This is a genomic window from Sphingobium sp. SG1, assembly GCF_057063145.1.
The window spans coordinates 112,582-195,386 of the sequence record NZ_JBVVOJ010000008.1 but is presented as its reverse complement, the minus strand read 5'-3'; the positions used below and the strand labels follow the sequence as shown (position 1 = coordinate 195,386).

77 protein-coding genes, 1 tRNA gene and 4 pseudogenes (1 of these 82 running past the window's edge) are annotated in these 82,805 nt (G+C 65.1%); 53 read left to right on the top strand and 29 right to left on the bottom strand.

All coding sequences use genetic code 11. From position 1 onward, the window contains the following. Window positions 1-53: 53 nt before the first annotated feature. From AC0KVN_RS18120 to AC0KVN_RS18110, 3 genes and pseudogenes are all read right to left on the bottom strand, one after another. Window positions 54-845: pseudogene (locus tag AC0KVN_RS18120) on the bottom strand (ArdC family protein); the annotation flags it as partial. A 504-nt stretch (window positions 846-1,349) separates the two neighbouring features. Continuing rightward, window positions 1,350-1,883: a DNA -binding domain-containing protein gene (locus AC0KVN_RS18115; protein WP_017502566.1), complete on the bottom strand. Its 534-nt coding sequence runs from the start codon at window positions 1,881-1,883 to the stop codon at window positions 1,350-1,352. A gap of 37 nt (window positions 1,884-1,920) precedes the next feature. After that, a pseudogene (locus tag AC0KVN_RS18110) lies at window positions 1,921-2,115 on the bottom strand (transcriptional regulator domain-containing protein); the annotation flags it as partial. 875 nt (window positions 2,116-2,990) lie between these two features. On the opposite strand from AC0KVN_RS18110, the gene AC0KVN_RS18105 reads away from it, so the two are divergent. The 8 genes from AC0KVN_RS18105 to AC0KVN_RS18070 all read left to right on the top strand — a co-directional run bounded on the left by AC0KVN_RS18105 (window position 2,991) and on the right by AC0KVN_RS18070 (window position 8,570). Beyond that, on the top strand, window positions 2,991-3,461 hold the full coding sequence (locus AC0KVN_RS18105; protein WP_099232096.1) for a sigma factor-like helix-turn-helix DNA-binding protein: 471 nt from the start codon (window positions 2,991-2,993) through the stop codon (window positions 3,459-3,461). 148 nt (window positions 3,462-3,609) lie between these two features. Beyond that, window positions 3,610-3,807 carry a hypothetical protein gene (locus AC0KVN_RS18100; protein ID WP_038293004.1) on the top strand — a complete coding sequence of 66 codons (198 nt, stop codon included), beginning with the start codon at window positions 3,610-3,612 and terminating at the stop codon, window positions 3,805-3,807. Between the two features lie 34 nt (window positions 3,808-3,841). Continuing rightward, window positions 3,842-4,291: a hypothetical protein gene (locus AC0KVN_RS18095; protein ID WP_017502569.1), complete on the top strand. Its 450-nt coding sequence runs from the start codon at window positions 3,842-3,844 to the stop codon at window positions 4,289-4,291. Window positions 4,292-4,484: 193 nt separating this feature from the next. After that, window positions 4,485-4,913, top strand: a complete 429-nt coding sequence (locus tag AC0KVN_RS18090) for a hypothetical protein (protein WP_017502570.1) — start codon at window positions 4,485-4,487, stop codon at window positions 4,911-4,913. Between the two features lie 216 nt (window positions 4,914-5,129). Next, window positions 5,130-5,747 (top strand): GntR family transcriptional regulator, encoded by a 618-nt coding sequence (locus tag AC0KVN_RS18085; RefSeq protein WP_483656247.1) that lies wholly within the window; start codon window positions 5,130-5,132, stop codon window positions 5,745-5,747. A gap of 177 nt (window positions 5,748-5,924) precedes the next feature. Further along, window positions 5,925-6,059, top strand: a complete 135-nt coding sequence (locus AC0KVN_RS18080; protein WP_017502572.1) for a benenodin family lasso peptide — start codon at window positions 5,925-5,927, stop codon at window positions 6,057-6,059. 106 nt (window positions 6,060-6,165) lie between these two features. Next, the gene (locus AC0KVN_RS18075) at window positions 6,166-6,828 is read left to right on the top strand and encodes a lasso peptide biosynthesis B2 protein (protein ID WP_048939334.1); all 663 of its coding nucleotides are present in this window, start codon (window positions 6,166-6,168) and stop codon (window positions 6,826-6,828) included. Further along, window positions 6,825-8,570: an asparagine synthase-related protein gene (locus AC0KVN_RS18070; protein WP_483656246.1), complete on the top strand. Its 1,746-nt coding sequence runs from the start codon at window positions 6,825-6,827 to the stop codon at window positions 8,568-8,570. Before AC0KVN_RS18075 ends, AC0KVN_RS18070 begins: the two co-directional genes overlap by 4 nt. A gap of 12 nt (window positions 8,571-8,582) precedes the next feature. Here the strand turns inward: AC0KVN_RS18070 and AC0KVN_RS18065 are convergent, their stop codons facing one another. The 5 genes from AC0KVN_RS18065 to AC0KVN_RS18045 form a co-directional block, all read right to left on the bottom strand. Beyond that, window positions 8,583-10,682, bottom strand: a complete 2,100-nt coding sequence (locus AC0KVN_RS18065; protein WP_483656245.1) for an Atxe2 family lasso peptide isopeptidase — start codon at window positions 10,680-10,682, stop codon at window positions 8,583-8,585. A 42-nt stretch (window positions 10,683-10,724) separates the two neighbouring features. After that, window positions 10,725-13,277, bottom strand: a complete 2,553-nt coding sequence (locus AC0KVN_RS18060; protein WP_483656244.1) for a TonB-dependent receptor domain-containing protein — start codon at window positions 13,275-13,277, stop codon at window positions 10,725-10,727. Window positions 13,278-13,336: 59 nt separating this feature from the next. Then, window positions 13,337-14,419 carry a FecR family protein gene (locus AC0KVN_RS18055; protein ID WP_483656243.1) on the bottom strand — a complete coding sequence of 361 codons (1,083 nt, stop codon included), beginning with the start codon at window positions 14,417-14,419 and terminating at the stop codon, window positions 13,337-13,339. Continuing rightward, window positions 14,416-15,006: an RNA polymerase sigma factor gene (locus AC0KVN_RS18050; RefSeq protein WP_483656242.1), complete on the bottom strand. Its 591-nt coding sequence runs from the start codon at window positions 15,004-15,006 to the stop codon at window positions 14,416-14,418. Before AC0KVN_RS18050 ends, AC0KVN_RS18055 begins: the two co-directional genes overlap by 4 nt. Before the next feature lie 225 nt (window positions 15,007-15,231). Next, complete coding sequence (locus AC0KVN_RS18045; RefSeq protein ID WP_483656241.1) at window positions 15,232-16,158, bottom strand: HEPN domain-containing protein; 927 nt, start codon at window positions 16,156-16,158, stop codon at window positions 15,232-15,234. A 611-nt stretch (window positions 16,159-16,769) separates the two neighbouring features. Between AC0KVN_RS18045 and AC0KVN_RS18040 the strand changes: the two genes are divergently transcribed. From AC0KVN_RS18040 to AC0KVN_RS17975, 14 genes are all read left to right on the top strand, one after another. Further along, window positions 16,770-18,812 carry a conjugal transfer protein TraG gene (locus tag AC0KVN_RS18040; RefSeq protein ID WP_483656240.1) on the top strand — a complete coding sequence of 681 codons (2,043 nt, stop codon included), beginning with the start codon at window positions 16,770-16,772 and terminating at the stop codon, window positions 18,810-18,812. Between the two features lie 2 nt (window positions 18,813-18,814). Continuing rightward, window positions 18,815-19,216, top strand: coding sequence for a CopG family transcriptional regulator (locus AC0KVN_RS18035; RefSeq protein WP_483656239.1), 402 nt, complete (start codon window positions 18,815-18,817; stop codon window positions 19,214-19,216). Between the two features lie 53 nt (window positions 19,217-19,269). Then, window positions 19,270-20,235 (top strand): P-type conjugative transfer ATPase TrbB, encoded by a 966-nt coding sequence (gene trbB / locus AC0KVN_RS18030; protein WP_483656238.1) that lies wholly within the window; start codon window positions 19,270-19,272, stop codon window positions 20,233-20,235. Window positions 20,236-20,238: 3 nt separating this feature from the next. Beyond that, the gene (locus tag AC0KVN_RS18025; RefSeq protein ID WP_421122094.1) at window positions 20,239-20,580 is read left to right on the top strand and encodes a TrbC/VirB2 family type IV secretion system protein; all 342 of its coding nucleotides are present in this window, start codon (window positions 20,239-20,241) and stop codon (window positions 20,578-20,580) included. Window positions 20,581-20,588: 8 nt separating this feature from the next. Beyond that, window positions 20,589-20,861: a conjugal transfer protein gene (locus AC0KVN_RS18020; protein WP_416462454.1), complete on the top strand. Its 273-nt coding sequence runs from the start codon at window positions 20,589-20,591 to the stop codon at window positions 20,859-20,861. Between the two features lie 10 nt (window positions 20,862-20,871). Beyond that, window positions 20,872-23,319: a conjugal transfer protein TrbE gene (trbE, locus tag AC0KVN_RS18015; RefSeq protein ID WP_483656237.1), complete on the top strand. Its 2,448-nt coding sequence runs from the start codon at window positions 20,872-20,874 to the stop codon at window positions 23,317-23,319. Window positions 23,320-23,330: 11 nt separating this feature from the next. Continuing rightward, the gene (gene trbJ, locus AC0KVN_RS18010) at window positions 23,331-24,086 is read left to right on the top strand and encodes a P-type conjugative transfer protein TrbJ (RefSeq protein ID WP_483656236.1); all 756 of its coding nucleotides are present in this window, start codon (window positions 23,331-23,333) and stop codon (window positions 24,084-24,086) included. A gap of 137 nt (window positions 24,087-24,223) precedes the next feature. Beyond that, window positions 24,224-25,537 (top strand): P-type conjugative transfer protein TrbL, encoded by a 1,314-nt coding sequence (trbL, locus tag AC0KVN_RS18005; protein ID WP_483656235.1) that lies wholly within the window; start codon window positions 24,224-24,226, stop codon window positions 25,535-25,537. Between the two features lie 3 nt (window positions 25,538-25,540). After that, window positions 25,541-26,362 (top strand): conjugal transfer protein TrbF, encoded by an 822-nt coding sequence (gene trbF, locus AC0KVN_RS18000; protein WP_026109539.1) that lies wholly within the window; start codon window positions 25,541-25,543, stop codon window positions 26,360-26,362. Then, window positions 26,359-27,195, top strand: coding sequence for a P-type conjugative transfer protein TrbG (trbG, locus tag AC0KVN_RS17995; protein ID WP_185706575.1), 837 nt, complete (start codon window positions 26,359-26,361; stop codon window positions 27,193-27,195). Before trbF ends, trbG begins: the two co-directional genes overlap by 4 nt. Beyond that, on the top strand, window positions 27,192-28,376 hold the full coding sequence (locus AC0KVN_RS17990) for a TraB/TrbI/VirB10 family type IV secretion system protein (RefSeq protein WP_421122098.1): 1,185 nt from the start codon (window positions 27,192-27,194) through the stop codon (window positions 28,374-28,376). Before trbG ends, AC0KVN_RS17990 begins: the two co-directional genes overlap by 4 nt. 3 nt (window positions 28,377-28,379) lie before the next feature. Beyond that, window positions 28,380-28,610, top strand: a complete 231-nt coding sequence (locus tag AC0KVN_RS17985) for a DUF2274 domain-containing protein (RefSeq protein ID WP_421122099.1) — start codon at window positions 28,380-28,382, stop codon at window positions 28,608-28,610. Next, a complete protein-coding gene (locus AC0KVN_RS17980) occupies window positions 28,607-28,813 on the top strand; it encodes a MerR family transcriptional regulator (protein WP_185706568.1) in 207 nt (68 codons plus the stop codon). Before AC0KVN_RS17985 ends, AC0KVN_RS17980 begins: the two co-directional genes overlap by 4 nt. Before the next feature lie 182 nt (window positions 28,814-28,995). Beyond that, the gene (locus tag AC0KVN_RS17975) at window positions 28,996-29,211 is read left to right on the top strand and encodes a hypothetical protein (RefSeq protein ID WP_185706566.1); all 216 of its coding nucleotides are present in this window, start codon (window positions 28,996-28,998) and stop codon (window positions 29,209-29,211) included. Window positions 29,212-29,316: 105 nt separating this feature from the next. On the opposite strand, the pseudogene ligD reads toward AC0KVN_RS17975, so the two are convergent. The 3 genes and pseudogenes from ligD to AC0KVN_RS17960 all read right to left on the bottom strand — a co-directional run. Further along, window positions 29,317-30,477, bottom strand: a pseudogene (gene ligD, locus AC0KVN_RS17970) (DNA ligase D); the annotation flags it as partial. 198 nt (window positions 30,478-30,675) lie between these two features. Continuing rightward, window positions 30,676-30,858, bottom strand: coding sequence for a hypothetical protein (locus AC0KVN_RS17965; protein WP_185706564.1), 183 nt, complete (start codon window positions 30,856-30,858; stop codon window positions 30,676-30,678). A gap of 65 nt (window positions 30,859-30,923) precedes the next feature. Beyond that, window positions 30,924-33,020: pseudogene (locus AC0KVN_RS17960) on the bottom strand (catalase). 416 nt (window positions 33,021-33,436) lie between these two features. Between AC0KVN_RS17960 and AC0KVN_RS17955 the strand changes: the two are divergent. The 8 genes from AC0KVN_RS17955 to AC0KVN_RS17920 are packed head-to-tail and all read left to right on the top strand — an operon-like array spanning window position 33,437 to window position 40,093. After that, complete coding sequence (locus AC0KVN_RS17955; RefSeq protein WP_483656234.1) at window positions 33,437-34,537, top strand: glycosyltransferase family 4 protein; 1,101 nt, start codon at window positions 33,437-33,439, stop codon at window positions 34,535-34,537. After that, window positions 34,534-35,469 (top strand): glycosyltransferase family 2 protein, encoded by a 936-nt coding sequence (locus AC0KVN_RS17950; RefSeq protein ID WP_185706560.1) that lies wholly within the window; start codon window positions 34,534-34,536, stop codon window positions 35,467-35,469. Before AC0KVN_RS17955 ends, AC0KVN_RS17950 begins: the two co-directional genes overlap by 4 nt. Continuing rightward, a complete protein-coding gene (locus AC0KVN_RS17945; RefSeq protein ID WP_185706559.1) occupies window positions 35,466-36,515 on the top strand; it encodes a glycosyltransferase in 1,050 nt (349 codons plus the stop codon). Before AC0KVN_RS17950 ends, AC0KVN_RS17945 begins: the two co-directional genes overlap by 4 nt. Beyond that, complete coding sequence (locus tag AC0KVN_RS17940) at window positions 36,512-37,618, top strand: acyl-CoA dehydrogenase family protein (RefSeq protein ID WP_483656233.1); 1,107 nt, start codon at window positions 36,512-36,514, stop codon at window positions 37,616-37,618. Before AC0KVN_RS17945 ends, AC0KVN_RS17940 begins: the two co-directional genes overlap by 4 nt. Before the next feature lie 11 nt (window positions 37,619-37,629). Continuing rightward, entirely contained in the window at window positions 37,630-38,280 is a 651-nt protein-coding gene (locus AC0KVN_RS17935) for a PIG-L deacetylase family protein (RefSeq protein WP_483656232.1), read from the top strand. After that, window positions 38,277-38,858, top strand: a complete 582-nt coding sequence (locus AC0KVN_RS17930; RefSeq protein WP_185706555.1) for a class I SAM-dependent DNA methyltransferase — start codon at window positions 38,277-38,279, stop codon at window positions 38,856-38,858. Before AC0KVN_RS17935 ends, AC0KVN_RS17930 begins: the two co-directional genes overlap by 4 nt. Beyond that, window positions 38,858-39,766: a glycosyltransferase family 2 protein gene (locus AC0KVN_RS17925; protein WP_185706553.1), complete on the top strand. Its 909-nt coding sequence runs from the start codon at window positions 38,858-38,860 to the stop codon at window positions 39,764-39,766. Before AC0KVN_RS17930 ends, AC0KVN_RS17925 begins: the two co-directional genes overlap by 1 nt. A gap of 39 nt (window positions 39,767-39,805) precedes the next feature. Beyond that, window positions 39,806-40,093 carry a hypothetical protein gene (locus tag AC0KVN_RS17920; protein ID WP_185706551.1) on the top strand — a complete coding sequence of 96 codons (288 nt, stop codon included), beginning with the start codon at window positions 39,806-39,808 and terminating at the stop codon, window positions 40,091-40,093. 81 nt (window positions 40,094-40,174) lie between these two features. Here AC0KVN_RS17920 and AC0KVN_RS17915 read toward each other — a convergent pair whose 3' ends face one another. Continuing rightward, window positions 40,175-41,404: a tyrosine-type recombinase/integrase gene (locus AC0KVN_RS17915; RefSeq protein WP_185706549.1), complete on the bottom strand. Its 1,230-nt coding sequence runs from the start codon at window positions 41,402-41,404 to the stop codon at window positions 40,175-40,177. Window positions 41,405-41,581: 177 nt separating this feature from the next. Beyond that, window positions 41,582-41,668, bottom strand: a tRNA-Leu gene (locus AC0KVN_RS17910). Window positions 41,669-41,826: 158 nt separating this feature from the next. Here AC0KVN_RS17910 and AC0KVN_RS17905 point away from each other — a divergent pair. The 3 genes from AC0KVN_RS17905 (at window position 41,827) to AC0KVN_RS17895 (ending at window position 43,807) form a co-directional block, all read left to right on the top strand. Beyond that, window positions 41,827-42,579 (top strand): alpha/beta fold hydrolase, encoded by a 753-nt coding sequence (locus AC0KVN_RS17905; protein ID WP_017502862.1) that lies wholly within the window; start codon window positions 41,827-41,829, stop codon window positions 42,577-42,579. Then, the gene (locus AC0KVN_RS17900) at window positions 42,579-43,478 is read left to right on the top strand and encodes a tetratricopeptide repeat protein (protein ID WP_017502861.1); all 900 of its coding nucleotides are present in this window, start codon (window positions 42,579-42,581) and stop codon (window positions 43,476-43,478) included. The genes AC0KVN_RS17905 and AC0KVN_RS17900 overlap by 1 nt, the downstream gene beginning before the upstream one ends. Window positions 43,479-43,564: 86 nt before the next feature. Next, window positions 43,565-43,807, top strand: coding sequence for a glycine zipper 2TM domain-containing protein (locus tag AC0KVN_RS17895; protein WP_037491869.1), 243 nt, complete (start codon window positions 43,565-43,567; stop codon window positions 43,805-43,807). A 2-nt stretch (window positions 43,808-43,809) separates the two neighbouring features. Here AC0KVN_RS17895 and AC0KVN_RS17890 read toward each other — a convergent pair whose 3' ends face one another. Next, complete coding sequence (locus tag AC0KVN_RS17890; RefSeq protein ID WP_004209277.1) at window positions 43,810-44,517, bottom strand: SIMPL domain-containing protein; 708 nt, start codon at window positions 44,515-44,517, stop codon at window positions 43,810-43,812. A gap of 102 nt (window positions 44,518-44,619) precedes the next feature. On the opposite strand from AC0KVN_RS17890, the gene AC0KVN_RS17885 reads away from it, so the two are divergent. From AC0KVN_RS17885 to AC0KVN_RS17875, 3 genes are all read left to right on the top strand, one after another. Next, window positions 44,620-45,054: a VOC family protein gene (locus tag AC0KVN_RS17885; protein ID WP_004209278.1), complete on the top strand. Its 435-nt coding sequence runs from the start codon at window positions 44,620-44,622 to the stop codon at window positions 45,052-45,054. A gap of 4 nt (window positions 45,055-45,058) precedes the next feature. Continuing rightward, a complete protein-coding gene (gloB, locus tag AC0KVN_RS17880; RefSeq protein WP_483656231.1) occupies window positions 45,059-45,781 on the top strand; it encodes a hydroxyacylglutathione hydrolase in 723 nt (240 codons plus the stop codon). Window positions 45,782-45,849: 68 nt separating this feature from the next. Next, window positions 45,850-46,251 (top strand): hypothetical protein, encoded by a 402-nt coding sequence (locus tag AC0KVN_RS17875; RefSeq protein WP_017502905.1) that lies wholly within the window; start codon window positions 45,850-45,852, stop codon window positions 46,249-46,251. A gap of 16 nt (window positions 46,252-46,267) precedes the next feature. On the opposite strand, the gene AC0KVN_RS17870 is transcribed toward AC0KVN_RS17875, so the two are convergent. From AC0KVN_RS17870 to ruvA, 3 genes are all read right to left on the bottom strand, one after another. Next, a complete protein-coding gene (locus AC0KVN_RS17870) occupies window positions 46,268-48,046 on the bottom strand; it encodes an AMP-dependent synthetase/ligase (protein WP_010337533.1) in 1,779 nt (592 codons plus the stop codon). Between the two features lie 177 nt (window positions 48,047-48,223). Beyond that, window positions 48,224-49,246: a Holliday junction branch migration DNA helicase RuvB gene (ruvB, locus tag AC0KVN_RS17865; protein WP_004209282.1), complete on the bottom strand. Its 1,023-nt coding sequence runs from the start codon at window positions 49,244-49,246 to the stop codon at window positions 48,224-48,226. Next, window positions 49,243-49,848 carry a Holliday junction branch migration protein RuvA gene (gene ruvA, locus AC0KVN_RS17860; protein WP_026109548.1) on the bottom strand — a complete coding sequence of 202 codons (606 nt, stop codon included), beginning with the start codon at window positions 49,846-49,848 and terminating at the stop codon, window positions 49,243-49,245. Before ruvA ends, ruvB begins: the two co-directional genes overlap by 4 nt. Window positions 49,849-49,989: 141 nt before the next feature. Here ruvA and AC0KVN_RS17855 point away from each other — a divergent pair, with 141 nt between their 5' ends. The 3 genes from AC0KVN_RS17855 to AC0KVN_RS17845 are packed head-to-tail and all read left to right on the top strand — an operon-like array spanning window position 49,990 to window position 52,591. After that, entirely contained in the window at window positions 49,990-50,565 is a 576-nt protein-coding gene (locus tag AC0KVN_RS17855) for a hypothetical protein (RefSeq protein WP_004209285.1), read from the top strand. A gap of 38 nt (window positions 50,566-50,603) precedes the next feature. Continuing rightward, window positions 50,604-51,239: a DUF1345 domain-containing protein gene (locus tag AC0KVN_RS17850; protein WP_483656230.1), complete on the top strand. Its 636-nt coding sequence runs from the start codon at window positions 50,604-50,606 to the stop codon at window positions 51,237-51,239. A 50-nt stretch (window positions 51,240-51,289) separates the two neighbouring features. Beyond that, window positions 51,290-52,591, top strand: coding sequence for a methyltransferase family protein (locus AC0KVN_RS17845; protein ID WP_017502901.1), 1,302 nt, complete (start codon window positions 51,290-51,292; stop codon window positions 52,589-52,591). 18 nt (window positions 52,592-52,609) lie between these two features. Here the strand turns inward: AC0KVN_RS17845 and AC0KVN_RS17840 are convergent, their stop codons facing one another. Both AC0KVN_RS17840 and AC0KVN_RS17835 read right to left on the bottom strand, forming a co-directional pair. Continuing rightward, window positions 52,610-53,983, bottom strand: coding sequence for a glutamate--cysteine ligase (locus tag AC0KVN_RS17840; protein ID WP_017502900.1), 1,374 nt, complete (start codon window positions 53,981-53,983; stop codon window positions 52,610-52,612). A 101-nt stretch (window positions 53,984-54,084) separates the two neighbouring features. Continuing rightward, complete coding sequence (locus AC0KVN_RS17835) at window positions 54,085-54,831, bottom strand: 16S rRNA (uracil(1498)-N(3))-methyltransferase (RefSeq protein ID WP_017502899.1); 747 nt, start codon at window positions 54,829-54,831, stop codon at window positions 54,085-54,087. Between the two features lie 95 nt (window positions 54,832-54,926). Between AC0KVN_RS17835 and ubiA the strand changes: the two genes are divergently transcribed. Together ubiA and AC0KVN_RS17825 are read left to right on the top strand one after the other, a co-directional pair. Further along, window positions 54,927-55,835 carry a 4-hydroxybenzoate octaprenyltransferase gene (gene ubiA / locus AC0KVN_RS17830; RefSeq protein ID WP_435568457.1) on the top strand — a complete coding sequence of 303 codons (909 nt, stop codon included), beginning with the start codon at window positions 54,927-54,929 and terminating at the stop codon, window positions 55,833-55,835. Continuing rightward, a complete protein-coding gene (locus AC0KVN_RS17825; RefSeq protein ID WP_435568456.1) occupies window positions 55,832-57,298 on the top strand; it encodes a phospholipase D-like domain-containing protein in 1,467 nt (488 codons plus the stop codon). Before ubiA ends, AC0KVN_RS17825 begins: the two co-directional genes overlap by 4 nt. Here AC0KVN_RS17825 and AC0KVN_RS17820 read toward each other — a convergent pair. The 5 genes from AC0KVN_RS17820 to AC0KVN_RS17800 form a co-directional block, all read right to left on the bottom strand. Continuing rightward, entirely contained in the window at window positions 57,295-58,401 is a 1,107-nt protein-coding gene (locus AC0KVN_RS17820) for a pyridoxal phosphate-dependent aminotransferase (RefSeq protein ID WP_435568455.1), read from the bottom strand. The two genes, AC0KVN_RS17825 and AC0KVN_RS17820, sit on opposite strands and share 4 nt — an antisense overlap. Window positions 58,402-58,477: 76 nt before the next feature. Further along, window positions 58,478-61,921 carry a chromosome segregation protein SMC gene (smc, locus tag AC0KVN_RS17815; protein ID WP_435568454.1) on the bottom strand — a complete coding sequence of 1,148 codons (3,444 nt, stop codon included), beginning with the start codon at window positions 61,919-61,921 and terminating at the stop codon, window positions 58,478-58,480. Window positions 61,922-61,998: 77 nt separating this feature from the next. Then, complete coding sequence (locus AC0KVN_RS17810; RefSeq protein ID WP_010337523.1) at window positions 61,999-62,733, bottom strand: thioredoxin domain-containing protein; 735 nt, start codon at window positions 62,731-62,733, stop codon at window positions 61,999-62,001. A 44-nt stretch (window positions 62,734-62,777) separates the two neighbouring features. Then, entirely contained in the window at window positions 62,778-63,446 is a 669-nt protein-coding gene (locus tag AC0KVN_RS17805) for a thioredoxin domain-containing protein (RefSeq protein WP_161734136.1), read from the bottom strand. Window positions 63,447-63,487: 41 nt separating this feature from the next. Next, window positions 63,488-64,030: a DUF721 domain-containing protein gene (locus tag AC0KVN_RS17800; protein ID WP_435568453.1), complete on the bottom strand. Its 543-nt coding sequence runs from the start codon at window positions 64,028-64,030 to the stop codon at window positions 63,488-63,490. A gap of 26 nt (window positions 64,031-64,056) precedes the next feature. Here AC0KVN_RS17800 and AC0KVN_RS17795 point away from each other — a divergent pair, with 26 nt between their 5' ends. Genes AC0KVN_RS17795 through AC0KVN_RS17780 form a run of 4 tightly spaced genes read left to right on the top strand, consistent with a single transcriptional unit; the run spans window position 64,057 to window position 68,204 of the window. Next, a complete protein-coding gene (locus AC0KVN_RS17795) occupies window positions 64,057-65,127 on the top strand; it encodes an A/G-specific adenine glycosylase (protein ID WP_435568452.1) in 1,071 nt (356 codons plus the stop codon). Next, window positions 65,114-66,034, top strand: coding sequence for an NAD(+) diphosphatase (gene nudC / locus AC0KVN_RS17790; protein WP_435568451.1), 921 nt, complete (start codon window positions 65,114-65,116; stop codon window positions 66,032-66,034). Before AC0KVN_RS17795 ends, nudC begins: the two co-directional genes overlap by 14 nt. A 39-nt stretch (window positions 66,035-66,073) precedes the next feature. After that, entirely contained in the window at window positions 66,074-67,420 is a 1,347-nt protein-coding gene (locus tag AC0KVN_RS17785; protein WP_435568450.1) for a TldD/PmbA family protein, read from the top strand. Next, window positions 67,407-68,204, top strand: a complete 798-nt coding sequence (locus AC0KVN_RS17780; protein ID WP_026109305.1) for a 3'(2'),5'-bisphosphate nucleotidase CysQ — start codon at window positions 67,407-67,409, stop codon at window positions 68,202-68,204. Before AC0KVN_RS17785 ends, AC0KVN_RS17780 begins: the two co-directional genes overlap by 14 nt. Here the strand turns inward: AC0KVN_RS17780 and AC0KVN_RS17775 are convergent, their stop codons facing one another. Then, on the bottom strand, window positions 68,205-68,885 hold the full coding sequence (locus AC0KVN_RS17775; RefSeq protein ID WP_483656229.1) for a GDSL-type esterase/lipase family protein: 681 nt from the start codon (window positions 68,883-68,885) through the stop codon (window positions 68,205-68,207). Window positions 68,886-69,056: 171 nt separating this feature from the next. Between AC0KVN_RS17775 and AC0KVN_RS17770 the strand changes: the two genes are divergently transcribed. After that, on the top strand, window positions 69,057-70,013 hold the full coding sequence (locus AC0KVN_RS17770; protein WP_435568448.1) for an acyltransferase family protein: 957 nt from the start codon (window positions 69,057-69,059) through the stop codon (window positions 70,011-70,013). Here AC0KVN_RS17770 and AC0KVN_RS17765 read toward each other — a convergent pair. Together AC0KVN_RS17765 and purD are read right to left on the bottom strand one after the other, a co-directional pair. Further along, complete coding sequence (locus tag AC0KVN_RS17765; protein WP_435568447.1) at window positions 70,010-70,567, bottom strand: hypothetical protein; 558 nt, start codon at window positions 70,565-70,567, stop codon at window positions 70,010-70,012. The genes AC0KVN_RS17770 and AC0KVN_RS17765 overlap by 4 nt on opposite strands. Before the next feature lie 98 nt (window positions 70,568-70,665). Continuing rightward, window positions 70,666-71,943 (bottom strand): phosphoribosylamine--glycine ligase, encoded by a 1,278-nt coding sequence (gene purD, locus AC0KVN_RS17760; RefSeq protein WP_159367608.1) that lies wholly within the window; start codon window positions 71,941-71,943, stop codon window positions 70,666-70,668. A 7-nt stretch (window positions 71,944-71,950) separates the two neighbouring features. Between purD and xseA the strand changes: the two genes are divergently transcribed. Genes xseA through AC0KVN_RS17745 form a run of 3 tightly spaced genes read left to right on the top strand, consistent with a single transcriptional unit; the run spans window position 71,951 to window position 74,531 of the window. Further along, a complete protein-coding gene (gene xseA, locus AC0KVN_RS17755) occupies window positions 71,951-73,444 on the top strand; it encodes an exodeoxyribonuclease VII large subunit (protein WP_435568446.1) in 1,494 nt (497 codons plus the stop codon). Window positions 73,445-73,467: 23 nt separating this feature from the next. Then, window positions 73,468-73,680, top strand: coding sequence for a DUF2093 domain-containing protein (locus AC0KVN_RS17750; protein ID WP_007705759.1), 213 nt, complete (start codon window positions 73,468-73,470; stop codon window positions 73,678-73,680). Next, the gene (locus AC0KVN_RS17745) at window positions 73,677-74,531 is read left to right on the top strand and encodes a M23 family metallopeptidase (protein ID WP_435568445.1); all 855 of its coding nucleotides are present in this window, start codon (window positions 73,677-73,679) and stop codon (window positions 74,529-74,531) included. Before AC0KVN_RS17750 ends, AC0KVN_RS17745 begins: the two co-directional genes overlap by 4 nt. Window positions 74,532-74,534: 3 nt before the next feature. Here the strand turns inward: AC0KVN_RS17745 and AC0KVN_RS17740 are convergent, their stop codons facing one another. Beyond that, entirely contained in the window at window positions 74,535-75,080 is a 546-nt protein-coding gene (locus tag AC0KVN_RS17740; RefSeq protein WP_483656228.1) for a hypothetical protein, read from the bottom strand. 392 nt (window positions 75,081-75,472) lie between these two features. Between AC0KVN_RS17740 and AC0KVN_RS17735 the strand changes: the two genes are divergently transcribed. Further along, window positions 75,473-78,499 (top strand): TonB-dependent receptor, encoded by a 3,027-nt coding sequence (locus AC0KVN_RS17735; protein ID WP_435568444.1) that lies wholly within the window; start codon window positions 75,473-75,475, stop codon window positions 78,497-78,499. Between the two features lie 170 nt (window positions 78,500-78,669). Here the strand turns inward: AC0KVN_RS17735 and AC0KVN_RS17730 are convergent, their stop codons facing one another. Beyond that, window positions 78,670-79,704, bottom strand: coding sequence for a hypothetical protein (locus AC0KVN_RS17730; protein WP_435568443.1), 1,035 nt, complete (start codon window positions 79,702-79,704; stop codon window positions 78,670-78,672). Window positions 79,705-79,792: 88 nt separating this feature from the next. On the opposite strand from AC0KVN_RS17730, the gene AC0KVN_RS17725 reads away from it, so the two are divergent. From AC0KVN_RS17725 to AC0KVN_RS17715, 3 genes are all read left to right on the top strand, one after another. Then, window positions 79,793-81,076: an aspartyl/asparaginyl beta-hydroxylase domain-containing protein gene (locus AC0KVN_RS17725; RefSeq protein WP_037508035.1), complete on the top strand. Its 1,284-nt coding sequence runs from the start codon at window positions 79,793-79,795 to the stop codon at window positions 81,074-81,076. A gap of 80 nt (window positions 81,077-81,156) precedes the next feature. Beyond that, entirely contained in the window at window positions 81,157-81,390 is a 234-nt protein-coding gene (locus AC0KVN_RS17720; RefSeq protein ID WP_052076581.1) for a hypothetical protein, read from the top strand. A 482-nt stretch (window positions 81,391-81,872) separates the two neighbouring features. Then, on the top strand, window positions 81,873-82,805 hold the beginning of the coding sequence (locus AC0KVN_RS17715) for a TonB-dependent receptor plug domain-containing protein (RefSeq protein ID WP_435568442.1). Its footprint extends 2,049 nt past the window's final position; only the first 933 of its 2,982 coding nucleotides appear in the window; the start codon lies at window positions 81,873-81,875; its stop codon lies beyond the right edge, outside the window.

Below are 82,805 nucleotides of genomic sequence, written 5' to 3'. Positions count from 1 at the left end.
GCCTGATGCCCCCCTGCGTTGTACCAAGAACATACCGTTCAATGGTGCGTCAGGCACGGTGCAGACTGTCCAGATAACGCGATAAGTTCCTCGCGGGCATAGTCCTTGCTGCCGAAGGGATTGGTCATATCCCGGCTCAGCCGCTTGGGGTGGCCGGTCGCGTGACACAATTCGTGAAAAGCCGTCCTGTGCCAGTTCACCGGATCGAAGAAGGCGGCCTGCGGCGGGACGGCGACGAAGTCGGCACCGGGCGCATAAAAGGCCTTGTCCCCGCCCACGCGAAACTCGACGCCCGAAGCGGCGATCAATTGCCGGGCGACCGGCACGATCTCGCTCTCGGCCAATCGCACCGGATCGCCGGCAAGGTCTGCGGGCAGCCCATCACATTGGGCGACGTTGAAGAGGGTGAAGCGCTTGAGGAAGGGAATGGCGCGGGGCTCGTCGCCATCGCGCGTCGCCCGCTCGGCCTCGCCCCTGGGGGTGAAGCGATCGGCATAGACCACCGTTACGCCGCGCTCACCCTTGCGGACGCATCCACCCGCCTCGCGAGCCTGTCGAAAGGTCAGCCAGCCTTGCGAAGGCCAGCTGTTTTCGATGACGGCGCACCACAGGATCAGGATGTTGACGCCAGAGTAAGGCCGGGCCGTCACCGCGTTGCGCGGAAGGCCGGGCGCGGCGTTGACGCCCAGCCCTTCGATCTTTCCCCATGGCTGGACCCAAGGGAAGCGCCCCGCCTCCAGTTCCGAGACGATGCGCGTGGTCACCTCGTCATAGAGGGTAGCGCGTTCGCCGTTCCCGCCCTTTCCGACTTCACGGGCAGCACTGCGGCTTGAAGAATTCGGCATGGCCTGTCCTTTCCGCCACCCTAAAAAAAGGCACAAAGCCTCCCCGCAAAGGCGGGGGTGGGCGGCGAAATGCGACCAAGAGGCCCGGCTCCAGCGGGTAAGGACACCGCAAGGGCGGAACGGATGTGGAGCACCCCGCAGGAGCGCAGCGGGCGGGGTTGTCCTTGGCCGCGACGGGCCTAGCCGGGAGCGCCGGCCACTCCCGCCACGCCGGGAGAGGCAAACAGGAAGCGCCGCCGCGCGAACCGCGCGGCGACCATCATCCTGCGCAAGCGATCGTCACCGAAGGCCGAGACTCGCAAGGGGCTCGGGGGCGAGGGCAGCGAGCCCTGGAGCGCGGTCGTGGCCCCTACGCGATGCGCCCCTCGAACCTTCCACGGAAGCCTCCGCTGCCCCGTCATCCCTCCGGGCTGGAGATTTAGGACAGAAAGGCAATTCGCCAGCGCAGAACCAGATGCAGACATGCACGCCCGGCCCATCGAAGCAAAAGATCGACAACGCCGCTCAGCCATTCCCGTCAGGCCAGGATTGCAGGATTGCGGCAGGTCCCTTCTGGCATAGCAGGGTGCCTGCCGCCACGAGGCGGCGGACCAGCGACTTGCGGTGCTCGCCATCTCCGGGCCAGCTGCCTGGCCCCAGGACAAGCTCGGCGACGTCCCGCAGGTTCGCCCCTGCGGCGCGTGCATCTGCGGCGAGAAGCGACAGATGCTGGCGCCGCAGCCGATTCGCCTGCCCGCCCGCCCCGGCATGGAAGTAGATCCGCTGGAGCGCGGCCAACTGCGAGCCAAGCCGCTCGTCGGCGATGATTTCGAAGCTCAGCAGCACTGGTTCGGCGGGCAACCTCTCCCCGACAAGATCGATCCGCGCCACCTCCCCCAGGCAGTCGAAGGCGATATGCTCGCCTTCTGTCCCCGGGATGCTGCGCGCCCGGCGGGCCGGCGCATCGAAGCGACAGAACGCATTCGCCTCCCCAGATGCGATCCGGGCGCGCAGGACGCACGGATCGAGGACGGCAGACCAGACCGGCACCACCTGCATAGAATCCTCCCCTGGATCTTCGGCAAAAGTGCAACCCCCATTGGTGCGCCAGGGCAGCCTTGCGCGAGACCAACGGGCGGTCGTCTCGCCCGGATGGTAGATTGTCAGCGACGACCGCGCGCTCCCAGTCAGCACGATAGGCGGGGTCGCGCCGCGTCACCTCCCAGGCCAGACCGGCGCGCCCGCGACGCACCAGTGCCTCGATACGGCGAGCCAGCGGCCCGGCTATCATCGCCAGGCGGCAGGCGGCGGAGGCGCCAGCATGACGGGATGGGCCCGGCGCGGGCGCCGAGGAGATGCGGAAGGGATACGCACATTCGGGGAGCCGAAGCGGTGATCACCAGACCTATGCATATGCCCCCTTTCCGCAAGGGCAGTCGATCTCGATGCCCCAGGCGATGGCGGTGCCCGGGCCGGGCAACGACAGCGCATCCTTTGGTCATCGCGGCCTTCGCGCGAGGCGGTCACCCCCCGAAGATCGTGGCGGGGATTTCCAGCGGGCCGACCGGTCGAGCAATGAGAGGGCATCGCGTGCGTGGCGGCGCGGGGGCCAGGGGGAAGGAGATGAAAGAAATCCAGGGCTCGGGCCGCGGAGCAATCCCAAGCCATCCCTCGCCTCGAGGCCGCGCGGGTCTATAAGCCACTGCGAGCGCCAGGTTCAGGATCTCGTAGCCCGGGAACGCGCAGGAACGCTGCGGGCTGGCAGGCGAGCGGGTCCGACGTATTAACAAGCCGCACCGCAAAGATGCATGATTGCAAAGCGCCATTCATAGGGGGGGGACGCCGCGAATCACGCAATCTGTGCGCACGACCGAACCGATCAAACGGATCGGCCATCCGCCGCGGGCATATGTCTTCCCCGCGCGTCGGGGTGGCAAACCGGAGATTCGCGATCTACTATCCCTGCGGCCAGAATTGACCATAAACGGTATGGGATTGGATACGTTGGGAAAGGTGCTGCGGGCCGCTCGATCATGATGGAGCGGAGGGAGGTGCAACGCTGGTGCGAACGGCAATCAAGATGATCCTCGCGGCCCACGCCGCGTCCATCGAGCGGGCGGCAGCCCGCCCTCTCCCCCTACTGGTCCTTGAAGGAGCGATGCAGTGATGGAGGAGGCTGAAGCCCTTGCCGACAGGCTTGCCCCCCGCCATCGCGAATGCCTGTGGCATGTCTTCCAGCTGCGGACGTCCAAGGAGATTGCGGGTGAGCTCGGCATCGGCGTCGGCACGGTGGACTCCTATATTTCAGAGGCGGTAGCAATCCTGGGCGCGCCCAACCGACGCCGGGCGGCCGAAATGCTGTTCGGCGGCAAGAATATGACGCCCCCCGGGAAATCGGGGGGCGAATTGGCGGGGGTAGCCATCGGCGCGAGCGATCCCCCAGTGCCGGGTCAAGGGTTGCAGGTCGGCGAATGGCAGGTGCTGCTTCCCTTTCGTCACAAGGGAGTAGATCGCAATGCACTCGGACTTATCCACCGCCTCTTCTGGTTCATCCTCCTCGTCCTTGCCGCCGCGGCAAGCTTCGGAATGCTGGCCGTCGGCCTCGAGGTCCTCTCCAGATTCTTCGCTGGCGAATAAATCTGGCCCGCATGCCTCGGGCCCGGGCATCGCCGCCCTCGCCAGCGATCTGCACGCCTATGAGAAGCTGCTCCAAGCCCTGTTTGCCAAAGGCGGCGAGCTTTCGACTTCCGCGATCCTGGCGCAAGTCGGCCGCAACCTGTCCCCCGTGGCCGGCCATCAGGTCCTGGCCGCCATCAGCAACGCGCAGTTGCTGACATCGAGCGCGCTCGGACAGGTCGCCGAGGCCCACCGCATGCTAGAAATGCTTGGTCGCAAGCTCGGGATCGACGTGCAAGCGTTCGGCGACGTCCTCAAGCCGCCGGCAAGCGCGATCGGCGTAGAGCCATCCGGAGCCGATGGATGAGCGGCGGCGATGATCCCGCACGTCCGCGACATCGATGACCCCGATCGCGGCCTTCCTCCTGCTGGTCACCGTCTTGGCGATCCACGCCGGCTGGCGCGGCGGCGCCCCCGAGCGTCTCGCGGCAGCGGCGATGCTGGTCGCCACGATTGCAACGAGCCTTACGAACATGCAGGGGGCCTTGGCTTTTCGCGATGTGCAGTGGTCGATCGTCTGGATCGATGCGGCGCTCCTCGCCGCTCTGCTCGCGATCGCGTTGAGGGCGAATCGCTTCTGGCCGCTCTGGGTTGCGGCGATCCAGTGCCTGGCGCTCGCTGCCCATGCCGCGCGTGCCTTCGACGCCGACATCCTGCCGCTGGCCTATTGGTGGGTCGTCGGCAAGCTGTCCTATCCGATGCTTCTCCTCCTCATCATCGGCACGGAGCGGCATCATCGACGCCGACGTCAGGGCCACCGCGATCCGGCGTGGAGCTGGATCGGCCAATGACGAGGCTCCTCGGCGGGGCACGAGGCAGTGGCGCGAACGTGACGCGGCGCAGGCAGGGTCCAACGGGCGATATCGCATGCCTCCGCGCCGCCCTGGCCCGGAACATGACCGCTCGGGATCGCGCCAGAGTGACATATCGGAGCGACGGGCGATTGCGCATTGTCCGGGAGGGACAGGATAGGGAGGCTGCCAGATGACAGGCTCGGACAAGGAGCTGCGCGCCCAGGCATGCCGGATTCTAGCCAGCATGCGCGAGGCGACGAGTGATTGCCTCGGCAGTGACTTCGTATCCACCCCGCGCCTCGACATGCTCGCCCAGCTCTACCTCGCCGAGTGCGAGCATCGCACGCTGCACGCCTGGAGCTTGTGCCTGGCCTCGCAGGTGCCGGCGTCGACCGCGCATCGCAAGGTCGGTGAACTGGAGCGGGATGGCCTCGTCCTCTGCCGCCGCGGCGCGAGCCCGGAAAATGGAGCCGAGCGAAGCCGCCGACAGCGCGATCACCGCTATGTACGCGTCAGCCTCACGCGCGAAGGCAGGGCGAAAATTGGCCGGCTACTTGACCGACTCGTCAGCATCTGGGGCGGTGCTTGCTCGGGCGACGGGATCGACAGGTCGGCATAGAGCGCAGCCCCTGCCGGGCGCCTGCATGCCTCCGGCGAGGCGTCAGCGTTGACATGCCCCGATACAAGGCCAGCGCCAGCAGGAACGGCACGCGCGATCCTGCAGGCGGGTAGCCGGCGCGGCAAGCCGATACCCGCAAGCGGAGGCGAAACCGGCAGGGGCCCAGCGGACCGGAGCGCGGGGCGCAGAGGTCCCCATGCGCACAATGGAGGTAGGATGGCGCCCGAGCCCATCACGGCAGACTATATATATCGTCGCATCCGGCATGAAATTGTCGGGGGCGCCTTCGCGCCCGGCGCGATGCTCAAGCTCACCCGTCTCACCGATCAGTTCGGCGCGAGCGCTACACCCGTCCGAGATGCCCTGCACCGACTGGTGGGCGAGCGTCTTGTCGTTCTGCTTCCGGGCGGGGGCTTTCGCGTCCGGCCGCTCGATGCCGACCGGCTCGCCGGGCTCTATCGCTGGCATGGCCATTTGATCCAGATCACTCTCGAGCGTCCTTTGCCAGAGAGCGCAAGGAAAGGACTCGGCGCGCTCAAGCATGAGGCCCTAGAGCCGGGACAAGTGGCGGCGGCGTCCGAAAGGCTATTCGGCATCCTGGCATCCGTCCCGCAAAATGAGGAGCTGGAGCAGGCAGTGGCAGCAGCCTCACACGCATTGGCACGTGCGCGGGCCCTGGAGCATCGCCTGCTCCCCGATGTCGTCGGCGAATTCTCGCAGCTCCTCGCCACGATCGACAGGGCGCCGATCGGCGCGGCGCGCCGAGCCATGGCCCGCTATCACCAAGAGCGCGCACGGTCGAGTTTCGCGATCCACATGATAATGCAGCCATGAATAGCCACCAATTGATATATTCATCCAGAATGATGAAGCATTCTCAATACTAATGATAATAGTCCCGCCCGCCCAGCCCCGAGGACTCTCATTCCGGCATAATATAAGTTCGCACGCGGAAACTGCCGATCCTATTCTTCTCGTGCCGCAATCCAGCGGCTACAAGGAGTAGACGAAATGGAACGCAACAGCGAAGACCGCCGTGACGACGTCGTCGAACTCGGCGCGGTGAGCGTCGAAACCAAGGGCATCTCCGGTGGAACGGTCGATGCGCCTGCCGGCCAGGGCCTTGCCGGTATCCTCGACGACTGATCTACCCTGGCGCATTCCCGGCCGGGGATGCGCCAGGCTCCGTAACCCGCAAAGCGCGAGGCAGGCTTTGCCTGCGACGCCCGCATGCAGGGAGCCAGAATGCATCATGGCCCGCGCGGACATAAATTGGTGCGATGTCGGAGGGCGGATCGTCGTCATCGATGTTGCGCGCGACATCTACCTCCAATTGCCTCAGCATCTGGTCGAGGCCTTCCACGCCTTGCGACATAGCGGCGCCCGTGCCGATGGCCCCGCCCATCAGTTCGAGGCGCTCGCCCGGATCGGCCTTTGCGACGCGGATTTCGGCCGCCCTGCGGAGCCGAGCCATATCACGGTACCTGCGCAGGATGCGCCGCCGCCGGCCACAGCCGACATACAGCGCCGACCCCTTGTGACAGGTGCGACAGGGGCGGCGATCGTGCGGATCATCACCATGCGCCTTGCGGTGCGCCTCATTCCCCTGCGCCTCCTCATCCGGTGGGCCCGCCGCCTCCAGTCCCGCCCGTCGGTGCCCATGACGCCAGGCCAGGCAGCAGCCAGAACCGCGCTGTTCGTGCGGGCGCGGCAGCTATTTCCGGCGCGCGACACCTGCCTCCCCGATTCGATGGCGCTACTGCTTTTCCTGCGGTCGCGAAACATGGCCTGCCGCCTCGTGCTCGGCGTGCGCCTCGACCCGTTCGAGGCGCATTGCTGGGTCCAGGACCATGACATGATCCTGGGTGACACGCATGAGCGGGTCGCCTGCTTCACGCCGATCCTGCAGCTATGATGCTTGGCGCCTATCTCGGCGTGGTGACGCTGGAGCGCGACCGGCCGGCCCCGGCCCGAACCGCGGTCGATGCGGTTGCAGAGCGCCTAGGCCTGGCGCCCTGTGCCGTCTCGAGCGCTCACGCCTTGTTCGCGGCAGGTCCGACCCAGAGCATCGGCGGCGTTCCTGCAGACATTCACATAGTGGGGCCGGCCTTTTCGCGCGTACCGGGCGGATCCCCGTTCATAGGGGTCATCGATTCCAACGCCGCACCCGCTGCCTTTCTCGAAGCGATCGAAGCGCGGTGGGGCGCTTTCGTGGCCTGGACCGGCATCGAGGGAGCGGATGCGGTGTGTATCTATCGCGATCCGTCCGCGCGCTGCCCCTGCTACTACAGGCGCTGGGGCAGCGAACTGGTGATCGCGTCCCACTTGCCGTTCATCGAGGCGCTCACCGGTCGTGCCAATGCGATCGACTGGCCGGTCATCGAAGACGAACTGCTCTATCCGGACTTGGTGGGACGCGCGAGCGCCCTTGTCGGCATCAAGGAGGTTCTGCCAGGCGAGATCCTGCATATCGGGCCCGAGGGCGTCTATCATCATGCACTATGGAGCCCGGCCAAGTTCATAGACGCCGCGCCTCTCCCATCTTTCGCGCAGGCTCAGGACGAGGTCGCACGGGCGGTGGACAGCGCGTGCCGCGACTGGTCGCGGCAGGTCGGTCCGGTGGCGCTGGCATTGAGCGGCGGGCTCGATTCCTCGGTGCTCGCCGCGACGCTCCCCGGCCTGCGCCATGCGATCACCCTGGTAAGCGGCACAGGGAGCGGCGACGAACGCGCATTTGCCAGCGAGGTATGCCGGCGTCTCGACCTGCAGTCGCATCAATTGGACCTCTCCCCAGCCGACGTCGCCCTGTCCGTGTCGAGCGCGGCGCAGCGCCCCCGGCCCTCCACGCGCGCCTTCACGCAAAGCCTCGTCAAGCATGGCAGCGCTGTCGCCCATGACGTGCGCGCAAGGGCGATCGCCTATGGCAGCGGCGGTGACAATGTCTTCTGCTTCCTGCGCTCGGCGACGCCGGCAAGCGACAGGATGGCCGCCCACGGGCTGGGGGCGGGATATTGGCGCACGGTGATGGAGGTCGCCGCGGTAACCGAATGCTCGCCCTTCCTGATCGCCCGTCGATCGCTGCAGAAGCATCTGCGCCGCCGTCGGGCCTGGACATGGCCCCGGGACGAGCGCCTGCTCGCCACCGGGCTGATCGAGGCCCGCGCGTCTCATCCGCCGCATCCCTGGATCAACGAGTTCGCAGACCTTCCCGTCGGAAAGCGCGAGCATGTCGCGGCGATCATGCGCGGCCTTGCCCTTGTCGACTATCTCGATGGGGCGGACGGCATGCCGGTTATCTATCCGCTCCTGTCGCAGCCGGTGATGGAGGCCTGCCTGCGGCAGCCGACATGGCTCTGGTACGAGGATGGCATGAACCGGGCGATCGCGCGCCGCGCCTATGCCCCCAAGCTCCCGACCAGGATCGTCCAGCGTGCCTCGAAGGGCGGTTTCACCAGCCTCGTGCGAAGCCTTTATCTCCGCAACCTCGCCGCTATCCGTGCGATGCTGCTGGAAGGCGAACTATGCGCGCGCGGGATCCTCGACCGGCGGGCACTGGAGGCCAGTCTTGCGACGACGCCGGACGCGGGAGATCATCTCTATGTGCGGATCATGCGGTTCGTGGATGTCGAAGCCTGGCTCGCTGCCCGTCGCGGCTGACCCTGCTCAGCCTCATGGCGCTGCACCCTCGTTCGGCTTGAACCAGCGCTGGAACCAGGCGAGGTTTCGCTCATATACGGCGAGCCGATGGGCTGGCTGCAGCTTGACATGGCCCTCGCCCGAAAAGACGTACATCTCGGTCGGCCAGCCGGCATTCTTGACTGCCGCGTAGGTCGGCAATGCGAAGCGGAACTCCTCCTCGCCCGCCTGGATCAGCAAGGGAACCGGCGGCAGCGCCCCAAGATTGGGTGCCAGCGATCCCTGCTTCCAGAAGTCGGGGCGGTCCTCGTTGAACCTTGGATATCCCGACTTCGCATACCAGTCCTCGAATCCAGGGCCAAGACTGGCCATCATCGCCGGATCCTCGCAGCAGGTGCTGAGCGCGACGGCCTTGAACAGCCGGGAATGAATCAGTGCGAAGGTCGCTGTGGAGGCGCCGTCGCTTTGCCCGGTGATGCCGATGCGGGCGGGATCGGCGATGCCCCGCGCGATCAGGCGCTCGACGACGATCTCGAGGGAGGACTGGACGCTGCGCCGATCCAGCCAGTCCTTCTGGTTGGCCTGGAGGAAGGCGAAAAGATCGAGCGGCTTTCCCTGGAGGGCGTACCAGGGCGGCCGATTGAAGCTCAGGACGGCAAAGCCATGGGCCGCGAACAGCTGGATTGGGAATTCGTCAGCGGTCCCGCCGCGCAGGAAGCCGCGCGATTCATATTGGACGACAATGAGCGGCACGGGATGGCGGGGGCGATAACCGGAAGGAAGGACGAGGTCGGCAAAGGTCTCGATGCCGAATGCATTGCGCCAGACCAGGCGCTCGGGGGGGCGAAGCCGAATCGCGGCAAATTCCGGATTGGGATCATAGATCGTGCGGACCCTGGCCGTGTCCACATCGACGCCGATCACATGGCGGGGCGCAGTTCCCCCCTCCGCCGTGCAGACCAACTCCTCCGGCCCGAGCTGGCAGCCCAGCCAGGGATCATTGGTGCCAAGCAGCCGCCGAGGTGCGCCTGCGCCGAGGTCCCAGCGCATCAGGGCCAGTTCGCTGCGCGCCACGCCTTGTCGCTTGAGGAACAGGATCGTGCGATCATCGCGCTTCCACAGGCCGATCACGTCGATGCAGGCCGGCTGCGGGCAAGGCAGTTCGCGGCCGTTCACCGAGACATGGAGAATATTGGGCTTGAACAAGGCATCGGGGTTGGCCGGCGCCAGCCAGGCACGATCCGCGCCGCTGCCCAGCGGCAGGGCCTGGATCGCCCCAGTCGGCCAGCCCGGCGTGCCCGCCGGCTCTAGGACGAGGCGCTGTGCATCGCTTGCCGGGCGCATGGTCCGATCCGCCAGCGTGATGACATCGGCCCGGCTGGGGATCGGGGATGGCGGGTGCGGCCGGCCACCGGCCAGGGGCCAGAAACGCAGGTCGTAGCGCCATCCGCTCGGCGCCTCGCCGTCGATCCGCCGCTCCGCGTCGATCAGGCCAGCGCGGCTGGAATAGACGATCGCCTCGCCGCCTGGCAGCCACTGGAAATCGTCGATCGAGACGTTCGAATGCGTCAGTTGCGTCTCATCTGTGCCATCCGGGCGAACGAGGTAAAGCTGCATGATGCCGCCCACCGCCTTGGTGAATGCCAGAAGCTTGCCATCGGGAGCCCAGCGCAGGACCGAAGGCACCGGCGCGCCTGCCACAAGGCCGGAGAAGCCATATTTGTCGAAGGAGAGCCGGATGACCTCGCCGCCATCGGCGACGATCCGGGGCGGCGCGGCGCTCCGGGTCTCCTTCACCAGGATGCCGGTGCAGTAGCGGTTGGACGAGGGGTCGCCGCGACGAAGCTGCAATGCCACATGCCGGCCGTCAGGCGACAGCGCCGCCGGAGGCCCCGGATAGCTATCGAACTGCATGCCCCCGAAATCGCGCAGGCGGACAAGGTCGAGCGCGTTGATCTCGCGCCGAGCCTCGGCCGGCGCCGCGGCGGGCGGCAGCAAGTCGCAGGACGGCTGGCTTGCCCAGGATGCGACCGGCACCAGCGCCATGCCAAGGGCAAGGCCGCCAAGGGCGATACGTCGCTTCCCTCCGCGTGCGCGGCCAACGAAGCGACGACCCCGCCGTCGCGCTGCCACTTGCGTTGATCCAGCTGCGGGAAGATCAGGACCGGTCATCGCTCACCACTCCTTGGTCAGCGAGACGCTGATGAAGCGACCGATCGCGGACTGGTTGGTGGAATCGTAGCTGACATAATAGTTCGCCACCGCGCGCGCATAGGCAGGCTTGTCATTGAGAAGGTTGCGGACGGCCAGCGCGAAGCCGACGCCCGGGACCAGTCCTTCCTGCGATGGGCGGTAGACAAGCGCGAGATCGAAGGTCGTCTGCGATCCCACTCGCACAGCGGGGCTATTGCGGGTGTCGTCCACCCCGCCGGTATAGTTGGCAAAGGCGGATGCGCTCAGGGGGCCGCGCGTCCATGTCGCTCCGGCCCGGCCCCGCCAGTGCGGCGGGTTGAAGATCGTCCCGGCAAGGTCGGTATAAGGCAGCGACGGGTCGAGCCTCTGGCGTGACTGCAGCCAGGACGCCGAGCCTGTCAGAGACAGTTTGTCGCCACTATCGAGCTCAGCATCATAACGGGCCATGAGGTCGACGCCGCGGATCTTCTGCCGCGCGACATTGAAGAATGTATTGTGGACGGCGGCGACGACTGCATCCGGGGCGTAGGCCTGCCCCGAATAGTTGAAGAGCGGGACGGGCGATGCGGCGATCAGCGCCGCTTGCTGCTCGGCATCAGGATAGGGATCGACAAAATCGTCGAGGGTCAGTCGGCCGAGCGCATTGTAGAAGTCGGTACCCTGGAACGGCTGCGCTACCCGGTCGCGATAGGCGATCTCGAAATAGCTCGCCTCCAGCCGGAGCCCGGAAACAGAGCGGGGATGGGCGGCCAGGGTCGCCGACCAGGAGGTCGCGCGCTCGGGCTTGAGCGCCCGGTTGCCGCCATTGGTGAACAGCGCGGTCGCGCCCGCCGGGTAGCCCGAACCACCCAGGGTCGTCGCGTCGTACAGAAAGGCATATTGGGGCTGGTACTGCTGGTAGAGCGTTGCCGCCTTGAAGGATTTGCCCCAGGATGCCTTGAGGTCCAGGTCCGGGCCCGGCGCATAGATCAAGCCCAGCTTGGGTGTCAGCACGTCGTCGATACCGGGATATTTCTCGTAGCGCAGCGCGCCGGTGAGCGACAGGCGATGGATGGCGGCGACCGCCTGTGCTGGCGAGACCAGCGGGACGTAGATTTCGCCGAAGCCATAATAGCTGTCCTGGTGGACGTCGATCGGCTCTGGCAGGCTGGTGGAGCGGTTGAGATAGCCATTGTCGCGATAGCCGGCGCCGCCGGCGAACCTGACCGTGCCGGCGGGCAGGTCGAAGAGGTCACCCTGCGATGTCGCTTCGAGGGACTTGACCTTATTGCAGTAGCAATAGGGATAGGCGCTGACCGCGCCCGCCGCGGTGGTGGTGAACTGCCTGGTGTCGGTATGGTCCTCGCCATAGACGCCACTGATGGCAAAGGAGAGCGAGGGCGACGCCTCGAACGACAGCGACGGCGCGATCGCGAAGGACTGGTTGGTCGGCTCGGTCGTGTAGCGCGACCCGCCCGGCACTTGCAGGACGGTGGGAGCGCGCCGCCAATTATAGAGGCCGTCGATACTGAAGGTCAGGTCGCGGGAGAGCGCATGGTGCAGGCTCAGCACCGCGCTGTGCCGCTTCACGGCAGGCAGCAAGCTAGTATTGCCCGGCATATATTGGGTATAGCTGCGCTGCCGGGCGGTGATCGCGGTGTCGCGCTCGAAATCATAGGTCGCCATGAGGCCGCCGCCGTTCCAGGTCGTTCCCGCGACGAGGCTGTATTGCTGCTGCATATTGCCGCCGTCGGTCGCGGAACCAAGCCGCGCGGTAGCGGAGGCGCCTTCATAGTCCTTGCGCAGGATGATGTTGGCGACGCCGCCCACCGCATCCGAGCCGTAGAGCGCCGAGGCACCGTCAGCGACGATCTCGATGCGATCGACCGCGGCAAGCGGGATGGCATTGACGTCGATGGCCTGGGTGAAGGAGCCATAGGCGAGGCGATGGCCGTTGAGCAGGGTCAATGTCGCATCTGGCCCGAGGCCGCGCAGATTGATGCTCGAGCCCGAATTCTGGTTGTTATTGCTGCCGGGCGCGCCTGGCGCCACGCCCGGGTTCTGGCCACCACCAAAGCTCTGCGGCAGGGTGCGCACCGCCTCGCCGAGGTCGGTCTGCCCGGCCTGGGCGATTTCGCGGCTGCTCAGGACGGTGACCGGCGAGGCCGGCGGCGCTCCGCGAATGCGCGACCCTGTCACCAGGATCGCGGCATCCTCACCATGTTGGGCCGCTGCGGCTTGCGGCGCCTGCGATCGCCCCACGACGAGGACCGTGCCATCCCGCTCGACCGTGGACAGGCCGCTGCCAGCCAGCAGCGTGTCGAGTGCCTCCTTGAACGTATAGGCGCCGTCGAGAGCCGCGGCGGACTTGCCGGCGACCGCGTCGGAGGTGAAGATGATCTCGCGCCGGGCGGCGCTGCCGAGCGCTCGCAGCGCATCGCCGAGCCCCTGGGCAGGCAGGTGCAACTCCTGGCGTGGTTCCTGCGCCCCGACCGGAACGGCCAGCGCCCACAGGCTCGCCGCCAGGAAAAATGCACTCGTTCTCTTGTTGCTCATGGATACCCCCTTGTCCCGTTGCAGGCTGTTCAGGGGCATCCATGCCGGTCAGGCGAAATTTATGAGGGCGGGCACGAATTTTTTTCGTGCGCAGCGCAGCGTCGGCCAAGTGCGATCCCTGACGGGCCTTGGACGAGGGAGAGATCGAGCAGTTCTGCAAGGTTTGCGGCGAGGCGCGCGGGCTCGCGGACGCGGAAGATGCCCGAGACGCGCAGGTCGCCGAGCCCGGGCTCGGTCAGGAACAGGGGCCTGTCGGCATAGCGGTTCGCTTCCGCCAGCAGATCGCGCAGCGGCACGTTCCTGAAGTCGCGCAGGTCGCTCGGCCAGTCGGCCTGGACCACCGGGATTGCCTGAAGCGCTACCCCCTTCCCCCCACCGATCGCGATGCCATGGCCGGCGGTGAGGCGCGTTACCTCGCCGCTTTCTCGGGATGATCCTGCGGCCGTGCCCGAGGCGGGCTGGCGGACATCAACCTGGCCTTCGATAAGCGCGACGGTAGCGCCATGGCCACGAAGCGTCACATCGAAGATGGTGCCGCGCGCGAGGACAGAGCCCCCGCCGGCCGCGACGACGAAGGGCCGCGGCTCATGCGCGACGACAAAGCGCGCGCGCCCACGCAGCAGCGCCAGGTCGCGCCGCTCGGCCGAGAGGATGACGCGCACGCGGCTGTCGGCATCGAGGATCAGGCGGGATCCGTCGGCCAGCCGGAATGCCCGCACTTCCCCGGGCGACGTGGCGAGGCTCGCCTCGGCGACCGGTGCCCTGCCCGTTCCGTCCGCCTGGATGAGCGGATGGCCGGGGCCAATCGCGCGCATCGCGAGCACGGTCAGGCCGACCAGCATGGGAACGGACACGAGAAGGAACAGCAGCATGAGGACCGGGCTGCCCATCATCCGGGCGAGCAGCATTGGCTGTCCCGCAGGACGGCGTGCATCCGGGACCTCGACGGCGGGCTTCAGCCCTTTCCCGAGGCTGAACACCTCGCTGATATGGCTATAGGCCTGGCGATGCGCCGGATCTGCGGCAAGCCAGGTCTCGAACTCCACGCGCCGCGTCTCGGCTTCGGGACCGCGCATGAGGGCAAACCACATGGCAGCGTCCTCGCGCAGCTCGGGCGTTCGCAATCCATCCATCTGTGTCATTCGGTTTCAAGAGCCGTGGAGATTTGTGCCAGTGCCCGCCCGACATGATATTGGACGGTGGGAATGGAGATGCCGAGCCGCTCGGCGATCTCGCGATAGGTCAGTTCGTCGAGGCGGTGAAGCAGGAATGCCTCGCGGGTCCGGTCGGGAAGGCCCTGCACGGCATCCTCGTAACGCGCCATGAGGTCGGCATGCGCAAGGGCTTCCTCCTGGGCAGGCGGCACTGCAATGTCGGCTTCCTCGCCGATGGCGACATGGGCGGCAGCCATGCGGCGCGCGCGGCGGCGACTCCGTTCGAACAGGAGATTGCGAGCTATGCGCTGGAGATAGGGCGCCGGGTTGGCCAGGCCCTCGCGCGCCATGAAGGCGGCGAGCCGCGCGAAGGCTTCCTGCACGAGATCGGGCGCCTCGTCCGTCTCGCCGATGCGACGACGAAAGTAGCGGGCGAGGCGCGGCGCCTCCGCCCGGTAAAGCCCCTCGATCCTGTTGGCCTTGCCGCCAATCTCGTGCGCGTCTTCACCGGGGTCTTGGTCGGCGGGTTGCGCAGCGATGCGGCGTTCGCCGGCAAGCGCCCGGGCATGTCGCATTGGCATGGAAACGCACGACCTCGTCGGGCCAGCAGTCGTCGCGCCCCGGGACGGTCCGGGGTTGGCGAGAGCTAGCGACGCGCGAGGTCTTTAGAAGAACCCCTGCCACCCGACCGCAGGGACGGATGTAGTGATGCCTGGCAGAACAGGAGGGAGGCGGGTGCCGGCGATCAACGCCTCCGGAACCCATGATAGCCAAAGGTGCGAAGGGCGCAAGACGCCCGCTCAAGCCTGACCGGTAACGGCCCTGCGCAATTGGGCGATGCGCGACTGGCACAAGGCATGGACGCGCTGCCCAAGGATCTCGGCATGGCCGGCGAGCCATTCCAGGTCCTCGCGGCTGATCCTGTAATGGCGCGAATAGCGGCCCTTGCGATAGGCGTCCTTCAATTTCTGGTAGAGCGCGCGCTCCCGCCGCGTACCGCGCGGCCAGACGTCGAAGAGGCTGCGATCGATATCCTCGGCAAGGTCCCGCAGGAACAAAATATTGTGATCGTATGGCGTATAGAAAGTGAAAGTCAGCAATAGGCCCTGATAGAGATTCTCGACCGTCTGATGCAGAAGGAACGCTGCCAAATTGAAATGCTCACGGCGCATGGCGTCTTGGTAACCGCCAAAAAATTCTGCTGCGTCAGCCATATATTCGGCGAAATAATCCTCTGCAGCCGCCAAGGCCATGTCCGGCGTCTTGGGAACCGGCGTCTTCAGCGGCCGATCGTCGGATTCGTAGAGAAGGATGCCGTCGTTGAGGATATTCATGAAAAACAGTCGGCCATGCGCCAGCCCGTCGTTCACCTCCTGCAGCGAGTGAACGATGAAATTGGCGGGCGTGCCAAGGGTCTTCTCGAAATTATAGGCGGTGACGATCCGCTGGTCGGTCTCGTTCCAATAGGTTGCACGATCCGCCAGGTCCTTCTGGTTGACGATCACCAGCAGGTCATAGTCGGACTTGTACCGGTTGGCATCGAGCGGGGCATCCACCCAGTCGCCGCGGGCATAGGATCCGAACAATATGATCTTGAGGATCCGGCCGGACTTGCGCCGCCCCGTCGCCGCGACGGTGGCGTCGCGAAGCCCCTGGAACAGCATTTCCACGACAAGGTCCAACTCGCGCTGCTTGTGTAGCGGCAGATGATCGAGATCGCTGCGCACGGCTCAGGCCTGGCGCTCTCTGCCAAGGACGGGGACGGCGATGCGCAAAGCGTGCGAACTCCAAATGCGTGGGCAGGACCGGTTGCTATGCAGGGCCAGGCGAGCAAGCGGCACAAATATAGAACGGGAAAGCGTCGAAGCACAAGGTTGGAGGCGGCCGCTGCAAAAGCGATTGAAGATCCATCCCCGATCGACAGCGACCGGCCGATTGGCGTCCAGACCATCGCGACGAGGCCGTCCTGCCGCCGCGGGCCGGCGCCGTCCACGCGATCGATCTCCTCCGCGATGGAGTGATCGGCATGGACCAGACGGGACCGTCGACTGCCGCCGCGTGAAATTCCAAGCTTGCCCGATGGCGTGCCCCTGTTCCTGCGCATCGAAGGCGGCACGGGCATTGGCCGTCAGCGGGCCGGGATGATGCCATCGATCGCCACGAGGTAGCGAACTGCAAGTGCGATTTGCCGCCCCAACTTGGCGCCGGTCCGAAACCGGTCGCCGGGGACCGCGAGGAGATGCCTCGCGATACCAGCGACGCCCTGACGCCAGAGCCGTTCTTCTGGGACTCTATGCCCTAGCCCGCGGTCAGTTCCCGGACCGGGGCGGAGGCCCGCATGACCCCGACAAAGCTACTCATAGGACAGATCCTCATAGTGCTCGCGATAATACTCGCGGGCATCTGGACCGCCACGCAATGGGCCGCGGCGCAGCTCGCTTATCAGCCGGAGCTTGGCGCCCCTTGGTTCGTCTTGCTGGGCCAGCCGATCTATCATCCCTGGTCGATTTTTCCCTGGTGGTTTTCGTTCGACGCCTATGCGCCCGTCGTCTTCGACAAGGCGGGTGGCATCGCAGCCGCTGGCGGCTTCGTTGGCTGCGGCGCGGCGATCTTCGGTTCGATATGGCGCGCGCGCCAGTCCAAAAACCTGACCACCTATGGCTCGGCCCGCTGGGCGACCCACCGGGACATCAAGGGTGCCGGGCTCCTCGACCAGCGTGGCGTCGTGCTGGGGCGCATCGGCCGCGATGACTTGCGCCACGATGGCCCCGAACATGTCATGGCGTTCGCGCCCACCCGGTCGGGCAAGGGGGTCGGGCTTGTCATCCCCACCCTCCTTTCCTGGACCGGCTCTTGCCTCGTACACGACATCAAGGGCGAGAATTGGCAGCTGACCGCCGGCTGGCGCGCCCGCTTCTCGCACTGCCTGCTGTTCAATCCAACCGACGCTCGGTCGGCGCGCTACAATCCACTGCTCGAAGTCCGGCGCGGCGTGAACGAAGTCCGCGACGTCCAGAATATCGCCGACATCCTCGTCGATCCCGAAGGCGCGCTCGAACGTCGGAACCACTGGGAGAAGACCAGCCATTCGCTGCTGGTCGGCGCTATCTTGCATGTCCTTTATGCCGAGGAAGAGAAGACGCTCGCCCGCGTCGCGACCTTCCTGTCGGACCCGCAACGCAGCTTCGCCGCGACCCTGCGAAGGATGATGGCCACCAACCATCTCGGTACGGCAGATGTACCGCTAGTCCATCCCGTGGTCGCCTCTGCGGCCCGTGAACTGCTCAATAAGAGCGAGAACGAACGCTCCGGCGTGCTGTCGACCGCCATGTCGTTCCTTGGCCTATATCGAGACCCGACCGTCGCAGCAGTGACGGCAGCATCCGACTGGCGCATCGCCGACCTTGTCGAAGCGGCGCATCCGATCTCGCTCTACCTCGTCGTGCCGCCGTCCGACATCAGCCGGACCAAGCCGCTGATCCGCCTGATCCTCAACCAGATCGGCCGCCGACTGACCGAAGAACTGCATGGCGTCGGCAAAGACGGTGAGACCGCACAGGGCCGACATCGGTTGCTGATGATGCTCGACGAGTTCCCGGCACTGGGAAGGCTCGACTTCTTTGAGACGAGTCTCGCTTTCCTGGCGGGCTACGGGGTGCGCGCCTTCCTGATTGCGCAGAGCTTGAACCAGATCGAGAAGGCCTATGGCGAGCACAACGCCATCCTCGACAATTGCCATGTCCGCGTCGCCTTTGCGACCAACGACGAGCGGACCGCCAAGCGGATCTCGGACGCGCTTGGCACGGCGACCGAACAGCGCGCGATGCGCAACTATGCGGGGCACCGGCTCGCGCCCTGGCTCGCGCACGTCATGGTCAGCCGCCAGGAGACTGCGCGGGCTCTGCTGACGCCGGGCGAAGTGATGCAGCTTGCGCCGACGGACGGGCTGGTCCTGATCTCGGGACACCCCCCGATCCGCGTGAAGAAGCTGCGCTATTACGAGGATCGCCGGTTCACCGAACGCCTGTCGCCTGCACCGATATTGGATCGCGCCGGCTATCGTGACCTTCCGGCGGCTCGCCCGGATGACTGGGCTGGTCAGGTTCGCGGCGCAGACATGCGCCTGTCCACCGGCAGCGATGCTGATGAAGGAGCCGACGCCGGCGGCCTCGAGCAGGCCTGTCACCCCGCGCAGGAGATCGAACCCGCAATCGTCATCGAACCAGAGATCGCCGACCCCCTGGGCCTTGGCGAGGACGATGGAGACCAGGCTGCCGAGCGCCGCGCAATGGACCGGGTCCAGCAGCTCGGCGCCGCGCGCACGGTCTATGGCCTCGATGCCGCCTCTGGCCGTCCTGACGACCTGCAACTGGGATTCTGACCATGGAGAAGGTCCGCCATCAGCTGTTCCTGCCCAAGCCGGTGTCCGATCGGCTGGAAGCGCTTGCCGCCAGGCCCGGCACCAGCAAGTCGGCCATCCTCGTCGATGCAGTCACTGCCTGGCTCAATCGCCGGGGTGCATCGGAGCTGGAGGATCGGTTCGCGATCCGCCTCGACCGCCTCACGCAGGCGATCGGCCGGGTCGATCGCGACACCTATGTGATCCTCGAAACGCTCGCCCTCTTCATCCGGTTCGAGCTCGCGATCCAGACGCCGCTCGCCGAGAACGATCAGGCGGGCCGAGCGCTCGGCGCCAAAAGGTTCGAAGCCTTCGTCACCCAGGTCGGACGACAAGTCTCGACCGGTCGGCGCACGCTGGTTGCCTCGTCGGAAGATGGCAAATGATCGCCCGGCCAGCCCCTGCAGGGCCGACAACCTCGGCTGAGCGCCGTCGTCGAATGCTGATCACGGCTCTTGGCAGCGACATTGCCGCCGCGATGCGCGACCCGCTGGTCACCGAGATCATGGTGAACCCTGACGGGGCGCTGCGGCTTGATCGTCTTGGCGAAGGCCGTACCGACACCAAGGTCCGCATCGAACCCGAACAGGTCGAGCGGATCATCCGGCTGGTGGCAAGCCATGTCCGTGCCGAAGTCCATGCCGAGCACCCGATCATATCGGCCGAGCTGCCGCCGCATATCGAGGGCCGCGCTGGCGAGCGCTTCGAAGGCGTGCTGCCACCTGTGTCGTCCGCGCCGTGCTTCTCGATCCGCAAGCCTGCCACAAGGCTGCACACGCTCGACGACTATGTCGCCGATGGATTGATGTCGGAGGTCCAGGCAGACGCCCTGCGCGCCGCTGTCACCCAGCGCTTCAACATCCTCGTCGCTGGAGGCACCAGCTCGGGCAAGACGACACTCGCCAACGCGCTGCTCGCAGAGATGGCATGGGTGGATAGCCGCGTGATCGTCATCGAGGACACGCGCGAGCTGCAATGCCCGCTGCCAGACACCGTCGCGCTCCGTACCCGACCCCCGCACGTGTCGATGACCGAACTGGTGCGCTCGACTATGCGCCTGCGTCCCGATCGCATCGTGGTCGGCGAGGTCCGCGGCCCCGAAGCGCTCGACATGCTCAAGGCCTGGAACACCGGCCACCCCGGCGGGATCGCGACCGTCCACGCCAACGGCGCCATCGCCGCGCTCTACCGCATCGAACAGTTGGTGCAGGAGGCGGTCGTCACCGTGCCGCGCCAGCTGATCGCCGAGGCCATCGACATCATCGTTTTCATCTCCGGGCGCGGCATCGACCGCCGCGTCTCGACGATCGCGCGTGTCGCCGGGCTCGACCCCGACACCGGCGCCTACGCGCTCGCCGATCTTCCCAAGCTCAATCCCCCCAAGTCCAGCCCGAAGGAGACCTGACCCATGACCCTTGTCCGCAATCCCCGCCGCATCGCCAGCCGCCTGTCGCTTATGGGTGGTACGGTTGGCCTCGCGCTGACGCTCGCCACCCAGGTCCAGGCGGCCGGCTCCGGCATGCCGTGGGAAGAGCCATTGCAGCAGGTGCTGGAATCCGTGCAGGGTCCGGTTGCCAAGATCGTCGCGGTGATCATCATTATCGTGACCGGCCTGACGCTCGCTTTCGGCGAGAGTTCGGGCGGGTTCCGGCGACTGATCCAGATCGTCTTCGGCCTCTCCATCGCCTTTGCCGCCTCGAGCTTCTTCCTGTCCTTCTTCAGCTTTGGCGGCGGGGCATTGATCTCGTGACCGGTGCCATGTCCTTTGGGGCACAGCATATCGACGGCTACGAAGTGCCGATCCACGGCTCGCTGGGGTCGCCGCTCTTGCTCGGCGGCGCACCGCGGGGCCTCGCGATCGTCAACGGGACGCTGGCCGCAGCGGTCGGCCTTGGCCTCCAGCAATGGCTGGCCGGGGTGCTGCTCTGGGCCGTCGGCCAAAGCGTGGCCGTGATGGCTGCCCGCCGCGACCCGAGCTTCGCGCCGGTCCTCCTCCGCCACATCCGCCAGAAGGGATATTTCGCATGCTGAGGCACCTGAAATGATGTTCATGGGCGAATATCGCGCCTCCGCCGAGCGGCTTGCCGATCACCTGCCTTGGGCGGCGCTGGTGGCGCCGGGCGTGGTGCTCAACAAGGACGGCAGCTTTCTGCGCGTGCTTGCCTTCCGTGGTCCCGACCTCGAGTCCGCGACCGAGGGGGAGCTGGTCGCCGCCTGCGCACGGGCTAACAACGTGCTCAAACGGCTCGGCAGCGGCTGGGCACTGTTCTTCGATGCGGAGCGGCGCGAGGCGCAGGCCTATCCCGACAGCGCCTTTCCCGATGCCGCGAGTTGGCTCATCGATGGCGAGCGGCAAGCGGCGTTCGAAGCGGCAGGCACGCATTTCGAAAGCCGCTATCACCTGTCCCTGACGTGGCTTCCGCCCGCAGATGCTACCGACCGTGCGGGGCGGAGCCTTGTGGAGCGGCCCGATGGCGAAAATACACGCGACTGGCGCGGCGCACTGGAAAGCTTCGTTGCCGAGACCGACCGCGTGCTCGACCTGCTCTGCGGCTTCATGCCGCAGGTGCGCCCGCTCGACGATAGCGAGACGCTGACATTCCTGCATGGCGCGATCTCCGACCGTCATCATAGCGTCGCCGCGCCAGAAACGCCGATGTATCTCGATGGGCTGCTTGCAGATACGCCGCTGGTCGGCGGGCTTGAACCGCGCCTTGGCGACCTGCATGTCCGCACGCTGACCATCCTCGGCTTCCCGAGCCTCAGCCGTCCCGGCATCCTCGATGCGCTCAACCACCAGGACTTCGGCTATCGCTGGGTCACGCGCTTCATCGCGCTCGACAAGAGCCAAGCGACCAAGACGCTGACCTCGCTCCGGCGCCAATGGTTCAACAAGCGCAAGTCCATCACCGCAATTCTCCGCGAGGTGCTCTATAATTCACCCGCGCAATTACTCGACAGCGATGCCGACAACAAGGTGGCCGATGCCGACCAGGCGCTCCAGGTGCTTGGCGGCGACCATGTCGCATTCGGCTACCTGACCACGACGATCACGGTCAGGGACCGGAGCCGGGCGGCGGTGGGGGACAAGGTCCGCGCCGTCGAGAGGATCGTCAACGGGCTCGGCTTCACCTGCGTCCGCGAGACCGTCAACGCGGTCGAGGCCTGGCTCTCCTCGTTGCCGGGCCAGACTTACGCCAATGTCCGGCAACCGCTGGTGCATACGCTCAACCTCGCGCACCTGATGCCGCTTTCGTCGGTGTGGGCCGGGCCGGTGCGCAATGGGCACCTCGACGGACCGCCATTGCTGGTTGCGAAGACCGCCGGCTCGACGCCGTTCCGGGTTTCCACCCATGTCGGTGATGTGGGGCACATGATGGTCGTCGGGCCGACGGGCGCCGGCAAGTCGGTGCTGCTGAGCCTCATCGCGCTGCAATTCCGCAGATACCCGCGCGCGCAGGTCTATATTTTCGACAAGGGTAACAGCGCGCGGGCGGCCGTACTGGCGATGGGCGGCGCCCATCACGCGCTCGGTTCGGCCGAAGCCGACGGCGAGACGCTCGCATTCCAGCCGCTTGCGAACATCGACGATGCCGGCGAACGGAGCTGGGCAGCGAATTGGATCGCGGCGCTGCTCGCGCACGAGAGCTTGATCGTAACGCCGGAAGTGAAGGACGCGATCTGGACCGCGCTCGGCAGCCTTGCTTCCGCGCCGCGCGAGGAGCGAACCCTGACTGGGCTCGCGTTGCTGCTCCAGTCGAACGCGCTGCGCGTCGCGCTTCAGCCCTATACGCTCGAGGGCCCGCATGGCCGGCTGCTCGATGCCGCCGAACAGCATCTTAGCCTGGCCGACGTCCAGTGCTTCGAGACCGAGGCGCTGATGGGCCAGGCCGGCGCGGTCGCGCCCGTGCTGACCTATCTGTTCCACAGGCTGGAAGAGCGGTTCGATGGCCGCCCGACTTTGCTGATCCTCGATGAGGCGTGGATCTTCCTTGGTCATCCGCTGTTCGCCGCCCGCATTCGGGAATGGCTGAAGGTGCTGCGCAAAAAGAACGTAGCGGTGCTGTTCGCGACGCAAAGCCTTGCAGACATAGCAGGCTCCGCGATCGCGCCGGCCATCATCGAAAGCTGCCCGCAGCGGATTCTGTTGCCAAACGATCGGGCGATCGAGCCGCAGAGCCACGACATCTATGCGCGCTTCGGCCTGAACGATCGGCAGATCGATCTGATCGCGCGGGCCACCCCCAAGCGCCACTATTACCTCCAGTCCGCACGCGGCAACCGGCTGTTCGAACTGGGCCTGGGCCCGATCGCGCTGGCTTTGTGCGGCTCGTCTGATCCCGCAGCGCAAGCCCGGATCGATGCAGTCCTTGCCAAGCATGGGCACGGCCGTTTCGCTGAAGCCTTCCTGCGCGATGCCGGCCTCGGCTGGGCGGCCGATCTCGCCGCCGACTTCCCCGGTCCTCCCGCTTCCCAGGCACCCCAATAAGGAGACAAGTAATGCGTATCCTCACTCGAAAGCATGTGATCGCGACCGTCCTCGGCCTCGGCGCGTGCGGCGCGCTTGCCATGGGCGCGATGACGATGACGGCGAGCCCGGCACACGCCCAGTTCGGCGGCGTCGTGTTCGATCCGAGCAACTATGCGCAGAACATCCTGACCGCCGCACGCACGTTGCAGACCGTCAACCAGCAGATCCAGCAACTCCAGAATGAAGCGCAGATGCTGGTCAACATGGGCAAGAACCTGACGCGCGTCGACTTCCCGCAACTCGACGCCCTCCAGCAGAAGCTCGCGGAGATCGACCGGCTGATGGGTCGCGCGCAGGCCATTGATTTCCGCGTCGACCAACTGGACGACAAGTTCCAGTCACTGTTCCCCCAGGACTTCAGCTCTGCCTTGCGCACCGATACCCGCGTACGCGACGCGCGTGGACGCCTCGACGCCAGCATGGGCGCGTTCCGCCAGACGATGACCGTGCAGGCCCAGGTGGTCGAGAACATCCAGTCGGACACCGAGACGCTGGCCGACATCGTCGCGCGCAGCCAGGGTGCCGAGGGATCGCTCCAGGTCAGCCAAGCGACGAACCAGCTTCTCGCGCTCGCGGCAAAGCAGCAGTTCCAGCTCCAGCACATGATGGCCGCGCAGTTCCGCAGCGAGGCCGTCGAGCAAGCGCGTCGGGCAACGCAGGCGACGGAAGCCCGCGCGGCGACGAAGAAGTTCCTCGGTTCCGGATCGGCCTACACGCCTGAATAGCCCCCTCGGGCTCCAGGCCTGATCCGGTCCGCGATCGGCGGCGCTCCCTCTCATGCCGTCGATCGCGTCGCGGGGCGCGGTCCAGCTCCCCAGCCGCGCCCCGCGACACCTTTTCGCTCCATCAGGAAGGCAGTCATTTGAACGACCTCAATGTCATCGACCGCTTCCTTCAGGCGTTCATCACCTACATAGACAGCGGGTTCGGATTGCTTGGGCCCGACGTCGGGTTCCTGACCGCGACGCTGATCGGCATCGATATCACGCTCGCCGGTCTGTTCTGGGCGATGGGCGGCGAGGACAATGTCATCGGCCGGTTCCTGCGCAAGATCCTGTACGTCGGCGCGTTCGCCTTCATCCTGAACAGCTTCTCTCGCCTAGCCGACATCATCTTCCGCTCGTTTGCGCAGGCTGGCCTTACGGCCGGTGGCGGGACGCTCTCGCCCGATGACCTGCTCAAGCCCGGGCGGCTCGCGGGGACGGGCTTCTCGGCGGCATGGCCACTGCTCGAACAGGCGAGCGAAATGGTCGGGTTCACGACCTTCTTCGACAATTTCCTGACGATCATGGTCCTGCTGTTCGCCTGGGCGCTGGTGATCGTCGCTTTCTTCATCCTCGCGGTGCAGATGTTCGTCTGCATTCTCGAGTTCAAGCTGACCACGCTGGCCGGCTTCATCCTTGTCCCCTTCGCGCTCTGGAACCGAACGAGTTTCCTTGCCGAGCGCGTGCTGGGCAACGTCGTCTCCTCCGGCATCAAGGTGATGGTGCTCGCCGTTATCGTCGGCATCGGTTCCAATTTCTTCACCGAGTTCACCGACGCGCTGCAAGGCCAGGAGCCCCACATCGGCCAGGCCATGAGCCTTGTGCTCGCGAGCCTTTCCATGTTCGGCCTGGGCATATTCGGACCGACGATCGCTTCTGGCCTGGTGTCCGGCGCGCCGCAATTGGGCGCTGGCGCAGCCCTCGGCACCGCCGTCGGCGCTGCCGGGGTGACGATGCTGGCTGGCGGCGCCGCCGTGGGCGGAGCACGCGCCTTGGGTGGCGCTGCCCTCGGCGCCGTCCGCTCGGGCACGGCAATGGGGTCGGCCGCATCGACCGCCTACCAGCTTGGCCGCGAGACCGCCGCCACCCCCTCGGTCGGCGCGGGCCTCGGCGGCGTGGGCCGCGCCGCGGGGAATGCCGCGCGGTCGCGCGTGGGCGGCGCCCTTGGTCTCGGCGAAGCCGCGGCCGGCGGTCGTCAGGCCGCTTGGGACGCGCTCAACCAAAGCCCACCGCCATCCAATCCGATTGGAACGGGCGGCGGCGGGGAGGCGGGCGGGACGCCCGCCTGGGCGCGCGCAATGCGCAACCAGCAAACGAGCCGCCATCGCCAGAGCCAAGCGATCCACACGCTTCAGCAGGGCGATCGCGGCGGTGGATCCGCCACCCCGGACATCAAGGAAAGGAACGACTGAGCCATGTTCTTCAAGCGAAGCGCGCAGCGCTACGGGCGCACGCCACCTCCCGAGACGCCGTACCAACGCGCCGGCCAACTCTGGGACGAGCGGATTGGCTCGGCACGGGTGCAGGCGCGAAACTGGCGGTTGATGGCATTTGGTTGCCTCGCGCTGACCGCCGGCACCTCGGCGGGTCTCGTCTGGCAATCCTTGCAGAGCCGGGTGACGCCCTATGTCGTCGAGGTGGATCGGCTGGGCGAGGCGCACGCCGTACTGGCGGCCGATGTTGCGTATCGGCCGACTGACGCACAGGTCGCTTGGCACCTCTCGCACTTCATCACCAACGTCCGGTCGGTGTCGCTCGACCCGGTACTGATGCGCCGTGACTGGCTCGAGGCCTATGATTTCGCGACCAAGCGGGGCGCGCAGTTCCTCGGTGAATATGCCCGCTCGGCGTCGCCATTCGCCAATGTGGGGACACGCACAGTGTCGGTGCAGGTGACCAGCGTGGTGCGCGCGTCGGACAAATCTTTCCAGGTGAAGTGGACGGAGACGGCGTTCGAGCGCGGGTCGCAAGCGGGCAGCAGCCGCTGGACAGCCATCCTCACCACCGTCACGCGCCCGCCAGCATCGGCCGACGTCCTGCGCAAGAACCCTCTGGGCATCTACATCGATGCGATCGACTGGAGCCGCGAACTCGACACGACGCCCACTTCCTCGCCCACGGCGCGACCCGCACCGCAACCTGCCGCGACCTTGCCGATGGGATCGCCGCTCGATCACGACCTCCGGGCCCAGACCATGATGCCGGTTTCCCCCTATCCCCAGGAGAAGAATCCATGAAGTTAGTCCTTCTGCCGGCGATTGCCGGAATTGTCCTCGCATGCCCCGCGCTCGCGCAGGAGCGCTCCGCATCACCACTCAAGACGGTCCGGTCGGCGACGCGCAGCGCCACCGTGGAACCGGTCGCCCTCGGCTTCATCGCCGGGGCACAGGTCTATCCTTTCAGCGAGGGCACGATCTTCGCGGGTTATGCCGCGCCAGGGCTGGTGACTGACATCATCCTGCAGCCCGGCGAAAACCTCGTTGCGGTCGCCAGCGGCGATACCGCCCGCTGGGTGATCGGAGACACGACCAGCGGCTCGGGGGACGGCAAGCAGACGCATGTCCTGGTGAAACCGTTCTCGGCGGGCCTGCTGACGAACCTTGTCATCACCACCGATCGCCGCGCGTACCATGTCCGCCTGGTAAGCACCTCGGCGACCGCCCTGTCGTCAATGCGGTGGACCTATCCCCAGGACGAGTTGCTGGCGGTCCAACGCAAGGCGGAGGCCGCCCAGGTCGCGGCGCCGGTGGCCGCCGGCGTCGCCATCGATCAGTTGCACTTCCACTATGCGGTCAGCGGCGACCGTCCTGCATGGCGTCCGCTCCGCGCGTTCGACGACGGGGCGAAGACCTATATCGAGTTCCCCACGTCGCTTGGCGTCGGCGAGGCGCCACCCCTGTTCGTCCTTGGTGCCGACGGAAAGGCTGAACTGGTCAACTATCGGCAGCGCGACCGCTTCTACGTCGTCGACCGGATCTTCGACGCCGCCGAGCTTCGCCTCGGCCTCAAGAAGAGCCAGGTCGTGCGCATCGACCGCGTATCGCGTCCGACCAAGCGGAGGGGCGCATGACCGACACGCTCGCCACGGAGCAGCCGACCACCTCGGCGGCGAAGCTCGATCCCGAGACGCTGAGCATTCGCTCGCGACCGGCGCGGGCGATCCGCTTTCGCCGGGGCGCGATCATCGGCGCAGCCGCGCTCGGCTCGGCCAGCCTCATAGGCGTCGCCTGGATGGCTTTGAAGCCGCAGGTTTTCCAGCACGTCGTCCAGGACAGCGAACTCTCGCAGCCGATGGCAAAGTCGGCCTCGGACGCGCTGTCCGGATTGCCCACCAGTTATGGCGATACGCCCAAACTCGGTCCGCCATTGCCTGGCGACCTGGGTCGACCGATCCTTCGTGCGCAGGAACGGGCGGAAGCCGCGACCGCGTCCACGCCGGTCGATACCGCTGCGGCGGCACGCCAGCAGCGGCTAGCCGATCTCAAGGCTGCAAGAGAGTCGGGGCTCATGGCGCAGACCACCAGCGGCCGCGGCGCGGCGGGCCCGGCAGGCGCAAGCGCCACGACGCTCGATACCCAGCCGGCCAATCCGACCGCCACCGGAACCCGCAAGGAACAGTTCGCGTCGACCCGGGACGCCGGTGGTGATGTCAATTCAGGAGTGTTGGTGGCGCCGATGTCCCCCAACAGCCTGCTTGCCGGCAGCGTAATCGCAGCAAGCCTCATCACCGGGCTCCACTCCGACTTGCCTGGCATGGTCACCGCGCAAGTAACGCAGAACGTATTCGATACGGTCACGGGCAATATCCTGCTCGTGCCGCAGGGTGCGCGTTTGATAGGCAAATATGACTCTGTCGTCGCCTTTGGACAGCGCCGGGCGCTAGTCATCTGGCAGCGCCTGATCTTGCCGGATGGCAGTTCGGTGCGGCTCGACAACATGCCGGCGACTGACGCGGCGGGTTATGCCGGGCTCGTCGACAAGGTGGATTTTCACACTTGGACCCTGCTCAAGGGCGTCGCCATCGCCACGATGCTGGGAGTCGGATCGGAGCAGTCGATCTCTGGCGAGAGCGATCTCGTGGAGGCGATCCGAGAGTCTGCCCAGTCGAACACCGCGAGGGCCGGCGACCAGATTACACAGCGCAACCTCGACATCCAGCCGACGATCACGATCCGGCCCGGCGCGCCCGTCCGCGTGCTGGTGACCCGCGATCTCATACTGGCGCCATGGCGCAGAAATGCAGGGAACTGACACATGGTCGATATCAAACTCGCAAGGTTGCCCGATCGCACGCCGGTCAAGCTGGCCATTACCATCACCCCGGATTTGCAGAGCGCTCTCAACGACTATGCCGCCATTTACGCCCAGGCCTACGGGCGTGAGGAGCCGGTGACCGAATTGATTCCGGCGATGCTGACGTCGTTTCTCGAAAGCGACCGCAACTTCGCACGTGCGCGCGAGGGCGCGCGGAAGGGGCGACCATGATCGAGCGGGCTTGGGAGCAGAAGATCGAGCCGCTGACGGTGCGTATTTCGACCGCTGTCCGCATCACTGGCCTCAGTCGTTCGCGCATATACGAGCTCATTCAATCCGGTGACCTCGACACGGTGAAGGTCGGGAGAGCCACCTTGGTTCAGTATAAAAGCTTGAAAGCTCTAACTCAGGTTCGAGGAGGACTCGGAAATTGAGCGGTGTTAATTTTCGCTAAGGATCTATTTTGGCGGAAGAGCCGCGATCATCGACTGCCGCCAATGCAGCCGCTGCGTGCCTCCATGATGAGAACACGGCCCCCGTTTTGTTGTGCTTTGCAAACTCGCTCTGCAACTTATTTCCGATTGGCAGCGTTTGGCGACCTGAAAGGAGATGTATTATGGGTCTCTTCCGAGCGCTTTTGGTTGGCGCGGCTGGCTTTGCCTTATACAAGTATGTCACAAAAGAGCGATGCGATGTTGTTTCTTCAGCGGATTGTCCTGATGTGCGTGATGCGGGACCGGAAAATATGACGAACCCGCCGCGTTCATGGGATAAGGAAGATGAAGCAAGCGATGAAAGTTTTCCGGCGAGCGATCCGCCCGCTACTTATTGAATCATAATAATATTTGCGCACGACCATACGAAGGTAGAAGTCCGATAGTTAATGCCGCAGCGCTTGATGCCCATTTCGCCAAGCCGGGGCTGGTCGAGCCGCATTTTAGATATCGGGGAGCAATTGGTCCGCCCTCCCCCAAAGCGCGAGATTTTTCAGGGATGCACGCTTTAGCATTTGGGTCGCATCGCCGATATGCCAAAAAGAGGGCTTTTCAAGATCGCGCAGTTCTTCCCAGGTTACCGGGACCGCAATCGGGGCGTGTTCGCGGTTGCGCGCGCTATAGGGCATGACGGCGGTCGCGCCGCGCTGGTTTCGCAGATAGTCGATGAAGATCCGTCCCGTCCGTTTGGCCTTTGAAAGGGCGGCGGTGAAACGGGCTGGCTCCGACTGCTCCAGCGCCATGGCAAAGCGGTTGGCAAAGTCCTTCACCACTCGCCACTCCGCCGACGGCGTGAGGGGCGCGATGACATGAACGCCTTTCCCGCCGGTCACCATCGGAAATGTCGTAAGGCCCATTTCGGCCAAAAGATCACGCACATGCAAGGCGGCCGACACGACAACCTTGAACCCAAGGCTCTCGTCAGGATCGAGGTCGAACACAAGCCTGTCCGCTTTCTCGACGTCCTCGATTCGCGCGCCCCAGCCGTGGAATTCGATGGTGCCCATCTGCACGCACGCCAGCAGGCCAGCGGGCGTATCAACGAAGAGATAGGCTTCCTGATGCCCATATTTCTCCCGGATACCCACTTGTTTTACTGCATCGCCAAAGCTGCCGGCGTCATGCTTCTGGAAAATGCACTTCTTCGCTCGGCCCTGCGGGCATCGGACCAGGCTGATTGGTCGGCTTCCCGCCCATGGGAGCATGATCGGCGCGACGGTTTCGTAATAATCCGCCAGCTGCCCCTTGGTGAGCTTGCCTTCGGGAAAAATCACCCTGTCGCGGTTGCTAATCTTGACCGTGCTGGCTGGCGCAGCAGTGACGACGTCCACCGCTGCTTCCTTCTCGATCACCACCGCTTCCGGCTTCTTATCCTCGCGCAGCCCCAGATAACTGGGGTGACGCAAGACGCCTTCGTCCGTGAATTCTAAATACGCGATTTCCGCGACAAGCTTCGGCTCGATCCAGCGTGCCCCGCGCACGGTGGCACGCGGGGCCTCGACAGTTGGCACCTTTCGCGCGAGCGGGGCCATGATTTCCAATAGCCGCTCGATCTCGTCGCCGGTGAAGCCGGTGCCTACCTTCCCGGCATAGCGAAGCTGGCCAGCTCAAGGGCCATGGTTTTGAGATCGTGCGCTACCGTGAAGATCGCGGCGCGTTCACCGCGCTGCGTCAATTGGAAGAAGTTCCGGGAATGGCAGGGAATGCGGATGGGCTGGATGATATCTTGATGATCTGATCCACTTTGTCAGATACAAAGACGCCGCCCCGTAAGGGGCGGCGTCCTGAAGCTCGATAGAGACTTATTCCTTGGCGCCGGTGCCCGGTTCGGTCGTCTTGGGTGCCTTGCCGTCTTCGACGCGACCTTCGTTGCGCAGATCGCGGCCTTCCTGGGCCTTCTTCTTCGCTTCGGCGGTGTCGCCGTGTTCGTTCATCTCTTCCTTGACGAAACCGGCAGCTTCCTTGGCTTTGCCTTCAATGCTCATGATGCTCTCCTTCAAATGGAATGGCTGTAAAACACGTGCTGAGGTGAGGTGTTCCCAATCGATGTCTAAGCCAGCATGCGGACCTTCGGTTCGCGCGCCCAGATGCGGGTCGCAGCAGTCTTGATGAAGGTCGCACCAAGGTCGGTGACGCCTTCGTCGGGTTCAACGCCAGCCTTGTCGAGCAATGGCTGTGCCTCTGCCGTATGGCCGATCGCCTTGAGATGCCCGAAAGCATCCATCACGAACTGAACGGCAGCCGCTTCTTTAAGAAGCTGCGTGCAGCCGTCTTCCGACAGGATGACGGCAATAGCATCGAACAGCACAGAGGGACCGCCAGCGAGCTGGAAATCGGCTTCCAGCACTGACCCATCGGACATCTTCGCGCCGCCGATTTTGGGTGCGACGATTACCGGGCGGCCCCCGGCATCACCGATCTGACTGGTCAGCTCGTCGACAACGCCAGCATCAGAGCCATCGGCAATGAGGATCGCGATGGTGCGCCCCTCAATCGACTTTGGCGCCCGCGGACCTTCGATGATGCGCAGGGCCGGCGAAGGCTCCATGTCCTTGACCGGCGCAGCCGATGGTGAGGCCTCCGGAACTTCCATATTGAGCCCGTCCGCAACGCGCTTGGCGAGCTTTGGATCGACATTTACAAGATTGCCCATCATTCGCGTGCGCACATGCGCCAAGCCGACCTTGCTGAGTTCGAAGAACAGGGCTGAGGCCAGATGCGCCTGCTCCGGTTCGGCGAGGGAACGGAAAAACAGCCTCGCCTGGCTATAATGGTCGGCAAAGCTCTCGGCGCGAATACGAAGCTTGCCGCCTTCCTCGTCCGGCCCGGTCGCAGCGGCGATGCTGCGATAGCCGGTGACGGGGCATTCGCGCGGGCCGGGCTCATCTCCGGGCCGCGTCTCGGCGCCTTCAGACAGGCCATTGGGCTCGTAGTTCGTGCGCCCCTTTGGCACCGCCATCTGAAATTGGCCGTCGCGCTAGAAATTCATCACCGGGCATTTGGGCGCGTTCACCGGAAGCTGGTGGAAATTAGCCGTGCCAAGCCGCGACTTCTGGGTGTCGAGGTAAGAGAAGAGCCGGCCTTGCAGCAACGGGTCATTGGAGAAGCCGATGCCAGGCACGATGTTGCCCGGGCAATAGGCAACCTGCTCGGTCTCGGCGAAGAAGTTGTCAGGATAGCGATCGAGAACCATGCGGCCGATCACACGCACCGGCAGCATTTCTTCCGGGATGATCTTGGTGGAATCGAGCACGTCGAAATCGAGGCTGTCGGCAAAGGCTTTGTCGAAAGCCTGGATGCCCAGTTCCCATTCCGGGAAGTCGCCCCGGTCGATCCGCTCGAACAGATCACGGCGCTGATGATCAGGATCGGCTCCAGCGATCTTCACCGTCTCGTCCCAGATCGTCGACTGGAGACCGGCCTTGGGCTTCCAGTGGAATTTCACGAAGGTCACGTCCCCTGCTTCGTTTTCCATCTGGAACGTGTGGATGCCGAAGCCTTCCATCGTGGCGAACGAGGCCGGCAAGGTGCGATCGCTCATCGCCCACATGATCATGTGGGTGGATTCGGGCATCAGGCTGATGAAGTCCCAGAAGGTGTCGTGGGCCGTCGCCGCCTGGGGATAGCCGGTCTGGGCTTCCATCTTGGCGGCATGGATCAAATCGGGAAACTTGATCGCGTCCTGGATGAAGAACACCGGGATGTTGTTGCCGACCAGATCCCAATTGCCTTCCGTCGTATAGAACTTGACCGCAAAGCCCCGCACGTCGCGCGGGGTATCGACCGAACCTGCGCCGCCCGCGACTGTCGAGAAGCGCGTAAAGACCGGAGTCTTGGTGCCTTTGGTAAAGACCGCTGCCTTGCAGATGTCGGAGATGTCGTCGGTCGCCTCGAAATAGCCATGAGCCGCAGAGCCACGGGCATGGACGATGCGTTCAGGAATGCGTTCATGGTCGAAATGGAAAATCTTTTCGCGCAGAACAAAATCCTCCAGCAGGACCGGGCCGCGCGCGCCTGCCTTGAGCTGGTTCTGGTTGTCGGAAATCCGTATGCCCTGATTGGTGGTCAGGACATTATCGTCGCTCGCTTGCTGATGGGTTTCCCCGCCACTTCCCGTGGTGTTTTCGATTGCGCTCTTACTGGCCATGTCGGTCCTTTTCGCGCTGATCGTGATCTGGTTCACTCGCAACGCATCAGGGCGAAAAAAGTCCGCACCTCAAAATCAGAGTCGGAAGAGATTGTCCGTGATGGACCACCGGCAAGCTGGCGAGTTGCAAATTATACTTTGGAAATGACAGTATGTTTAATCACGTCCACTAGCGGACTATAATGATCATATAGTCAACAATCTTCTTAATCTATTATCATCCGTATGTAAAATGACCCCATGTTGCGATCTGATTTTTTCCGATTGGCCGCGAAAGTCTGCGACCACTATATTGACCGAAGTTAAGCTGCACTCGTTGCAGAGAAACCCTGCTACATCCGGGAAATAAACCTTCATATAAGCGTTAACGGCTTGGCGATTGCGAAACATGTGCATCGTCGCAGGGAGCCCGTTGAATGCGCATTGCCATCATAGCCCATTTGAAGTTCCCCATAAGTGAGCCGTTTGCAGGCGGGCTGGAGATGCACACCCACATGCTGGCGCGGTCACTGCGCGAACGCGGGCACGACGTCACGCTCTTTGCTTCGACGCGCTCCGATCCCGCACTGGGGGTGGAAGCGATCTGCGATGAGACCTCGCTTCTCGAAACGGGCATAGCCGAAGCCAATGATGTTGCCTTCTTCCGCGAACACCATGCGTATCTCGGGCTGATGACCGAATTGCGGTCGCGATCGTTTGACGTGATCCACAACAATTCGCTGCACTATCTCCCCGTCAGCATGGTCGAGACGCTTGATACCCCTGTCCTTACCACGCTCCACACCCCGCCCTTTTGCTGGCTGGAAAGCGGTGTCCGGCTCAACCGCGGACCGATGACCTATGTCGCCGTATCGCAGGCGACGGCCGACATGTGGAGCCACGTGGCCAGGACCGATCATGTCATTCCCAACGGCATCGATCTGACACACTTCCCGTACCAGCCTGTAGCAACCGAAACGCAGTATCTGGTCTGGTATGGCCGGATCGTCCCGGAAAAGGGACTGGACTACGCGATCGATGCGGCGCGGCTTGCAGGATTGCCGCTGCGTATCGCCGGCCCCATCTCGAACCAGAGCTATTTCGATGAAAAGATTGCGCCGCGTCTGGGCGCCAAGGTCGAATATGTCGGGCATCTGTCCCACCGCGAACTCGCCCGCCTGGTGGGAGGGGCTATCGCCGCGCTTTGCACTCCGCGATGGGAAGAACCCTATGGCCTGGTCGTGGCTGAGGCGCTGGCTTGCGGCACCCCCGTCGCCGCGTTCCCGCGCGGCGGTGTGCCTGCGCTCTTGAATGAAGATTGCGGCGTTCTTGCGCAGCCGGACGATGTCGCTTCGCTGGCATCGGCGGCGCTGGCCGCTTCCGTGCTGAGCCGCAGCGCCTGCAGAGCTCATGCGGAGCGATATTGCGACGCGCAGCGCATGGTCGATGAGTATGAAGCCGTGTACCGTCAGATCGCGCTTGCTTCGGTTGTCGCCCACGAGCCGCAGACTGCACCTCTTATTGCCAGCGTCGCATGAGGCCTCCAGTCTGCGTCTGCATACCCGCTCGTAATGAGGTGGAGCGTATCGGTCGCCTGATCGAAGCTCTGGCACAGCAAACCGTTCAGACCTTCGCTGTCGCGATATGCGTCAACAACAGTAGCGATGCCACACATGCGAAAGCCGTCGAAGCTACGCTTCGCTCCAATGCCGGGTTTGCGCTTCACATCGTTCAGCGCGTGTTCGAGCCGGAACTTGCCCACGCCGGATCTGCCCGCCGCGCGGCGATGGACATGGGCGCTGATCTTCTGACGCCCGGCGGCCTATTACTTTCAACGGATGCGGATTGCCGACCTCCCGCCGATTGGATCGAGGCCAACCTGGCACATTTTTCGCCGGAGCGGATCATTGGCGGTCGCATCGAACTGGACGAACTGGAAGCGGACATGGCCCCGGCCATCTTCAGGCTGCGCCGCCGGTTCGATGCCTATTGGGAGGCCGTGCGCGCGATCGAGGACAAGATCGATCCCGTCGCATGGGACATGCCGCCCCGACACGGTGATCATACGGGGGCCAGCCTTGCGCTGTCCGTCGGCCTTTATCGCCGTGCGGGCGGCGTTCCGCTGCTGCCAACCGGCGAGGATCGTGCCCTGGTCGAGGCGGCGATCAAGGCGGGGGGCAAGCTCGTCCACCCGAATGCGGTGTGGACCCGGGCCTCCTCCCGGACTGCAGGGCGTGCCAATGGTGGTATGGCGGCCGACATGCAGCGCTGGATCGACTGCGCCGCAAGTGCTGAAATTCCTATGGTCCCTGCTTTCTCCCATTGGGAAAAGCGCGCAGGCTGGCGGCTTTTAACCAGAGCTAAAATGGGCGTAACGGCCTGTCTGGAAGCAGAGCGTGCCCTACCCCCTATGCCGTGCGACATGCCGCTTCCCGACATGGCGGAAGCCGAAATATCAGCCGTCCAATGAGCCGCCCGATCGGATATTATGTCCATCATCACGGCGATGGCCATCGCCAGCGCGCGATTGCAATCGGTCAATCGCTGGACAATGTCATGCTTATGGGGAGCGGGCTTGCCTACAGAACCGGAAACCTCCCCTTCCTCGACTTGCCTGACGACCGTCTCGACGACAGCTTCGCCGGCATCGATCATGTCGACCGTCCTTCTTCCCTGCACTATGCGCCGCTGGATCATGAAGGCCTCCGCCAGCGCACTGCGCTGATGACAGGCTGGATCGCCGAGGCGCGTCCGCGCCTCATGGTGGTGGATGTCTCAGCCGAGGTGGCGATGCTGGCGCGGCTTGCATCGGTGCCCACCGTTTATGTCCGGTTGAGCGGGCGCCGGCTCGATGCTGCCCATCTGGACGCCTTTCGCGCAGCTACCGCTCTGCTCGCTCCTTTCCAAGATGCGCTCGACGATGACGAAACCCCACGCTGGGTGCGCGAGAAGACCTTCTACGCCCCTGGCATCGTCCGATCTGCCAGCCAAAATATCAGCGCGAATGATGACGTTGTGCTGGTCGTCCTCGGGCGCGGGGGCGCGATATCCAATGGAGAGCACTGGGCAGCCGCAGCCCGAGCAGCGCCCGCATGGCAATGGCGCGTCATCGGTCCCTGCACCGTACCCGCAGATTTGCCACCCAATCTTGAATTGCCCGGGTGGGTCGATGATGCGGACGCGCAGATTGCTGCAGCCAGGGTCGTCATTGGCGCTGCAGGCGATGGCGTCGTCAGCGCAGTTCTGTCGGCGCGGCGCCCATTCATTTGCCTGCCCGAACCCCGCCCGTTTGATGAGCAGGCATCGAAGGCCAACAGGCTGGCGGCAGTGGGCGGAGCCATCGTGCGGCATGAGTGGCCCAAGCCTCAGGAATGGCCTAGCCTGATCGGTCGGGCTATCGCGCAAAACCAGCAATGGTCCGCTTGCCTTGAAAGTGAAAGCGGGCCGGAACGAGTCGCGCGTTGGCTCGATGACCTCTGTGCCCGGGCAGTCTCAAACAGGAGCCATATCGCGTGATCCCCGATCTTCAGGACCAAGTCATTGACTCGACGGACATCGTCGATCGCCTTGCAATGCTTGGCGCGCGCTATGACGCCGCACCTAATTTTCCCAGTGATAGCCTGACAGCTCTGATCCAGAGCGGTCATCATCGCCGGTTCGCACCGCAATTATGTGGAGGGAGTGCTTTTGACAACGAGGCGGCCCGCGCACGCACGATGGCAAAGGCCCTGCGCCAGGTCGGGCGCGGCGATCTCAGTATCGGTCGCTTGTATGAAGGCCATGTCAACGCTATGTTGCTTTTCGCCTGGTACGCAACACCCCATCAGCTTGAGTGGCTGACGCAGGTGCTGGATCGCGGTGCATGGTTCGGTGTGTGGGCGACCGAGCCGGCGCCCGGTGTCCGGCTCGCTGGCGAAGCGGCCCTGTCGCTGATCGGCGAGAAGATGTTCGCAAGCGGGGCCGGCGGTCTCGATTATGCCCTCGTCACGGCGGCCTGCGAGGACACCGCCCGGCGCCTGGTCATTGTTCCCGCCAATGAAAAGGCGCGGACGGACCTGTCGGGCTGGCGTGTTCGCGGAATGCGTGCGAGCGTGAGCGGCCGATATGTCCTCGACGACATGGCTGTCGAGCCGCTCATGCTGCTGGGTAAGCCGGGCGACTATGACCGGGATCCCCGCTTTACAGCAGGCGCCTGGCGCTTCTGCGCGGCGCAGCTTGGCGGCATCGAGGCGCTTGCATCGGAAATCCGGTCGGCCATGCGCGATAGCGTCCGCGACGATCCGCTGCAGCGGGCACGGTTTGCCGATGCCGTCGTAGCGGTGCGAACCGCAGGCTTCTGGGTGGATGAAGCAGCGCAGCGCTTCGCGTCGGGTGATGCGGATGCGGTTGCCGTCGCGCGGCTGACGCGCGGGGTTGTCGAAAATGCCGGGTTCATCGTGATGGAGGCCGCTGCGCGCATCCTTGGCACGCGTAGCGCCTTTGACGGTGAACGAGCGGACAAGATCATCCGCGACCTTTCCCTTTATCTGCGCCAGGCTGGACCTGATCATGCGCGTGACGAGGCCGCCCAGATGCTTCTCGATCACGACATTTGGGATGAGAGCGACCGCTTGTGGTGAGAGAAGAGCCATTGGCCCACAGCCGCTGGGCGCAGGCGCGCTGGCTTGTGCTTGCCCCCCATCCCGACGACGAGACGCTCGGCGCGGGTGCCTTGATCACGCACAGCGCCGCCAAAGGCCGGCTCGGAGCCATCGTCTTTCTGACGGACGGTACGGGCTCCCACCCTCAAGGTACGCCCCGCATCGCCGCGACCCGGCGCAAGGAAGCCCGCAATGCGCTCGGCAGGCTAGGCGCAAAAGCAATCCCGACGATCTGCATGGGATGGCGCGATGCTCATCCCTATCCCATCGACAGCAGAGTATTTACGCGGGATGCCGGTCGGCTTGCGGCCCTGCTGCGCTGGCACCGGATCGACGCCATTGCCGTCTCCGACAAGAGCGAGGCCCATTGCGACCATCTTGCGACATACAGACTGGCCGAAGCGGCCTTGCGAAAAGCGAGGCGGCCCGTGGCTTTGTTCGCCTATCATGTCTGGAGCGAGGCACCGCGCCGGGCGCGACGTATTGCAACGCCAGCCATGCCCACCGGGCAGCGGCGTCATGCCCTTCTGGCCCATCGTAGCCAGCTCTCGCCGGTGATTGGACAGGGTTTCCGGCTTCCCCGGAAGATGCTGCGCATGCCCGCGCAAGATGTTCTGACGTTGAGAAGGGATTGCCGATGACCGGTGCCAGCCTGACCGCACAATATTTCGATGACATCTTCGGATCGGACGATGACCCATGGAATCTTGCGTCGAGCAAGTATGAAGCGGCCAAATTTCTCCACACACATGATGTTCTAGCCGACCGACGATATGCCCGCGCAATGGAGATAGGCTGCGCGCATGGCGTTCTGACAGGGCACCTTGCTCCCATGTGCGATAGCCTGCTTGCTGTCGACATCAGCTCAAAGGCATTGGCAAAAGCGCGGGAACAGGTCGGCGATCGTCCTGGCGTGTCACTCGCCCAAATGGCGTTTCCGCAGGACACCCCTGACGCCGAAGATTTCGACCTCGTGGTGTTGTCCGAAGTGGCCTATTATTGGGGTCTGGCGGATCTCGACCGTGCAAGCGAATGGCTTCGAGATCACGTCTCTCCCGGCGGCCGGATTATCCTTGTCCATTACACAGGAGAAACCGACTATCCGCAAAGCGGCGATGAGGCGGTCGAAGCCTTATGGACCGAACTTGCTGCGGACTTTGACGTTGAGCTCACCGAACGCCGAGACAAATATCGTCTCGATTTGTGGAAGCGCCGCTGATGGGCGTCTCCGTTCTCACCATTGTCCGTAACCGGAGCGCGCATCTGGCGCAGCTCGTCGAGGGCCTGCGACGGAGCGATCGCCGACCCGATGAGTTGATAGTCGTCGACATGAGTGACGATCCGATCACGGTGGGACCGACAAGCTTCCCCGTCCGCATCGAGCGATTCGAGACGGACGGTCTTCCATTGGCCGCCGCCCGCAACCGCGCGGCGGCCTTGGCCAATCATGATATGCTGGTGTTCCTCGATGTCGATTGCATTCCACTAAGTGATTGCGTCGGCCTCTTGGCCGAGACCCTCACCGAGCACGATAGCCTGCTTTGCGCGGATATTCGCTATCTTGGTCCCTATGATGCGCGCGGATGCTGGGAGGAAGCCGAATTGCTGAAGCATGGCATGGCGCATCCCGCGCGGACGTTTCCCACCCAAGGCGTACGTGAGGAAACGAATGCCGGGCTTTTCTGGTCGCTTGCCTTCGCGCTGCGTCGATCGACATTTACAGCGCTGGGCGGGTTTGATGAGGGGTTCACCGGCTACGGCGCCGAAGATACTGATTTTGGTTTCCGGGCTGCTGCTGCCGGGTTGAAGCTGCTATTCGTCGGACAGGCGATTGCCTGTCATCAATATCATGACAGCTATGAGCCACCCGTGCAGCATGTCGCTGACATTGTGCACAATGCACAGGTGTTCCAGGCGCGCTGGGATCAGTGGCCTATGGAAGGCTGGCTTGCAGACTTCGAACGGCTCGGACTGGTGCGCTGGCAGGGGAACGCTCTGGATCTCTTGCGTTTGCCGACAGCCTGCGAAATGGCCGCAGCCCGCGTCGAACCGGCAGGTTGGAGCAGAGCAAAAGGCGATGCCAGGACCGAAGAAGCACATGGCGGGAGGGGGGCCACCGCAAATTGAAGCCAATGCCAATCTCAACCGCCAGGCAGGAGCCAGTAGATGACCACGAGCTACAACGCATGGATGAGAACCGGATTTGATTTCTGGATGCTAGGTGCGGAGGCGGGAACGGTGATAACAATGAGGCTCGCAAAGCTCGCGGTGGGCGGTGCTGACGCAAGCGTCGAAGCCGAATTGATGATGTCGGAAAAAGTTCGCGCCATGATCGAGCTACAGACCAAAATGATGACCGGCGCTCTTGGAACAACGCCTTTGAGCAATACGCGAGGCGCCCTCAAACATTATCGTCAGAAAGTAGCGGCAAATGACAAGCGTTTACGCCGTTAAATAGATGATTTCTTTCCCAAGATGCACTCGTATTGCGGAACACGCTGGCGATCCTCAGACCACCAGCGCGTCGGGCGAAATTCAGACCGCGCGCCGGGCCGTTGGGAAGGTGGGGCGGAGAATCTTGCCGCCGTCCCGCAGTTCGTCGAGATAATCCGACCAACTCTGCATCATCTGTACGCGTTCGTCCCAATACTCGCCCCGGGCGTAAGCCCGTCGCACCTGGTTGGTGTCGACATGCGCGAGTTGCCGCTCGATCGCATCGGGGTTCCATTCGCCCCTCTCGTTGAGAAGAGTGGCGGCCATCGCCCGGAATCCGTGCGCCGTCATCTGATCGCTCGTGTAGCCGAGATTGCGCAAGCCCTGATTGACGGCGTTTTCCGACATCGGCTTCCGCGGTTTACCGAGGCACGGGAACAGATATTTCCACCAGTGCGTGTGCTCGTGAAGTTCCTGGAGCATGTCGATCACCTGCCGTGACAGCGGCACCCGGTGCGGCCTTCGCATTTTCATGCGTTCCGCCGGAATAAACCAGATGGCCTCCTCGAAGTCGATATCGGCCCACTCCGCCTGCCTTAGCTCGCCAGGACGTAGGAGCACGTGTGGGGACAAACGCAGCGCCATCACCGTCACCTTGTGACCGCTGTATCCGTCGATGGCCCGTAGCAGCGCACCGACCTCCGACGGCTTGGTGATGGCGGCGAAATGCTTGACCTTTGGCGAGGCGATTGCACCACGCAGGTCGGCGGCAACATCCTTGTCGCATCGCACCGTCGCGACGCCATAGCGGAAGACCCGGCTAAGGACACTTCGCATGCGCCGTGCGCTTTCAAAGGCGCCGGTCGCCTCTACCTTGCGCAGGACCGCAAGCGCCTCGTGCGGAGTGATCTGGGCAATCGGAATGCTGCCGATGACCGGGTAGGCCTTGGCGAGCAGCCAGCGGATTTTGTCTACGGTCACCGGGGCGAGGCCGTCTCGCTCGCATTTGACGAGCCATTCCTCCGCCACCGCCTCGAAAGTGTTTGCCGCGGCATACTTGGCGGCGATCCTCGCGCGCTTTTTCTCAAGCGCCGGATCGATCCCTTCAGCAATCTTCTTCTTGGCTTCGTCGCGTCGGACACGCGCATCTGCGAGGCTGGTTGTTGGCCAGCCGCCGAGATGAAGCTTCTTCTGTTTGTCCAGAAAACGATAGTTGAAGCGCCATAGCTTCGAACCGTTCGGCTGGATGACGAGATAAAGGCCTTGGGAATCGGAGAGGTTCCAAGCCTTCTCTCTGGGCTTCGCGGCATTGATCTGGATGTACGTCAGCATGGTCGTTTTCCCAGCAAGGCCGGGTCGATCCGAGGGCAACAAAAAGAACCACATTTTGTGGTCGCTGCTGTTGCCCTTAGCCGGATTTCGCCGGACGGTGTCTGGCGATTCTCTGTCGGAAAATGCTGTGAAACCAGCCGCTTACTGGACGCCTCTGGACGAATCCAGAGGCGACAGTGGTGCCCAGAAGAGGACTCGAACCTCCACGACCTTGCGATCGCCAGCACCTGAAGCTGGTGCGTCTACCAATTCCGCCATCTGGGCACGGGGTAGGAGTGCGCCTCTAACGGCGGCCTCCAGACCTGTCAACGCGGCAATGCGTTTTTTTTGAACTTTCACGGGAAAGGGCTATTTTTGCCGTCAAAACATGGCAATCCGGGGCCATGCTGTGCCCCGGTCCACAGCGATGGAGCCTTTGAAACTTGAACGCGCCCGAATCTTTCCCCCAATTTCTCGCGCGTGCCGACGGGCTGCGCCTCGCCTATCGCCATCGTCCGGGGCAGGGGCCGACCATCATCTTCCTGCCGGGCTACATGTCCGACATGGAAGGGAGCAAGGCGATCGCGCTCGACGCCTGGGCTGGCGAACAGGGCAGGGCGATGCTGCGGCTCGACTATGCCGGTTGCGGCGCCAGCGAGGGTCGGTTCGAGGACGGCACGCTCGCCAGCTGGCGTGACGATGCTCTGGCCCTGATCGACGGGCTGACGCAGGGGCCGCTGCTGCTGGTCGGATCGTCGATGGGCGGCTGGCTGGCGCTGCTGATCGCGCTGGCGCGCCCGGAACGGGTCATGGGACTGGTCGGCATCGCCGCCGCGCCCGACTTCACGGAGTGGGGTTTTACCGACGCCGACAAGGCGCTGCTGGCGACCGAGGGGCGGATCGAGGAACCCACGCCCTATGGCGACCATCCCTATGTGACGACGCTGGCCTTCTGGCAGTCCGGCCAGGCGCATAGGCTGCTGGACGATGCAATCGCGATCGACTGCCCGGTGCGGCTGCTCCAGGGCCAGTGCGATACGGATGTCCCCTGGGAAATCGCGTTGCGTACGGCCGATCGGCTGCGTTCATCCGATGTGCAGACGCTGCTCATTAAGGATGGCGACCATCGCCTTTCCCGCGACGGCGACATCGCCCTGCTGATCCGCACCGTCGCCGCTCTTCTGGACAATCGCTGATGCCCGTCATCCTCCCCCTCCTGATGTTCATGCAGGCCTATGATCCCGAGATCGAGGCGGTGATGCGCAACAGCCGCAAGAAGAAGGAGGATGCCGCAGCGGCGGCCGCCTCCGCAGCGTCAGTCCAACAGGCCGCGGCCGCCCGTTCGGCGCCCGACGCCGACGGGCGCATCCCGGTCCCGGCCAAATTTGCCGGGCCGTTCCAGGCCTGTCTCGACCAGGCGCTGGAATCGCCGGACAAGGCAATCACTTTCGCCCAGAATTGGCGGATCGACGGCGGCAGCTTCTACGCCCGCCACTGCATGGGCTTTGCCCTGTCGCGGGCGGAGCGCTGGGGGCCGGCGATCGTCGCCTTCGAACAGGCAGCTGAGGAAGCCGAGCGCGGCGGCGAGATCGTGCAGAGCGCGCGCCTCTGGGGCCAGGCCGGCAATGCCGCCCTTGCCAGCGGCGACGCGAAGAAGGCGCGGGAGGATTTCGACGCGGCACTGGCGCGTGGCCTGCCCGACGGCATGGAAAAGGGCGAACTGCATCTCGATCGCGCCCGTGCGCTGGTGGCGCTGGGCGATGTCGATGGCGCGCGCGGTTCGCTCGACACCGCGCTTGCCCAGGCGCCCAAGGATCCGCTCGCCTGGCTGCTGTCGGCCACGCTGGCGCGCCGCACCGGCGAACTGTCACTGGCCCAGGCGCATATCGCTCGCGCCGTGCAATTGTCGCCCGATGATGCCTCGGTCGCGCTGGAGGAGGGCAATATCGCTGTCCTGACCGACCATGCCGACATCGCCCGCTCGGCCTGGCAGCGGGCGGTGAAGCTGGCGCCGGATGCACCGGCCGGCAAGGCAGCGGCGGAAAATCTGGGACGTCTTGAACCGGAGGCGACGGCACCCAAGCCGGCGGGCTGATTGATCAGCAAGACTTTGTCACGGAACCCTCGTCCGATCCCGCCCGTTCGCCGACCGAGCGGGATAACGGAACGGATGGTGATGATATGACTGGCAAATTTTCCCGCATGATAGCGCTTGGCCTGTTGCTGGCTGGCGCGACCTCGCTCACGGCCTGCTCGCGCGGCGCAACCCGTGGCGGCCTGATCGGTGGCGCAGGCGGCGCGGTGATCGGCAGCGCGACCGGTCTCGGCACCACCGAGGGCGCTGTCATCGGTGGCACCGCGGGCGCGATCATCGGCGACAAGAGCGACTGTTCGAAGAAGGACCGCCGCCGGGGCCGCTGCTGACCCTATTTCAGGTAGAAGTCGACGGTCGTGACGACGCGCACCTTCTTGTAGGGCGTGTCGCTCGATCCGTCGCCGCCTTCGCCGTCGCGCGGGTCGATCGAGAAATAGCCCTGGGTCGCGCTCTTGATGCCGCCGACGCCGGACCCTGAATCCTTGGCGAACTGTTCGGCCGCCGCGCGCGCATCGCGCGTCGCCGCCGCCACCATCGGGGGTTTGAGGTCATTGAGCCTGGTGAAGCTGTAGCGCATCCCCGATCCTTCCTGCAGCGTCACGCCGCGCCGGACCAGGTCGAACTGCTGCGCGACGGCACGCTGGGCGCGGGCAATGTCGGTGGTGCGCAGCAGCATCCGCTGGGTGATGGTGATATTGTTGATGCCATTGTTGAGATATTGGTTCACGCCCGCGCCGACCGGGGTCAGCGCATCGGGCTTGAACCCCAGGCTGGCGAAATAGGCCTTGAGTTCCTGGGTATTGGCGTCGATTTCCGCTCGCACCGTCGGCAGGTCGGTGCCGGTCGCCGAATAGCTGATCGACCAGGTGGCAAGGTCGGCGGTCACGTCCTTCTCGGCCAGGCCCCGCACCGTGACCGACCGGTCCGCCGCCCTCGCGCGCTTGAGGCCGTCACCCAGCAGATAGCCGCCCGCGATCACGCCGACCGCCAGTACCGCCGCCGAACCCAGCAGCACCTTGTCCCGCATTTCCAGAGCCATGATCGCTTTCCTCTTCCGCCGGGCCGGTCCCGGTCCTATCTAGGGAGCTATCTGCCAATCTACCGATGAACCGTTGCTTTATGGCGACGAACGGAGAAAGCTTTGCTCAAATATCTGCACACGATGATCCGCGTCACGGATCTCGACAAGACTATCGGCTTTTTCGAGCTGCTTGGCCTCAAGGAGGTCAAGCGGTTCGACAGCGAGGCGGGCCGCTTCACCCTCGTCTACCTGGCTGCGCCGGGTGACGAGGACGCGCAGGTGGAACTCACCTACAACTGGCCGCCGCAGGATGGCAGCCCGGCGGAAGTCTATGATGGCGGCCGCAATTTCGGCCACCTCGCCTATCAGGTGGACAATATCTACGAGACCTGCCAGCGGCTGATGGACGCCGGCATCATCATCAACCGCCCGCCGCGCGATGGCCATATGGCGTTCATCCGCACCCCCGACAATATCTCGGTCGAACTGCTGCAGGACGGCCGGCTCGACCCGGCCGAACCCTGGGTGTCGATGCCCAATATCGGGGCCTGGTAAGCCGATGCTGCAGGTCGTCCGCGTCCCCGTCCTCTCGGACAATTATGTCTGGCTGCTGCATGATGATGCCAGTGGCCAGACGGTCGCGGTCGACCCCTCGGTCGCCGACCCCGTGCTGGCGGCGGCTGCGGAACGCGGCTGGACCATCGACCAGATCTGGAACACCCATTGGCACCCCGATCATGTCGGCGGCAATGCCGGCATCAAGGCCGCGACCGGCTGCCTCGTTACTGGGCCGGCGGCCGAGGCCGCCAAGATCGACACGCTCGACCGGCAGGTGGGGGAGGGGGACAGTGTCCGCATTGGCGATCATGTCGCCATGGTGATGGCCGTGCCCGCCCATACCGCCGGCCATATCGCCTATCATCTGGCCGATGACGCGATCCTCTTCGTCGGCGACACGCTCTTTGCCATGGGCTGCGGCCGCCTGTTCGAAGGGACGGCGGCGCAGATGTTCGCCAACATGCAGCGGTTCGAGGCGCTGCCGGGCGACACCATCGTCTATTGCGCCCATGAATATACGGAGAGCAACGGCCGCTTCGCGCTGACGGTGGAGCCGGACAATGTCGCGCTTCAGGCCCGCATGGCGGATGTCGTTGCGGCCCGTGCGCATGGCGAGCCGACGGTGCCCACGACGATCGCGCTGGAACGTGACACCAACATCTTCATGCGCGCGCAGGACGTCGCCCAACTGGCGGAGCGGCGCGCCGGCAAGGACGCATTTTAGGCGCGGTTCTCGACGGATTCCGCGCTATCATGGCGTCCTGTTTGCAAGGACATGGATGGAGAGAGGCGATGCGCGCATGGATATGTCTGGCCCCGCTGGCGCTGGCGGCCTGCAGCGGCACTTATGAGCCCACGCCGCTGACCGAGAAGCAGGCGGCCAAGATGGACAAGGCGCTGGCCGGACTGGTGCCGGGCGATAAGGTGACCTGCGTCAATCGTGAGCCGCAGACCAATTTCACCGTCATCAGCGGCAATACGCTGCTCTATCGGGTCAGCAAGAAGCTCATCTACAAGAATGAACTGATCGGCAGCTGTAATGGCCTGGCGAGGGGCGACACGATGATCGTGCGCACCTTCGGCTCGCAATATTGCCGGGGCGACATCACGAGCAGCGCGGATCTGACGATCGGCATTCCGACCGGCAATTGCGCGCTGGGCGATTTCATTCCCTATCGTCCGCCGGCCCCATAAGCCCGATTGGACGCGCCTACCCCTTGTAGAGCGCGTCCAGCCGGTCCTGATAGCGTTTGCGGATGACATGGCGCCGGATCTTCATCGACGGCGTCAGTTCCTCATTTTCGATCGCGAACGGCTCATCTGCCAGGATGAAGCGGCGCACCCGCTCGATCACCGACAGATCGTCATTGACCCGGTCGACCGCCGCGCGCAGCGCCGCCAGATAGGTCGGATCATCGGTGATGCCCTTGATCGGCCGGCCATTGGCGGCCGCCCATTCCATCGTCCATTCCGAATCCGGCACCAGCAGGCCGACCAGATGCGGGCGACGATCGCCATAGACCATCGCCTGGCCGATCTCCGGCTGCAGCGTCAGCATGCCCTCGACCTTCTGCGGCGACACATTGTCGCCCTTGTCGTTGACGATCAGATCCTTCTTGCGGTCGGTGATGCGGATGCGGCCGCGATCGTCGATCTCGCCAATGTCGCCGGTATGCAGCCAGCCATCCTTCAGCACCTTCTCGGTCTCGGCCGGGTTGCGCCAATAGCCGTGCATCACCAGCTCGCCGCGCACCAATATCTCGCCATCCTCGGCGATCTTGACCTCGACCCCGTCCAGCGGCGGGCCGACCGTGTCCATCGCGATGCCGGCGGCGGGTCGGTTGCAACTGATCACCGGCCCGGCCTCGGTCTGGCCATAGCCCTGCAGCAGCATCAACCCCATCGCCTCGAAGAACAGGCCGACATCCGGGTTCAGCGGCGCGCCGCCCGACACCAGTGCCTTCATCCGCCCGCCGAAACGGGCGCGAATCTTGGGGATCAGGGTGCGCGACAGCAGCGCCTTCATTGGCAGGTCGACGATCGACGACTTGCCCTGCTGTTCCTTGGCGGCGATCCGCAGCGCCTGGTTGAGCAGATAGGTGGGGAATTTGCCCTGCTTCTCGATCGACTTGATGATGCGGGTGCGCAGCACCTCGAACAGGCGCGGCACCACGACCATGATGGTCGGCCGGGCTTCCTCGATATTGCTGGCCAGCTTCTCCAGCCCTTCGGCATAATAGATCTGTCCGCCCAGCAGCATCGGCAGGAACTGGCCGCCGCTATGCTCATAGGCATGGCTCAGGGGCAGGAAGGACAGGAAAACCTCGTCGCCCCAGCCGAAATCCTCCAGCACCACCTGTCCCGCGCCTTCGACATTGGCCAGGATCGCGCCATGATGCTGCATCACGCCGCGCGGGGCGCCGCCGGTGCCGCTGGTATAGATGATGCACGCCTGGTCGCTGCGCGCGGCGGTCTGGGCCAGCGCGCAGGCATCGACATCGGCTGGATGGGCGGCGATCAGGTCGGACCACAGGCGGCAGGTATAATTGCCCTGCGCACCGCGGATCGGCTCCATCGGAATGACCAGGCTGACCTGCGATCGCAGCACCGCCGGCATCAGCGTCGTCGCCAGCTTGGCGGTCGACACGATCACCGCACGCGCGCCGCTGTCGGTCAGGATATGCTGATGGTCGCGCGTCGTATTGGTGGTGTAGGTCGGCACCGTGATGCAGCCGGCGGCCATGATCGCCAGATCGGCGATGCAGAATTCCGGGCGATTTTCGCTGACCAGCATCACCGGGTCGCCGGGCTTCAGCCCTTCCGCCTTCAGCCCGGCCGCCATCGCTGCCACCTGGCGCGCGACTTCGGCCCAGCTCAGCGACTGCCAAGTCCCTTGCGTCTTGCGCCACAGGAAGGGCGCGTCGCCCTTTTCCTTGGCGCGGGCAAAGAACATGGTGACCAGATTGGGGAAACGTTCGATCGCCCTCACAGGCTCAACTCCTCTTACATCGGCGCGTCTGCCGCGCGCCTGCAGCGCCAGCTGGCTATAGCCCGGCCTTGCCGTAACGGCCATGCACAATAACGGGTTTCGGCGCATATCGCTGCGTCGAATCGGGAAAGCGCGCGCTCTAGAAAGGCTGGCCGAAGGGCGCAAGCGCCAATGGGATCAGTCGAACAGCCCGTCTTGCGACCCGGCCGGGGGATTGAGGCCCAGATGCTTCCAGCCCGGCCCGTTGAGGCAACGCCCCCGCGCGGTGCGGGCGATCAGCCCCAACTGGATCAGATAGGGTTCGACCACTTCCTCGATCGTGTCGCGCGCCTCGGACAGACCGGCCGCCAGCGTCTCGACCCCCACCGGCCCGCCACGATAGATGTCGGCGATCATGTGCAGATAGCGCCGGTCCATCAGGTCGAGGCCGAGATGATCGACCTCCAGCCGCTGCAGCGCCGCGTCCGCCACCTTGGCATCGACGGTCGGGGCGCCGGCGACATTTGCAAAGTCGCGCACCCGGCGCAGCAGCCGCCCGGCGATGCGCGGTGTCCCGCGCGACCGGCGGGCAATCTCGATCGCCCCGTCCGACGTGATCGCCAGGTCCAGCAGTCGCGCCGCGCGCCGGACCACCAGCTCCAGCTCGTCAACGGTATAGAATTGCAGCCGCACCGGAATACCGAACCGATCGCGCAGCGGCGTCGTCAGCAGCCCCTGGCGCGTGGTCGCGCCGACCAGGGTGAAGCGCGGCAGGTCGATCCGCACCGACCGGGCCGACGGTCCCTCGCCGATCATCAGGTCGAGCGCCCGGTCCTCCATCGCGGGATAGAGCACTTCCTCGACCGCCGGATTGAGCCGGTGAATCTCGTCGACGAACAGGACATCGCCTTCGTCCAGATTGGTGAGCAGGGCGGCCAGATCACCGGACTTGGCGATCACCGGGCCGGACGTGGCGCGGAAACCCACGCCCATTTCCTTGGCGACGATCTGCGCCAGCGTCGTCTTGCCAAGGCCCGGCGGGCCAAAGAACAGCACATGGTCCAGCGCCTCGCCACGGGTGCGCGCCGCCTGGATGAAGATACGCAGATTCTCGCGCGCCGCCTGCTGCCCGACAAATTCATCGAGCGACTTGGGCCGCAGCGCCGCATCGACATCCTCGGCCCGGCGGGCGGGGGTGATCAGGCGATCCTCTTCGCTCACTTCGCCGCCTTCCGCAGCGCCAGGCGGACCAGCGCGTCAAGGCTGGCGCCTTCACCCAGTTCGTCTTCGGCGGCAGCTACAGCGCCGCTCGCCTCGGCCGGTTTGAAGCCCAGATTCTGCAGCGCTGACAGCGCGTCGGCGGCAAAGCTGCCGGTCGGCAGCGCGACCACGCCCGGCATGCCGGGCGCACCGGCCGGGGCGGCGCCGATCTTGTCCTTCAGCTCATTGACGATGCGCTGGGCCAGCTTGGGGCCGACGCCATTGGCGCGCGCGATCATCGCCTTGTCGCCCATCATGATCGCACGATGCAGCTCCAGCGGCTCCAGCGCCGACAATATCGCCAGCGCCACGCGCGATCCCACGCCCTGCACATGGGTCAGCAGCCGATACCAGTCGCGCTCCTCGGCACGGGCAAAGCCGACCAGCCGGATCGAATCCTCGGCCACCAGCATCTCGGTATGGATGGTCACCGCCTCGCCCACCGGGCCGAGCGCCGCCAGCGTCCGCGACGACGCACCGACCAGATAGCCGACTCCGCCGACATCGATGATGGCATGGTCGATGCCCGTGCTGTCCAGCCGTCCTTTGAGTTTCGCGATCATCGCCATTGCCCCATGGTCATGATCTGTTCTTTACAGCCTCTTGCGCCCCGCGCCAGACAAAAGCGCATGCCGGATCGGGCACCAAATGGCGGCCCGTGCGTAATGCCGGTCGATTGCCATCCGCCAGAGGACCATGAGACGATGCTGATGACCGCGCCGATGCTGACCCCCAAGGATTTCGAATTTCCCGCGATCATGCTGTCGGGCGTGGTCGACCATGGCATGTATCTGCATTTCAAGAATTGCCTGTCCACCGCGCCGCAGCAGGGTCTGGTGGTGGTGGAAATCTCCACCCTGGGCGGCGATCCGGAGATCGCGCGGATGATGGGGGAGGATATCCGCTTCCATTCGGATCTCTATCCCGAACGGCGGCTGGTCTTCCTCGGCAAGACCGCGGTCTATTCCGCCGGCGCCACCTTCATGAGCTTCTTCGCCACCGAAAACCGCTATCTGACGCGCGGCACCCGGCTGATGATCCATGAGCGGCTCATCACCAAGAATATCCATCTCGAAGGGCCGCTCTCCACCTGCATCGCGACATTGAAGGCCTCGCTGCACGAGATCGAGGCATCGATCGCGATCCAGAATGAGGGCTTTGCCAATCTCATCCTGGGATCGCAGGTGACGATGGAGGAGGTGCTGCAGCGCGCGCCGGAAAACTGGTATCTGGAAGCCAATGAGGCCGCCGCGCTCGGCCTGGTGGCGACCGTGCTCTAAACGCTTGCACGGCGGCATTTTCGAGCCTTTGATGCGCCATGGCCAAGACGCAGAAGCGATCCACCCTCTTCCCCTGGCGCTATGGCATGTTCCTCATGCTGCTGTTGTTGATCGCGCCGTTGATGCTGTGGCTGCCCTGGCATGAGGCGGTGATGGGCGGGTTCGACCTTGCCGCCATCGCCTTCTGCCTTGCCGCCGTGCCGCTCATCGATTCCGATCCGGCCCAGATGCGGCGCAAGGCCGTGCTCAATGACGCCAACCGGCAATTGATGCTGCTGCTGACCGGGGTGGTGTGCATCGTCATCCTGGTCGCGGTCGGCGTCGCCGCCAGCGCGCCGGGCCATCCCGATGCGGAAAGCATCATATTGCTCTTGGCGACGCTCGTCATCGCCTGGCTCTTTTCCAACCTCGTCTATGCGATGCACTATGCCCATGCCTTCTACCTCGCCGACGACAAGGGCAAGGATGCGGGCGGCCTGGATTTCCCGAACACGGACGAGCCGGTCTATTGGGACTTTCTCTATTTCGGCTTCACCCTCGGCATGACCTTCCAGACCTCCGACGTGTCGATCACCTCGACCGGCATGCGCCGCACAGTGACGCTCCACTGCCTCGCCGCCTTCGTCTTCAACCTTGGCATCCTCGCCTTCACCATCAACGTACTGGGCGGCTGAGCCTTGGGCTTCATGGCTTGCTTACCAATATCGGCTATAAGCCCGGTCCCATGAGCAAGAGCGCCGATCCCTGCCCCAAATCCGCCGTCAGCCATGGTGTCGGCATTGCCGGCCTGGTCGGCCTTGGCCTGTGGACCCTGGTGGCGCGCCATTATGGCATGAACGGTCCCAATGCCGGTCTGGCTGCCGTAGTCGCCTGCGGCATACCGATGGTGCTCTGGTCGCTGCTGGTGGACAAGGTGCATCGCAACCCCAGCACCGGCGTCGACTGGAACGGGCCGGCCCGCTCGGTCCGCAGCATGCTCGACATCAGCCTGGTGAAGATTGCGGGCCTGTGGGCCACATGGCTGGCGATTGCCGTCTGCTACTGCATCGGCCGCTGGTATTGGACCGGCAGCTATCGCTTCGCCATGGACCTGCTGATGGCGGCGGCGCCCTGGCTGCTCTTGCTGTCCATCCCCTATGTCATCTGGCTCGACCGCCGGCTGGTCGAACCGCGCGATGCCTGTTTCGCCTTCGGCCAATGGGTCATTGGCGGCGCGGCCGGCAAGGCGGACATGGCGCAGGTCGCCAACCATGCCCGCGCCTGGGCGGTGAAGGGCTTTTTCACCGCCTTCATGATCAGCATCGTGCCGGGCAATTTCACCAGCGTCATCGACTGGCGGCTCGACGACCTGCTGCACAATCCGGTCGCGCTGACCGGTTTCCTGATCGGCATCATGTTCATGATCGACGTCTGCATGGCGACGGTCGGCTATCTGCTGACGATGAAGCCGCTGGATTCCCATATCCGCACCGCCAATCCCTATCTGGGCGGCTGGCTCGCGGCTTTGCTCTGCTATCCGCCCTTCGTCATGATGGGGGCGGGCGGCCCGTTCGACTATCATGGCGGCGGCGCAGAATGGGATGTCTGGACGCAGGGCATGCCGGCGCTGCAATGGGGGCTGGGCGCCTTGCTGGTGCTGCTGACCGCCATCTATGCCTGGGCGACGGTTGCCTTCGGCATCCGCTTCTCCAACCTCACCCATCGCGGCATATTGACCCATGGGCCCTATCGCTGGACCCGCCATCCGGCCTATCTGACCAAGAATCTCTTCTGGTGGTTCTCGTCGCTGCCCTTCCTCACCACCACGGGCAGCCTGACCGACATGGTGCGCAACTGCGCGCTGCTGGGTGTCACCAACGCTGTCTATTATTGGCGGGCCAAGACGGAGGAACAGCATCTGTCCGCCGATCCCGCCTATCAGGCCTATAGCGACTGGATGGCGCGCAACGCGCCGGTGCCGCGCTTCTTCGCCTGGGTCGTTGGCCGCAAGCCGGACGCGCCACGGGAAACCCAGCCCGCCGAATGACCGGCGGGCTGGGTAGGATCAGAAGCTTTCCTCGGCATAGACGCGGCTGACATTGCCGTCCCATTCGCCATGATAGCGGTCGAGCAGCCGCTCGGCCGGGGTCTTGCCGGTGGCGATCACTTCATCGAGGGCCGACAGATAGCCGGTCTCATTGTCGCCCGCGGCGTTGAACCGCTGGCGCGCGGCAAGACCGGAGCGGGCGATATCCAGCACCTGCGGCGCGATGTCGCGCAGCGTGCGCCCGCCCGACACCGGCGCGTCGAGGCCGAGCTTCGGCACGGAATCGCGCAGCACCTGCCGCTCTTCCATGCTCCAGTCCTTGACCAGATCCCAGGCCGCGTCGAGCGCACCCTGGTCATAGAGCAGGCCGACCCACAAAGCCGGCAGCGCGCAGATGCGATTCCACGGCCCGCCATCGGACCCGCGCATTTCCAGGAAGCTCTTGAGGCGCACTTCGGGGAAGGCGGTGGAGAGATGATCCTCCCAATCCTTCTCGGTCGGCTTCTCGCCGGGCAGAACCGACAGCTTGCCGTCGAGGAAGTCGCGGAAGGACAGGCCCGCCGCATCGATATATTTGCCGTCGCGGTAGACGAAATACATCGGCACATCGAGCGCATAGTCGGCATAGCGCTCGTAACCAAAGCCATCCTCGAACACGAAGGGCAGCATGCCGGTGCGCTGCGGGTCGGTGTCCGACCAGATATGGCTGCGATAGGACAGGAAGCCGTTCGGCTTGCCCTCGGTGAAGGGCGAATTGGCGAACAGCGCGGTGCCGAGCGGTTGCAGCGCCAGCGAGACACGGAACTTCTGCACCATGTCCGCCTCGCTGCCATAATCGAGGTTGGTCTGGATGGTGCAGGTGCGCAGCATCATGTCCAGGCCCATCGACCCCACGCGCGGCATGTGCCGCAGCATGATGTCGTACCGGCCCTTGGGCATGATCGGCAGCTCGGCGCGGGTCTTGTCCGGCCACATGCCAAGGCCCAGGAAGCCCAGCCCCAGCATGTCGCCGACATATTTCACCTGTTCCAGATGGCGGCCGGTCTCGGCGCAGGTCTGGTGCAGATTGTCGAGCGGCGCACCGCTCAGTTCCAGCTGGCCCGCCGGCTCCAGGCTGATCGTGCCGTCGGCGCCGGACAGGGCAATGATATTCTCGCCCTCGAACACCGGGCTCCAGCCATAGCGGGTCAGGCCGATCAGCAGCGTGTGGATGCCGCCCTTTTCCTCATAGGCCGGGGCGTGATGGTCCTTCGTCGAATAGACGAATTTCTCGTGTTCGGTGCCGATCCGCCAGCGATCCTTGGGCTTGGCGCCCTTGGCAAAGGCCGCGATCAGCTGGTCGCGGCTTTCGATGACGGGATCATGTCCGCCTGAGTCTGTTCTGGTGCTCATGCCCCGCCCTTAGTCTTTCCCCTTTGCGCGTCAAATCGAGGCGCGAATGCGACAGATAAGGCAGGCCTATGTCCGCTTCAATTGGTTGCGGAAGAAAACCATTAGCCCCAGTCGCCATTCACCGTCATCCAGGCCGCCGTCGCGGCGATCGCGGCCGTCTCCGCGCGCAGGATTCGTGGGCCAAGCGACACAGGAACGGCACCCGGCGTCGCCCGGATCGCCTCGCGCTCGGCCGGATCGAATCCGCCCTCCGGCCCGACCAGGAAGGCCGCCGGGCCGGGATGGGCGCGCAAGGTTTCGTCCAGTGATGCCCCGCCGGTCTCGTCGGCGAAGAACAGATGCCGCTCCGCCGACCAGCCCTTCAGCAGCGCGTCGAGCTTCACCATCTCGGTCAGTTCGGGCAGCGCGGTGCGCCCGCATTGTTCGGCTGCCTCGACCAGATGGGCGTGCAGCCGGTCGAGATTGAGCTTGTCGACCACCGCCCGCCGGGTCAGCACCGGCTGCAATCGCGCCACGCCCAGCTCGCACGCCTTTTCCGCGATCAGGTCGATCCGCCCCTTCTTGATCGGCGCGCAGCACAGCCAGAAATCGGGCACCACCTCCGGCGGCTTGGTCTGGCTCACGCACTCCAGCACCAGGTCGCGCTTGCGAATGTCGCGCGCGCGCGCCGCCCACTCGCCCGACTTGCCGTCGAACAGCAGCACGATATCGTCCGGCTTCACCCGCATCACGCTGATCAGATAATGGGCGCCATTGCCGTCCACCGGCACGGCGACCCCTTCGCCCAGCAGCGTTTCGACATGCAGGCGCGGGGCGCTCTGCGGCGGCCAGGCGGGGGTAGCGGTCATTTTGTCTCGTCCATTCCGGCCGCGCTTGTCGTCGGCCCGATCTTCCCTAAAGAGGAAAGCGCGTTCCCGACAAGCGCGGGACGAACGGAGTTGCAGTGAATCAGTCGATCGTCCCCGACAGCGAAGCGCGCGGCCTGCTTGCGCGCCTGCCGGAAACCCCGCGAATCCTGGCCTCGCTGGCCCGACTCGACCGGCCGATCGGCTGGTGGCTGCTATTCTGGCCGGGAGCCTGGGCGGTGGCGCTGGCGGGCGGCGCCTTTGTCCGCTGGCCGCTGATCCTCTGGCTGCTGCTCGGCAGCATCGCAATGCGCGGCGCAGGCTGCGTCTTCAACGACATCGTCGATCGCGATCTCGACGCGCGGGTCGCCCGCACCGCCGCCCGCCCGCTCGCCAGCGGCGCGATGTCGGTCAAGACCGCCTGGGCCTGGCTGCTTGCGCTCTGCCTGATCGGCCTGATCGTGCTGTTCCAGCTCAGCGGCTATGCCCAGGTCGTGGCGCTCGGCTCGCTGGCGCTGGTCGCCGCCTATCCCTTCATGAAGCGGATCACCGGCTGGCCGCAGGTCTGGCTCGGCATCGTCTTTTCCTGGGCGGCGCTGGTCGGCTGGAGCGAGATTGCCGGCGCGCTGACCCTGCCGGGCCTGTGCCTCTATGCCGGCTGCATCTTCTGGGTGCTGGGCTATGACACCATCTATGCATTGCAGGACCGGGAGGATGACGCGCTGATCGGCATTGGTTCCAGCGCCCTGTCGATGGGCCGCCATGTCCGGGGCGGGGTGACGCTCTGCTATCTCGTCGCGCTTGCGCTCTGGGCCAGTGCCATCTGGCAGGTCCGGCCGCAGCTGCTGGCGCTGGTCGCGCTGGTGCCGATGGCCGCCCATCTGCTCTGGCAGGTCGGTACGCTGAAGGAAGACGGCACCGATCCGCTCGTCAAATTCCGCTCCAACCGTTTTGCAGGATTGCTGATGTTCCTTGCCTGTCTGGTCGTCGGGAGTGCCGGCGTATGAGCATGACCGGTCTGCCCACCCCCGGCGAGGATTGCTGGCGCATCGAACAGGCGGTGCGCGCCAGCGTGATCGTCGATGCCGACGCCTATTTCCGCCATGCCCGCGCCGCGATGCTGAAGGCGAAGAAGCGGATCATGCTGATCGGCTGGGATTTCGACGCCGCGATCAGCCTGATCCGCGAGGACCAGGCCGATGATGGCGCGCCGGTGGTAATCGGCGATTTCATCAGCTGGCTGGTGGAACGCACGCCGGACCTGGAAATCTATCTGCTGCGCTGGGACATGGGCGCGATGAAGTCGATGGTCCGGCCGACCAACCTTTTCACCACGCTCAAATGGATGGCCCATCCGCGCGTCACGGTGAAGCTGGACGGCCATCATCCCCCCGCCGCCTCGCATCACCAGAAGATCGTCGTGATCGACGATTGCTTCGCCTTTTGCGGCGGCATCGACATGACCGGCGACCGTTGGGACACCCGCCATCATCGCGACGAGGATCCCGCGCGCCGCCATCCCGATGGCTCTCCCTATGGCCCGTGGCATGATGCCACGACCGCCTTGCAGGGACCGGTGGCGATGGCGCTGGGCGACCATGCCCGCGCCCGCTGGGTCGGCGCCGGCGGTGATGAACTGGCCCCGGTCGAGGGTGAATATGATTGCTGGCCCGACGCGCTGCCGGTCCATTTCGAGCATGTCGATGTCGCCATCGCCCGCTCCGCGCCGAAGATGGACGATCAGGACGAACTGATCGAGATCGAGAAGCTCTATCTCCACCAGATCGCGGCCGCCCGGCACTGCATCTATGCCGAAAGCCAATATTTCGCCTCGCGCCGCATTGCCGAGGCGATCGCCAAGCGGCTGGGTGATCCGGACGGGCCGGACATCGTCATCATCAACCCGCTCCAGGCCGATGGCTGGCTGGAACAGCAGGCGATGGACACCGCTCGCGCCCGCCTGTTCGAGGCGCTCAAGGAGCGTGACCCGCATGGCAAGCTGCGCATCTATCACCCCTTCACCACGCGCGGCGCCCCCATCTATGTCCATGCCAAGATATTGATCGTCGACGATCGGCTGATCCGCGTCGGATCGTCCAACATGAACAACCGCTCGATGCGGCTCGATACCGAATGCGACGTGGTGATCGACACCGCGCTGCCCGGCAATGAAGGCCGGCAGGATGCGATCCTGGCCATTCGCGACGACCTGATCGCCGAACATCTCGACTTGCCGCGCGAGCGTGTGTCGGCGGTGATCGCCCAGCGCGGCCTGATCGCCGCGATCGAGGAATTGCGCACCAAGCCCGGCCGCACCCTGCGCCCCTATGAGGTGCCGGACCTCGCCGATGTCCAGGCCTGGCTCGCCGATAATGAGGTGCTCGATCCCGAAGGGCCGGACGAGATGTTCGAACCGGTCAGCGAACGCGGCCTGTTCCGCCGGATGAAAGGCTGGTTCGGCCGGAGCTAAACTATGGTGAGGGCAGTCGCGATCCGCTCCACCGCGATCGCGAAGCCTTCGGCCTGCTGCGCGAAGCCCAGCCGGATATGCGCCGGTTGGCCGAAACAGTCGCCCGGCGCCAGCAGCACACCCTGCGCCGCCAGCGCCTCGCATAGCGGCCGGCTGTCGCACCCGTCGCCCAGCCAAGGGAAGGCGGTGGTGCCACCCTGTGGCCGCACCCATTGCAACCTGCCGTCGGCTCCCGCGATCAACTGGTCGAGGACAGCGATGTTGACAGTGGCAACGGCCTTCAACCGATCGGTGATGGCCGCGCTATGCTCCAGCGCATGGGTCGCCAGCCGCTCCAGCAGCGGCGAACTGCTGATCGTGAAATAACTGCGCGCGTCGATGATCCGGGCGCGCTGTGCATCGTCGGGCGCGATGATCCATCCCATCCGCAATCCCGGCAGCGACAGCGCCTTGGACATGTCGCTGGTGACATAGGCGTTGGGAATGCCGGCGGCCGATTGCTGGGGCGTGCCGAAATAGAGCGGATGATAGACCTCGTCGACCAGCAGCGGCACGCCACGTTCGGCCAGCGCTGCCGCCAACCGTGCGATCTCCGCGCGCGGCATCACCGATCCGCTGGGATTATGCGGCGTGTTGACCACCACCCCGGCGGTATCGGCATCGATCAGCGCCAGGATCGCATCCACATCCTGCACAAAGCCGGTCTCACGGGTCAGCGCATAGTGCCGCGTCCCCAGTCCCCAGGCCTGCGCCACCGCCGCATAGGCCGGATAGCCGGGATCCGGCATCAGCATATGCGCGCCCGGTCGCGCCGCGAGGCAGAAGAAGATCGACAGCGCTTCCGAGGATCCGGTGGTGACCACCACCCTGTCAGCTTCGCTGTCATGAAAGGCGGCGATCGCCGCGCGCAAGGCCGCGCTCCCCTCGGGCGGGGCATAGCTCAGCACGGTGTCGTCGATCGCTAGCGGCGCGTCGCCCAGCGCGCAGATTTCCGCCACGCTCCAGCGCGGCCCGGTGCTCGACGCCAGATTATAGGCGATCGGCGGCGTCGCGAAATCATAGGCCGACAGCCAATGGTCGAGGGCAAAGGGCGGCAGGTCCATGGCACAACTCCGTGATCAGGCCGCCAGCTTCGCCAGCCGACACGCGGCGGCAAGGACCGGTTGCACGGCGCTGGCCCTATTGCGCCGCCAGCAGCGCCTCGGCGCCGTGCAGGTTGACCGACACCAGCCGGCTGACGCCGCGCTCCACCATGGTGACGCCGAACAGGCGGTGCATGCGCGCCATCGACACCGCATTATGGGTGACGATCAGGTAGCGGGTGCGGGTCTGGGCGACCATCGCGTCGAGCAGGTCGCAGAAGCGCTCGACATTGGCGTCGTCCAGCGGCGCATCGACTTCGTCCAGCACGCAGATCGGCGCCGGGTTGGTGAGGAACAGGCTGAAGATCAGCGCCACCGCAGTCAGCGCCTGCTCGCCGCCCGACAACAGGGTCAGCGCCGCCAGCTTCTTGCCCGGCGGCTGGGCCATGATCTCCAGCCCCGCCTCCAGCGGATCGTCGCTGTCGATCAGTTCCAGATGGGCCTGGCCGCCATTGAACAGGGTGGTGAAGAGCCGGCGGAAATGGCCGTCCACCGCCTCGAACGCGGCCAGAAGCCGCTGCCGCCCCTCGCGGTTGAGACTGCCGATCGATCCGCGCAGCTGGTTGATCGCCTGGGTCAGTTCCGCGCTTTCGGACCGGCTGGTCGCCTGGATCGTCTCCAACTCCTCCAACTCCTGCGCCGCGACCAGATTGACCGGGCCGATCCGCTCGCGCTCGGCCGAGAGGCGATCATGCTCGGCCTGCTCGCTCTGGGCGATGCGGATGTCGGCGCTGGGAAAGCCCAGCTTCTCCGGCAGCACCGGAGGCGGGCATTCGAACCGCTCGCCCGACAGGCGGTTGGTCTCGATCCGCCGCTCATCCGCCGCTTCCGCCCGCGCCACCGCCGTTGCCCGCGCCTCACGCGCACCGGCCAGCGCTTCGCCGGCATCGGCCGCGCGCTTCTCGGCTGCCTTCAGCGTTGCTTCGGCCTCGATCTCCGCACGGCGGGCCTGTTCGGCACGTTCGACCTGCGCCTCGCGCTCTTCGGTCAGCGTGGCGATGCTAGTGCCCAGCGCCTCGGGCTGGCCCTCGATTGCGGCGCGCTCCTGCACCACCGTCTCGCCGCGCGATGCCATGGCGGCTATGCGCTTGGCCGCTTCGCCCGCGCGCGTGTTCCAGCCCTTGGCTTCGGCATCGGCCGCCGCCATGCGCTCGCGGTCGCTCGACAGTGCCCGGTCGGCCAGCGCCTGGTCGGCCTGCAACTGGCTGACCGCCATGCGCGCCTTCTCGCTCGCCTGCGACAGCGCCGCCACCTGCGCGCGCGTCTCGGCACCATCGGGCAGGGCGGCCCGTGCGGATGACGCCTTGTCATGCTCGGCCTGCGCCATTTCCTGATCGCGCCGGGCCTCGGCCAGCCGTTCCTCGATCGCCTCGCGCTTGCCGCTCAACCGCTCCAGCGCCCCCGCCGCCTCGTCCGCCGCGCGCAGCGCCGTGCGCAGCCGCTGGTCCGCATCGCCCAGCTTGGTGCGGCCTGTCGCCAGGGCATCCACTGCCGCCTTCTCGCGCGCGCCAGCCTCGGCCCGTTCCGCCTGTGCCGTCTCGACCGCCTGCGCCGCTGCCGGACGCGCAGCATCGATCGCCTCCAGCCGGTTGATGCGGATCAGCCGTTCGGCTGCCGCCGCGCCCCCCTCGACCGCGACATAGCCGTCCCAGCGCCGCAATTGCCCATCCAGCGTCACCAGCCGCTGGCCGACCCGCAGCGCCTGGCCGCTATCCTTCTCCACCACCGCTACCTGCGCCAGCCGTCGCGCCAGCGCCTCGGGTGCGGTCACGTGCGCGGCCAGCGGGCTGGCGCCGTCGGGCAAGCCGGGATCATCCTTCAACGCTTCAGCACCCGCCCAGCGGCGCGGCCCTTCCGCCCCGATCGGCGCTTCCAGATCATCGCCCAGTGCCGCTGCCAGCGCCCGCTCATAGCCCGGCGCCGCCTTCAACTGGTCGAGCGCCCGCGCCCGGCCGCTGCCGCCGGCATCGATCGCCTTGCGCAGCGCCGTCGCCTCGCTGTCCAGTGCCGCCAGCGCCGCCCGCGCCGATGCCAGCGCCGCCTCCGCTGCCGCCCGCGCCTCGCTCGCCGCCTGCCGCGCCGTCTCGGCCGTCGCGATCGCTGCCTCCGCCGCCTCGCGATCCGCATTGGCGCTTATCTGCGCCGCCGCCGCCTCGTCGCGCTTCGCTTCCAGCGGCGCGGCATCGGGCAAGGCCGCGGCCTCCCCCTCCAGCCGCCGCATCGCCTGTTCCGCCCGGCCCAGCCGGTCGCGCGCCGCCGCCAGCGCCGCCTCGGCCACGCGCAGCTCGGCCTGCTCGCCCGCCTGCTTGGCCATCGCCTTGGCCAGTTCCAGCTCGGCATCGCGCGCGCCATCCTCGGCGCGGGCGATACGCGCGGCGAAATCGGGGCGCATCGCCTCGGTCTCGGCAATCCGGGCCTTCAGGCTCGCGACCTCGGCCGTCAGCCGCGCAATCGCTTCGGCCGCGTCATTGGCCAGCGTGCCCTCGCGCTCGCGATCCTCGTCCAGCCGCGCCGCCTGCTGCGCCAGGTCATGCAGCCGGCGCACCACCCCGTCGCGCTCTGCCTTCAGCGTGTTGAGCTGGTGGCCGGATTCGCTGGCGGCATCGCGCGTCGCCAATGCCTCCGCCCGCCGCTCGGCCAGCGCGGTCACGGCCGCGCCGCTATGGACATTGGCCGCCGTCAGCGCCTCCTGCGCCGCGCCCACCGTCGCCTCGGCCAGCTTCGCCTCGGCCCGCGCCGCTTCGGCACTGGCATTGGCCTCGCGCCAGCGGGCGAAGATCACCCGACCCTCGGCAACGCGTATCTGTTCGGACAGGCGAATATAGCGTTCCGCCGCGCGCGCCTGGCGCCGCAAATTGCCGGCGCGGCTGTCCATATCGGCCAATATCTCGTCCAGCCGGGCCAGATTGCCCTCGGCCGCGCGCAATTTCTGCTCGGCATCCTTGCGCCGGACATGCAGGCCGGCGATCCCCGCCGCCTCTTCCAGCATGGCGCGCCGTTCCTGTGGCCGGGCCGCGATGACGGCGGCGATCCGCCCCTGGCTGACCAGTGCCGGGCTGTGCGCGCCGGTGGCGGCGTCGGCGAAGATCAGCGCCACATCCTTGGCGCGCACATCCTTGCCATTGGCGCGATAGGCGCTGCCCGCGCCGCGCTCGATCCGGCGCGTGACTTCCAGCTCGCCATCGGCGCCGACATCGACCGCGTTGAACAGCTCGCCCTGTTCCTGGATGGTCAGTAGCGATACTTCGGCAAAGTCGCGCTGCGGCCGGCTGGTGGTGCCGGCGAAGATCACATCCTCCATGCCGCCGCCGCGCATCGACTTGGCGCTGGATTCGCCCATCACCCAGCGGATCGCTTCCAGCAGGTTGGACTTGCCGCAGCCATTGGGGCCGACAATGCCGGTCAGGCCCGGCTCGATGCGCAATTCGGTCGCATCGACGAAGCTCTTGAAGCCCGAAAGCTTGAGCCGCTTTATCTGCATGGGGAAACGCCGGGGCAGGGTGCCGCCCCGGTCTCCTTGGGCCTCAGGCCTTCAGTTGTCGCCCCCCCTTGCGCCAATCAGATACCCGCTTCCTTGAGCTTGTTCTTCAGCACCGGCCAGGACGAGGCATTCTCGACCACCACGCCGTTCATCAGGAAGGTCGGCGTGCCGGAGATATTATATTGGGCATTGGCCGCCTCGACGCCCTTGGCCAGCTTCTCGGCAGTTGCGGTGTCGGCCAGGCACTGCTTGGCCTGATCCTCGGCAATGCCGCGCTGCTTGGCATAGTCGATGAGGCCAAGCGCGTTGGCCAACTGGCCGAAACGCTGCGCCGGCGGGGCCGACACCATCGCCTGATAGGGGGCGTCGCCCAGGCCCTGCGCCTTTTCGAACATCGCGCTCTGGTTGGCGAAGAACTGTTCCGACAGCGGATAGTAGATGTCCTTGCCGCCGCAACGGGCCAGCAGCGCCGTCGTGATGTCGATCGGGTCGCGGACATAGACGCGGAATTCGTAGCTGATCTTGCCGCTATCGACCATCGCCTTCAGTTCTTCCGACGATTCATGAGCGAAGTCGCGGCAGTGGCTGCAGGTGAAGGAACCATATTCGACCAGCTTCAGCTTGGCATTGGGATTGCCCATCACGAAATTGCCCTCGGGCGTTTCGGCGACGGTTTCCGACCAGCTGGTGCCGGCGGGCGCGGCCACGGCGGCGATCGGCGCGGCGGAGGTTGCATTGCCCTCATCCTTCTTGCCGCAACCGGCAAGCGTCAGGGACAGGGCGATAAGGGCAAGGCCGGACAGGACTTTCACGACGGGCGACGCTCCGAATTATGGATAGTTGGGGACGGTTTAGATCAGCGGGCGGCTGCGGGCAATGCGGCCTTGAGCAACTCCCAGGTCGATCCCTGGACCAGCGTGCCGTTGACGACGAAGCCGGGCGTGCCGGTGATCTTGACCTTGTTCCACGCCTCGTCGGTCATCGCCAGGATCGCCTTTTCCGATGCCGGGTCGGCGATGCAGGCGTCCAGCTGCGCATTGGTGAAGCCGCGCTTGTTCATCAGCGCATACAGGCCGGTCTTCTGGCCGATGTCGCGCAACGCCGCCTTCTGCTCGCTCGGCTTGGCCGCGCCCTTGTCGTACGCCATGATCTGCTCCATCCAGGCATCCTGGTTGGCGAACAGCGCCTCATGATTGCCCATGAAGCGCTTGGCGCCGCCGCAACGGGCCAGCAGCGCGGCGGTCAGGTCATATTTGTCGCGCACCGCGTTGCGCACTTCGGCGCTGACCTTGCCGCCCTTCACATAATCGGCCTTCAGCGATGCACTCGCATCATTCACGAAATGGGCGCAGTGGCTGCAGGTATAGCTCACATATTCGACCAGCTTGGTCGGCGCGGCAGGGTTGCCCATGACATGGCCGCCGATCGGCGAACGCACCACCTGCGCGACCCAGTTGGGCGCGGCGGCGACGGCGATGGCGGGAACGGCGATCAGGGCAAGCAGGGAAAGGCGGAACTTGGTCATGGGGCAGTCCTAAGGCATCGCCCCGGACGGGGCGGGTTGCATCAACCGATCTTGGGCAGGCCATTCGAATTCGCAAGCCCCTGTGCCAGCGATTCGAGGACTTTGCGCAATTCCGGGTCACCGATGTCGCGCAGGGAATCCCCCAGCTCGACCGGAATGGGTTTGAGGTTGCGGGGCGGCGGGCGCCGCTCGACCGGTGCGGGACCGACCATGCCCTGCTTCATCGCCACCTTGGCGACGGCGGCATAGCCGAAGAAGCGGTTCACCCGTTCGATGATGTCGGGCAGCGCATGCTGGATCATCGGCGCATGGCCGCTCATCACGGTCAGTTGCAGCGTGCCGCCCGATTTCTGGCCAACCGGGAAGCGGATCGATTCGGGCGCGGTGATCGCGGCATAGTCGGCGCCGACGATATCGTTCCAGCGGGTGACGATGCTCGACTGGACGAAACCGAACTTGCGAAAGGCGGTGCGGCCGATTTCCGGCATCAGGTCGGCGATCGCGCGCGGCGCACCCACGCGGGGGCGCTCGGCCGGCGGCGTGGCGCGGCTCGTCTTTTTCGCGGTCGGGGGGCGTTCCTTCATGGCGCGCTACATGGCATAGGGCCGCCATGCGCGTCGAGATGTCGGGTTCAAAAATCGCACGGGATCTGCTGGCCCATTATGACGTCCATGCCCGGCGCCTGCCCTGGCGCGCGCCGCCGGGCGCCAATGCGGCCGATCCCTATCATGTCTGGCTGTCCGAAGTGATGCTGCAACAGACGACGGTCGCGGCGGTTGGACCCTATTTCGAAAAATTCACGGTCCGCTGGCCGACGGTGGAGGATCTGGCCGCCAGCGCCGACGCCGACCTGATGGCCGCCTGGGCGGGGCTGGGCTATTATGCCCGTGCCCGCAACCTGCTGGCCTGTGCCCGCGCCGTGGTGGCCGACCATGGCGGCCGCTTCCCTGATACCGAAGATGCATTGCGTGCCCTGCCGGGCCTGGGCGCCTATACCGCTGCTGCCGTCGCCGCGATTGCCTTTGGCCGGCGCGCCGTAGTGGTCGACGCCAATGTCGAACGGGTGGTTGCCCGCCTGTTCGCCATAGCGACGCCGCTGCCCGCCGCTCGGCCGGACATCCGCGCGGCGGCCGACAGCATCACGCCGGACCTGCGCGCCGGCGATTTTGCCCAGGCGATGATGGACCTTGGCGCCACCATCTGCACCGTGCGCAACCCGGCTTGCGGCATCTGCCCGCTGCGTCAGAATTGCGCGGCGGTGCGCACTGCCGATCCTGCCGCCTTCCCGGTCAAGGCGCCGAAAAAGGCCAAGCCCCATCGCCTCGGTCATGCCTGGTGGATCGAACGCAGCGATGGCCAGGTCTGGCTGGTGCGACGCCCTGACAAGGGATTGCTGGGCGGCATGCGCGCGCTGCCCAGTTCCGACTGGAATGCCGCGCCCGATGCCACGCCGCCCTTCGCCGCGCCGTGGCGGACGATCGATCCGCCGGTCGCCCATGTCTTCACCCATTTCTCGCTGGCGCTCAGAGTCCACACTACCCATGTGGGGCAGGACCATGTGCCTGACGGTGCAGGGGAATGGTGGCCGCGCGACCGGATCGGCGAGGCGGGGCTGCCCACCCTGTTCGCGCGGGCGGCCGATGCGGCGATGAAGGAGATGACGGACGATGCACGGAACTGACCCCCAAGCGCACGGCCTGCCCGGTTTCGTCGGCGGCACGCTCGATCGGGTCGATCATATCCGCAGCAATCCCGCGCTTCATGCGCAGGCCTTTGCCTCGCCCAATGCCCGGTTGCTGATCCTCGAAGGGCTGGAGCCGGTGACGGACGATCATGGCCTGGCCCTCGCCCCGCTTGGCCCCGACGCGCGGATCGAGGAACATGTGCTGCTCGGCGTCGATCTGCAGGAGCGCCCGATCTTCGCCCATCTGGTCGAGACGCTGGAACAGGGCCCCAATGCGACGCCGCGATCGCGTGGCCTCGCCGATCTCGTCTCCGCGTCCGATGTCGCGCTCTACGGCACCGCGCGCAGCCTCGTCTTCTGGCATGCCCGGCATCGCTTCTGCTCGGTCTGCGGTGGGCCGACCCATGCGCACAAGGCCGGCTGGGCGCGCCGCTGCGGAACCTGCGCCTCCGAACATTTCCCGCGCGTCGATCCGGTCTCGATCATGCTCGCCGAGCATGAGGGCCGTGTCCTGCTCGGTCGCCAGCATAGCTGGCCGCCCGGCCGCTATTCCGCGCTCGCCGGCTTCATCGAACCGGGCGAGACGGTCGAGGAAGCGGTCGCGCGCGAACTGAAGGAGGAAGCCGGCATCACGGTCCATTCGGTCCGCTATGTGATGAGCCAGCCCTGGCCCTTCCCCTCCTCGCTGATGATCGCCTGTGTCGCGCAATGCGATGATCCCGCGCTGACCCTGGACGAGACCGAGATCGAACATGCCTTCTGGTGCGATGCCGATGGCGTCGCCGCCGCGCTGGCGGGCGATCCCGACGCGCCCTTCCTCGCGCCGCCACGCATGGCGGTCGCCTGGCACCTGCTCGACCATTGGCTGCGCGGCGCGGTTGCCCCGTCCGACGCAAGGGCGTAAGGCCCGGCTTCGTCTTCACTACAGGATCGACCTCCCCTTATGCTCAGCCTCGAAGAAGCCCAGTCGCGCGCGCAGGATCTGGTGACGGCGGCGCGCAAGGCGGGGGCGGACGCGGCCGACGCCATCTATGCCTGCAACGCCTCGACCACGGTGGCGGTGCGGCTCGGCGCGCTGGAGGATGTCGAACGGTCCGAGGGCGAGGAGATCGGCCTGCGCGTCTTCATCGGCCAGCGTTCGGCCAGCATTTCCGCGTCGGACATGAACCCGGCGACGCTCGCCACCCTGATCGATCGCAGCATCGCCATGGCGCGCGAAGCGCCGGAAGATCCCTATGCCGGCCTGGCGCCGGAGGATCGGCTGCTCAGGAAGCGTGCGCCCTCGCTCGACCTGGTGGACGAGGAAGAGCCCGAGCCCGCCGCGCTGCGCGAACGCGCGCTGATCGCGGAAGAAGCGGCGCGCAGCATTCCCGGCATCACCAACAGCGAAGGCGGCGGCGCCGCCAGCGGCCGCAGCCAGGTCGCGCTCGCCACCAGCCATGGCTTTGCCGGCGCCTATGCCGCGACCAATCATTCGACCTGGGCCAGCGTGCTCGCGGGCAGCGGCGCCGACATGCAGCGCGACCATGCCAGCCATGCCAGCCGCCACCTCAAGGATCTGGACGATGCCGAAGCGGTCGGCATCCGCGCCGGCCAGCGCGCGGTCGCTCGGCTCAATCCCGGCAAGGTCGACAGTGGCGTCATGCCGGTCATCTTCGATCCGCGCATCGGCTCCAGCCTGGTCGGTCATCTGATCGGGGGCATGGTCGGCCCGGCGATCGCCCGCCGCTCCAGTTTCCTGCTGGACTCGCTGGGCGAAACGCTGTTCGACAGCAAGATCACGATCATCGACGATCCGCTGCTGCTGCGCGGCCTGCGCTCCCGCCCGTTCGACGGCGAAGGGCTGCCGGTCGAGCGTCGTGCGCTGATCGAGGATGGCGTGCTGACCGGCTGGCTGATGGACAGCGCCTCGGCCCGCCAGCTTGGCCTGGAACCCACCGGCCATGCCAGCCGGGGCGGCGCCGGTGCGCCGGGTGCGGGCATCACCAATGTCCATATGGAAGCGGGCAGCCTGTCGGTCGGCGAACTGATGGCCGATGTGAAGCGCGGCATCTATGTTACCGAACTGATCGGCATGGGCGTCAACGGCGTTACCGGCGACTATAGCCGCGGCGCCGCCGGCTTCCTGATCGAAAATGGCGCGGTCGGCCCGGCCGTGTCGGAAATCACCATCGCCGGCAATCTGAAGGACATGTTCCGCACCCTGGTGCCGGCCAATGACCTGATGTTCCGCTATGCCATGAACGTGCCGACCCTGCGCGTCGACGGGATGACCGTTGCCGGCGGCTGAGCCTCTGTTGCCGGCCGTCGTCGCGGCGGTCACCGATGCGGCCGATCGCGCGCTGGCGCTATGGGCCGATGGCGAAACGCGCGTGCGCCAGTGGGAAAAAGTGCCCGGCCATCCGGTCTGCGAGGCGGACCTGGAAATCGACGTCATGCTGCGCGAACGGCTGGCGGCGATCGATCCGCAGGCCGGCTGGCTGTCGGAGGAGACGGCCGACACCGTGCATCGCCTGGGCGTATCGCGCGTCTGGGTGGTCGATCCGATCGATGGCACCCGCGACTATCTGCGCGGCCGGCCCGGCTGGGCGGTCTCGGTCGCCCTGGTAGAGGATGGCGCGGTCCGTCTGGGCATCCTGGCGGCACCCGCGCGCAAGGAATTGTGGATTGCGCAGGCAGGGCAGGGGGCGACCCGCAATGGCGTGCCGCTCCATGCCGGCAATCGCACCATGCTGCCCGGCGCCCGCGTCCCCGCCGATCAGCTGCCGCGCGCCGACCGCGATCTCGTTACCGTGGACAAGCCCAACAGCATCGCGCTGCGCATGGCGATGGTCGCCGCCGATGAGGCTGATCTGGTCGCCACCGTGCGCTGGGGCAATGAATGGGACGTCGCCGCCTCCGCCCTGATCGCGCAGGAGGCCGGCGCCATCGTCACCGACGCGCTGGGCGATCCGCTCGCCTTCAACCGGCCCCAGCCGGTCGCCTTCGGCCTGCTCTGTGCGGCGCCGGGCATACATGCGGCCGCCGCCGCCCGTCTCGCGCCGCGCGCGAAGGAAATATTGGGCAAGGCCTGATCAACTGCCAGCGCAGGCCTTCACCGTCTGGGCGGGCAGCACCTCTTTCAGTCTAGCCCGCACGACATCGGCCCAGATGCGGTAACCGGCCGGGTTCATATGCACCTTGTCGGACTGATAATTGTCGCCCAGCTTGCCGTCCTTCAGCAGTGGCGTGGTGATGTCGGCATAATGGACATTCTGCATGTGCGGGATCAGCCGCCGGGTCGCATCATTATAGATTTGCTGCTGCGGAAAGATCGCCCAGCGCCCCGGACTGGGCTTCATCGATAATATGATGACCGGCACATCGCCCAGCAACTGCGTCCGCATCTCCAGGAAGCGTGCCATATCGTGGAAGATCGGCCGTAGCTGTCGCCCGCCCGCCAGGTCATTCTCGCCGGCATAGAGGATGATCGCCGCCGGTTTTGGCGTGCCCTGCTCGATATTGGCGAAACGCGGCAATATCTCGTTGAAGGTGGCGCTGTTGATGCCGCGATTATGCGCGACCCAGGGCGCCATATCCTGCTCCAGGCTGGTCCAGCGCTTGATCGATGAACTGCCCACGAACCACAGGGCGCACGGCCCCTCGCGTCCCTGCCCGTCCGGCAGGGTCTGGCTGGCGTCACGATAATGGGTGAAGGCGAACCAGCCCCCGACGATCACGCAAAAAATCGACAGGGCCAGCAGACGCTTGCCCAATGGGGAATCCAGTTTCTGCAAGATGATGGCGACCCTCCTGCTAATAGCCCAAGTCTAAACGATATTTTCCTTAAGAAAAGATGGCTGCGACAGAATGATGCCATTGCGGATTTTAAGAGCTTGGCAATATTGTGACGCTATCGTTTCGATGGCAGAATTTGCGAGCATATCGTGACCAAGAACCCGTCGATCGACCTGCTGAAAGGCTTGCTGATCCTGCTCGTCATGGGCGGGCACGCGATGGAATTGACGCATCAGCAGCATGTCCTGCTGTGGATCGGTTCGGGTTTCCGCATGCCGCTGATGATCGGCATTTCCGGTTATCTGCTCAACGTCACCCGCACCCGCTCCATGCCGATGGGCGAGATGTTCAGCCGCTATGGCCGGCGCATGCTGCTGCCCTGGGCGGTGGCGATGCTCGTCTACTGGCTTGCCAGCGGCGGCCTGCTTTCCTGGCAGACCCCGCTCGACCTGCTGCTGCGTCCGCCCTTTCATCTCTGGTATGTGCCGGCGCTGTTCCTGTTGATCCTGGTGACCCGGTTGCTACCACTTTCGCCGCTTGTGCTGCTGGCGATCGGCGCGCCCGTCAGCCTGGCGACCATGTACAGCTTCGGCCTCGACCATGGTGCAGTGGGCGGCAGCCTGTTGTCGCCCGACAGCCGTTTCCTGCGCTATCCGGTCTATTTTTTCTTCGGCATGCTGATGGCCGAACGGGGCATGCCCAAACGCTATTTGTGGCCCGTGCTGCTGGTCGGGGCGCTGGGACTGTTCTGGTGGTCGGATCTTTATGGCACCGGCAACGCGCTCGCCTTCGTGCCCGCCCGTTTGCTCATGTGTCTCGCGCTGATCGCGCTGCTGCCCAGCATCTCGGCGGTGCGCCTCCATTTCGGCCCGATCAACCGGATCGGGCGCGAAAGCCTGTTCTTCTATCTCTGGCATCCGCTGGTGATGGGGCTGGTGGCGATGCTCGACCCGCATGGCGCCGTCATCCTCGCTGGTGCAGTGCTGCTGCTCTACATCGCCAGCGCGCTTGCGGGGCAGGGGCGACTGCCGCCCCTGTTGCTGGGCGCGGTGCCGCACCGCAGGCCGGCCCCGGTCGCCATGCAACCGGAACCGGTCACGGTTTAGATCTTGCCATATTTCGCTTCGAAGCCGGCAATGTCGCCGGCGGCGAGATATTTGGCCTGGTCGATCCACTGGTCGCGCACCGGCCGCCCCTTGAAATTGCCCAGCTTCGCATCGATCGCGGCGATGTCGCTGTCGCTCCAGCCGGCGATCTGGGCATAGCGCGTCACGCCCAGCTCGGTCAGCAATGCGCCCAGCTTGGGACCAACGCCCTTCAGCTTCAGCAGGTCGTCGGCGCCATCGGCCGGTGCCGCGACGGCAGGCGATGCCGGGATCGGCGCAGGGGCCGGTTCGACGACAGGGGCGGGGGCGGGCGTTTCCTCGACCACGACCGGCTCGGCGATCACGGGTTCGGCAACCGGCACCGGATCGGGCGTGGCCACCAGCGGCGCGACGACCGGCTCGGCAATCGGCTCGGCGGCCACGGGCGGTGCCACCGGCGCGGGGGCTTCCGCCACGGCCGACTTGCCCTTGCCCGACAGCAGGAACACCAGGCCGATCACGACCAGCAGCGCGATCAGCAGCCACAGGCCATAGTCCATGAAGAATTCCTGCATCGCCCTTTGCCTCCCGGAATGGATATGTCGCCCTATTTAAGGACGCTTGGCGGCGCGGGACAAGGGGGACATGTCCCGATCCCGCGCCGGTTTGGCCCTTATTGCGCCTCGCGGGCGACCTCGCGCCAGCCAATGTCGCGGCGGCAGAAGCCGGTCGGGAAGTCGATCGCGTCGACCGCGGCATAGGCGGCGGCCTGCGCCGCGCCCACCGTATCGCCGGTCGCGGTGACGTTCAGCACGCGGCCGCCATTGGCGACGATCATGCCATCCTTCTCCGCCGTGCCGGCATGGAAGACGCGGGCGCCCTGTGCTTCGGCTGCGTCGATCCCCTTGATCGCGCCGCCCTTTTCCGGCGTGCCGGGATAGCCATTGGCCGCCATCACGATGGTCAGCGCGGTGCGATCGGCCAGCGCGACCGGCCCCTGCTCGGCCAGCCTGCCTTCGGCCACCGCCAGCAGCAGCTCGACCAGATCGCCGTCGAAGCGCATCATCAGCACCTGGCATTCGGGGTCGCCGAACCGGGCATTATATTCGATCAGCTTGGGGCCTTCCTCGGTCAGCATCAGCCCGGCATAGAGCACGCCGGAATAGGGCATGCCCTCGGCCGCCAGCGTCTCGACCGTCGGCTTGATGATCCGCTCGATCACCTGTGCTTCCAGTTCGGGCGTCAGCACGCGGGCCGGGCTGTAGGCGCCCATGCCGCCGGTATTGGGGCCGGTGTCGCCGTCGCCGACGCGCTTGTGGTCCTGGGCCGAACCGAAGGGCAGGATCGCGCTGCCGTCGGTCAGGGCAAAGAAGCTGGCTTCCTCGCCGGTCATGAACTCTTCCAGCACCACTTCCTCGCCGGCCTTGCCGAACGCGCCGGAGAACATGGTGTCGAGCGCGTCGAGCGCTTCCTGCCGCGTTTCGGCGATGATCACGCCCTTGCCCGCTGCCAGGCCATCGGCCTTGATCACCACCGGCAGGGTGAAATCGTCGAGCGCGGCGATCGCGCCATCCTTGCTGGTGACACGGATGTAGCCGGCGGTCGGGATGTTGGCGCGCTGGCACAGATCCTTGGTGAAGCCCTTGGACCCTTCCAGCTGCGCCGGCTTCTTGTCGGGGCCGAACACGGCGACGCCCATGGTGCGCAGATTGTCGGCCAGGCCGTCGACCAGCGGCGCTTCCGGCCCGATCACCACCAGCGCGATCGAATGGCGGGTGCAGAAATCCAGCACCGCGCGATGATCGGTCGCGTCGAGGTCGACCAGCGTGGCATGCTGGGCTATGCCGGGGTTGCCAGGCGCCGCATAGAGCGTCGAGAGGCGTGGCGATTGTGCCAGCTTCCACGCCAGCGCATGTTCGCGGCCGCCGCCGCCAAGCAGAAGGATGTTCATCTCGGCCATGTCCCCGGAATTTGATGCCTATGACAGTTCGGGCCGCCTGTTAGCCGAGGAAAGGGCGGGGGACAACGCGCCGCCGCTCAGTGTCAGCGAATTGTCGGGTCTGCTCAAGCGCACGGTGGAGGATCGCTTCGGCCATGTTCGCCTGCGCGGCGAGATTTCCGGCTTCAAGCGCGCGGCCTCGGGCCATCTCTATCTGGCGCTGAAGGACGACAATGCCGTGCTCGACGGGGTGATGTGGAAGGGCGGGGCGCAGCGGCTCGCCTTCCAGCCACAGGACGGGGTGGAGGTGATCGCCACCGGCAAGCTCACCACCTATCCCGGTCGGTCCAAATATCAGATCGTGATCGACCGGATGGAACTGGCGGGCGAGGGCGCGCTGATGGCGCTGCTCGAAAAGCTCAAGGCGAAGCTTGCGGCCGAAGGGCTGTTCAACCGCGATCGCAAGCGCCGCCTGCCCTTCCTGCCGCGCACCATCGGCGTCGTCACCTCGCCCACCGGCGCGGTGATCCGCGACATTCTCCACCGCCTGGCGGATCGCTGCCCGACCCAGGTGCTGCTCTGGCCGGTGCTGGTCCAGGGGCAGGGCGCCGCCGAACAGATTGCCCGCGCCGTGCGCGGCTTTTCCGCCATGGACGGCAGCGGCCCGCTGCCCCGGCCCGATCTCGTCATCGTCGCGCGCGGCGGCGGCTCGATCGAGGATCTGTGGAGCTTCAACGAGGAAATCGTCGTCCGCGCGGTCGCCGAATGCTCGATCCCGACCATTTCGGCGGTCGGGCATGAAACCGACACGACCTTGTGCGATTATGCCGCCGATATGCGTGCGCCCACACCGACCGCTGCCGCCGAAATGGCGGTGCCGGTCCGCGCCGAACTGCTGGCGATGCTGGGTGAGATGGGCCTGCGCTCGGGCCGGGCGGTGCGGCGCGGGGCGATGCAGGCGCGCGAACGGCTGGAGATGCAGGCGCGGCTGATGCCGACGCCCGACACGCTGCTCGCGCCGCAGCGGCAGCGGCTCGATCTTCTGTCCGACGGTCTCAACAGCGGCCTGCGCCACCGTCTGGCCGATGCCCGCGCCCATCTGGGCCAGGTCAGTGGCGCGCTGCGCCCGGCCTTGCTGCGCCAATATGTCAGCCGCGCGGCCGAGCGGGTCGACCGGTTGCGGCTGCGCCCCGACTATCTGACCCGCGTCTATCGCGATCGCGCCACCGCCTTCGATCGCCTCTCGCGCCTCTTCACCTCGGTCAATCCCGATCTGCCGTTGCAGCGCGGCTTTGCTCGGGTGATGGCGGGCGATCGGCTGGTCCGCTCGGTCACCGATGCGCAGGCCGTGGGCCAGGTCAGCCTGCACTTCGCCGATGGCGCCGTGGCCGCCGCGATCGACACCGCCGCGCCCCTTGAGGCCGCGCCCGCGCCCGCTATATCCGCCCCATCCCGTCCCGCGCGCAAGCCGCGCGACACCGTCGAAGGCGGCCAGCAGGATCTCTTCTCCTGATGCGCCGCAGAAAGGCCTGATTCATGTTGATGTCCAACCGCGACCGCCCGGCCCGGCTGCATTATATGCCTTACAGCTTTCGCGTGCTGCAGGCCGGCGACCATGTGCTGTGCGCCGTGTCCGGCCAGCGCATCCCGCTGGAGGATCTGCGCTACTGGTCGATCGCCCGGCAGGAACCCTATGCCAGCGCCGCTTTGTCGGTCGAGGCGGAACTGAAGGCACGCGCCGCCGGATGACCCGCCGGCTCGCCGCTTTGCTGGCCCTCACCGCGCTGCCGCTTGCCCCGGCGATGCTGCGCGCGGCGCCGACGAGTGTGGCTGGACCCGATTTCATCCTGTCCGGCCCGGCGATCCAGGGGGGCACGCTGGTCGGCACGGCGCCGGCCGGCACGGTCGCGCTGCATTTCGGCGACCAGCTGGTTCCGGTCGATGCCGATGGCCGCTTCCTGATCGCCTTCGATCGCGACGCGCCGCCACCGGCGAAGCTCAGCGCGCGCCTCTCGGATGGCCGGGTTATCGACCGAACCCTTACCGTCGCCCCGCGCGAATGGCGGCTGGAACGGATCAATGCGCCGCTGCGCCCGACGAAAAGCAGCGAGGCCTTCCTGGCCTTGCGCAAGCCCGAACTGGAACAGATCGCTGCCGCCCGCGACAAGGTGACGGACGCACAGGGCTGGCGCCAGACTTTCATCTGGCCGCGCCTCGGCCGGATTTCCGGCCTGTTCGGGTCTCAGCGCATCTATCAGGGGCAGCCGGGCGCCTATCATGGCGGCGTCGATGTCGCCGGCGCGACCGGCGAGCCGGTAGTGGCGCCGGCGGACGGGGTGGTGATCCTGGCCGCCGATCACCCCTTCACGCTGGAGGGCAATCTGCTGATGATCGACCACGGCCATGGCCTCAACAGCGCCTTCCTGCATCTGTCGCGGATCGACGTGAAGCCCGGCGACCATGTGGCACAGGGGCAACGCATCGGCGCGATCGGTGCCACAGGCCGCGCCACCGGACCCCATCTTCACTGGGGCATGAAATGGAACGACGCGCGCATCGACCCGCTGCTGCTCGCCGGGCCGATGCCGCAACCGCGATAGGGATCAGCCGACGCGCTTCACCCGTACCGGACGACCGGCGATCTTCGCCATGAAGCCGCCCATGCTGGCGCGCTTGATCTCGATCGTCATACCGGGCTTGGGGTCGCGATAGGTAACCGCCTCGGTGGTCATCCATTCCGCGCCGTCTTCCAGCGTGATCAGCCATTTGCCGTTGCCGATGCTTTTCGCCGAAGCGATCGTCGCCTCGATCTGGGTCATCGCATCAGATTGCGGAGTTGCGTTTTTCTCATCTTCATCGCCATCGTTGAGGAAAGGCAATTTGGGGAAAGAAAAGCCGAATAGCGTCCGGCGGGTCTTGTTGAGTTCCGTCTTGTCCAGCACCACCACCTCGTCGCGCTGGGCAGCACTATCCATCGCGCCAACCTGGCGATCATAGCAGGCAAGACGTCCCTTATCGTCGGAAATTTCACGACATTTCAGGAGGTCCGTGAAAATTTCCGCGCGTGGCTGCTGGCGCTCTGCTGCACTTGTGCCGGTCGCGACCAGGCATAGAGGCAGGGCCATGATCATCGCATGAGGGGCCTTCATATGCTTGATTCTCCGTCGATCTGCAGCCAATGGGCGCCACCATGCACTCCGCGATTCCATCGTCAATAGAGTGCGGCGCTCTCATGATATTCGATCTTGCGTCACAAACTGACAGCGTATCGCTCGCTGCTGCAGCATTGCGTCGCCTTATATTGCATGTGTGAAATTATCTTGCTTTGCGACCGTAAAATTCCACATGTTTCGTCTTGTTGCATTTTTGATACAGGGCTGTTCAAAAGCGGCAAAGGGCCATTTCCCGCGCTTTACAGCAGCTTTCCCACCGCGCAGGTTCCCGCAATCCATACGGGGGGATCGCTGTCGGGCACCATATCCCCTTGTAGGTGCACATGAAGGCAGGTGACTGCCCAACTCCAGAGCAAGGGACTGGAAACGTGAAGACATTTTCGAAGAGGGCACTGCTGCGTGCCAGCGCCGCTCCGGCGATTCTCGGTGCGTCGCTGATCGCGACTGCCGCATTCGCGCAGGACGCGCCCCAGGGCGCCGAAGCCGAAGCCACCGACACCATCGTCGTTACCGGCTCGCTCATCAAGAACCCGAATCTGGAACGCTCGACCCCGGTCACCGCGACCTCGGCGGACCAGATCGAACTGAAGCAGAACAACACCGCAGAAGATATTCTGCGTGAAATTCCGGGCATCGTTCCCAGCATCGGCTCGGCGGTGAACAACGGCAACGGCGGCGCCTCGTTCGTCGATCTTCGTGGCCTGGGTTCGAACCGCAACATCGTCCTGCTCGATGGCGACCGTCTGGTTCCGGCCGAACTGAACGGCCGCTTCGACCTTAACAACATTCCGGTTGCGCTGATCGAACGCGTCGAGACGCTGACCGGCGGTGCGTCGACCACCTACGGTGCCGATGCCATCTCGGGCGTGGTGAACTTCATCACCAAGTCGGATTTCTCCGGTTTGGAAGGCACGATTTCGAACCAGCTGACGGAACAGGGCGACGGTAATTATTTCCGCGCCGACGTCACCATGGGTGCGAACTTCGACGACGGCAAGGGTAACGCGGTCTTCTCGATCGGCTATCAGCAGTCGGATCCGGTCTATCAGGGCGATCGCAGCTTCTCGGTCTTCAACGTCGATTCCTACAGCGGTGCCATCGGCGGTTCGGGTACGGCGACCCCGTCGCGCTTCACCGGCACCAACCCCTCGGGCACTGCTGGCGGCAACGGTACGCGCCAGGTGACTGCTGATGGTTCGGCCTTCCGTCCGACCACTGCGTTTGATGCGTTCAACTTCAACCCGTACAACGTCTTCCAGACGCCGTTCGAACGTTTCAACATGTTCGGCGCTGCGCGTTATGAGATCAGCGATGCGGTAGAAGCCTATACCCGCGGCATCTTCTCGAAGAACACCGTCAAGACCATCATCGCGCCGTCGGGCATCTTCGGCGCCGCCGTCGATATTCCGCTCAGCAACCCTTATATGACGGCTGCTCAGCGCAACGCCTTCTGTCAGCGCAACATCGCGACCCCGGCGGAGATCGCTGCCGGCGTCTATACGCCGCTCTACACCCAGGCTGAATGTGACGCGGCCGCTGTCGCGACCGATCCGAACGATCCCAACTATCGCGAAGTCACGACCGCCATGTCGCGTCGTGCTACCGAACTGGGGCCGCGTATCTCGGAATTCACCACCACCTTCTTCGACTATAAGCTCGGCTTCCGTGGCGGCATCACCGACACGATCAGCTGGGACGTTTCGGGTGCCTATGGTGAAAGCGAACAGACCCAGACCCAGAAGGGCTACTGGCTGACCTCGCGTGTCCGTCAGGCGCTGCAGGCGACCAGCACCACCGACTGCCTTGACACGTCGAACGGTTGCGTCCCGCTCAACGCCTTCGGTCCCGATGGCTCGATCACGCCGGAAATGAACGCGTTCCTGAACGCCAACAGCCAGGTCGTGACCAAGACCTCGCTGGCCCAGGCCAATGCGACCATTAGCGGCGACTTCGGCTGGGCGGTTCCGTTCGCCAGCGACGCGGTGGCTTTCGCCATCGGTGGCGAATATCGCAAATATGCCGCTTCGCAGGAATCGGATCTGCTCTCGCAGTCGGGTGATCTGGGCGGCGCCGGTGGTGCGGCTCCGAACATCTCGGGCGGCTATGACGTCTATGAAGCATTCGGCGAACTCATCGTGCCGCTGGTTCAGGACAAGCCCTTCTTCCAGGATCTGACCCTGGAAACCGGCATCCGCTATTCCAGCTACAGCGTCGATGCGCCCAGCAGCCCGTCCTACAAGACCACCACCTGGAAGGCTGGCGGTAGCTGGACTCCGGTTGAAGGCTTCAAGATCCGCGGTAACTATGCCCACGCCGTGCGTGCGCCCAACATCGCGGAACTGTTCGCTCCGGTCAGCACTGCGCTCACCAACCTGGGCACCGACCCCTGCTCGGGCAACGCGCCGCTTCTCGACGCGAACCTCGCTGCGGTCTGTATCGCTCAGGGCGCGCCCGCCTCGACCATCGGTGCGATCACCAACGATCCCGCCGGCCAGGTCAACTACACCGGCGGTGGCAATCTTGATCTGAAGCCCGAAAAGTCCAACAGCTGGACCATCGGTGCTGTCTTCCAGCCGTCGGGCCTGCGTGGCTTCTCGGCGACGGTCGACTATTTCAACATCAAGATTAAGGACGCCATCACCTCGCCGACCCCGGGCGATGCTGTCTCGGCTTGCTTCGACAACATCACCGCCTCCAGCGCGACCGATCCGGCTTGTACCTCGATCCGTCGTAACCCGCTGACCGGCGAACTGTTCGGCGAATCGCTGACCACGCCGGGCCTGTCGCTGGTGACTTCGAACCTGGGCAAGCTCAGCACCGACGGCGTGGACTTCACGCTGAACTACCAGACTGACATCGGCTTTGCTAAGCTGGCGCTCAGCCTGCTGGGTACCTGGACCAACAGCAACAAGTTCCAGGCGACCTCGGCCTCGTACAACCGCGAATGCGTCGGTTTCTACTCGGTCAACTGCGCTTCGATCCAGCCGGAATGGCAGTTCTCGCAGCGTTCGACTCTCAGCTTCGAAAAGTTCGATATCTCGCTGCTGTGGCGCTATATCGACAGCGTGAAGTATGAGCCGAAGCAGCTGGCGGACGATCTTGCCGCTGCCGAAGTTGCCGGTTGCAGCAATCCGACCACCACGGACGAAGATGGCTGCATGGTTGATCCGGAATTCCGGAAGATCAAGGCCGAACATTATTTCGACCTGACCGGCCGTTTCCACGTCTCGGATGAAATCACCATCACCCTGACGGCCCAGAACCTCTTCGACAACAAGCCGAAGGTTGTGGGTAACACGATCGGTTCGACCAGCTACAACAGCGGTAACGTCTATCCGTCGACCTACGACGCGCTGGGCCGTCGCTACGCGATCGCCGCCAAGTTCCGCTTCTAATCGAAGCGCAACGTCGAATGAAAAAGAGGGGCCGGCTGCAAAGCCGGCCCTTTTTTCATGCGGTCTTCGGCGCCTGAACCCGACATGCGCGATAGCGCCGCTGCGCCCAGCAGGCGTTTTTCCGTCGATTATCTGATGGTCTGCTCCGGCCTGCGGCCGGGATAGGCGTCTCAGCCCAGCAGCGGGCGAGGCAGGTCCATGACGATGCCATTGTTGCGGGCGATCAGGCTGGCCCATTCGCCGACCTTCTCGACCTCCTCGGCATGCAGCGCCTTGCCATCCTGCGCGGCGCGCACGCGCTGGCCCTGGGCGAAGTCGGCGCCGGTCTTGGAATCGCGGCCGAATATCGGTCCTGAAACGATGTCGGCAATATCCGCGCGGCTCAACGCGATATCGAAATGCCGTGCCAGCGCGGCCAGGCTATCGGCCGGATGCGCGATCAATGTTTCACTGTTCAGGGTCAGGACGCGTTCGCCCAATTGCTTGGTCAGCGTCTGGAACTGGGATTGTTGTGTTAGCCATCCCAGCGCTGCGATCTGGATATCGGTCAGCCCCAGATAGTCCGATGGTGCGACGCCCAGATTGACCACGCCTTCGCGCAGCAACTTGCCGAACAGGTCGCGCACCCATAGTCGGCCCCACATGCCCTTGCGCGCGATGGACGCCAGATAGGCATCGAGGGGCGCGTGGAGGAACAGCGCGCGGGCGGTCGGCCACATCGCCATGATTCCGGGAATCAGCGGGTTGATCAGGTTGGATGGCTTGATCACCACCGCTTCGCCGGCCGAAAAGGGGCGTGCCAGCAGTCGCAGTCCATGGTCCAGCGCGCGCGCTGCTTCCGGCCCCTTGGCGCCGCGATGGCGCCAGCCGACAATGTCGTTCAGCAGCACCGGTTCCTTGAGGCCCATGGCGATGCCGGGCCGATCGAAGGCGGCGGCGAGCAGGGTGGAACAGCAATAGGCCGAATGGAAGATGAAATGCAGCGGGGCGGGGGCTGGTGCTGCGGCGATTGCATCCTCGCGCCGTAGCACGATCGGCTCGACGGCCTGCCCGACATACTCGTCGGTCAGGAACGGTATTTCGCCATGGCGCGCGCGCGGTAGCTGTAGAAAATGGAAGGCGTCCTGCCCCGGATCATAACGGTGGGCCAGCCACTGGGCGTCGGCCATCAGGCTGTTCAGAGGCTGGGTGGAGGAAGCGGTCATCGGTCGCAGCCTTCGCATGACGGGCAGGGGCACACAAGGCTGCAGGCCAGCGGCTTGCCTCGACCGCGCCATATGATAGCAGGACGGGATGAACCAGCAGATCGGACGATTTTTGCAGCAGGCGGCGGAAGCCCGTCGCACCGGACGCCATGGCGATGCGCAGGCTGCGCTTGCCCAGCTTCTAACGCTTCAGCCCGGCGAGCCACAGGCGCTCAACATGCTGGGCATGATGGCGCTGGAACAGCGCGATTTTCATGCCGCTCGCGATCATTTTCTGGGAGCCACCGCCAGCGATGCGGGCGAACCGGCCTTGTGGATGAATGTCGCCGCGGCGCAGCGCGGACTGGGCGATGCAGAGGGGGAACGGAGCGCCCTGCAGCGGGCGATCGACATCGACCAACGCAACTTCATGGCCCAGCTGCGCCTGGCCCAATTGCAGCAGCGTCTGGGGGAGGCCCAGTCTTCGGCCGACAGCTGGAGCAAGGTGTTGGCTCTGTCCATGGGCATGCGGGATCTGCCGGCGCAACTTGTCGAGACCCTGGCCGAGGCGCGACGCTTTCTGACCGATCATCAGGCCCGCCTTGCGAACATGGTGGAACAGGATGTCGCACCGCTGCTGGTGGATGCCGACATGCGGAGCCAGCGTCGTTTCAAGGCTTGCCTCGACAAGGAATTCGGGGGGCGCCCGCTGTACCAGAACCAGTGTTCGGGCCTGCATTATCCTTTCCTGCCGGCCGATGAATATTTCGATCGGGACCATTTTTCCTGGATGGCGCAGCTGGAGGCGAAGACCGACGCCATACGCGAGGAGTTTCTGGGCCTGATCGACAAGCAGGGCGGTAATGTGCGCCCCTATGTGCGGCAGGATCCGGGCACGCCGGAAAATAAGTGGACGGCGCTGGATGGCTCGCTCGACTGGGGTGCAGCCTTTCTGTGGGAATATGGCGTGCGCAACGAAGCCGTTTGCGCCGCCTGTCCCCAGACGGTCGCTGCGCTCGAAGCGCTGCCGCGGGCCGATATTCCCGGCCGGGCACCATCCGCCTTTTTCTCGCTGCTCAAGCCTCACAGCCGCATTCCGGCCCATACCGGCGTCACCAATACGCGCGCAATCATCCACCTGCCGCTCATCGTCCCACCGGGCTGTTTCTTCCGCGTCGGCGGTGAAACCCGCGCCTGGCAGGAAGGACAGGCTTTCGCGTTCGATGACACGATCGAGCATGAAGCCTGGAATGACAGCGATCATTTGCGCGTAGTCCTGATCTTCGACGTGTGGAATCCGCATTTGTCACTTGCCGAGCAGCAGCTCTTGAAGCAATTCTATGCGACAGCTGATGCCAGCAGAGCGCAGGACGCTCTGGGGGCCGGGGTTTGAGGCAAGGGATGCGACGGCCACCGCGCCGGATCGCCTTGTCGTCTGGGAGATATAAGATGCGTATCGTCAAAACCTTGGTCATGACGGGCCTGTTTGCGATGGCCTATCCAGCCCTCGCTGAAGACAAGCCCAAGCTCGACCGCAATGATCCCAATGCAACGCGCTGTCGCAGCTTTCCGGTAACGGGTTCGCTCGTAAGGAAGGAACGCATCTGCAAGACCAATGCGGAATGGCGGGCGATTAGCGAGCAGCAGAGTCGTGATGCCGACGACCTGATCATGCGTAGCCGTGCCGGTATGAATCCAAACGGCTGAGTCTGCCTGTCAGCCCTGCGGGGCGATAGGGGTAATGATATCTGATTTACGGGAGCGGTCGCTTGGTGCGGGCGCTCCCTTTATCATGAGCGCCAGGCATTTGCGATGGTCTGCGGTGGCTTTTGGGCCTTTTCATCGCCGGTTCCATGCGGCCAAAATTTTCAAGCCAAGCCTTGTCATATAATGATGCGGTATCTCTGCAGCTCAGCGCGGCACCATCTATTCAGTTGCACAAAAATACCGATAATCTGGGGGTTTTGGAGCGCTCGCACCTCGGCATTCCACAGAATTTCATTTAGTTTCAACACCGTAATGGTGTTGCTGCAATGTTGCACATTTGTAAAAATCGTAACGTTTCGTAACGCAACCGGGTTTACAGCCGGTTCCATGGGGCGCACCCATGCCCCGCCTTGTGGTTCCGCAGGGTCGCACTGGTCACAGCAGGCAGACAAATCTGCCGCTCCAGATAAGGGACTGGAAATTTGAAGAACGCATCGATTGCCGCATTCTTGCGGGCCGGAGTCGCGCCCGTCATTCTCGCCACCGCGCTGTTCCAGGCGCCCCTCCATGCTCAGGATAATGCGCCCCAGGCCGATGACGGCGCCAACGACGCGATCGTCGTGACCGGCTCGCTGCTGCGCCGCATTGACAAGGAAACCATTTCGCCGATCACCACCGTGTCGTCGGAAGATCTGGCGATCCGCGGCATCACCACGGTCCAGCAGGGCATCCAGAATCTGTCGGCCAATAACGGCCCGGCACTGACCAACGGCTTCTCGGCCAATGGCGCCTTTGCCGGTGGTGCGTCGGCGGTCTCGCTGCGCGGCCTGTCGACCTCCTCGACGCTGGTGCTGTTCGACGGCCTGCGCGCCGCTTATTATCCGCTGGCCGATGACGGCACGCGCAACTTCGTCGATCTCAACACCATCCCCGACGCCATCGTCGATCGGGTCGAAGTGGTGAAGGACGGCGCGTCCGCCACCTATGGTGCCGACGCGGTTGCCGGCGTGGTCAACATCATCACCAAGCGCGAAGTGAAGGGCCTGCACCTTCAGGCCGAAGCGGGCGTCGCTGAAAAGGGCTATGGCGCCAACCAGCGCCTGTCGGCCACCTATGGCTATGGCGACCTCGCCGAACAGGGCTTCAACGCCTATGTCAGCGCCCATTATCTCAAGAGCCAAGCGGTCTATAACAAGGACCTGGGCTATCCCTATAACAGCGACGACCAGTCCGGCATCTGCCATGACGGCGTCTGCGGTCCCAACAATATTGCCAATGGCGTCGATCCCAGCATCGGCTATACCGGCATGAACAACGCAACTGCGACCAATGTCTTCATGGTCCGTCCGTTCGATGCTGCCACCGGTGCTGGCACCGGCCGTTATGAATTGTTGAACGCCGCTGCTGGCTGTCGC

Excerpts from the sequence above, each read along its gene's own strand:
- AC0KVN_RS17795 (WP_435568452.1), top strand. The coding sequence starts at position 64,057 with ATGCGCGTCGAGATGTCGGGTTCAAAAATCGCACGGGATCTGCTGGCC.
- trbJ (WP_483656236.1), top strand. The coding sequence starts at position 23,331 with ATGCGTATCCTCACTCGAAAGCATGTGATCGCGACCGTCCTCGGCCTC.
- AC0KVN_RS17980 (WP_185706568.1), top strand. The coding sequence starts at position 28,607 with ATGATCGAGCGGGCTTGGGAGCAGAAGATCGAGCCGCTGACGGTGCGT.
- AC0KVN_RS18055 (WP_483656243.1), bottom strand. The coding sequence starts at position 14,419 with ATGACACAGATGGATGGATTGCGAACGCCCGAGCTGCGCGAGGACGCT.
- AC0KVN_RS17985 (WP_421122099.1), top strand. The coding sequence starts at position 28,380 with ATGGTCGATATCAAACTCGCAAGGTTGCCCGATCGCACGCCGGTCAAG.
- AC0KVN_RS18105 (WP_099232096.1), top strand. The coding sequence starts at position 2,991 with ATGGAGGAGGCTGAAGCCCTTGCCGACAGGCTTGCCCCCCGCCATCGC.
- AC0KVN_RS17930 (WP_185706555.1), top strand. The coding sequence starts at position 38,277 with ATGACCGGTGCCAGCCTGACCGCACAATATTTCGATGACATCTTCGGA.
- ruvA (WP_026109548.1), bottom strand. The coding sequence starts at position 49,848 with ATGATCGCGAAACTCAAAGGACGGCTGGACAGCACGGGCATCGACCAT.
- AC0KVN_RS17945 (WP_185706559.1), top strand. The coding sequence starts at position 35,466 with ATGAGCCGCCCGATCGGATATTATGTCCATCATCACGGCGATGGCCAT.
- AC0KVN_RS17765 (WP_435568447.1), bottom strand. The coding sequence starts at position 70,567 with ATGCAGGAATTCTTCATGGACTATGGCCTGTGGCTGCTGATCGCGCTG.
- AC0KVN_RS17725 (WP_037508035.1), top strand. The coding sequence starts at position 79,793 with ATGAACCAGCAGATCGGACGATTTTTGCAGCAGGCGGCGGAAGCCCGT.
- AC0KVN_RS17820 (WP_435568455.1), bottom strand. The coding sequence starts at position 58,401 with ATGGACCTGCCGCCCTTTGCCCTCGACCATTGGCTGTCGGCCTATGAT.
- AC0KVN_RS18050 (WP_483656242.1), bottom strand. The coding sequence starts at position 15,006 with ATGCGACATGCCCGGGCGCTTGCCGGCGAACGCCGCATCGCTGCGCAA.
- AC0KVN_RS18075 (WP_048939334.1), top strand. The coding sequence starts at position 6,166 with ATGGCCCGCGCGGACATAAATTGGTGCGATGTCGGAGGGCGGATCGTC.
- gloB (WP_483656231.1), top strand. The coding sequence starts at position 45,059 with ATGCTGCAGGTCGTCCGCGTCCCCGTCCTCTCGGACAATTATGTCTGG.
- AC0KVN_RS17890 (WP_004209277.1), bottom strand. The coding sequence starts at position 44,517 with ATGGCTCTGGAAATGCGGGACAAGGTGCTGCTGGGTTCGGCGGCGGTA.
- AC0KVN_RS17850 (WP_483656230.1), top strand. The coding sequence starts at position 50,604 with ATGGCCAAGACGCAGAAGCGATCCACCCTCTTCCCCTGGCGCTATGGC.
- AC0KVN_RS17920 (WP_185706551.1), top strand. The coding sequence starts at position 39,806 with ATGACCACGAGCTACAACGCATGGATGAGAACCGGATTTGATTTCTGG.
- trbE (WP_483656237.1), top strand. The coding sequence starts at position 20,872 with ATGATGTTCATGGGCGAATATCGCGCCTCCGCCGAGCGGCTTGCCGAT.
- AC0KVN_RS18025 (WP_421122094.1), top strand. The coding sequence starts at position 20,239 with ATGACCCTTGTCCGCAATCCCCGCCGCATCGCCAGCCGCCTGTCGCTT.
- AC0KVN_RS17990 (WP_421122098.1), top strand. The coding sequence starts at position 27,192 with ATGACCGACACGCTCGCCACGGAGCAGCCGACCACCTCGGCGGCGAAG.
- AC0KVN_RS17785 (WP_435568450.1), top strand. The coding sequence starts at position 66,074 with ATGCTCAGCCTCGAAGAAGCCCAGTCGCGCGCGCAGGATCTGGTGACG.
- AC0KVN_RS17975 (WP_185706566.1), top strand. The coding sequence starts at position 28,996 with ATGGGTCTCTTCCGAGCGCTTTTGGTTGGCGCGGCTGGCTTTGCCTTA.
- AC0KVN_RS18115 (WP_017502566.1), bottom strand. The coding sequence starts at position 1,883 with ATGCAGGTGGTGCCGGTCTGGTCTGCCGTCCTCGATCCGTGCGTCCTG.
- AC0KVN_RS17950 (WP_185706560.1), top strand. The coding sequence starts at position 34,534 with ATGAGGCCTCCAGTCTGCGTCTGCATACCCGCTCGTAATGAGGTGGAG.
- nudC (WP_435568451.1), top strand. The coding sequence starts at position 65,114 with ATGCACGGAACTGACCCCCAAGCGCACGGCCTGCCCGGTTTCGTCGGC.
- AC0KVN_RS17805 (WP_161734136.1), bottom strand. The coding sequence starts at position 63,446 with ATGACCAAGTTCCGCCTTTCCCTGCTTGCCCTGATCGCCGTTCCCGCC.
- AC0KVN_RS17875 (WP_017502905.1), top strand. The coding sequence starts at position 45,850 with ATGCGCGCATGGATATGTCTGGCCCCGCTGGCGCTGGCGGCCTGCAGC.
- AC0KVN_RS18090 (WP_017502570.1), top strand. The coding sequence starts at position 4,485 with ATGACAGGCTCGGACAAGGAGCTGCGCGCCCAGGCATGCCGGATTCTA.
- AC0KVN_RS18035 (WP_483656239.1), top strand. The coding sequence starts at position 18,815 with ATGGAGAAGGTCCGCCATCAGCTGTTCCTGCCCAAGCCGGTGTCCGAT.
- AC0KVN_RS18070 (WP_483656246.1), top strand. The coding sequence starts at position 6,825 with ATGATGCTTGGCGCCTATCTCGGCGTGGTGACGCTGGAGCGCGACCGG.
- AC0KVN_RS17745 (WP_435568445.1), top strand. The coding sequence starts at position 73,677 with ATGACCCGCCGGCTCGCCGCTTTGCTGGCCCTCACCGCGCTGCCGCTT.
- AC0KVN_RS17840 (WP_017502900.1), bottom strand. The coding sequence starts at position 53,983 with ATGAGCACCAGAACAGACTCAGGCGGACATGATCCCGTCATCGAAAGC.
- trbF (WP_026109539.1), top strand. The coding sequence starts at position 25,541 with ATGTTCTTCAAGCGAAGCGCGCAGCGCTACGGGCGCACGCCACCTCCC.
- AC0KVN_RS17835 (WP_017502899.1), bottom strand. The coding sequence starts at position 54,831 with ATGACCGCTACCCCCGCCTGGCCGCCGCAGAGCGCCCCGCGCCTGCAT.
- AC0KVN_RS18040 (WP_483656240.1), top strand. The coding sequence starts at position 16,770 with ATGACCCCGACAAAGCTACTCATAGGACAGATCCTCATAGTGCTCGCG.
- AC0KVN_RS17955 (WP_483656234.1), top strand. The coding sequence starts at position 33,437 with ATGCGCATTGCCATCATAGCCCATTTGAAGTTCCCCATAAGTGAGCCG.
- AC0KVN_RS18080 (WP_017502572.1), top strand. The coding sequence starts at position 5,925 with ATGGAACGCAACAGCGAAGACCGCCGTGACGACGTCGTCGAACTCGGC.
- AC0KVN_RS17845 (WP_017502901.1), top strand. The coding sequence starts at position 51,290 with ATGAGCAAGAGCGCCGATCCCTGCCCCAAATCCGCCGTCAGCCATGGT.
- AC0KVN_RS17825 (WP_435568456.1), top strand. The coding sequence starts at position 55,832 with ATGAGCATGACCGGTCTGCCCACCCCCGGCGAGGATTGCTGGCGCATC.
- trbG (WP_185706575.1), top strand. The coding sequence starts at position 26,359 with ATGAAGTTAGTCCTTCTGCCGGCGATTGCCGGAATTGTCCTCGCATGC.
- smc (WP_435568454.1), bottom strand. The coding sequence starts at position 61,921 with ATGCAGATAAAGCGGCTCAAGCTTTCGGGCTTCAAGAGCTTCGTCGAT.
- AC0KVN_RS17965 (WP_185706564.1), bottom strand. The coding sequence starts at position 30,858 with ATGAGCATTGAAGGCAAAGCCAAGGAAGCTGCCGGTTTCGTCAAGGAA.
- AC0KVN_RS18085 (WP_483656247.1), top strand. The coding sequence starts at position 5,130 with ATGGCGCCCGAGCCCATCACGGCAGACTATATATATCGTCGCATCCGG.
- AC0KVN_RS17730 (WP_435568443.1), bottom strand. The coding sequence starts at position 79,704 with ATGACCGCTTCCTCCACCCAGCCTCTGAACAGCCTGATGGCCGACGCC.
- AC0KVN_RS18020 (WP_416462454.1), top strand. The coding sequence starts at position 20,589 with ATGTCCTTTGGGGCACAGCATATCGACGGCTACGAAGTGCCGATCCAC.
- AC0KVN_RS17895 (WP_037491869.1), top strand. The coding sequence starts at position 43,565 with ATGACTGGCAAATTTTCCCGCATGATAGCGCTTGGCCTGTTGCTGGCT.
- AC0KVN_RS18095 (WP_017502569.1), top strand. The coding sequence starts at position 3,842 with ATGACCCCGATCGCGGCCTTCCTCCTGCTGGTCACCGTCTTGGCGATC.
- AC0KVN_RS17915 (WP_185706549.1), bottom strand. The coding sequence starts at position 41,404 with ATGCTGACGTACATCCAGATCAATGCCGCGAAGCCCAGAGAGAAGGCT.
- AC0KVN_RS17855 (WP_004209285.1), top strand. The coding sequence starts at position 49,990 with ATGCTGATGACCGCGCCGATGCTGACCCCCAAGGATTTCGAATTTCCC.
- purD (WP_159367608.1), bottom strand. The coding sequence starts at position 71,943 with ATGAACATCCTTCTGCTTGGCGGCGGCGGCCGCGAACATGCGCTGGCG.
- trbB (WP_483656238.1), top strand. The coding sequence starts at position 19,270 with ATGCTGATCACGGCTCTTGGCAGCGACATTGCCGCCGCGATGCGCGAC.
- AC0KVN_RS17925 (WP_185706553.1), top strand. The coding sequence starts at position 38,858 with ATGGGCGTCTCCGTTCTCACCATTGTCCGTAACCGGAGCGCGCATCTG.
- AC0KVN_RS17900 (WP_017502861.1), top strand. The coding sequence starts at position 42,579 with ATGCCCGTCATCCTCCCCCTCCTGATGTTCATGCAGGCCTATGATCCC.
- AC0KVN_RS17720 (WP_052076581.1), top strand. The coding sequence starts at position 81,157 with ATGACGGGCCTGTTTGCGATGGCCTATCCAGCCCTCGCTGAAGACAAG.
- AC0KVN_RS17800 (WP_435568453.1), bottom strand. The coding sequence starts at position 64,030 with ATGAAGGAACGCCCCCCGACCGCGAAAAAGACGAGCCGCGCCACGCCG.
- AC0KVN_RS17740 (WP_483656228.1), bottom strand. The coding sequence starts at position 75,080 with ATGAAGGCCCCTCATGCGATGATCATGGCCCTGCCTCTATGCCTGGTC.
- AC0KVN_RS17750 (WP_007705759.1), top strand. The coding sequence starts at position 73,468 with ATGTTGATGTCCAACCGCGACCGCCCGGCCCGGCTGCATTATATGCCT.
- AC0KVN_RS18060 (WP_483656244.1), bottom strand. The coding sequence starts at position 13,277 with ATGAGCAACAAGAGAACGAGTGCATTTTTCCTGGCGGCGAGCCTGTGG.
- xseA (WP_435568446.1), top strand. The coding sequence starts at position 71,951 with ATGTCCCCGGAATTTGATGCCTATGACAGTTCGGGCCGCCTGTTAGCC.